110 protein-coding genes and 7 pseudogenes (1 of these 117 cut by a window edge) are annotated in these 112,647 nt (G+C 56.7%); 77 read left to right on the top strand and 40 right to left on the bottom strand.

Annotated elements, in window-relative coordinates; translation table 11 throughout:
- Window positions 1–300, top strand: partial view of a winged helix-turn-helix transcriptional regulator gene (locus tag CRP02_RS01710; protein WP_097170012.1) — the 3' portion only. It extends 117 nt beyond the left edge of the window; only the last 300 of its 417 coding nucleotides appear in the window; its start codon lies off the left edge, out of view; it ends in the stop codon at window positions 298–300.
- A gap of 358 nt (window positions 301–658) precedes the next feature.
- Here the strand turns inward: CRP02_RS01710 and CRP02_RS01705 are convergent, their stop codons facing one another.
- Window positions 659–829: an SDR family oxidoreductase gene (locus CRP02_RS01705; RefSeq protein ID WP_210200292.1), complete on the bottom strand. Its 171-nt coding sequence runs from the start codon at window positions 827–829 to the stop codon at window positions 659–661.
- A gap of 123 nt (window positions 830–952) precedes the next feature.
- Here CRP02_RS01705 and CRP02_RS01700 point away from each other — a divergent pair, with 123 nt between their 5' ends.
- Window positions 953–1,273, top strand: a complete 321-nt coding sequence (locus CRP02_RS01700; RefSeq protein ID WP_097170011.1) for a hypothetical protein — start codon at window positions 953–955, stop codon at window positions 1,271–1,273.
- 96 nt (window positions 1,274–1,369) lie between these two features.
- Here the strand turns inward: CRP02_RS01700 and CRP02_RS01695 are convergent, their stop codons facing one another.
- Entirely contained in the window at window positions 1,370–1,966 is a 597-nt protein-coding gene (locus tag CRP02_RS01695; RefSeq protein ID WP_097170010.1) for a mobile mystery protein B, read from the bottom strand.
- Entirely contained in the window at window positions 1,963–2,424 is a 462-nt protein-coding gene (locus tag CRP02_RS01690) for a mobile mystery protein A (protein WP_097170009.1), read from the bottom strand. Before CRP02_RS01690 ends, CRP02_RS01695 begins: the two co-directional genes overlap by 4 nt.
- Window positions 2,425–2,923: 499 nt before the next feature.
- Here CRP02_RS01690 and CRP02_RS01685 point away from each other — a divergent pair.
- Window positions 2,924–3,475 (top strand): annotated as a pseudogene (locus CRP02_RS01685) (IS110 family transposase); the annotation flags it as partial.
- Window positions 3,476–3,747: 272 nt separating this feature from the next.
- On the opposite strand, the gene CRP02_RS01680 reads toward CRP02_RS01685, so the two are convergent.
- From CRP02_RS01680 to CRP02_RS01655, 6 genes are all read right to left on the bottom strand, one after another.
- Complete coding sequence (locus CRP02_RS01680) at window positions 3,748–4,344, bottom strand: nucleotidyltransferase domain-containing protein (RefSeq protein WP_097170007.1); 597 nt, start codon at window positions 4,342–4,344, stop codon at window positions 3,748–3,750.
- Between the two features lie 115 nt (window positions 4,345–4,459).
- Window positions 4,460–4,978 (bottom strand): MarR family winged helix-turn-helix transcriptional regulator, encoded by a 519-nt coding sequence (locus CRP02_RS01675; protein ID WP_097170006.1) that lies wholly within the window; start codon window positions 4,976–4,978, stop codon window positions 4,460–4,462.
- A 16-nt stretch (window positions 4,979–4,994) separates the two neighbouring features.
- On the bottom strand, window positions 4,995–5,420 hold the full coding sequence (locus tag CRP02_RS01670; RefSeq protein ID WP_097170005.1) for a putative quinol monooxygenase: 426 nt from the start codon (window positions 5,418–5,420) through the stop codon (window positions 4,995–4,997).
- A gap of 66 nt (window positions 5,421–5,486) precedes the next feature.
- Entirely contained in the window at window positions 5,487–6,083 is a 597-nt protein-coding gene (locus CRP02_RS01665; protein WP_097170004.1) for an isochorismatase family cysteine hydrolase, read from the bottom strand.
- Between the two features lie 26 nt (window positions 6,084–6,109).
- On the bottom strand, window positions 6,110–6,784 hold the full coding sequence (locus tag CRP02_RS01660) for a glutathione S-transferase family protein (RefSeq protein ID WP_097170003.1): 675 nt from the start codon (window positions 6,782–6,784) through the stop codon (window positions 6,110–6,112).
- 29 nt (window positions 6,785–6,813) lie between these two features.
- Window positions 6,814–7,572: an SDR family NAD(P)-dependent oxidoreductase gene (locus CRP02_RS01655; protein ID WP_097170002.1), complete on the bottom strand. Its 759-nt coding sequence runs from the start codon at window positions 7,570–7,572 to the stop codon at window positions 6,814–6,816.
- Between the two features lie 172 nt (window positions 7,573–7,744).
- Between CRP02_RS01655 and CRP02_RS01650 the strand changes: the two genes are divergently transcribed.
- The 15 genes and pseudogenes from CRP02_RS01650 to CRP02_RS01580 all read left to right on the top strand — a co-directional run.
- Window positions 7,745–8,641, top strand: coding sequence for an AraC family transcriptional regulator (locus CRP02_RS01650; RefSeq protein WP_097170001.1), 897 nt, complete (start codon window positions 7,745–7,747; stop codon window positions 8,639–8,641).
- A 486-nt stretch (window positions 8,642–9,127) separates the two neighbouring features.
- Window positions 9,128–9,739 (top strand): TetR/AcrR family transcriptional regulator, encoded by a 612-nt coding sequence (locus CRP02_RS01645; protein ID WP_097170000.1) that lies wholly within the window; start codon window positions 9,128–9,130, stop codon window positions 9,737–9,739.
- Window positions 9,740–10,286: 547 nt separating this feature from the next.
- Entirely contained in the window at window positions 10,287–11,519 is a 1,233-nt protein-coding gene (locus CRP02_RS01640; protein ID WP_097169999.1) for a metal-dependent hydrolase family protein, read from the top strand.
- Between the two features lie 5 nt (window positions 11,520–11,524).
- A complete protein-coding gene (locus CRP02_RS01635) occupies window positions 11,525–12,349 on the top strand; it encodes an ABC transporter permease (RefSeq protein WP_210200291.1) in 825 nt (274 codons plus the stop codon).
- Window positions 12,349–13,404: an ABC transporter ATP-binding protein gene (locus CRP02_RS01630; RefSeq protein WP_097098939.1), complete on the top strand. Its 1,056-nt coding sequence runs from the start codon at window positions 12,349–12,351 to the stop codon at window positions 13,402–13,404. The genes CRP02_RS01635 and CRP02_RS01630 overlap by 1 nt, the downstream gene beginning before the upstream one ends.
- A 67-nt stretch (window positions 13,405–13,471) precedes the next feature.
- Window positions 13,472–14,500 (top strand): ABC transporter substrate-binding protein, encoded by a 1,029-nt coding sequence (locus CRP02_RS01625; RefSeq protein WP_097169998.1) that lies wholly within the window; start codon window positions 13,472–13,474, stop codon window positions 14,498–14,500.
- Between the two features lie 116 nt (window positions 14,501–14,616).
- Window positions 14,617–15,423 carry an ABC transporter permease gene (locus CRP02_RS01620; RefSeq protein WP_097099267.1) on the top strand — a complete coding sequence of 269 codons (807 nt, stop codon included), beginning with the start codon at window positions 14,617–14,619 and terminating at the stop codon, window positions 15,421–15,423.
- A gap of 38 nt (window positions 15,424–15,461) precedes the next feature.
- Window positions 15,462–16,217 (top strand): ABC transporter ATP-binding protein, encoded by a 756-nt coding sequence (locus CRP02_RS01615; protein ID WP_097169997.1) that lies wholly within the window; start codon window positions 15,462–15,464, stop codon window positions 16,215–16,217.
- Window positions 16,214–16,921: an ABC transporter ATP-binding protein gene (locus CRP02_RS01610; protein WP_097098936.1), complete on the top strand. Its 708-nt coding sequence runs from the start codon at window positions 16,214–16,216 to the stop codon at window positions 16,919–16,921. The genes CRP02_RS01615 and CRP02_RS01610 overlap by 4 nt, the downstream gene beginning before the upstream one ends.
- A gap of 37 nt (window positions 16,922–16,958) precedes the next feature.
- Window positions 16,959–18,146 (top strand): ABC transporter substrate-binding protein, encoded by a 1,188-nt coding sequence (locus CRP02_RS01605; protein WP_097169996.1) that lies wholly within the window; start codon window positions 16,959–16,961, stop codon window positions 18,144–18,146.
- Between the two features lie 13 nt (window positions 18,147–18,159).
- Window positions 18,160–19,020, top strand: a complete 861-nt coding sequence (locus tag CRP02_RS01600; RefSeq protein ID WP_097169995.1) for a branched-chain amino acid ABC transporter permease — start codon at window positions 18,160–18,162, stop codon at window positions 19,018–19,020.
- 2 nt (window positions 19,021–19,022) lie between these two features.
- Window positions 19,023–19,967 (top strand): branched-chain amino acid ABC transporter permease, encoded by a 945-nt coding sequence (locus CRP02_RS01595; RefSeq protein ID WP_038496661.1) that lies wholly within the window; start codon window positions 19,023–19,025, stop codon window positions 19,965–19,967.
- A 15-nt stretch (window positions 19,968–19,982) separates the two neighbouring features.
- Window positions 19,983–20,483, top strand: coding sequence for a GAF domain-containing protein (locus CRP02_RS01590; protein WP_051489749.1), 501 nt, complete (start codon window positions 19,983–19,985; stop codon window positions 20,481–20,483).
- Between the two features lie 435 nt (window positions 20,484–20,918).
- The gene (locus tag CRP02_RS01585; RefSeq protein WP_323455299.1) at window positions 20,919–21,881 is read left to right on the top strand and encodes an amidohydrolase family protein; all 963 of its coding nucleotides are present in this window, start codon (window positions 20,919–20,921) and stop codon (window positions 21,879–21,881) included.
- 122 nt (window positions 21,882–22,003) lie between these two features.
- Window positions 22,004–22,147 (top strand): annotated as a pseudogene (locus CRP02_RS01580) (IS6 family transposase); the annotation flags it as partial.
- A 355-nt stretch (window positions 22,148–22,502) separates the two neighbouring features.
- Here CRP02_RS01580 and CRP02_RS01575 read toward each other — a convergent pair.
- On the bottom strand, window positions 22,503–23,114 hold the full coding sequence (locus CRP02_RS01575) for a TetR/AcrR family transcriptional regulator (protein ID WP_038496667.1): 612 nt from the start codon (window positions 23,112–23,114) through the stop codon (window positions 22,503–22,505).
- Between the two features lie 148 nt (window positions 23,115–23,262).
- Between CRP02_RS01575 and CRP02_RS01570 the strand changes: the two genes are divergently transcribed.
- The 4 genes and pseudogenes from CRP02_RS01570 (at window position 23,263) to CRP02_RS01550 (ending at window position 27,281) form a co-directional block, all read left to right on the top strand.
- On the top strand, window positions 23,263–23,529 hold the full coding sequence (locus tag CRP02_RS01570; RefSeq protein WP_038496670.1) for a hypothetical protein: 267 nt from the start codon (window positions 23,263–23,265) through the stop codon (window positions 23,527–23,529).
- Window positions 23,530–23,968: 439 nt separating this feature from the next.
- Window positions 23,969–25,918, top strand: coding sequence for a methyl-accepting chemotaxis protein (locus tag CRP02_RS01560; RefSeq protein WP_097169994.1), 1,950 nt, complete (start codon window positions 23,969–23,971; stop codon window positions 25,916–25,918).
- A gap of 315 nt (window positions 25,919–26,233) precedes the next feature.
- A pseudogene (locus CRP02_RS28040) lies at window positions 26,234–26,353 on the top strand (hypothetical protein); the annotation flags it as partial.
- Window positions 26,354–26,693: 340 nt separating this feature from the next.
- Window positions 26,694–27,281, top strand: coding sequence for a DUF1349 domain-containing protein (locus CRP02_RS01550; RefSeq protein ID WP_025591391.1), 588 nt, complete (start codon window positions 26,694–26,696; stop codon window positions 27,279–27,281).
- Between the two features lie 127 nt (window positions 27,282–27,408).
- Here the strand turns inward: CRP02_RS01550 and CRP02_RS01545 are convergent, their stop codons facing one another.
- Both CRP02_RS01545 and ligD read right to left on the bottom strand, forming a co-directional pair.
- Window positions 27,409–28,173, bottom strand: a complete 765-nt coding sequence (locus CRP02_RS01545; RefSeq protein WP_097169992.1) for an SOS response-associated peptidase family protein — start codon at window positions 28,171–28,173, stop codon at window positions 27,409–27,411.
- A gap of 59 nt (window positions 28,174–28,232) precedes the next feature.
- Complete coding sequence (ligD, locus tag CRP02_RS01540; RefSeq protein ID WP_097169991.1) at window positions 28,233–29,285, bottom strand: non-homologous end-joining DNA ligase; 1,053 nt, start codon at window positions 29,283–29,285, stop codon at window positions 28,233–28,235.
- A gap of 282 nt (window positions 29,286–29,567) precedes the next feature.
- Between ligD and CRP02_RS01530 the strand changes: the two genes are divergently transcribed.
- The 8 genes and pseudogenes from CRP02_RS01530 (at window position 29,568) to CRP02_RS27425 (ending at window position 39,347) form a co-directional block, all read left to right on the top strand.
- Window positions 29,568–30,320 (top strand): ImuA family protein, encoded by a 753-nt coding sequence (locus tag CRP02_RS01530; protein WP_097169989.1) that lies wholly within the window; start codon window positions 29,568–29,570, stop codon window positions 30,318–30,320.
- A complete protein-coding gene (locus CRP02_RS01525) occupies window positions 30,241–31,752 on the top strand; it encodes a Y-family DNA polymerase (RefSeq protein ID WP_179783907.1) in 1,512 nt (503 codons plus the stop codon). Before CRP02_RS01530 ends, CRP02_RS01525 begins: the two co-directional genes overlap by 80 nt.
- On the top strand, window positions 31,749–35,006 hold the full coding sequence (locus CRP02_RS01520; RefSeq protein ID WP_097169988.1) for an error-prone DNA polymerase: 3,258 nt from the start codon (window positions 31,749–31,751) through the stop codon (window positions 35,004–35,006). The genes CRP02_RS01525 and CRP02_RS01520 overlap by 4 nt, the downstream gene beginning before the upstream one ends.
- Before the next feature lie 90 nt (window positions 35,007–35,096).
- Window positions 35,097–35,495, top strand: coding sequence for a DUF1419 domain-containing protein (locus tag CRP02_RS01515; protein WP_003517407.1), 399 nt, complete (start codon window positions 35,097–35,099; stop codon window positions 35,493–35,495).
- 505 nt (window positions 35,496–36,000) lie between these two features.
- Window positions 36,001–36,600: pseudogene (locus CRP02_RS01510) on the top strand (hypothetical protein).
- A gap of 431 nt (window positions 36,601–37,031) precedes the next feature.
- Complete coding sequence (locus tag CRP02_RS01500) at window positions 37,032–37,964, top strand: ArdC family protein (RefSeq protein WP_097169987.1); 933 nt, start codon at window positions 37,032–37,034, stop codon at window positions 37,962–37,964.
- A 590-nt stretch (window positions 37,965–38,554) separates the two neighbouring features.
- Window positions 38,555–38,866, top strand: coding sequence for a DUF736 domain-containing protein (locus CRP02_RS27430; RefSeq protein ID WP_003517402.1), 312 nt, complete (start codon window positions 38,555–38,557; stop codon window positions 38,864–38,866).
- 319 nt (window positions 38,867–39,185) lie between these two features.
- Window positions 39,186–39,347, top strand: a complete 162-nt coding sequence (locus CRP02_RS27425; protein WP_019565695.1) for a hypothetical protein — start codon at window positions 39,186–39,188, stop codon at window positions 39,345–39,347.
- 154 nt (window positions 39,348–39,501) lie between these two features.
- On the opposite strand, the gene CRP02_RS01485 is transcribed toward CRP02_RS27425, so the two are convergent.
- The 5 genes from CRP02_RS01485 to CRP02_RS01465 all read right to left on the bottom strand — a co-directional run bounded on the left by CRP02_RS01485 (window position 39,502) and on the right by CRP02_RS01465 (window position 43,071).
- On the bottom strand, window positions 39,502–39,780 hold the full coding sequence (locus CRP02_RS01485; RefSeq protein WP_003517400.1) for an HU family DNA-binding protein: 279 nt from the start codon (window positions 39,778–39,780) through the stop codon (window positions 39,502–39,504).
- 33 nt (window positions 39,781–39,813) lie between these two features.
- The gene (locus CRP02_RS01480; protein WP_097170259.1) at window positions 39,814–40,125 is read right to left on the bottom strand and encodes a WGR domain-containing protein; all 312 of its coding nucleotides are present in this window, start codon (window positions 40,123–40,125) and stop codon (window positions 39,814–39,816) included.
- A 519-nt stretch (window positions 40,126–40,644) separates the two neighbouring features.
- A complete protein-coding gene (gene traG, locus CRP02_RS01475) occupies window positions 40,645–42,564 on the bottom strand; it encodes a Ti-type conjugative transfer system protein TraG (protein ID WP_003517394.1) in 1,920 nt (639 codons plus the stop codon).
- Entirely contained in the window at window positions 42,561–42,794 is a 234-nt protein-coding gene (locus tag CRP02_RS01470; RefSeq protein WP_003517392.1) for a conjugal transfer protein TraD, read from the bottom strand. The genes traG and CRP02_RS01470 overlap by 4 nt, the downstream gene beginning before the upstream one ends.
- Window positions 42,784–43,071 (bottom strand): TraC family protein, encoded by a 288-nt coding sequence (locus tag CRP02_RS01465; RefSeq protein WP_003517390.1) that lies wholly within the window; start codon window positions 43,069–43,071, stop codon window positions 42,784–42,786. The genes CRP02_RS01470 and CRP02_RS01465 overlap by 11 nt, the downstream gene beginning before the upstream one ends.
- A gap of 223 nt (window positions 43,072–43,294) precedes the next feature.
- Between CRP02_RS01465 and traA the strand changes: the two genes are divergently transcribed.
- The 6 genes from traA to CRP02_RS01430 all read left to right on the top strand — a co-directional run bounded on the left by traA (window position 43,295) and on the right by CRP02_RS01430 (window position 53,107).
- A complete protein-coding gene (traA, locus tag CRP02_RS01460; RefSeq protein WP_097169986.1) occupies window positions 43,295–47,923 on the top strand; it encodes a Ti-type conjugative transfer relaxase TraA in 4,629 nt (1,542 codons plus the stop codon).
- A 202-nt stretch (window positions 47,924–48,125) separates the two neighbouring features.
- Window positions 48,126–49,448, top strand: a complete 1,323-nt coding sequence (locus CRP02_RS01455) for a type II toxin-antitoxin system HipA family toxin (protein ID WP_097169985.1) — start codon at window positions 48,126–48,128, stop codon at window positions 49,446–49,448.
- 17 nt (window positions 49,449–49,465) lie between these two features.
- Complete coding sequence (locus CRP02_RS01450) at window positions 49,466–49,744, top strand: helix-turn-helix transcriptional regulator (protein ID WP_003517384.1); 279 nt, start codon at window positions 49,466–49,468, stop codon at window positions 49,742–49,744.
- A gap of 149 nt (window positions 49,745–49,893) precedes the next feature.
- Entirely contained in the window at window positions 49,894–50,049 is a 156-nt protein-coding gene (locus CRP02_RS27775) for a hypothetical protein (protein ID WP_323455298.1), read from the top strand.
- Between the two features lie 1,016 nt (window positions 50,050–51,065).
- Window positions 51,066–52,049 (top strand): hypothetical protein, encoded by a 984-nt coding sequence (locus tag CRP02_RS01435; RefSeq protein WP_097169983.1) that lies wholly within the window; start codon window positions 51,066–51,068, stop codon window positions 52,047–52,049.
- 23 nt (window positions 52,050–52,072) lie between these two features.
- Window positions 52,073–53,107, top strand: coding sequence for a hypothetical protein (locus CRP02_RS01430; protein WP_143539299.1), 1,035 nt, complete (start codon window positions 52,073–52,075; stop codon window positions 53,105–53,107).
- A gap of 70 nt (window positions 53,108–53,177) precedes the next feature.
- On the opposite strand, the pseudogene CRP02_RS01425 reads toward CRP02_RS01430, so the two are convergent.
- Window positions 53,178–53,618 (bottom strand): annotated as a pseudogene (locus CRP02_RS01425) (integrase core domain-containing protein); the annotation flags it as partial.
- 140 nt (window positions 53,619–53,758) lie between these two features.
- Between CRP02_RS01425 and CRP02_RS01420 the strand changes: the two are divergent.
- Window positions 53,759–54,256, top strand: a pseudogene (locus tag CRP02_RS01420) (IS3 family transposase); the annotation flags it as partial.
- Between the two features lie 851 nt (window positions 54,257–55,107).
- Here the strand turns inward: CRP02_RS01420 and CRP02_RS01405 are convergent.
- The 3 genes from CRP02_RS01405 to CRP02_RS01395 form a co-directional block, all read right to left on the bottom strand.
- Window positions 55,108–56,049: a nucleotidyltransferase and HEPN domain-containing protein gene (locus CRP02_RS01405; RefSeq protein ID WP_097169980.1), complete on the bottom strand. Its 942-nt coding sequence runs from the start codon at window positions 56,047–56,049 to the stop codon at window positions 55,108–55,110.
- A 161-nt stretch (window positions 56,050–56,210) separates the two neighbouring features.
- Window positions 56,211–57,452 (bottom strand): aminotransferase class I/II-fold pyridoxal phosphate-dependent enzyme, encoded by a 1,242-nt coding sequence (locus tag CRP02_RS01400; RefSeq protein ID WP_097169979.1) that lies wholly within the window; start codon window positions 57,450–57,452, stop codon window positions 56,211–56,213.
- A 134-nt stretch (window positions 57,453–57,586) separates the two neighbouring features.
- Complete coding sequence (locus tag CRP02_RS01395; protein ID WP_097169978.1) at window positions 57,587–58,303, bottom strand: winged-helix domain-containing protein; 717 nt, start codon at window positions 58,301–58,303, stop codon at window positions 57,587–57,589.
- A 319-nt stretch (window positions 58,304–58,622) separates the two neighbouring features.
- Between CRP02_RS01395 and CRP02_RS01390 the strand changes: the two genes are divergently transcribed.
- Complete coding sequence (locus CRP02_RS01390) at window positions 58,623–58,838, top strand: hypothetical protein (protein ID WP_097169977.1); 216 nt, start codon at window positions 58,623–58,625, stop codon at window positions 58,836–58,838.
- Between the two features lie 15 nt (window positions 58,839–58,853).
- Here the strand turns inward: CRP02_RS01390 and CRP02_RS01385 are convergent, their stop codons facing one another.
- From CRP02_RS01385 to CRP02_RS01365, 5 genes are all read right to left on the bottom strand, one after another.
- A complete protein-coding gene (locus CRP02_RS01385; protein ID WP_097169976.1) occupies window positions 58,854–59,531 on the bottom strand; it encodes a winged-helix domain-containing protein in 678 nt (225 codons plus the stop codon).
- A 39-nt stretch (window positions 59,532–59,570) separates the two neighbouring features.
- A complete protein-coding gene (locus CRP02_RS01380) occupies window positions 59,571–60,350 on the bottom strand; it encodes an SDR family oxidoreductase (RefSeq protein WP_097169975.1) in 780 nt (259 codons plus the stop codon).
- The gene (locus tag CRP02_RS01375; protein ID WP_097169974.1) at window positions 60,347–62,062 is read right to left on the bottom strand and encodes an acetolactate synthase catalytic subunit; all 1,716 of its coding nucleotides are present in this window, start codon (window positions 62,060–62,062) and stop codon (window positions 60,347–60,349) included. The genes CRP02_RS01380 and CRP02_RS01375 overlap by 4 nt, the downstream gene beginning before the upstream one ends.
- Window positions 62,062–63,396, bottom strand: coding sequence for an aspartate aminotransferase family protein (locus CRP02_RS01370; RefSeq protein WP_097169973.1), 1,335 nt, complete (start codon window positions 63,394–63,396; stop codon window positions 62,062–62,064). Before CRP02_RS01370 ends, CRP02_RS01375 begins: the two co-directional genes overlap by 1 nt.
- Window positions 63,397–63,512: 116 nt before the next feature.
- Window positions 63,513–64,199, bottom strand: a complete 687-nt coding sequence (locus tag CRP02_RS01365) for a GntR family transcriptional regulator (RefSeq protein ID WP_097169972.1) — start codon at window positions 64,197–64,199, stop codon at window positions 63,513–63,515.
- Between the two features lie 202 nt (window positions 64,200–64,401).
- Here CRP02_RS01365 and CRP02_RS01360 point away from each other — a divergent pair, with 202 nt between their 5' ends.
- The 7 genes from CRP02_RS01360 to CRP02_RS01320 all read left to right on the top strand — a co-directional run bounded on the left by CRP02_RS01360 (window position 64,402) and on the right by CRP02_RS01320 (window position 72,992).
- Window positions 64,402–65,514, top strand: a complete 1,113-nt coding sequence (locus CRP02_RS01360) for an ABC transporter ATP-binding protein (RefSeq protein ID WP_097169971.1) — start codon at window positions 64,402–64,404, stop codon at window positions 65,512–65,514.
- Window positions 65,511–66,413: an ABC transporter permease gene (locus tag CRP02_RS01355; protein ID WP_097169970.1), complete on the top strand. Its 903-nt coding sequence runs from the start codon at window positions 65,511–65,513 to the stop codon at window positions 66,411–66,413. Before CRP02_RS01360 ends, CRP02_RS01355 begins: the two co-directional genes overlap by 4 nt.
- The gene (locus tag CRP02_RS01350; protein ID WP_097169969.1) at window positions 66,403–67,260 is read left to right on the top strand and encodes an ABC transporter permease; all 858 of its coding nucleotides are present in this window, start codon (window positions 66,403–66,405) and stop codon (window positions 67,258–67,260) included. The genes CRP02_RS01355 and CRP02_RS01350 overlap by 11 nt, the downstream gene beginning before the upstream one ends.
- A 27-nt stretch (window positions 67,261–67,287) precedes the next feature.
- Entirely contained in the window at window positions 67,288–68,370 is a 1,083-nt protein-coding gene (locus tag CRP02_RS01345) for an ABC transporter substrate-binding protein (protein WP_097169968.1), read from the top strand.
- A gap of 500 nt (window positions 68,371–68,870) precedes the next feature.
- Entirely contained in the window at window positions 68,871–69,527 is a 657-nt protein-coding gene (locus CRP02_RS01335; protein ID WP_097169966.1) for an ABC transporter ATP-binding protein, read from the top strand.
- A complete protein-coding gene (locus tag CRP02_RS27415) occupies window positions 69,527–71,935 on the top strand; it encodes an ABC transporter permease (RefSeq protein WP_179783906.1) in 2,409 nt (802 codons plus the stop codon). The genes CRP02_RS01335 and CRP02_RS27415 overlap by 1 nt, the downstream gene beginning before the upstream one ends.
- Entirely contained in the window at window positions 71,925–72,992 is a 1,068-nt protein-coding gene (locus CRP02_RS01320; protein WP_097169964.1) for a lipocalin-like domain-containing protein, read from the top strand. Before CRP02_RS27415 ends, CRP02_RS01320 begins: the two co-directional genes overlap by 11 nt.
- A 518-nt stretch (window positions 72,993–73,510) precedes the next feature.
- On the opposite strand, the gene blcR is transcribed toward CRP02_RS01320, so the two are convergent.
- Window positions 73,511–74,338, bottom strand: a complete 828-nt coding sequence (blcR, locus tag CRP02_RS01310) for an IclR family transcriptional regulator BlcR (protein WP_097169962.1) — start codon at window positions 74,336–74,338, stop codon at window positions 73,511–73,513.
- A gap of 55 nt (window positions 74,339–74,393) precedes the next feature.
- On the opposite strand from blcR, the gene CRP02_RS01305 reads away from it, so the two are divergent.
- Genes CRP02_RS01305 through attM form a run of 3 tightly spaced genes read left to right on the top strand, consistent with a single transcriptional unit; the run spans window position 74,394 to window position 77,866 of the window.
- Window positions 74,394–75,848, top strand: coding sequence for an NAD-dependent succinate-semialdehyde dehydrogenase (locus tag CRP02_RS01305; RefSeq protein WP_020811857.1), 1,455 nt, complete (start codon window positions 74,394–74,396; stop codon window positions 75,846–75,848).
- Between the two features lie 20 nt (window positions 75,849–75,868).
- Window positions 75,869–77,029, top strand: a complete 1,161-nt coding sequence (locus CRP02_RS01300) for an iron-containing alcohol dehydrogenase (protein ID WP_097169961.1) — start codon at window positions 75,869–75,871, stop codon at window positions 77,027–77,029.
- Window positions 77,030–77,074: 45 nt separating this feature from the next.
- Window positions 77,075–77,866, top strand: a complete 792-nt coding sequence (gene attM / locus CRP02_RS01295; RefSeq protein WP_179783904.1) for an AttM family quorum-quenching N-acyl homoserine lactonase — start codon at window positions 77,075–77,077, stop codon at window positions 77,864–77,866.
- 14 nt (window positions 77,867–77,880) lie between these two features.
- On the opposite strand, the gene CRP02_RS01290 is transcribed toward attM, so the two are convergent.
- The gene (locus CRP02_RS01290) at window positions 77,881–78,069 is read right to left on the bottom strand and encodes a hypothetical protein (protein ID WP_097169960.1); all 189 of its coding nucleotides are present in this window, start codon (window positions 78,067–78,069) and stop codon (window positions 77,881–77,883) included.
- Between the two features lie 130 nt (window positions 78,070–78,199).
- Window positions 78,200–78,916: a class I SAM-dependent methyltransferase gene (locus CRP02_RS01285; RefSeq protein WP_097169959.1), complete on the bottom strand. Its 717-nt coding sequence runs from the start codon at window positions 78,914–78,916 to the stop codon at window positions 78,200–78,202.
- 295 nt (window positions 78,917–79,211) lie between these two features.
- On the opposite strand from CRP02_RS01285, the gene CRP02_RS01280 reads away from it, so the two are divergent.
- The 3 genes from CRP02_RS01280 to CRP02_RS01265 all read left to right on the top strand — a co-directional run bounded on the left by CRP02_RS01280 (window position 79,212) and on the right by CRP02_RS01265 (window position 82,155).
- Window positions 79,212–79,763 carry an AraC family transcriptional regulator gene (locus tag CRP02_RS01280; protein ID WP_323455297.1) on the top strand — a complete coding sequence of 184 codons (552 nt, stop codon included), beginning with the start codon at window positions 79,212–79,214 and terminating at the stop codon, window positions 79,761–79,763.
- 873 nt (window positions 79,764–80,636) lie between these two features.
- Window positions 80,637–81,269, top strand: coding sequence for a CatB-related O-acetyltransferase (locus CRP02_RS01270; RefSeq protein WP_019565710.1), 633 nt, complete (start codon window positions 80,637–80,639; stop codon window positions 81,267–81,269).
- A 130-nt stretch (window positions 81,270–81,399) separates the two neighbouring features.
- On the top strand, window positions 81,400–82,155 hold the full coding sequence (locus tag CRP02_RS01265) for an alpha/beta hydrolase family protein (protein WP_097169958.1): 756 nt from the start codon (window positions 81,400–81,402) through the stop codon (window positions 82,153–82,155).
- Window positions 82,156–82,224: 69 nt separating this feature from the next.
- On the opposite strand, the gene CRP02_RS01260 is transcribed toward CRP02_RS01265, so the two are convergent.
- A complete protein-coding gene (locus tag CRP02_RS01260) occupies window positions 82,225–82,683 on the bottom strand; it encodes a GNAT family N-acetyltransferase (RefSeq protein WP_097169957.1) in 459 nt (152 codons plus the stop codon).
- 382 nt (window positions 82,684–83,065) lie between these two features.
- Between CRP02_RS01260 and CRP02_RS01250 the strand changes: the two genes are divergently transcribed.
- Window positions 83,066–83,566, top strand: a complete 501-nt coding sequence (locus tag CRP02_RS01250; protein WP_323455296.1) for an MgtC/SapB family protein — start codon at window positions 83,066–83,068, stop codon at window positions 83,564–83,566.
- 83 nt (window positions 83,567–83,649) lie between these two features.
- Here CRP02_RS01250 and CRP02_RS01245 read toward each other — a convergent pair whose 3' ends face one another.
- The 3 genes from CRP02_RS01245 to CRP02_RS01235 form a co-directional block, all read right to left on the bottom strand.
- Window positions 83,650–84,054 carry an OsmC family protein gene (locus CRP02_RS01245; RefSeq protein ID WP_003517291.1) on the bottom strand — a complete coding sequence of 135 codons (405 nt, stop codon included), beginning with the start codon at window positions 84,052–84,054 and terminating at the stop codon, window positions 83,650–83,652.
- 221 nt (window positions 84,055–84,275) lie between these two features.
- Window positions 84,276–84,704, bottom strand: a complete 429-nt coding sequence (locus CRP02_RS01240) for a GNAT family N-acetyltransferase (protein WP_323455295.1) — start codon at window positions 84,702–84,704, stop codon at window positions 84,276–84,278.
- 190 nt (window positions 84,705–84,894) lie between these two features.
- Complete coding sequence (locus tag CRP02_RS01235) at window positions 84,895–85,530, bottom strand: glutathione binding-like protein (protein ID WP_097169954.1); 636 nt, start codon at window positions 85,528–85,530, stop codon at window positions 84,895–84,897.
- 142 nt (window positions 85,531–85,672) lie between these two features.
- Between CRP02_RS01235 and CRP02_RS01230 the strand changes: the two are divergent.
- The 4 genes and pseudogenes from CRP02_RS01230 to CRP02_RS27770 all read left to right on the top strand — a co-directional run.
- Window positions 85,673–85,900, top strand: a pseudogene (locus CRP02_RS01230) (winged helix-turn-helix transcriptional regulator); the annotation flags it as partial.
- Window positions 85,901–85,965: 65 nt separating this feature from the next.
- Window positions 85,966–87,155, top strand: a protein-coding gene (locus tag CRP02_RS01225) for an IS3 family transposase (protein WP_097169953.1) whose coding sequence is annotated in 2 segments (ribosomal slippage) — window positions 85,966–86,215 and window positions 86,215–87,155 — 1,191 coding nt in all. Because the reading frame shifts where the segments join, the coding sequence is not laid out codon by codon here.
- Window positions 87,156–87,723: 568 nt separating this feature from the next.
- Window positions 87,724–88,236 carry a GNAT family N-acetyltransferase gene (locus CRP02_RS01210; protein ID WP_003517283.1) on the top strand — a complete coding sequence of 171 codons (513 nt, stop codon included), beginning with the start codon at window positions 87,724–87,726 and terminating at the stop codon, window positions 88,234–88,236.
- Window positions 88,237–88,709: 473 nt separating this feature from the next.
- On the top strand, window positions 88,710–89,126 hold the full coding sequence (locus CRP02_RS27770) for a hypothetical protein (RefSeq protein WP_323455294.1): 417 nt from the start codon (window positions 88,710–88,712) through the stop codon (window positions 89,124–89,126).
- 49 nt (window positions 89,127–89,175) lie between these two features.
- On the opposite strand, the gene CRP02_RS01200 is transcribed toward CRP02_RS27770, so the two are convergent.
- Window positions 89,176–89,940, bottom strand: coding sequence for an AraC family transcriptional regulator (locus CRP02_RS01200; RefSeq protein ID WP_097169952.1), 765 nt, complete (start codon window positions 89,938–89,940; stop codon window positions 89,176–89,178).
- 88 nt (window positions 89,941–90,028) lie between these two features.
- Between CRP02_RS01200 and CRP02_RS01195 the strand changes: the two genes are divergently transcribed.
- From CRP02_RS01195 to CRP02_RS01185, 3 genes are all read left to right on the top strand, one after another.
- A complete protein-coding gene (locus CRP02_RS01195; RefSeq protein WP_003517277.1) occupies window positions 90,029–90,946 on the top strand; it encodes an NADP-dependent oxidoreductase in 918 nt (305 codons plus the stop codon).
- A gap of 156 nt (window positions 90,947–91,102) precedes the next feature.
- Window positions 91,103–91,537: a MarR family winged helix-turn-helix transcriptional regulator gene (locus CRP02_RS01190; protein WP_010974414.1), complete on the top strand. Its 435-nt coding sequence runs from the start codon at window positions 91,103–91,105 to the stop codon at window positions 91,535–91,537.
- Between the two features lie 54 nt (window positions 91,538–91,591).
- Window positions 91,592–92,338, top strand: a complete 747-nt coding sequence (locus tag CRP02_RS01185) for an SDR family oxidoreductase (protein WP_010974415.1) — start codon at window positions 91,592–91,594, stop codon at window positions 92,336–92,338.
- A 162-nt stretch (window positions 92,339–92,500) separates the two neighbouring features.
- Here the strand turns inward: CRP02_RS01185 and CRP02_RS01180 are convergent, their stop codons facing one another.
- The 4 genes from CRP02_RS01180 to CRP02_RS01165 all read right to left on the bottom strand — a co-directional run bounded on the left by CRP02_RS01180 (window position 92,501) and on the right by CRP02_RS01165 (window position 94,874).
- A complete protein-coding gene (locus CRP02_RS01180; RefSeq protein ID WP_179783902.1) occupies window positions 92,501–92,890 on the bottom strand; it encodes a hypothetical protein in 390 nt (129 codons plus the stop codon).
- A 178-nt stretch (window positions 92,891–93,068) separates the two neighbouring features.
- Window positions 93,069–93,380, bottom strand: coding sequence for a hypothetical protein (locus CRP02_RS01175; protein WP_162632335.1), 312 nt, complete (start codon window positions 93,378–93,380; stop codon window positions 93,069–93,071).
- A 369-nt stretch (window positions 93,381–93,749) separates the two neighbouring features.
- Window positions 93,750–94,154 carry a host attachment family protein gene (locus CRP02_RS01170; protein ID WP_076846144.1) on the bottom strand — a complete coding sequence of 135 codons (405 nt, stop codon included), beginning with the start codon at window positions 94,152–94,154 and terminating at the stop codon, window positions 93,750–93,752.
- A 357-nt stretch (window positions 94,155–94,511) separates the two neighbouring features.
- Window positions 94,512–94,874 carry a transcriptional regulator gene (locus CRP02_RS01165; protein WP_013637404.1) on the bottom strand — a complete coding sequence of 121 codons (363 nt, stop codon included), beginning with the start codon at window positions 94,872–94,874 and terminating at the stop codon, window positions 94,512–94,514.
- A gap of 93 nt (window positions 94,875–94,967) precedes the next feature.
- Between CRP02_RS01165 and CRP02_RS27765 the strand changes: the two genes are divergently transcribed.
- Genes CRP02_RS27765 through virB11 form a run of 13 tightly spaced genes read left to right on the top strand, consistent with a single transcriptional unit; the run spans window position 94,968 to window position 105,114 of the window.
- Complete coding sequence (locus tag CRP02_RS27765) at window positions 94,968–95,507, top strand: hypothetical protein (protein ID WP_097169951.1); 540 nt, start codon at window positions 94,968–94,970, stop codon at window positions 95,505–95,507.
- 1 nt (window position 95,508) lies between these two features.
- The gene (locus CRP02_RS01155; protein ID WP_097169950.1) at window positions 95,509–96,198 is read left to right on the top strand and encodes a type IV secretion system protein VirB1; all 690 of its coding nucleotides are present in this window, start codon (window positions 95,509–95,511) and stop codon (window positions 96,196–96,198) included.
- Window positions 96,195–96,494 carry a TrbC/VirB2 family protein gene (locus tag CRP02_RS01150; RefSeq protein WP_013637407.1) on the top strand — a complete coding sequence of 100 codons (300 nt, stop codon included), beginning with the start codon at window positions 96,195–96,197 and terminating at the stop codon, window positions 96,492–96,494. The genes CRP02_RS01155 and CRP02_RS01150 overlap by 4 nt, the downstream gene beginning before the upstream one ends.
- A 2-nt stretch (window positions 96,495–96,496) precedes the next feature.
- Complete coding sequence (locus CRP02_RS01145; protein ID WP_013637408.1) at window positions 96,497–96,838, top strand: type IV secretion system protein VirB3; 342 nt, start codon at window positions 96,497–96,499, stop codon at window positions 96,836–96,838.
- Window positions 96,831–99,212: a VirB4 family type IV secretion/conjugal transfer ATPase gene (locus CRP02_RS01140; RefSeq protein WP_097170257.1), complete on the top strand. Its 2,382-nt coding sequence runs from the start codon at window positions 96,831–96,833 to the stop codon at window positions 99,210–99,212. The genes CRP02_RS01145 and CRP02_RS01140 overlap by 8 nt, the downstream gene beginning before the upstream one ends.
- Window positions 99,212–99,910: a P-type DNA transfer protein VirB5 gene (virB5, locus tag CRP02_RS01135; RefSeq protein WP_025591466.1), complete on the top strand. Its 699-nt coding sequence runs from the start codon at window positions 99,212–99,214 to the stop codon at window positions 99,908–99,910. Before CRP02_RS01140 ends, virB5 begins: the two co-directional genes overlap by 1 nt.
- Entirely contained in the window at window positions 99,907–100,140 is a 234-nt protein-coding gene (locus CRP02_RS01130; RefSeq protein WP_097169949.1) for an EexN family lipoprotein, read from the top strand. Before virB5 ends, CRP02_RS01130 begins: the two co-directional genes overlap by 4 nt.
- A gap of 4 nt (window positions 100,141–100,144) precedes the next feature.
- Window positions 100,145–101,080 carry a type IV secretion system protein gene (locus CRP02_RS01125; protein ID WP_097169948.1) on the top strand — a complete coding sequence of 312 codons (936 nt, stop codon included), beginning with the start codon at window positions 100,145–100,147 and terminating at the stop codon, window positions 101,078–101,080.
- A 35-nt stretch (window positions 101,081–101,115) separates the two neighbouring features.
- Window positions 101,116–101,382 carry a hypothetical protein gene (locus CRP02_RS01120; RefSeq protein ID WP_003517250.1) on the top strand — a complete coding sequence of 89 codons (267 nt, stop codon included), beginning with the start codon at window positions 101,116–101,118 and terminating at the stop codon, window positions 101,380–101,382.
- Between the two features lie 3 nt (window positions 101,383–101,385).
- A complete protein-coding gene (locus CRP02_RS01115) occupies window positions 101,386–102,057 on the top strand; it encodes a virB8 family protein (RefSeq protein ID WP_003517248.1) in 672 nt (223 codons plus the stop codon).
- Window positions 102,054–102,908, top strand: coding sequence for a P-type conjugative transfer protein VirB9 (gene virB9 / locus CRP02_RS01110; RefSeq protein ID WP_414896226.1), 855 nt, complete (start codon window positions 102,054–102,056; stop codon window positions 102,906–102,908). Before CRP02_RS01115 ends, virB9 begins: the two co-directional genes overlap by 4 nt.
- A 14-nt stretch (window positions 102,909–102,922) precedes the next feature.
- On the top strand, window positions 102,923–104,095 hold the full coding sequence (gene virB10 / locus CRP02_RS01105; RefSeq protein WP_097169947.1) for a type IV secretion system protein VirB10: 1,173 nt from the start codon (window positions 102,923–102,925) through the stop codon (window positions 104,093–104,095).
- Between the two features lie 8 nt (window positions 104,096–104,103).
- On the top strand, window positions 104,104–105,114 hold the full coding sequence (virB11, locus tag CRP02_RS01100; RefSeq protein ID WP_013637416.1) for a P-type DNA transfer ATPase VirB11: 1,011 nt from the start codon (window positions 104,104–104,106) through the stop codon (window positions 105,112–105,114).
- A gap of 342 nt (window positions 105,115–105,456) precedes the next feature.
- Here virB11 and CRP02_RS01095 read toward each other — a convergent pair whose 3' ends face one another.
- Entirely contained in the window at window positions 105,457–105,777 is a 321-nt protein-coding gene (locus CRP02_RS01095; protein ID WP_025591476.1) for an ArsR/SmtB family transcription factor, read from the bottom strand.
- A gap of 485 nt (window positions 105,778–106,262) precedes the next feature.
- Between CRP02_RS01095 and CRP02_RS01090 the strand changes: the two genes are divergently transcribed.
- Entirely contained in the window at window positions 106,263–107,222 is a 960-nt protein-coding gene (locus tag CRP02_RS01090) for an AraC family transcriptional regulator (protein ID WP_013637417.1), read from the top strand.
- 413 nt (window positions 107,223–107,635) lie between these two features.
- Here CRP02_RS01090 and rnk read toward each other — a convergent pair whose 3' ends face one another.
- Window positions 107,636–108,049 (bottom strand): nucleoside diphosphate kinase regulator, encoded by a 414-nt coding sequence (rnk, locus tag CRP02_RS01085; RefSeq protein ID WP_003517236.1) that lies wholly within the window; start codon window positions 108,047–108,049, stop codon window positions 107,636–107,638.
- Between the two features lie 519 nt (window positions 108,050–108,568).
- Between rnk and CRP02_RS01080 the strand changes: the two genes are divergently transcribed.
- The 4 genes from CRP02_RS01080 to CRP02_RS01065 all read left to right on the top strand — a co-directional run bounded on the left by CRP02_RS01080 (window position 108,569) and on the right by CRP02_RS01065 (window position 112,454).
- Window positions 108,569–108,994, top strand: coding sequence for a GreA/GreB family elongation factor (locus CRP02_RS01080; RefSeq protein WP_026330856.1), 426 nt, complete (start codon window positions 108,569–108,571; stop codon window positions 108,992–108,994).
- 181 nt (window positions 108,995–109,175) lie between these two features.
- A complete protein-coding gene (locus CRP02_RS01075) occupies window positions 109,176–110,078 on the top strand; it encodes a DMT family transporter (RefSeq protein WP_236735657.1) in 903 nt (300 codons plus the stop codon).
- An 89-nt stretch (window positions 110,079–110,167) separates the two neighbouring features.
- The gene (gdhA, locus tag CRP02_RS01070; protein WP_097169946.1) at window positions 110,168–111,517 is read left to right on the top strand and encodes an NADP-specific glutamate dehydrogenase; all 1,350 of its coding nucleotides are present in this window, start codon (window positions 110,168–110,170) and stop codon (window positions 111,515–111,517) included.
- A gap of 448 nt (window positions 111,518–111,965) precedes the next feature.
- Window positions 111,966–112,454, top strand: a complete 489-nt coding sequence (locus CRP02_RS01065) for a hypothetical protein (RefSeq protein ID WP_323455293.1) — start codon at window positions 111,966–111,968, stop codon at window positions 112,452–112,454.
- The last annotated feature ends 193 nt before the right edge of the window (window positions 112,455–112,647 follow it).

Below are 112,647 nucleotides of genomic sequence, written 5' to 3'. Positions count from 1 at the left end.
CGGTTCAATGCGATCCGCCGCAGCTTGCAAGGCGTAACGCAAAAGGCCCTCACTCAGTGCCTTCGCCGCCTTGAGCGCAACGGTCTTGTCGCAAGAGAGGTTATTTCGCTCTCCCCGGTGGCCGTTCAATATCAGCTGACGCCACTCGGCCAGACATTGCTCGAGCCTCTTCAAGAACTGCACAGATGGACGCTGGTGAAACTGCCGGAGGTCACCGCAGCCCAGGCAAGCTTCGACAGCGCTGATGTCACCAAGAAAGGGGCTCGTCCACTGATTCAGTTACGTCACGAGACAATCTAAGTCGAATAGCGCTGCTGTTAGTTTTCGTGCATTTGATCCATTTTGCACTTCCGCCGCGTTCCACTTACTCCGGATTAAATTAGCATCCGACAATGCACTACTGCAGAATCCGGTGGGATAACGCGAAACGGAAAAGCGGGTTGGATTCTGATGAACCAAAACACCAAGCCTTCGGCGCGTGCCTGACGAGCTTGATCCACGCTCAAATCGCTTCGTGGAACTTCTGACCGCGATGGGTATGAAGCACGAGAACATCGCCATCACCGACATCGAAGTCGAAGTCGTCGTCCATGCTGAGCGCACCACACACGTGCTGCCCGGCTGAATGAATGAAAGCGTGCAGTTTCGACTTCGCTGCCTACGAATTTGAGCTAGGGCGCCCGGGAATATGGCTTAAGATGGATTTTGAGAAGCCTCCGTCGACGCAGATGTCTTGACCTGTGATGTAAGTTGCAAGCGGTCTTATCAAGAACTCGATTGCATTAGCGATGTCTCTCGGGTCGCCGATCCTGGCGAGTGGGATATCCATGAGCGACTGCTGTTGGAAGCAAAATGATCAAACGCCCCGCGATTGTGTCGGCCGCTCCCTCGAAAATGGGAAAGAAGATCTCTACAAAGCTCGGATTATCTACTCGCAGTAAGAGGATATCTCATGAGCTTTCGCCTGATTCACGCGGTGGTCATTGCCTCCGTTCTTTCCACGCCTGCTTTGGCGCAAGTGGCGGCTGGCGAGAGACCAACCAACGAAGAAGCAACGGTCGCGTGGGCAAAGGCCGATGCACGAATGTCGCTCATGCCGAACGACTACAGCGAGAAGCGGGTGGAGCTTGGCGAGTGCGCCAAGAGTCAGAGTGGCCCCGGCATCATTTGCACGGCTGGTGTCAAAGTCACGCCAGAGGCGAAACCCGCATATTATGTAAAGCTTGGTTTCTCCAAATCAGCCGGCGAATGGGTGGCGACTTTTGAGCGTTAGTCGCTGATAAACGCTGGCGTTGCCGTTACCAGCTTGTAGTAGCTTCAGCGAAGTGACCAGTTGTTTTGCTAAACGAAGGGCCGAGTTTGTGGTCTCTCAGGTGCGTGCAAATTCTAGCAGCGGCGCGATATCATGGTTGTCAGCTGCGCGAAGGGCAACGACGTAGCGAGTGCGCAGTTCACCAACGTCGGCGAGTGTCCCGCCGCCCCAACTGAAACGCTCGCCGCCAAGACGTTCGATCAGAAGGTCAGCCGCCAATCGAGCGTGACGACCATTTCCGTTTGGAAAGGGGTGGATCGCAACCAGGCGATGGTGACACCTGATAGCAATTTCATCCGGCGGAAACGTCTCATGCGCAATCCAATATCGGACGTCGCTTAAAAGGCTCGCGAGCTCCATTCCGATCCGGTAGGCTTGGACGCCGATGTTGCGCTCCGTGGTTCGGAAGGTGCCGGCCCATTCCCATACCTCTCCAAGCATCCGCTTGTGCAATGTTCGCATGAAGTCCTCGCTGAGCATTCGCTCAGTCGAAGCGCGTCGGCGCCCTCGCGCCCAAGCTGCGCCAGAGACGATGTTTTCCTGCTCCGCCTCGTTGAGATCCCGGCGGTGCGTTATCCAGGTCTGGAGCAGACCCTCTCGCTCTTGCGGCTCGAGCGGTGTTGCGTCCTCGGGTTCCTGAAAGAGGTCGGTCATGTCTCATTCCAGAGGTCACGCTCAGAGAGCCTGTCGCGAATGTATGCTTGGACGCGGGCCTCGAAGTCCACATCATCCGTGCCCTGAGCTTCGAGCCGCATCGTGTGCGCGACACGGTGAAGCTCGCGGGTCGCGATTTTCCTTGCGCGCGCTTCGATAACAGCTTCGAGTGAGCTTTTGGGAACAAGTGCATAGACTAGTGTGCAATCCAGCGCCTCAGCTGCGCGACGCAAGGTGTTAAGTTGGATCGTCCCTGCGGCTTCCGATTTCTCGATGGCTTCGACCGTTTGCGGCCGCACGCCAAGGCGCGTGCCAAGCTGGGCGCCCGTCATCCCGAGCGCATCGCGTAGCGCGCGCACCCATCCTTTCGGCGGCGCCTTGAATCGGTCAGGCGGGTGGAGTGCCCGAAGCCTTTCGTCAAGGCGCAGGCGGCCCCTTCTTCGACTATCGCTTTTCATTTCATTCTCTCAGGCCAGAGGCTGATAATTATCTATTTTATATCAGGATACAGGCTGCACAGCAACGTATAAAAATCAGTCTATAACATGATAATATAAATGATAAAATCAGGCTGTAGTCTGTGGGTGAAGTAGAACAAGTCCCCTTTGGTCGGTCTGACGCAGCTTGCAAGCTCGACAAGGGATATCAGGTGATCGGCTGCTCGCACCGATGACCGCGTTGAAGGCGCTCGATAGGCTGGAAGCCGACGCTGACGCCGATCGGCTAAACAGTGAAACTTCGACCACTGCCAATTTCAACGCTCGACAGCGGAGTTCAGGCTTCTTGGAAGCGTACGTCCCAAGGCGTCGGGTTGGGAAAGATCTCCGCCATAAAGCCGACAAACGCCTTGACGTTGAGGCTGGAACAAGAGGAGTGCAAAATCGATGTGATGGAAGGCTCCCGCTCCCCCGGTGCTAGAATGGCATCGGTTAGGATGGACAAACTGGGAGCGTTCGAATGGAAGAGATCTCTACTGTTGGCATCGATATAGCGAAATCGGTGTTTCAAGTTCATGCAATTGATGTCGGCGGCAACGTCGTTGTGCGGCGGCAGCTGCGTCGCCAGCAGATGCTGAAATTCTTCTCACAGGTGCCGCCTTGCCTCATCGGTATCGAGGGTTGCGGAACGGCTCATTATTGGGCCCGCGAGCTTTCGGCTCTTGGGCATGACGTGCGACTGATGCCGCCAGCCTATGTGAAGCCCTATGTGAAAAGGCAGAAAAATGATGCCGCGGACGCTGAGGCGATCTGTGAAGCCGTGACGCGGCCGACAATGCGTTTCGTGCCGGTGAAATCCGTGGAGCAGCAATCAGCGGCGATGTTGCACCGTTCAAGAGCTCTCCTCATCAAGCAACGCACGATGCTTCTGCACTCGATCCGTGCTCATCTTGCGGAACTTGGCATTTCGATTGGTGTGGGAGTTAGCCAGATAGTTCGTGTCGTACGGGAGCTTGCTGAAGGTGAGCGATCAGATCTGCCGGAGCTTGCCCGGTTCGTCCTTGAGGCGCTGGCAAAGTTAGTTTGCGACCTGGCGCAACGCCTTATCCTTTCAAGGCGTGAAACGGCACGGCAATGAACAAAACGGTTAGCAGCGCGCCTTCCTTCGATCGTTTCGTCGATCGCGAGTCGGGCGCCGGTGATTTCCGGTAGATGGTCGGCGCCGATTTTTCGTTCGGCGAAGATATCCTCAACGATCGAGGTGGCTGCCGCTGCATTACCCGGAATAGTAGCTGTTCAGTCAAGATTCGCTCTGTGGACGGAGCCTGCGTTTGTAGTGTTCCCTTATAAACGCGCTATCCATTCATGCTCGGGATGCAGGGCCTCTAGCCAGAGGCGCAGATCAAGCTTTTCTTGGAAATTGAGTTTGGGGAGCGCGGCCTCGAAGTCGCGCTCGTCTTTCTCTCTACGGTACTTTGCCTTGAAGAGCAGAACGTTGGCCGGTGCGAGATAGGGGGTACCCAGTTTGTTCCTTCGAACGGCGGTCGCTCTGGGCATTTGGATCGAACGATCACGTTTGTACACCCAGACTTCCGGTGTTCCCCGCTCGACCATCATATCAACACGCCAGAAACCAGCGGCTGTGTCAGCACCCCAAAGCTGCCACAGGTCTGCCGGTGGCCCAGCGTTTGGGGCGAGGTAGGAGAGCTTCCCCTCCCTTACTTCAAAGAAATCCAGCTCGGACAAGATTTTGCGGCAACCATCTATACCGGCAGGTAGAACGGCGAATTCCAGATCTTCATGCGCCCGGGTCTGATGGCCGTGCCACAGGTCCAAAGCCCAGCCACCGACGACATACCACTCTGATCCCCAGTGTCCAATACGTGCATGCAGCTCATCTGGCGACCAGGCATTCCAAGAGTCTTCTGGGAGAGGGTTCATGCGGAGGACCAGACTAGGGTTGGGGCGGTTCAGGCGTCTTTTTGGGCCAACGTCCGATCTGACGCAATAGGATCGAGACCATCCGGGTCTTTTGCCCAGTTTACAGGTCCTGACCCTACGACGTTTTCAACCTCAAGCCCTCAAGCAGCTTGATCGACAGCGCATTGAATTGCTGCTGCTCGGCCACCGTTAATCCCGCCAACGCGATGCGCTCGTTTTCGACATGCTGCGCGAGCATCTTATCGATCAACGAGACGCCTATCGGCGTTAGCGCCACCAGTACGCCGCGTCGATCGGTCGGATGGCGCCGCCGCTCCACCAAGCCTTCTCGCTCAAGTCGGTCAATGCGAGCCGTCATTCCTCCGGAGGAGAGCATGGCGGATTCATAAAGGCGGGTAGGAGTAAGTTCGTACGGCGCCCCTGAGCGACGCAGCGTTGCCAGAACGTCAAACTCTCCGCTTTGCAAGCCATGCTCCATAAAAAATGGAGTGAGGCGATCACGCATTATGAGCAGCGCAATTTCACCCAACCGCCCGAGCAATTCCATCGGGAAGGGATCAATGTCGGGACGCTCTTTTCGCCATTGTTCGGCCGCCGCCGATGCGGCGTCCAGATTGTTGATGGGCTGACTCATGTCACGTATCTCGAATTTAAGAAGCCTGACGGAAACAGTAGCATGGATTAACGTTGTCCTCGTGCAGGTCCCAAACCGATGTCCGTCGGCGACCTGTGCCGAGAGGATGCAGCCGTCGTTGGCACCGTGAAGCTGCAACATGGGCGCCGTGATCGGCAACATCTCGAATATGTTGCATGACTGGCGGTGCGGCGAGGAACGGTTCGGTCAACGGTCGATTTGTCACCATGTGCGACGATGTACGATGCGCAGAGAGAGCGGCCTCGTCCTCGTAGATTTCGATCAGCGTGTAGCAGTCGGCCACAGTGCGCGACTTGAACAGTTCGTAAAGAAGAGTACGAGGCTCGTTGGCACGCACTGCGGCCGCCTGGACCGCGAAGGCGCGTTCAAATGCGTCGGTGCTACCCGGCGCGACTCTGAGTTCGACCATCATCCCGATCATTATATCACCCTGTATCTACGGCCGAGGAAAGCCCGGCCCCATGACGGAGCCGGGTGCAGCGGTGGATTATGCCTGCGCCACGAACTCCTGGGCGGTGATGGCGTTGGCGTAGAAGGGTGCGATCTCCGCCACGAAGTCGTCCTGCTGCTTGCGGGTATAGCCGGCTGACGCGTCGTAGATGACGTTGGTGTGGTAGCCGAGGTCATGGGCATTGCGCATCGAAGACTCGACGCACTGGCGCAGCGAGAAGCCGGCGAGGTAGATATCGAAGATGCCATTGTTGCGCAGGTAGCCATCGAGCGTGGTTCCGACGAAGACGCTGCTGCCGCCAGCGCGCTCGCGAACGACATGCTCGCCTTCTGCCGGCTCGAAGCCGGGGAAGAAATCGGCCTGCTCGCCCAGGAACGCGCCATGGTCGCGCGTGATCTTGCGCAGGCCGTACTTGGCCTCGCCCAGCACCTTGAAGGTTGGCTCGAACTTCAGCGCTGCGTGGATCACGTGCATGCCGCAACGGCGGGCCTCTTCGAGGATGATCTTCGAATTGGCGATAGCGGTGTCGACCTGCTCCCGGTCCTGAAACACCGGATAAATGCCGCCGGTCGGGGAGAGCCAGTCGTTGACATATTCGATCAGGATCAGCGCGCTCTTGGATGCGTCGGTCATGATATCACTCCTTGGAATTCTGGTTGTTAAGCTGCGATCATCGCGCCTTGCTGGCGCAGGTGGTCGCGAAACAGGTCGGGATAGGTGTCGATCACGGCGTCCTTGACGCTGGATCGCTCGGCAAGTGCCGCGTGCCACGCCGTCACACGTGGCAGGCCAGCAAAGATCGGGTCCGCCACTTGCCGATCTATTATCCCGAAATAGCGGAACAGCGGTGCGTAGACCGCATCGACCAGACCAAAGTCCGCCCCGGCAAAATACGGTCCTTCGCCCAGTTCGGCCTCGATCTTGCTCAGCCGATCACGGAAGGCGGCCCGCCGGGCGTTGGCGGTCGCCGTGTCCTTGGCGTGAAGGAACTGCCAGCCCTCGGCAAAGGTCTGGGTGGCGAATTCGATCCAGGCGCGATGCCGCGCACGCAGCAATGCATCGTCGGGATACATCGCAGCGCCGCCTTGCGTCTCGTTCAGATATTCGCAGATCGCCACGCTTTCGAAGAGGATTGCCTGCTCACCGTTCGGCTGGCGTACCTTCAGCACCGGCACCTTGCCCGTCGGCGACAGGGCCAGAAACCAGTCGGGCTTTGCCGACAGGTCGACGTTGACCCGGTCGAACGCCACCCCCTTTTCGAGGAGGACTATAGCGGCGCGCTGGACGAATGGGCACAGTGGGTGGCTGATGAGAGTGAGGTTTTGCTCGGTCATGATGGTATCTCGATGTTCAGGAATGGAGATCAGAGCGACTGGCCGCCCGATACGTCGAACGTCGTGCCATTGGCCCAGCCGAAATCGTCGGACAGGATCGCTGCGACCGCGCCGCCGATGTCGTCGGGCTGACCGACGCGGCCGAGCGCGATCTTGCTCGCGACGAAGGCATGAGCCTGTTCGTTATCGCGAACCCTACCACCGCCGAAATCGGTGGCGATGGCACCGGGCGCGATGGCGTTGACGCGAATCTGCCGCGCGCCGAGTTCCAGCGCCATGAACCGGGTCAGCGTCTCGAGCCCCGCTTTGGCTGCCGCATAAAGGCCGAAGTTGGCCATCGACGTGCGCGTGAAGCCCGTAGAGACATTAAGGATGCGTCCGCCATCAGCGATGATCGGTAGCAATGCCTGCGTCAGGAACACCGGTCCGCGAAGGTGCATGTCGATCATCATATCGAACTGTTCCTCGCTTGCGTCAGCGACCTGCACGTGGACGACCGCACCGGCGTTGTTGACCAGATAGTTGAACCGGTCGCTGCCGAAGCGGCTCGCGAGCGTCTCGGAGAAGGATGCGACGAAGGCCGGGAAGCTTGCTACCTTCGTGACGTCGAGCTCGATCATCGCCGCCTTTCCGCCCATGGCTTCGATCTCTTCGACCAGCGTCTGGGCTTCCCCGGCGCCCTGGCGATAGGTGCCGACGATGCCGACGCCGCGACGGGCGAGGTGCAACGCCATGCTGCGACCGAGGCCGCGGCTGGCTCCGGTAATGAGTGCGATCTTCTGAGACATGGCTACATTCCTTGAGGTTTTGATTATCGGATGACACGCCGCTTGGGCGCCACATTCGCTGTCAGTCAAATAGGCGATTGCCACGCCCGACGCCCCGCCTAATGCTCTCAATTGCTTGCCTGATTGTCTCAAGGTCTATGCAGATGGGAGAAATGGTGTCATAGTCTTTGCCATGATCGACAACCTACATCCCCTTCGCGACATCGCGCTCCGCCACGGGCGGATCGGAATGACCCTCACGCCAATCCCGCGCCTGGAAATCGGCGTAGGACAAGCAACCTCAGGAACCTCGCCGTGTCTCTACCGTTCGATGATCTGCTTCATTCTGCAGGGGTCGAAAGAAGTGGCCATCCACGACGATCTGCTGGGCTACGACGCGTCTCAGTATCTGGTCAGTGCACTCGATCTACCCTTGAGTGGACAGATCCACGACGCGGACGACGGCAGTCCTTATGTGTCGATTTCGTTGGTCCTGGATGCGGCAATTCTCGCCGAGGTCGCATCGACGATGCCGGCGGTGCGCGATGCGGGCACGCCTGACAGCGGTCTCGCGATCAATCCGATGACGCCTCCGCTGCGCGACACGCTGCTGCGACTGCTGGCGTTGCTCGACACGCCGGCGGACATCCCGGGGCTCGCGCCGATGGCCGAACGCGAATTGCTCTATCGTCTCCTGCAGGGCCCGCAGGGGCGACTGTTGCGTCACATCGCCCGCCCGGAAGGCGCAATCGGCGGCATACGCCGCGCGGTCGAATGGATCCGCGACAATGGCAACAGGCGGCTGCGGATCGAGGCTTTGTGCGAAGCCGCTGGCATGAGCCGCGCAAGCCTGCATCGCCACTTCGTAGCACTGACCGGATTAAGCCCGATCCAGTATCAGAAGCAGCTACGCCTTCAGGAAGCGCGCCAGTTGCTCCTCGCCGGTGACCGGAGTGCCTCCGACGTCGCCTATGCGGTCGGCTATGAAAGCGCCTCGCAATTCAGCCGCGAATATCTGCGGCAGTTCGGGGCTCCGCCCGTCCGCGACGTTCGCAGACTCAGGCAATCAATCGACACTCCGAGGATTTAGAAGGCTGTCAATTCGATGCTGTTGGCTTCGGGCAAGGGGGGGCGCCTGCTGAACCCGTGCTTTCAGCGATAGCCCCTCGCCGTAGAATCGGGCGATCAGACGAGAGTCAGACTTGATTGCGCATAGCGCGCTCAAAACCAGTTTCTGGATCTTCTTGAAAAACCTAAGAAGCTGATACCAAATGAAAAAAGCAAGTCGCTTTGATAGTTCGGTTCCGCTCAATGCGCCCGTCGCAAACATAAAGTATCGTTACGTCTTCATTTATCTCATGCAATTGGGCATCCTTTGCGATTATCCAAAAAACTGCGCGGTATCGTGACAGAGTTCCGACTGAAATAATTTCTTGACCTTTGCCGAAGAAAGAAGCTCTAAGGCGATGGATATGGGGTGACGAATATTTGCACGTCGTTCATTGAAAGCAGTGGGCAACATAGACCGAAGCGATAAGCGAAACCGGGACCAGTAGACTAGAAGGCGGCCACAAAGATGCGTCGAACCCAGGCCGAGCGATCTGAGGAAACACGTAAAAAGCTCTGTCAAGCGGCGCTCGACGCGATGAATGAGGTGGGTTACGGACGGTTCTCGACTGAGGATGTTGCGCTGCGGGCGAATGTTTCTCGCGGAGCGCTTACCCACCAGTTTCCAAGCCGCAACGCACTGATTATCGCCGCGTTTGATTATCTCATCTTTTCCTGGGAAACCGACTGGCTGGATTTTATCGGAAAGAATGAGCGCCGCCTCTCTCCGGATGAAGTGACAGATTTTCTTTGGGATAGGTTGTTCCAGGCAGGAAACTACATTGCGTCGCTGGAAATAATGCTGGCTTCCCGCAATGATGACGAATTAGGCAATGGCATTCGTGAGATCATGGTCAAGTGGGCATCGAGCAGGGACAACGCTATCGCCACACTGCTTGGCGTCTCTCTCGATCGGCCGGAAACGGATGAGTTCATACAGCTCAGCCTGTGTGTTCTGCGTGGCATAGCCCTTCATAGCAGTTTCAGTTCCAATTCGACCAAAGAGCTTCAGAGAAGCTTGCTTGGAAAATGGAAGGAAATGCTGGTTGCTGTATATGGAAATGATTGGCAAATGCAGTAGTCTTATCTGGTCCGGTTGCGTGACGTTGCGAGCGTCCTGATTACAGTTGCTCTTGCTTCGATTGGGTTGAGCCGGCTCTACCATGTCTTCAACCCTCGCCATATCTGGGACATCGCGGGGGGTACCAGTTAAATCCCTCAAGTAACCGCGCATCCGAGGCTTTTCCCTTACATTTGATCCGAGTGTGGCTGCCGTCGCCTATTTGCCCCGGCTCTAAGCCGACTTCGCCGCGTCGCGCAATCGCTTCGGGGACGCTTGAAGTCATGCATTTTAATCAGCCAACGTATTTCTCATGTTGCGTGCAGTGCGCACGCTCATCGAAATTTGTCGATAGCAGTATTTATATTGAAATTGTAGAGTTATCAGAAAGATAACAACTTCATTGGGTTGTCGGCAATGGCGCGCAATTGTGCGGTGGCGTTTGTTTATGCCTTCATATTGTGCAGGTGCGAAAATTGCATTGTGCAGGGCACATTTTTGGATTTTTGCTATTTACAAACAGACATGACTGTTCGTAATGTTGAGAAAATACGAAATCGGGGTCCTCATGAACAGTTATATTTTCCACGGTGGCAAGGTACTCGACGTCGATAAGGGCGTGCTGGTCGAGGGTGTCGAAGTACAAGTCGAGGGGGAGCGAATTGTGCGTGTTTCCTCGGACGCAATAGTAGCAGCAGGGGTTACGCGCATTGATCTTGAAGGCCGCACTCTGATGCCTGGCCTTGTCGATGCCCACGTTCACGTCATCGCGACACTTGTTGATCTGGCCAAGAACGCAGAACTGCCCTCGTCTTTGATTGCCTTGCGCTCGCGCAAAATCATGCATGACATGCTGATGCGCGGTTTCACGACAGTTCGAGATCTCGCGGGAGCGGACCTCGGGATGAAAATGGCTGTTGAAGAAGGCATGATCGACGGGCCACGGCTGGTGATCTGCGGCAAGGCTCTCAGCCAGACGGTAGGTCATTGCGATTACCGAAGCCGCCACGACAAACGTGAATTGCACGCAGGCTCTCTCGGTGCATTGGGCCGAATTGCAGATGGCGTCGATCAAGTGCGACGTGCCACGCGTGAAGAAATCAAAGGCGGAGCAGACTTCATCAAGATTATGGCCAATGGCGGCGTTTCCTCACCAAATGACCCGATCCACGTTCTTCAGTATTCCCGTGAGGAAATAGTCGCGATTGTGGAAGAAGCGGAAAACTACGGTATGTATGTGGCCGCTCACACCTACTCGGATGCTTCGATCCGTCGAGCAGTGGAATGTGGTGTCAAATCGCTCGAGCACTGCAATCTGATCACGTCCGACACGGCGAAACTGGCCGCTGAAGCCGGTGCCATCGCTTGCCCGACACTTGTCGCCTATGAAGGGCTCGCTCTGGAAGGTGCGGCGTTTGGCTTGAGCCCAGATTCTCAGGCGAAAATCGATACCGTACGTGTCGCAGGTCTGGAATCCTTACGGATCATGCGCGATGCCGGACTCGAAATGGCCTTCGGATCTGACCTTCTCGGTCAGCTTCATAAGTATCAGTCGATGGAATTCTCGATCCGAGGAAAAGTCTTGTCGGCGCATGAGATCATCCGTTCTGCAAGCCGCGTTGCTGCGAAACTTTGCATGATGGAAAATCAGATTGGTGTCATTGCAGAAGGTGCTTATGCCGATTTCATCGTTGTCGATGGCGATCCGCTTGAGGATATCGACCTGCTGTCGCGGCCCGATGAGAGCTTCGCCATGATTATTCGCGGTGGCCAGTTCTACAAAAACACTGTCGGAAACTGATGCTCATGATCAAAGGAAGCACTCTTCCTGAAAAAACAGGGCGCTGGTTCGTCAGCAGCGTCAATCTCGTGGCGTTGGGATTGATGCTGTTACCCCTGATCCTGGTGTGCTGGCTGTCCGTAATTTCAAACGAAATCCTTTCGCTTCCGGTGGAGGGTTATTCGCTTCACTGGTATCAGGAGGCGTTCCGCCAACCGCAGTTTCTCGACGGATTCATTCTCAGTTTGATGGTTGCTGCATTCGCAGCCGCAGTCGGGCTTGCCGTTTCCATCCCCGCCGCGATCATCATCGTCCGGCGGGCGTTTCGCGGCCGCTCAGCGATCCTTCAATTGCTGATGTCACCGTTGACTGTTCCGGCCATTGTGATCGGAGCATCGCTCTACATCACAGTCGTCGAGATCGAAATCGCAACCGGACTACCGCTGTCGGGCTCGGTCGGCGTGTTCGTGATGGGGCATGTACTTCTGACAATACCCTGGTGCATTCGCCTTCTGGTCGCGTCATTGGAAGGCGCCAATCTTTCTGTCGAGGAAGCGGCTGCAAGCCTTGGTGATACCCCGGCCGGGATTATTTGGCGGATCACGCTCCCTCTTATCCGCCCAGGCATTTTTGCAGCGGCTGTGTTCTCTTTGGTCGTCAGCTTCGGAAACCTCGAGGTTTCGATCTTCCTGGCAAGTCCAGGTCAGGTCACGCTTCCTGTGGCGATGATGCAGTACCTCGAGTGGAAAATCGATCCTACGATCGCCTCCGTCTCCGTGCTTCAGGTCGCTTTCGTGGCAACCGCTCTGATTGTTTCCAACCGTTTCGTCAATATTTCCAGGATTGTGTGATGGCTAACGTCGAGATTACCGGCCTGAGGAAACAATATGGCACGTTCCGCGCCGTGTCGGATATTTCCCTTAAGATAGAACAAGGCGAGTTCCTGATTTTCCTTGGTCCTTCCGGCTGCGGGAAGACCACGACGCTGCGCATGATGGCGGGCTTTATCGAGCCAGACGCAGGGAGGATTGCGATCGGGGCTCGAGACGTGACCCACGAGCCACCGCATCGGCGCAATATCGGTCTGGTGTTCCAAAATTATGCACTTTTCCCCCATCTCTCGATCTTCGAAAACGTTGCCTTCGGTTTGCGGCGTCGAAAGGTGGCTGAAGAGGAAATTCGCAAAAGAGTGGGTGACGCACTCGACCTTGTGAAGCTGTCCCATCTGACTGGACGCTTTCCAAGGCAACTTTCCGGTGGTCAGCAGCAACGCGTGGCCATCGCAAGGGCGCTTGCGATCCGCCCTGATATTCTTCTTCTCGATGAACCATTGTCCAATCTTGACGCCAAGCTACGCCTTCAGGTTCGCGACGAACTGCGAAACCTCCAGAAATCTCTCGGCATCACCACGATTATGGTCACACATGATCAGGAAGAGGCGATGTCGGTCGGCGACCGCCTCGTCCTCATGCAGGCTGGAGTGATCGAGCAGGTGGGCTCTGCCGGCGACCTTTACAACGCACCCGCCAACCGTTTCGTCGCCGACTTCATCGGGCGCACCAATTTTCTCAAAGGGGCCGCCATGGAAGCCGGTGCTTTCAGGACCGAGAATGGTCTGCTTATGCAGGCCGCTGTCTATCGGGCCGGGTCTGAGGAAATCCTCATAAGACCTGAAGCCATTCGCTTGACGCGAGAAGCGACGACACAGGAGCCCAATTGCTTCCGCGGCCGCCTTGAGCGCTGCGTCTTCCTGGGCGGCATGGTCGAAGCCGATATCGAACTTGAAAGCGGAACTCGACTGAAGGCAGTAACGTCGCCGCGGGAACTGGACTTTGAAGGCCTCTCGACTGCGGTCAACAGTCCGCTTTTCGTCAGCATCGCAAAGAAAGACATCATTCCGCTTTGACCAGGAACCGGCGTGTCGTCGGTCATATCGAGCAGCGGATTTCAATTAAAAAAAGGGGAACTCAAAAATGCCGAACATCACTCGCCGCGCCTTTGGAGCACTTTCCGCAAGCGCCCTCCTATCGTCAGCGCTACCTGGCCTGGCGCAGACTCGCGGCCGCGTCATCGTAGGAACGTGGGGAGGCGACTACCAGAGTTTGCAGCAGGCAAACATCGTCGATACCGTTTTGAAGGATAGTGGCCTGCAGGTCGTATTTGATCCGGCGGCAGAAACCGTTCGAAAATCCAAGATACTGGCCGAGCGCCGTCTGCCACGTGGTACCATGGACGTTGCCTGCCTGACGCGTCAGGGCACTTACGAGATGTACGCCAACGGTGCTCTCGAGGAGCTCGACGAGACAAAAATTCCCAATCTTGCAAAGGTTCATCCCTTCCTTCGGACCAAGTATTCCGTGCCTCACATGTATACTGGGCGCGTCATTCTTTACAATCCGAAGGAGGTTCATCCTGCACCAAGTTCTTACGCCGATCTCTGGGATCCGAAGTATGCCGGCCGCGTCGGTGTCATCGATATTCAGTATCAAAACACCATTGAATCAGCTGCAATGATTGCGGGTGGTGGACCTTCGAATGTCGAACCAGGCAAGGAAAAGCTGCTCGAGCTAAAGAAGCAGGGTGTTAAAATATACCCCACCAATGAAGCCATGGCGCAGGCCTTGAAGTCCGGCGAAGTTGTCATGTGCATCATGTGGAATGCGCGCGGCTTTATGTGGAAGAATGCTGGTATCGATGTCGATGTCGCTATTCCGAAGGAAGGGTTGGCACTTTACATTTCCGATGTCGGTGTCCCAAAGAACGCCCCGAACAAGGAAGCAGCTTTTGCCTACCTCAACGCAATGCTCGACGAGCGTCCGCAGGCCGCATTCGCTGAAAAAATGGGATATGCGCCGCCAAACTCGACGGTAACGCTGGACCCCGCTCTGGCAGCAGTCATCGACTACAAGCCTGATCAGCAGTTCGTACAGCCTGACCTCGAATACATGGCTAAAGTCGATGCAAGTCTGCAAAGCTGGTGGGAAAAGGACTTCAAGTCCTGATGACTACAAACTGATTTGCGCTACTCGCGCTTAAGAACGCGAGTAGCTGTCGCCAGTAACACTGATCCGGATGCCGGGTAATGCAGAAAAACAATCTTTCCGCAGCGGGAATGCTTATGCCCGCGACAACTATCGTTCTGGTCTTCATGGCACTGCCATTGTTGTACCTCTTGCGTTACAGCATGAACAGCTATGTGCCGGGTCAGTTCATGGTGAGCGATTTCACGCTTGCCAACTTTTCGGCCTTCTTCTCGGATAGTTATTATCTAAAGGGAATGCGGACAACGATCCTCATGTCGTTTGGTGTGACGGTCGTATGCCTGATCGTGGGCCTGCCGTTGGCGAACTGGATATCGCGCAAACACGGAAGCATGAAAACCTTCCTGCTTATGCTGATTATCCTGCCGCTGTTCATTTCGAACGCTGTCAGAGCAGCAGGCTGGATGGTTGCTTTCGGCAAGAGCGGTGTGTTGAACTACGGGCTGCTTTCGCTTGGGCTGATCTCAACGCCGCTTGAAATAATGTATACGCCCCTAGCGGTCTTTGTGGGTATCGTCGCGGTCAATCTTCCCTACGTGGTCTTGACGCTCCAGAGTGTGCTCGAGGGGTTGGACGAGAATGTGGAGTTTGCCGCTGCAAGCCTGGGTGCGACGCCACTGCAAAACTTCCTGCTCGTAAAGCTGCCCCAGATCATACCAGGTCTTCTGGCTGCATTCGTTCTGTCGTTCATTTTGACAATGAATGCCTATGCGACCCCGGTCCTGCTCGGAGGTCCGTCATTTCGCATGATGTCACCAATGATCGTCGGCGAAATTCTCAACAAGGCGAACTGGCCATTCGGCGCTGCCCTGTCCTTTATCCTCCTCTCCGTCACGATCTCGATTACCGTCGTGGCCGGATATTACGTCAAACGGAAATACTGACCTGCCTTTCGCTCGCGGTCGTTTTCATAGAGGTTGGTATGCTCGAAATTAGCGGAGTTAAACGACATTTTGGTGGGGTTCACGCCCTTTCAGGAGTCGATCTGAAAATTGCCGAAGGCGGCATTATCGGGATGATCGGCCCCAACGGCGCCGGCAAGACAACACTGTTCAACTGCATTTCGGGTGTTCTGCCGGTATCCAGTGGAGAAATCCGATTTAAGGGCGAGCGTATCGAGAGGATGCGTCCCGACCAGATTTCAAGCCGCGGGCTCGTGCGTACGTTTCAGATTGCACGCGGGTTTCCGCGTCTGACCGTGCTCGAAAGCTTGCTGCTTTACGGGACCAACCAGCCGGGCGAGAGCCTCTTGCAGGCGTTGACGCGCAGCAAGGCCAGCATTCGCCGCGAAGAGGAATTGCTCGGCAAGGCATTGGAAATTGCTGAGCGATTGAAGCTGTCGCATGTTCTTGACAACAAGGCTTCTGACCTCTCCGGCGGCCAGAAAAAGCTGCTCGAAATTGGCCGCGCCATGATGCGAAATCCTGGCATGCTTCTGCTTGATGAACCGATGGCCGGGGTCAATCCATCGCTTGTCAGGGAGATCGGCGAACGCCTCCTGGCCATCTCCAGAGAAGGTGTAACCATCGTGCTCATCGAACATCAGATGGACCTGATTTCCAGGCTTTGCGACCACGTGATCGTCATGGCTGACGGCAGGAAGATGATTGAGGGGACATTCGAGTTCGTGGCGGCCAACAAGGACGTCCAGAGCGCCTATATGGGAAGCCGCCGATGAGTGATTTGACAGTCGAAAATGTAATCGCTGGCTACTCCGCAGGGGATCAGATCCTCAAGGGCGTGAATTTTCATGTATCGCCAAGAGAGATCGTATGCATCGTCGGCCCCAACGGCGCAGGTAAGTCCACTCTTCTGAAAACGATCGCAGGCCTGCTTCGTCCCTCGCAGGGGCGCATCGTCTACGGCGATACACCCATCAGCGGTTTAAAACCCCACGACGTATCCCGCCAGGGCATCGCCTTCGTACCCCAGGAGCATAATGTTTTCGGCAACATGACCGTTTACGAGAACCTGGAAATGGGCGGCTACATCGCCGCGAAACATTTTCGAGCCCGTGCTGACGATGTCATGAGCCACTTTCCAATTCTTGCGAAAAAGAAAGGCCAACTGGCACGCACGCTTTCCGGCGGCCAGCGGCAACTGCTCGCGGTGGGGATGGCGTTGATGGTGGATCCGGGTCTCATCCTGCTTGACGAGCCCACTGCCGGCCTGTCTCCGGCGGCAGCCGACGAACTCTTCCGCGAAATTCGCAAACTGAGGGATTCCGGCAAGGCCATTGCTTTGGTGGAGCAAAATGCGCGTGAGGCCATGGAGATTTCCGACCGCACCTACATCCTTGTCGATGGAAGGAACAGCATCGAGGGGCCATCGGCAGACCTGCTTGCGAACGAGGACATCAACAGGATGTTCCTCGGGGGTTGATAGACACTACTGCCATTCAAACAAAAAGGGGAATGCCATGAACAGAAGAGAATTCCTTTCCGCATCCGCCATCGTTGCCGGCAGCCTATTTGCACCGGCAATCCTGCGAGCTGAAACCTCCATAAAACTTGGCGTGCTGACGCCGCTTACCGGTGCCGGCGCCCAGGATGGCCCCCGTATGCTGAAGGCGATGCAGGCGGTTGTCGACGAGGTCAACGGAGCCGGTGGTGTCCTGAACCGAACCATCGAACTGATCGTTGAAGATGATCAGACCAATCCCGAGGCCGCTGTCCGCGCGGCTCAAAAACTCGTCGGCGTGGATCGCGTTCCCGTTGTCATGGGAACCTGGGCATCTGCCGTGACCTCAGCCGTCGCACCGGTTTGCTGGGAGAGCAAGACGTGCCTGATGACCGTTTCAGGGGCCGATTCCATCACGCAGCTGCCGCATCAGGGCTACATTTTCCGAACGCAACCAAATACGGCGCTTCAGGCGACCAAGCACGCCGAATATCTTGTGTCCACGGGTGCGAAGAAAGTGTTCTACGTGGCGGTACAAACGCCTTTCGCCGCGACAATGAAAAACCAGATTGCCTCCGTTCTCGCATCAAACGGCGCCGAGCTTGTCGGCGGGCTGATTTACGAACCATCGAAGTCGAGCTATCGCTCGGAAATCGATAGCGCTATCGCCACCAAACCCGATTTCATCTATCTCAACAGTTACGGACCAGACCTGACCGTCCTCCTGAAAGACCTCTATCGTGCCGGCTATGAAGGGGGACGCATTACCCAGTCATATGCCTACACCACCAAGGTGGCCGAGGGTATTCCATCGGACGTAACCGACGGTCTCGTAACGGCTCAGCCCTCGAGCGACGTCGACAGCGAAGCTTACGCGCTCGCACAGAAACGCCTGAACAACCAATCCGCGGATTCGTATGAAGCGCAGGCGACCGACTGGATCTCGCTTGCCCTTCTCGCGATCCAAAAGGTCGGGAAAGCTGAAGGCACGGGCATTCGGGACGCCGTCCGGCTTATCTCTCAGGGCAACGGCGCGAAAACATACTCGGCAGTCGAGGGTCTGAAGCTTCTCCGGGACGGAAAGGACGTCAATTACGACGGTGCGAGTGGTGCGTGTGACTTCAACGACAAAGGCGACATCGTCGATTGCCGGTTCCGCTATAGCGAAGCCAAAAACGGCAAGATCCAACTGATCAAAATCGTCTGATCGAGGACCAGGAATGAACGTTCTCCAGTTGATCGCAAACGGAATCATGGCGGGAAGTGTTCTCGCCATACCGGCCATCGGATTGACGGCCATGTATTCCGTACTCCGGTTTCCCAACTTTGCAATTGCGTCCCACGCAACAGTGGGCGCTTTTGCCGGCTGGGTCGCGAATGTTGAATTCGGCCTGTCAGTGGTGCCTGCACTGGTTGTCGCTTTACTCGTCAGCGGGCTTGTTGGCCTGTTCACGGATGAATATATCCTGAAGCCGTTTCGCGCTGCCGGTGTGATCACCACGGCCATTGGCTCTCTCGCCTTGACAATCGGGCTGGAGAATGTCGTCCGCCTCTTTTATGGCAGCGATCTTCGCGGATACGATCTTCCCCTAGCCCGCGACATCACCGTTCTCGGCATCCATCTGGGGCCGCAACAGCTCAAGAACCTGATGGTGTCCCTGGTCGCAATGGCAATTGTCTTTGGTTTCCTGTCCTTTACCCGCATGGGGAAGGCGATGAGGGCCGTTGCCGACAATCCCAGGCTTGCCGACATCAAGGGGATCGATTCACGCGTGGTGGCGCGCACTGCTTCATTCATGGGAATGGGGCTTGCAGGCCTGGGTGGTATGCTTCTTGGCCTCGATGCTTCCATCGATCCGATGACGGGCTCCCGTGCTATGCTGCCGATTTTTGCGGCGGCCGTCGTCGGAGGGCTGGGAAGCATTCCAGGGGCTGTGGCGGGTGCCTTGTTCGTAGGCATCGCAGAGGAACTCTCATTGCTGGTTCTGCCGGCCAGCTACAAGTCGGCAATCGCCTTCGTCGCGATTATCCTGATCCTGACGCTACGCCCGCAAGGGCTTCTCGGTCGCGAGGCTCGCTAGTCATGGAAGTTTACATTATCAGCATTTCGGTCGTGGCGGGCATCTATGCCGTTATGGCCCTCGGCCTCAACGTGATGTGGGGCATGGCGGGCCTCGTCAATCTTGGCCTTGTCGGTTCAGCCGCGGTTGGCGCCTATACCAGCGCCATCCTGACCAAGACGCTTGGCCTGCCGATTTGGGGAGGTATGATATTCGCCACAATCGCTGCGGCAATAGTCGGCGCAGGGCTCGCCATGCTAACCCGACGCCTGAAGGATCACTATCTTGCCATCGTGACTCTCGGTTTCGCGGAAACGATCCGCATCGTCGCGTCCAACGAAATATGGTTGACCAACGGCACAGATGGGATTTCGGGCATTCCTGGTCCTTTTCGGGCGGATCTCAGCCTGCTGCAATTCAATCTGGTCTATCTTGGCATAGTGGTCCTGATTTTGGCGGTGCTTTATTTCTGCTGCCAGCGGATTCTCTATTCGCCGTTCGGGCGGGTGCTTCGTGCTGTGCGTGACGATGATGTCGTCGTCAGCGTGGCCGGCAAAAATATGCAGGTCTTCAAGGTGCAGGCATTTGCACTGGGCAGCGGTATCATCGGTCTCGCGGGGGGACTTTATGCTCACTACACATCTTTCATCTCGCCCGATCTGTTTGTTCCACTGCTCACGCTGTACATCAAACTTTCCCTTCTTGTCGGCGGTGTCGGCAACAATCGGGGTGCGGTGCTGGGAGCTGCCATCATCATTGTCATCCTTGAAGGCTCGCGCTTCTTGATCCCCTTCATTCCCTATATCACGCCGCCCCAGGGCGCCGCGATGCGGGAACTCTTTCTCAGCGCGACACTTCTGATTGTCCTCCGGTTCAGGGTAGCCGGCCTCATTCCAGAAGCGCGAGATCATCCAGTCGTATCGCGTCTCCGTGCCAAGCTGCCCAACCTTGCGAAACCTACACCCTGAAAGGAATAGATCGTCATGAAAACCAAGACCCCAGTCCTGGACGATGTTTCACGCCTGGTCGCGGCGACCACAGCCCGGAACGATATCATCGAAAGCGCAGAGGTTCTCGATGACATTATCCAGGACCGTTTTGGCCACAAACTTTTCACCGTTCTGAGGATCGTCGAGGGCGGAGACGCCGTGGAGCGCCTCTATTCCAGTGACAGCGTTACCTATCCCCCGGGAGGACGGAAAGAGAGGGAAGATACCGTCTGGGGTCGTGTCGTGTACGGTGAAGGTCGCGTACTGATTTCGAAGAATGCGGATGATATTCGGGCAAATTTCCCGGACCATCAGATTATTTTCGGACTGGGCATCGGTAGCATGATCAACATCCCTGTCGTTTGGCAGGGAAAGGTAATCGGATCGGCCAATCTCTCGCATCGGGAGGAGGGGTACTACGACGAGCAAGACGGAGATTATCTGAAGACGCTGGTTGGAATTTTGGCTCCTGCCGTTGCCGAGACTTACGTCTGACGGCGCTCCTCGCCTTAGAATATTACCGGTCCAAGCTCTCCCGCAGTGCATGCCAACTGGTACCTGGAACTGGTGACTTTCCTATCAACTATCTTCTTAGACAGCCGTTCGAGGGCGTAAGCCCCCCAACGCCATTCCTTTATATGCCTCCGGAGAGACTAGACCGAAATGGCCACACTATTCAAAAACGCTCGCATATTTGATGGTTTCCAAAGAACTTTGATCGATGGCCTCTCCGTTCTGGAGGTAGATGGGACTATTCGCGAAGTCTCTTCGTCGCCAAGCCTGCCGGAGGGAACGATAACCGTTGATTGTCAGGGAAAGACACTCACGCCCGGTCTCATCGACGCTCACGTTCATGTCATTGCCAACAGCGTTGATCTAAGCGCTGCCAAGTTCTTCCCATAGTTCGTCTTCACTCAGGCGCGCTACATCATGGAAGGAATGCTGCAACGCGGTTTCACGACGGTCCGAGATGGTGGTGGTGCTGACGCTGGTCTCGTACAGGCTGTCGAACAGGAACTGATCGCCGGTCCGAGGCTGGTCATTTCAGGTTTGGCACTCAGCCAGACTGGTGGTCACGGCGATATGCGATCTGTCTTGCTCGCTCCGGGCGAAACGACCGCAAACAAGGTCGGCAGTTCGATCGCTCGCATTGCCGACGGCATATCGCAAGTGCGCGAAGCGGCTCGCGATGAGCTTAGAAAAGGAGCGCATTTCATCAAAATAATGGCTTCAGGTGGCGCAGCCTCAGTCACCGACCCCATCGAAAACCTGCAATACTCCGGCGAGGAACTTGAGGCAATCGTAGAGGAAGCGCGCGCCTGGAATACATATGTGATGGCGCATGCCTACACGCCTCGGGCTATTGCTGCTGTCGTCAAGGCTGGTGGTCGAACAATCGAGCATGGCAACCTGATTGATGAGCTGACAGCCAATCTGATGCGAGAGGCGGGTGCTTACCTGGTTCCGACGCTCGTCGCATCCGATATTCTGACCCAGTTTGCCGACAAATACGGATTTTCGAGCAACAGCATGCGAAAAATCGCTCAGGTGAGAGATAAGGGGCTCAAGGGCCTCTCAATCGCCCGCAAATCTGGCGTGAAAATCGGCTTCGGCACAGATCTTCTTGGGATCGAACTGCACGACTATCAAGGGGAGGAATTCGCTCTCCGCGCAAAGGTCGAGGACCCAGTCGACACTTTGATATCGGCAACCAGCGTTAATGCCGAGATGATGATGATGGAGGGCCGGATCGGCGTGATCAGAAAGAATGCTGTCGCTGATATTCTTGTCGTGGAAGGCGATCCAAACGTGGATGCTACGGTTTTTACTCATCGAGGCGAAAACATCGACCTGATCATGAAAGGGGGCAAGATCTTAAAGAACAGGCTGTGACCGTGCGCAGTTCGATATCCGGGCTTGTCACCACGGCAGCATCAAGGGTGTTGTCACGTTAACCAGCTTGCGTTGCCTACCTTTTGGGTTGGGCGTAAATTTCGGCGAGGCAGACACCGTTTATCAGTTTCAAGCGTTACCGTTTTGCGCCGCAGATCGTTTGTCACGCGGTCTGGCTTTGCCTGCGGTTCAACCTGAGCCTTCGTAAAGTTGAGGAAATGCTGATCGAGCGTGGGATAGATATTTCATATGAGACGATCCGCCGTTCGATGCACGGAGGATTGCTGCCTGCATCGCTTGAAAAATTTCGAGCCGCTTGCCTTTCTCGGCTTGGGCAACTTAACGTGACAACATCATGTAATTCTTTGGCGATGAAGATGTCTGTACCGGCGGAGCGGAGTGCACAGCCGGGCAATGTCCACTTTTAGGCTGTATGTTTAAAACAGCGGTGGTCGCACCCCACATTTAATGGGCAGCCGAAAGAAAGCAATTGCTGCTGATAAACTGGTCAGCCGTCTCTCAATCCCGAAGAGAACGCATGTCGCGAAGGTTATTCTAAGTTGGCCGATCAATATGCTACCTTCGCTCTTTTGGTAGCACGTCCTTCTTGCACCACCAGGATCAGTCAGAAGCCTGTGGAGCTAGACCAAACGAGACCATCGCCGCTTCACACGCACGCGTAAACCGCATCGACGGACCTTCTTTGCCGGCGGCAAGTTTGCTGACGCGTGCTCCCTCCAAAAGCATGGATAGCGTATCAGCCAAAAGTTCAGGATCGCTTACACCTGTCGAACGACAAAGATCGGCAAGCCGGGAATGCTGTTCCATCTTCAACGTTTCTATTATCGCATGTGCAGGGTGCCCTTGCTCTTTCAACTCTACCGCAGCATTGGCCAAATCGCATCCATAGGGCTCGCTGGAAAGACATTGTGCGCGCGCTTTAACCCATGCCGTGAGCTGAGCCCTCGGGTCGCCCGGGTTTTCTTTTTCGAGATCTTCCCAGGCTTTATCGAGCGTTCGAGAACTGTGCTTGAGCGCTTCACACACAAGATCGTCCTTGGAACCAAAATGTCGGTATAACGTCATCTTGTTGGTTGAGGCGGCTTCGGCAATGGCATCAACACCGATGCCACGTATCCCGTGTTCACGAAACAGTTGGCAGGCCGTTGACACAATCCGGTCACGAGGTGCGATTTTCTGCTCAGAAGCACGATCAGATGTCTCGGATTTCATGAGTTTAATTTTTACCCTCAAGCGGTGTTGACATGCGTGTTACCGATCGGTAACTATCAAAAAAGTTACTTACCGGTAACACCTTGGCGCGAGCCCGTCAAGCAATCGCCCGCTTTCACAGCGGATGAATTATCGAAAGGAGACTGAGATGAGACAGACGATAGACGAGATGACGCTCGCCGAGATTTTCGCAGATCCGCTGATCCGTTCAGTCATGCGCGCCGACGACGTTGGTCTGGACGATTTCAAAGAGTTGATGCATTCGGCGGCGACGTCCTTGACGACACGCGATGGCGCAGCATTTGCTGGACAGTTTGAAACGAGCGGGCCTGCAGCTTCATCGAAGCGTACACTCGTAACCGCCGTACAGCCCTTGTTCGCAGGTTTCTTTAAGCCTTGCGCTGCCAATATGTGAATGTGGCCTGCATCACCATCCCGCAAGTCGGGCTTATCCGTGGTGGGATGGCTAATCGCACGCTGATCTTTCAGATATTGGTATCTCCCTGCGCCCGTTTGGGCATGAAGAAATTGTAAAGTATTTAACTATAACTATTCGCAAGAAAACTAATGAAGCACGGCTTTGGAACAATCGGTTCTCTTGCGTGTTTTTTTCGAAATGCGGCCCGGCGTTTCCGCCTGTTGGCGGGGCTGTCGTGCCGCCCGCGGAATGGTGACCTGTCCGTACTTGAAGGGGCAGGCCGTCGTTCTTCGGCGCATGCATGATGCAGTTGCGGTCAGAGCCGATGATACGGCTACCGAAGCCTTGATGATCGAGGTACGCGACGTGCAATGTCAGTCTTGCCGAACACCTCCGGCACGGGGAAGGAGCGGTATTCATGCCTTGAGGTTTCCCCGTGTCCTTTCTTCAAAATGCCAGTATCCGCACCAAGATCCTGTCGCTCATTCTCCCGCTCTGCATTGTCGGCCTTGGTGCTACTGCCTTCATGGGCAGCCGCTACAAGGAAGCGGACAACGCCTATTCAGATTTCATCGCCACTGACAACGCCGCACTGGTGGAGCTTGCACGCGCCAATCGTAACCTTCAGGCTATGGCTTATGGTGCCTATCAAGTGATGGCTTATGACGCCAGTACTGCGGGCTTCAAGACCTTCAAGCAGGAATATGAAACGGACAAGGCCGCATTGATCTCGCGCCTGAACCAGGTAAAGGCTATTTTCCCCGAGGAAACGGTGGCCTTGGATGGGCTTTTGAAACAGGCTCAAGGTATTGTCGCGATCACCGACAAGGCTGTTGAACTCGGCACTGCCACTCGCAATGAGGAGTCTTTTGCCGAGCTTCTAAAGGCTGACGCCGTGATCCGCTCCACCGGAAATGAAATGGCCCTCCTCCTCGACAAGCTCTCGAAAGGCGTAGTCAAGGGAAGCGACGATCTGACGGATCAGACCAATTCGACCATCCTGACGTCGTTGATGGTTGTTGGTATTGTTTTCGCGATGGGCATCATCGTTGCGATTTTCGTTGCATCGCGAGGCATCACCACACCGATCGCCCGTCTGCGCGAGCGGATGGCATCGCTTGCGGGCGGTGAGACCACGGCAGAAATCGACGGCACTGGCCGCAAGGACGAGGTTGGCCAGATGGCGGCGGCCGTTCAGGTGTTCCGTGAAAATGCGATCGAGCGCATTCGTCTCGAGCAGGAAACCGAAGCCAATCGCAGCCTTTCGGAAAAGGAACGCATCGAGCGCGAGCAGCAGAAGGCCAAGGAAGCTGCCGACGTCAAATTTGCCGTCGACAATCTTGCGACCGGTCTTTCGAAGCTTTCGGATGGCGATGTGTCCTACCGCATCGGCCAGCCGTTCACGGCGACACTCGACGGCGTTCGCAACGACTTCAACATGTCCGCCGAAAAGCTGCAATCGGCATTGACCCGGGTTGCGCAGAATGCCGGTGGCATCGGCGCGGGCGCAAACGAGATCAAATCGGCCGCCGACGATCTGGCCAAGCGTACCGAACAGCAGGCCGCAGCCGTGGAAGAAACCGCTGCCGCTCTGGAAGAGATCACCACGACAGTGAAGGATTCCACCAAGCGAGCGCAGGAAGCCGGCCTGATCGTCAGCCGTGCCAAGGCGGGTGCCGAACAATCCGGCGAGGTGGTACGCCGCGCCGTGGTCGCCATGGAGCAGATCTCCAAATCCGCCAACGAGATCAGCAACATCATCGGCGTGATCGACGAAATCGCCTTCCAGACCAACCTTCTTGCGCTCAATGCCGGCGTGGAAGCCGCGCGTGCGGGTGAGGCGGGCAAGGGCTTTGCCGTCGTCGCACAGGAGGTGCGCGAGCTTGCGCAACGCTCCGCCAATGCGGCCAAGGAAATCAAGGCGCTGATCACCACCTCGAACGATCAGGTGCAGCAGGGCGTTCAGCTGGTGGGCGACACCGGCAAGGCGCTGGCGACGATCGTATCGGAAGTGCAGGAAATCAACCGGCACGTCGTCTCCATCGTGGAATCCGCGCAGGAGCAATCCTCCGGCCTCCAGCAGATCAATACCGCGGTCAACCAGATGGACCAGGACACGCAGAAAAATGCTGCCATGGTGGAAGAGACCAACGCCGCCAGCCACAATCTGGCCAAGGAGGTAGCTTCGCTCAACCAGCTTCTCGCGCAGTTCAAGCTCGCCGATACCGCCTATCAGCAGAAGAGCCAGCCCGCTCCGGTTCGCAATGCCGGCGGCAACGACAGATACGTGGCATCCCCCGTACGCGCGCTTGGCCGCAAGATTGCATCCGCATTCTCTGGCAACGCTGCTGTCGATACGTCAAAGGACGACTGGCAGGAGTTTTGATCGGCGATCGGTCAACGACATGAGCTTCGGCGGGAGATATCCCCGCCGCCAATCAAGGACTATGCCACGCAATCGGAAATCGTTTGCGTGGCATAGTTTATGCCAGAGGGGGTGACGAACATGTCTGGCTATCTTCGCAATACATTGTCCTTCACGCAGCGCGTCGCGACTATGGCTGTGGGGATCTTTTTGGGCACTGGCTCATGCTCGACGATGTTTGGAATTCAATTGGTGTGATTTCCGAAGTGGAATCAGCGCCATGCGAGCCCAGTTTTGACTTCCGACCTGATCCCGGCCGGTTTGAACGTTGAATCGGTGCATGATGCCACCAACGCGATCGTTGTCACTGCGTCCGCCGGGTCAACGGACTCCATATGTCCCCACTGCAGGACCGTTTCCCGTCGAGTTCATAACCGTTCCCCTCGGGTGATCGGTGATCTGCCGTGTACGGGCCGACGGATCGAATTGCATCTGACCGTCAAGCGCTTTGTCTATAGTGCTACCAACTGCCATCGAAAGATCTTTGCCCAGCTCTTCGGTGAGGGTGTGACCTCATGCTCCCTAACCAACTTCACTGCCTCAAGCTTGTACTCGCGGCTGAACTTCCTTCGTTGGATTTATGCACTCCAGTTTCATTAGAAGCACCTCAACTTGGTATCCACGTCACCGGCAGCAGGCCAACACTCACTTTACCAAGTTTATGATCACGGGTATCCGTTGAGTCGGGCAATAGCCCCACCAGCAGTGATGCAAGGGCAATTCCGGAGACAGTGCCGTGGACGTTAATCTCAAAGAAGCTGAGTGGCTGAATAAACCTGTAGTGTGGGAAGCCACCGAGACGGGTCTCTCTTTAACCACCGAAGCAAACACTGACTTCTGGCGTGAAACGCATTACGGCTTCACGCGCGACAGTGGCCATTTCCTAGGTGTAACGGTCGTGGATGGTTTCACAGCGAGTGTCCGCGTCCAAGGCGAATTCCGGTCTCTCTACGATCAGGCCGGTCTTATGGTGCGCATTGATGAAAATCGATGGGTGAAGTCAGGCGTTGAGTTTACAGATGGCGAACGGTTTCTCAGCACAGTCATCACCGATGGAAAATCCGACTGGTCAGTGTCCCAGCCCTTCAAGGAGCTTGAAGATTTCTATATCCGGATCACGTTGAAGGAAGGCACGATGCGTATTCAGGCATCCTCCAATGGGAGCATATGGCCGTTGCTGCGGCTCGCTCCGTTTCCTAAAGTTTCCCATTATTTCGTTGGGTTGACTGCATGTACGCCTGAGCGTGGCGGACTGGATGTCCGGTTTTCAGAGTTTTCAGTCGGTGCGGCGATCACTACCGATCTCCACGACCTGTCCAGCTAGCAGCTATACAAGAGAGTTCTTCGTAAATGCCGCCTCGATCTATCGTCCTTGTAACAGGTGCCAGTAAAGGGATACGAGCAGCCACGGCCTCTCGGCGCCAGTGCCGCCTGATCAGACACTACATAAATCAGTCTTGGTCAACCGGTTCGCCCGATTTCGACACGACGGTGGACCCGTACGGTTCTCGCGACGAAATAATCAACGCATCGTTCTGAAGCGGGCGGACAAGATGTTTTGCCTCGTCCCACGGCGCCCGCATCCAGATGTCCGTGTCCTCCTTCGTCAGCAATAGAACCGGCATGGCTTTCTCATGGATCGGTTTCACGAGATCGTTGGGGTCTGTGGTCAGAAAACCATAGAGGTCGTCGATCGTGAGTCCGTCCCGAACCTTCCGGACGCTCTTCCATTGCGGCACATGGATGCCGGCAAAAAACATCAGCGATTTCTCGTCATCGCGGGCAAACCAGGCATTGGGCACATTGCCGCCTTCCTCTCTGCTCGCCGGATCCGGTTCGGCGAAGCTGGTGACTGGGACAAGGCATCTGTGTTCGACGTCGAACCATCGCGTCCAGTGCGGGAAATTGAGCTTACGCACGTTTGTCGTGCCGCGGTCGGCCTCCATGCGGATCAGCTCCTCGAGATCAAATGGCTTGCCCTTGGCCGCGAGCTTCTCGGCCTTGGCTTTGGCCGCTTTCTCCAAGGCGAAGCGAGGGGAAGGTAATCCCCATCGCGCATGCACAAGCTGCTTCTTGCCTTCCGCCGTGTTGCGGACGATCGGCCCCATTTGGTCGGGGTTCATCTGATAGGCTGGCATCAGGTTGATCAGGCTTTCGGCGTCCTGAGCCCATTTGGAGACCCAGTCCTTGTCTTCCACCCGATAAAGGTTGCACATGCTGGAAAGCCCTCCGCTTGAAGCAGATGCCGTGTGTTCACGGCATCGCGCCTACTTCGCTACTGGAGCCTGTAAACGTCGGCATTGTCTTGTCGTTCCCGCAATCCCTTGTAGGAAGCATGGCGTAGCTTGCCGTCCGCCGTCCAGGCCCGAAACTCGATCTCGGCAATCAAAGTCGGCTCGACCCAAACGATGTCTGCCTTTTCGGCATAGGGAACAGGCGGCTGTTTCCGATTCCAGCGCAGCCTGTCGATCATCTTGCGCAGCCTGTTCATCTCGGCTTGCCTGAAGCCCGTCCCGACGTTCCCGACATGAACGAGCTCGTCACCGCGATAGGCAGCAAGCACCAAAGAGCCGAAGCCGTCGGGAGATGCCGTCGATGGCTCGTAGCCAACAACCATAAAGGCTTCGCTCTTAACGCACTTGATCTTGACCCAGTCGCCGGTCCGGCCGGAGCGATAGGGTTGATCCAATTGCTTGCCGACAATGCCCTCGAGACCAAGGCTGCCAACGTGTTCCAGCAGGATCGCGGGATTGGCGTCAATGGTTTCCGAAAGGCGGATCGCGCCGTCGTGCCCCTTCAGCGTATCCTCGAGAAGATGCCGGCGCGAACGGTACTCCGCGTTGCGCAGGTCATGGCCGTCGAGATAAATAAGATCGAACGCGTAGAGGATGGCGTCCGAAGCTCGGTTGCCAGCCGTCTTTCCAGACGCACCCAACGATTTCTGCAGCAGCCCGAAATCCGGCCGCCCTTCATCGTCAAGCACAACCGCCTCGCCATCAATGATCATCGTTGCCGGACCAAGCGCCCGGGCAGCCTGCTCGATCGCCGGAAACCGGTGCGTCCAGTCATGGCCGCTACGCGTGAGGATGCGGACCCCAGTCGGCTCGATATGGACAGCCAGTCGATAGCCATCCCATTTCAGCTCCCAGCTCCATTGGTCGCCTTGTGGAGGATGCGCCTTCAATTGGGCGAGCGCCGGCTCGACGCGATCGGGCATCGGATCAAACAGCAGCTGGGGCTGTGCGGGATTGCGCTTCCGACGCGGCTTTGACCGCAGCGGGGCTTCGCTATCACGAAGGAGCGGCTTTGATCTCGGTGGCTTCGTCATGCAAACGAGTTCAGCACGAAAACCTTAAGAAGATTGTGACGCCGTTCATCTATCCCCGCTATCCACCATTCTAGACCCGGCGGTCGCAAGGGCCGCAAAAATTTCTGTTTCCCCTTACCTCCTTGAATCCTTTTCGAATCTTCGACTTTGCTAATACTGGGATAATATTCCTCAACCATGTGGCGCTTGACTCTTTTGCATTACGAGAACAAACAATGAACATATAGCCCGTACGACATAATGTCGATCCTTTGAACACGACCTTGAAGGGAGCCGTGAACGATGACTGCTGCCCGTCAGAGGGTGATTTGTGACTTGCGCGACCGCATCGCGTCGATGGAAGGGGTATCCGCGAAGCGGGCCGGAACACTTTCTTTTGGCGTTCCCGAGATCGATGCGGCCTTGCCCGGCGGTGGTCTCGCCTATGGCGCGTTGCACGAGTTTGCAGGCGGTGGTTCGGGTACTGTCGATGGTGCAGCGGCCGCCCTTTGTGTTGCCGGCATTGCCGCAAGAACAAAAGGCCCCGTCATCTGGTGTCTGACGCGGCCGGATCTTTTTTTTCCGGCTCTTGCCCATGTGGGCCTGCATCCCGACCGCGTCATCTTTGTTGAATCCGACAAGGAAGAGGATGTGCTGGCCAATATGGAGGAGGGCCTTTCCTTCGGCGGACTTGGTGCCGTCGTCGGTGAACTTGTTCGCCTGCCTATGGTCAGTTCCCGCCGGTTGCAGCTTGCAGCCGAGCGAACCGGGACCATGGCGCTCGCGGTCCGCCGATGGCGGCGACAGACGGAGGCCAATGACTTTGGGCAGCCGACGGCCTCGACCACGCGATGGCGTGTCAGCGTGATGCCGTCAGAGGAGTTGCCGGTACCGGGGGTGGGCAGGCCTCAATGGTTTCTGGAATTGATGCGCGTGAAAGCGGGTGAGTGTGCTGAGTTTCTCGTGAGGGCGTGCGATGACAAGGGTCGTCTCGATCTATCTTCCGGATCTGCCGACGGATCGCATTCGTCGGGCCGATCCGTCTATTCCGCCTGAACAGCCAATCGCCGTGATCGCGAGAAGCGGTTCGAAGCGATGGGTGTCTGCCGCCGATGCGGCTGCCAGAAAGGCGGGCGTGCATGCCGGCATGGCGGCGGCAAAGGCGCAGTCGGTGTTTCGCGGCCTGATGCTGGTTGACGCAGATCCGCAAGCCGATCGAGCCGCGCTCGAGCGCATCACGCTCTGGGCGCTGACGATCTATTCGCCGATCGTCGCCGTCGACGGGATTGATGGTATCGTCATGGATACGGAAGGCGCCGATCATCTGCAGGGTGGTGAACTGCCGATGGTGACGAAGATCGCCAACCAGTTTCTTGCCCGAAAACTGACGGCGCGCGTGGCGGTTGCCGACAGCTGGGGTGCTGCCCATGCTTGCGCCCGCGCAATCAATCGCGAAACGATTGTCGTTCCTCCTGGCGAGACGGCCCGTGCCGTCGAAAAACTGCCGATTTCGCTTCTGCGCCTGCCGTCAAAGATCGTCTCTGATCTGCGCATTCTCGGTTTCCAGACAATCGGCGAGCTTGCCAATACCCCGCGGGCCCCGCTGACATTGCGCTTCGGTCCGGAGGTCGGCCGCCGTCTCGACCAGATGCTCTGTCGTGTCGCCGAGCCGATCGAACCGATCCGGACGGCAGAGCTGGTTGAAGTCTCCAAGGCCTTCGCCGAACCGATCGGGGCTGCGGAAACAATCAATAAATATGTTGGCCGTCTGGTCGTCCAACTCGTTGACGAACTCCAGCAGCGCGGGCTTGGCGTTCGCCGTGCCGACCTGATCGTCGAGAAGGTCGATGGCACGAGACAGGCCATCCGCGCCGGAACCGCGAGGCCCGCCCGAGATGTCGCCTGGCTGACAAAACTGTTTCGGGACCGGACGGAAAAGATCGAGCCGGGCTTCGGGATCGAAAAGCTGATCCTGGTCGCCGTGATAGCCGAGCCTCTCGAGGAGGCTCAGAAAGCCTCTGCTCTGGTCGAGGATGACGTCACCGATGTAACGCCGCTGATCGACCTCTATGGAAACCGGGGGCAGAGGGTCTATCGCGTCGCACCGGTCGCCTCCGATGTGCCGGAACGCTCTGTCCAGCGCATCAGCCCCGTCGCCGAACCGATCGCCGTTGCCTGGGTCAGCCATTGGCGCCGCCCCGTCCGTCTCTTGCCGAGACCTGAGTTGATCGAGGCGATCGCGCTGATGCCGGACCGGCCGCCAGTCTCCATCGTCTGGCGTGGCAAACGCCGTAAGATCAAGCGTGCCGACGGGCCGGAACGCATTTTCGGGGAATGGTGGCAGCGAGATGCCGAAATGGACGCCGTGCGCGACTATTTCGTCATAGAGGATGAGGCAGGCGAGCGCTTGTGGGTGTTCCGCTCCGGCGACGGTGTTGATCCGCAGACCGGATCGTATCGCTGGTTCTGCCACGGGATATTCGCATGAGCTACGCCGAACTTCAGGTCACGACACATTTTTCTTTTCTTCGTGGTGCCTCGTCGGCGCAGGAGTTGTTTGATGCTGCAAAACTCCTTGGGATCAGTGCGATCGGCGTCGTCGATCGTAATTCGCTGGCCGGGATTGTTCGCGCCCTTGAAGCATCCCGCGCGACAGGTCTCCGCCTCGTCGTTGGCTGCCGTCTCGATCTCGCCGACGGCATGTCGTTGCTCGTCTACCCGATAGACAGAGCTGCCTACTCACGCCTGACCCGGCTGATTACGCTCGGCAAGTCACGTGGTGGCAAGGACAACTGCATTCTGCACTGGGATGACATTGTTTCCTACTCGGAAGGCATGATCGGTATTCTGGTGCCGGATCTGCCGGACGCCACCTGTGCAGCACAGCTTCGCAAGATGGCTGGAGCGTTTGGTGACCGCGCTTACGTGTCGCTGTGTCTGCGCCGACGCCCCAATGACCAGATGCGGCTCCATGAGATTTCCAACATGGCGGCACGGGTCAGGGTCAAAACCGTGGTCACCAATGACGTGCTGTTTCATGAGCCGGGCCGGCGGCAGTTGCAGGACATCGTCACTTGCATCAGGCACAACACCACGATCGACGATGTCGGCTTCGAGCGCGAGCGTCATGCCGACCGGTATCTGAAGCCTCCGGAAGAAATGGCTCGCCTGTTTCCGCGCTACCGGCAAGCCCTGGCGCGAACCATGGAGATCGTGCGGCGCTGCACGTTCTCACTCGAGGAGCTTACCTACCAATATCCCGAAGAGGCGATCGTGCCGGGCAAGGATGCTCAGGGATCGCTCGAGCATTATGTCTGGCAATGCGTGCCGGATCGTTATCCGGAAGGCTTGCCGCCCGACGTGTTGAAAACCGTACGGCATGAGCTCGATCTCATCCGCGCCATGAAATATGCGCCGTATTTTCTGACGGTGTTTTCGATCGTGCGCTTTGCGAGAAGGCAGGGCATTCTCTGCCAGGGCAGGGGATCGGCGGCCAACAGCGCCGTCTGCTATATTCTCGGCATTACCTCTATCGATCCATCGACCAACGATCTCCTGTTCGAGCGTTTCGTCAGCCAGGAGCGCGACGAGCCACCTGATATCGATGTCGACTTCGAGCATGAACGGCGCGAGGAGGTCATCCAATGGATCTACAAGACCTACCGACATGACAAGGCTGCCCTCTGCGCCACCGTTACGCGGTATCGTGCCAAGGGAGCGATCCGCGATGTCGGCAAGGCGCTCGGCCTGCCGGAGGACGTGATCAAGGCCTTGTCGTCGGGCATGTGGTCCTGGTCGGAGGAAGTGCCCGACAGAAACATCCGCGAGCTCAATCTCAACCCTGACGACCGGCGCTTAGCGCTCACCCTGAAACTGGCGCAGCAGCTGATGGGAGCCCCGCGCCATCTTGGCCAGCATCCAGGAGGATTTGTCCTCACCCATGACCGGCTGGACGATCTCGTACCGATCGAGCCGGCAACGATGAAGGACCGCCAGATCATCGAGTGGGACAAGGACGATGTCGAGGCGCTGAAGTTCATGAAGGTGGATGTGCTCGCACTCGGCATGCTCACCTGCATGGCAAAGGCGTTTCATCTCATCCGTGAGGATAAGGGCGAGGATCTCGATCTGTCTACGATCCAGCAGGAGGACGCAGCCACCTACGCAATGATCCGAAAAGCCGATACGCTTGGGACATTCCAGATCGAAAGCCGCGCGCAGATGGCGATGCTGCCGCGCCTGAAACCCCGCACCTTCTACGATCTGGTCGTGCAGGTGGCGATCGTCCGGCCCGGTCCAATCCAGGGCGACATGGTGCATCCCTATCTTCGCCGCCGCGAAGGCAAGGAGCCGGTCGAATATCCCACGCCCGAACTGGAAGCCGTGCTCGGCAAGACTCTGGGCGTGCCGCTGTTTCAGGAGAGCGCCATGCGCGTCGCCATGGTCTGCGCCGGTTTTACCGGTGGCGAGGCCGACCAGCTGCGCAAGTCGATGGCGACCTTCAAGTTCACCGGCGGGGTCTCACGCTTCAAGGAAAAACTCGTCTCCGGCATGGTCAAGAACGGCTACTCAGCCGAGTTCGCCGAAAAGACCTTTTCCCAGCTCGAAGGTTTTGGCTCCTACGGCTTTCCCGAAAGTCACGCAGCCTCTTTCGCGCTGATCGCCTATGCCTCGAACTACATCAAATGCCATTATCCGGATGTCTTTTGTGCAGCCCTCCTCAACAGTCAGCCGATGGGTTTTTATGCTCCGGCCCAGATCGTCGGTGATGCGATCAAGCATGGCGTCGAGGTGCGACCTGTGTGCGTCAACCGCTCGCGCTGGGACTGCACTCTGGAAAAGATCGGCAGCTCCGATCGGCATGCTGTCCGGCTTGGATTTCGGCAGGTGAAGGGACTGGCTGTCGCTGACGCAGCGCGGATCGTGACGGCACGCATGAACAGTCCTTTCTTATCCGTCGATGACATGTGGCGCCGGTCCAGCGTGCCGACGGAGGCGCTTGTCCAGCTGGCAGAGGCCGATGCCTTTCTGCCATCGCTCAAACTCGAACGGCGCGATGCGCTCTGGGCCATCAAGGCGCTGCGCGATGAACCCTTGCCGCTGTTTGCCGCTGCGACCGAGCGCGAGATGGCGGCAATTGCTGAGCAGCAGGAGCCGGAGGTCGCCCTTCGGCAGATGACGGACGGGCACAACGTCATCGAGGATTACAGCCATACGGGCTTGACGCTACGGCAGCATCCGGTTGCGTTCCTGCGCAGGGACCTGTCGGCACGCAACATCATCCCCTGTGCGGAGGCGATGAATGCTCGGGATGGGCGATGGGTTTATACTGCAGGTCTGGTGTTGGTGCGCCAGAAGCCCGGGTCTGCCAAGGGTGTCATGTTCATCACCATCGAGGACGAAACAGGCCCTGCCAACATCGTCGTCTGGCCGTCACTGTTCGAGAAGCGCAGGAGCGTGGTGCTCGGATCCTCGATGATGGCAATCAATGGGCGGATTCAGCGGGAAGGGGAGGTCGTGCACCTCGTCGCGCAGCAACTATTCGATCTGTCAGGCGATCTCGTTGGCCTGGCCGATCGGGATGTCGAATTCAGGCTGCCAACGGGGCGAGGCGATGAGTTTGCCCATGGGGGCGGTGGGCCGGACTCTCGCGATCGGCCGAGGCCGGTCGTCCCGCGGGATATGTTCACGCCTGATCTTCATATCGATACGCTGAAGGTGAAGAGCAGGAATTTTCAGTGATTTTTCGCTATCCCGGGAGCCGCGCCGCTTGGCGTCCCTCGAGGGCCCCAGCAGCATTTTTTTGGAAAACAGTAGAGTTGGCGTGCAGCCATGGGTGCCACATCAGCGCGATCATTACCGAACGAGGCTGAGCATGTATGGGAGTGGTACGACAGCGCGCTCTACAGTGGCGAATGGTTCGAGATCGCCGACGCATCCCACGACTACACGTTTGAGATACTGCCGCCGCTCTCGATCAGGGCCGGGATATTCGCCATGCGCGAATTCCCGACCCGTTTGGTCACCAGCATCCTCTTCTCTCTGCCGGTCGACGGGTGCCTCTGGCACTTCCGCGGTTATTGCGACCTGGCCGACAAGAGCTCGCCCGAACGCATGCAAAGCGCTGTCATCGAACGCGAATCCAGGCCCTCCCTTGTGATGACGCACGACGAGAAGCTGGAACATATTTGGTCGCGCACTGCGGACGATTGTCTCGGTTATGCGGCATAATTCCTCCGTCGATGGACTTTCGTGAACGCTCGCGCGACAGGAGGATGCAATCGCATCATTGCGTGCCCGTGCACATCTGCCGGGTGGCTCAGGCCAAACGGGACCACGAGCCGATAGTGACGTCGGCGGTTGTGATGACTGGGCAAGCTGCGGCTTGGACGTTGGATCGGCGCGGCCTGGCGCAGGTCTAGCGTAGTTTCCTCTCAGCTTCGGCATCCGAGGTTTGCCTCTGACCGTTCCGTCCTTCGGTTTCGTGGCGTCTGAACCGGCGCCCGTTCGGTTCAAGGCCGCTGTCGCGCCGCGGGGCGGCCGGTCATGCCGCTCTCGACAAAGCAGGCACGCGGGCTTCGCAAGGGCTTGTCACCCCTGCTTGACCGCCTGCCTGCTTCGCTCTATCTGGCCTGCCCGGGCCCTGATCCGCCCGGATTGCGCCTGTTCCTTTCGACCGCACCGAAGGACAGAACGGCCAGGGGGCCGACACTTCGGCGAAGCAAAGGAGACCACCATGGCAAAGTCAGCAACCCAATCCCGTCAATCAATCCGCCAATCCGCCCGCGTCGTGCCGCTGCGCAGAGGCGCCACCCTAGAAATGGTCCGCCTTTCATGCCCCGATGAAGCACAGGCGCTTCGGATCGCCGAAAGCTTCGGGACCGCCATTGTCGACGGCGATGGCATCCGTGGCATGCACGAGCGCCTGATCGTCGAAACCGCCACCGCACTTTCCGATGGCCTTGGCGACCGGGCGATGCAGATCCATCTGCAGCGCATCGTCGGGGCCTATGTCGGATCGGCCCATGGCGCCGGCCAGTTCTACTCCCGCGCCGTCACCGAGGCGCGGAACGCCACCGCCAAGAGCGCTGCGGATGCCCGCGACGAGGATCTCGACGGTCCGGTCGGCTATGAGAGCGCCGCCCAGCGCAAGCGCTAATTCGCAGCCGACATGGGCATCCAGGCACATGCGCTCAGAATGGCGGCCGTCGGCGCTGTCGCAGCCTATGAGCAGGTGGTGGGCGAAACATGGAAGCCCTTCGACCGGCCGGTCGAAAATCCCGGCCAGACGCTCGACCGCAAGGCGGCAGCAGTCCAGCTGTCAGCCTTCGAATAACATCCATCACGGCGGGGCTCCGGCCCCGCCTTTGTTCACGTCGACGAAGGTGTCCTGTTCTCGTCAGCTCGAAGTAACGAGGGCCTGTGCCGGCCACCACCTCGAATCTACGACGGGACGCGACTTCAATGCGTCGACAGAAGGTCCCAACCTCAACCGCGCCGTTGCTAAGATTCCATCGGCTACCGTGCGGCAGAAAGTGGTCCTGCTGGCGAAGCCCTCGCATTGGCTGCGGATGAAGATCGGGAATCTGTCCATTGCGACCCCGTCCCGCCTTCGGTCTGCCGGGCCGAGGGTCTCGCGCAAGGGCTTCGCCCTCCTTCACGTTGTTACGGCGCGTTCCGCGTGCGCTCATCCCTGATCTGCCCAGCTTTTGACCGACGTGACGGGGTCGCGATGGTCGCGACCTCCAAAAACGGAGGTTCAAGGATATGAAAAGAAAAGGGCAGGGCGAGCGCGCCGATCTCTATGCGCGGATCACCGACAGGATCGTTGCGGATCTGGAAAAAGGCGTCCGTCCGTGGATGAAGCCCTGGTCGGCCGCAAATACGACCGGACGGATCACCCGGCCGCTGCGCCACAACGGCGAAGCCTATAGCGGTCTCAACGTGCTGCTGTTGTGGTCGAAGAGCACAGCGAGGGGCTATGTCTCGCCGACATGGATGACGTTCAAACAGGCCTTGCAGCTGGATGGAGCTGTTCGCAAGGGCGAGACCGGAACGACGGTCATCTATGCAAGCCGCTTCACCAAGTCGGAGACCGACAGCAATGGCGGCGAGGTGGAGCGCGATATTCCGTTCCTTAAATCGTACACGGTGTTCAACGTGGCGCAGATCGACGGCCTGCCTGACCACTATCATGGCGTACCCGAACCGCTCCTGAGCCCGATCGAGCGCATCGGTCACGCCGACGAGTTCTTCCGCAATACCGGCGCAGTCATTCGGCACGGCGGCAAACAGGCATACTATTCTCCGGCCATGGACTATATCCAGATGCCACCGTTCGAAGCCTTCCGCGATGCCGCCGGGTATGCGGCAGTCCTCAGCCATGAGGCGACCCACTGGACGGCGGCAGAACATCGCGTGGGACGCGACCTGTCGCGCTATGCCAAGGACCGGACGGAGCGAGCGCGGGAAGAACTCATTGCCGAACTTGGCAGTTGCTTCCTCTGCGCTGACCTCGGTATCGCGCCGGAACTTGAGCCCCGGCCGGATCACGCGTCCTATCTGCAGTCATGGCTCTCGGTGCTGGCCAACGACAAACGGGCAATTTTCCAGGCGGCCGCGCATGCGCAGCGGGCGGTCAATTATCTCCACGGTCTTCAGCCAAGGGCGGATGCCTGCGCGACGAGGGAGGCAGTGTAATAGCGCCCCTCTCTTTTTAGAGCGTCCTTTGGTACTGCTCCCAAAATCTGAATCCGGGCAGCGCGGATTGACCGTTCGGGAGGAAAGCGAAGGCGATCTTGTTCCGTGCGGGCGCGAGCCAGTTTTGCTGCGACTGGCCCTAATGCGTTGCGCATCAGCAACAGGTCATGTTTGCGGATACGAGCAAGCATGGGCAACATGTGCCCGATTGAAAACCGGAGCCGCCATCGAGAAGGAAAGTTCGGCGACGCTCACCGGACTTGTCGCATTGGCCCGGCAATGCCCAAACGATCGATGTGGCCATTGCTGCCATCCATTCGCGCATAGGAAGTGGGCGCGGCCAACGCGGCCTCGATTTGACATGTCTGATCGAAGAGCGGCTGCGCCTCGATCGTTCTCCCGCAACGGCATCGCCCCCTTTCTTCCCCTGCGACCTGCGTTCGCATTCCTCGCGGTCCAAGAAAGCCGTCTCCCGCCGCCCTCCATTGCATTCCGGTCCCTTAAGGATGCGGTCCGATCGTCCCCGATCAAATCGACAGTCATCGAGGACGCGATGGTCGCGGCCCGATCAAACCGAAAGGATCACGACAATGGCAATCATCGGCGAATTCACCACCAACGGCAACACCATCCTCGGCCACGTACGCACTCTGACGGTCTCCATGAAGGCCCGCCTGAACCCGATCGAACGCACATCCCGCGACGCTCCCGACTTCCGGATCATGTCCGGAGCGGCCGAAGTCGGCGCCGCCTGGAGCCAGGTTTCCGGCGACGGAGAGCCCTACATCTCGGTCAAGCTCGACGATCCGAGCTTCCCGGCCCCGATCAATGCGGCACTTTGGCCGACCGAGAGGGAAGGCGACTATACGTTGGTCTGGAACCGCCCGAAGCGCGACGCCTGATCAAAGACGAAGCCCTGCCGGAAACGGCGGGGCTTTTCCCTTGTTCAAACCAAGAAGGAACCGGGCATCTAGCCCGCTTCTTCTTCTGGTCGCGATACGGAGAGGCGGGGTCTGCTCAGAGTGACCAATCGTGCCGCGAGCAAATGCCGGCCTCAAGGACTTCGCGTGGCCCCCCGATTTTGCTTCCGCTCCGGTTCCCTGCGCTTCAACAAAACCGGCACCCCACTCGCCGCCTCTGGCGGTCGCCGACGCGATCCCTGACCCCGTCATTTCCTCACGCCCGGCGGCGTCATCTTTCTCAAAAGTCAAGGAGATGACGATGCTACTGGAACAACATATCGAAGAACTGCGCGCCGAGATGAACCATTGCCACCCGGACGAGCGTCGCCAGATTGCAGCGGAGCTGGAACTGGCGCTGGCGGAACTGGCCGTTATCATGGCCGAGCAGGACGGTTCCGTTGACGCCGTGCCGCCCTTCTGAGGGCGGCATACACCCGCAATGCTGCCACCATCGTCCGATTGCCATCTAGATCGAGATCAGCTTTAAGCGTCAAGGCAAGCAGCGCCAATGATACTCCGCCGCCGGGAGCCGCTTTGGCGGCTCCCCCTGATGATCCCGCTTACCGCGGTTCGGCTCACTTGTTCAGCACATCTTTCAGTGCTTTGGCAGGCTGGAACGTAAGCTTCTTCGCAGCGGCAACCTTGATGGTGGCGCCGGTTGCCGGATTGCGAGCCTCACGCTCCGGGGTATCCTTGATCTTGAACTTGCCGAATCCCGGGATAGATGTTTCCGCTCCGGACGTGGCTGCCGTCGTGATCGACGCGAAGACGGTTTCGACGATCGATTTCGCCTGGGCTTTGGTCAGGTTCTGTTCGGATGCAATCTTTTCGGCGATTTCATTGGTTGTGGTCATGACGGTTTCCTCGTTAAAGACGGGAAAACCCTTTCAGGCGATCGTTACGTTGTCATGCGTCGATGTCCTTAGAGTGGCGCTCCTGCAGGGGTTTCCACAGTTTCTTGCCGGTTTATAGCCCCTTTTGCGCTTCTGCAGTACCAGTTCGAGAAAGCGCGATATCGCATCATTCTCATTGCCGAACACCTCGGTCATCTCCCCGCCAGCCTTGCCGATCCGTCCCCAGCTTCGCACGACGGCTATTTCCCCAAAAAGGGTTGGCCGGATCGCAAGCGCGTAATATCGGGCCATGTTCCTGTTGGCGTCGATCCTGTGGCAATAAAGCTGGTAGTGGTGTGTTCCCATCCCCGCATGATCGGCGATGCTCACGATCCGGTCCAACGAGACTTATGAATCGAAAGATCGCTTCCGATTCATTTCTGTGATGGATGCCTGTTGCGGCTCCGGCAGTGTCCGATCATCCTGACGGGATCAAGCTCCCGGCCTGAACGATACGCCCGGGCGCGATCGTCAAGGTGAGCACAGCCGGTAAATCAGATGGCGAGCTGTCCTCGCTTCCAATCGTCAGTCGGTCCATGTTCAGGCATCGCATGTTTTCGAAAAAGGAGGATCAAATGGCATCGATTGAGGAGGCGGCGACCGCGACGACTACGATACAGGAGCATCTGTCATCTACACTGGAGGGGCTTTAGGGCGGGTTTAGCGGGCACATCGTCAATGCTGCGGTGTTCATGCTCATCCTTCAATGAGATACAACGACCTGATCAAAGCGCTAGAAGGCGATCGACGCGGCACTGGCGCTGATGAAGGCAACGAAATGGCCAATAGAAGCCGAATACGGTCCGCAAGAAAACGCCTGAGCCGTCAAGGCCCCAGCTTGGCAAACCTGTTGGGCCGAGCGTGCATATCCATGTCCTTCCGCCTGAAATAGATCGCCCGTCCGCAGCGGATCGGACTGTGGCCCTGGACGATAATGATCTGCTCGTCCTTGCGCATCGATTGTGTGATTTCGTGCGGCATGATCAGCGGGCGGCGCTGGAAAGTGATGCTTTCGGATTTCCGCGACGCACTGTTTTTCGTACCCCAGCCGAGATTGCGAGAACTGCCTTTGACTTCGACGGTCATTTCTCCACATTGGGCTGAGACGTTGCGGGCGGTATCCAGTGCCTTGATCGCGGCGTAACTCGCGAAAGCGCAGCCGTCGATCCATGAGACCGCGCCGTCTTTTCCGAAGTGTCGTTCCAGTTGCCCGACAGACTGGTACATCAGCATCATGCTGACGCCATACTTGCGACCGCGATCGCGCGCCTCTTCAAGCGCGCGCATGTAGCCAAGCAGATCGACTTCGTCCAAAATGAATAACGCTCGCCTCGTGAACGCACCATCCGCTTCGATCATCGCGTTGATCAGCGAGCCGATGATCACCCGACCGATACCGGGATAGGACCGCAGGATCGATGCGGGGATGTTGATAAAGACGTCTTTCTTTCCGCCAGCGATCTCGCTCGATTTGAACGTGTTGCCGCAAACCAGTGCCGCGTAATTATCGAGCGACAGCCATTGCGTATCCTTCGATGCCGTCGAATAGACGCCTGAAAACGTTTGCTCGGTCATGTTAACAAAGACGCCGAGCGTTTCACGGATGAAGGCGGACGCGGAGTGTTCCTGTACGTCGCGTAGCATGGCGAGCACGGAGGTTTCCGGCTCGGAGACGATCTGGCGCAGGCTGCGCAGATTTCGCCGTCCTGCATATTCCGGTGACAGCATCACATGCGCTAGAAGACCAGTCAGCAGATTGTGCGCCTGCGATTGGAAGTAAGAGCCAGTCGACGATTCGAAGCGCAAGCTTTCCGAGAGCAACATGTGTGCGATGCCGACAATGTCCTCTTCCTTTTTTAGCGAGTGCTCGATGCCGTCGAGCACGTTAAATCCCATGACCGGATTTGCCGGATCGAGCACAACAACCTCTCGGTCGAGTTTATCTCTTCGGTGGTCAACGACCATCGGGGCCACCTCGGTGGACGGATCCAGGCAAATGAGCGGACCCGTATATCTGAGCGCCGTCGGCACGACGTTGCTGGTGGTCTTGAAGCCACCAGAGCCTGCGAAGAAAAGCATGTGGGTCGAATCGAAATCCTGGGCGTAGGTCAGCAGCGGGGCTTTGCCACCGCGTCCCCAGGTGGCCGGATCGTTCGGATCGAACGGCAGCTCATGGATGAGTTCCTTGTCGACCCTGTAGCGCTCACCGATAACGATTTCGCCATCATCGGGAAACAGCCGTGCCGCCGCCGACATTGGCAGCCAGTCTGCATCTCCGAATGTTCCGCGCCTGGCGCGCGTCACCTGTTCGGGCACGACGCTCGAGATGCGCGCCGCGACCGCGGCCGCCATGAACCCCATCGCTGCGCCAACGACCGCAATCATGTCGACGAATGAGAGCGCCCGATCCCAGGTCAGCACACCGCTCTCCACGAGCGGCTGAAGCCGACCGAACTCGCGCATCCCGTAAAAGCCGGCCATCAGGAGAAAGCAGAGAAAGCTTGCCAACGCCACGGGCCTTCGCCGATGGAGGGGCAGCGCCCAGACCGCCAGCAATCCAGCCAGCGGCCCGAACAAAAGGACGGGCACCGGTGACGCCCGAAGGAACCAGTATTGCGTCTTGCCTGTGATGCCGGTCGCCAATTCAGGCCAACGCCAGTGGGCGACGTAAAAGGAAAATCCGGTGACGGCGATGGGAATGGTGATAAGCAACAGGCTCGGATGCTGTTTGGCCTTTCCCTTCATTCCGCCACCTTCAAAAAGCGTTCTAACCCGCCGTTGGATGCCGCATCTCTGAAGGCCAGCTCTCCGATATCGCACAGACGCCGATGTTCAGGTGTCCCCTGCACGACCCGCTTCATTTCGAGAAGCCCGCCAAGCAGGAAAGCCCGATCGGCGTTCGACAGGCCCGCGCGAACGACAATGTCGCCGAGCAAGAACTTTTCTCTCGCTCCCTTCTTTCGGTCAGCTGTCATGTGGAGCCTCCGTTTCCGAACCAGTCGCTCCATTTGCCTGTCCACGCGGCGAAGCAGGTGAGCCAGCGGCCTGCTTCTTCTCGCCGTTGCGAAATCGCGCTGCGATCTCTTCGAAGATGCGATCCACCTCCTCGTCAGCGATCTCCATCTCTGCCAATCCCGACTTCGTCGCCGCACGCGCGAAACGATCAGCTGATTTTACTATTAAAGTTTTTCTTCGTTCGCGAAGCTTCTCGATTTGAGCATCAATATCCATGAGCGCAGGCTTGGTGGCCATGGGCAAGTCCTTTCAACGTCTTTGGAAATTTCTATCCCGTCGTTTAACTGACTAGAAAATGTTAGTCAAATACGCTACCGTACACAAGCCCCCCAAACGTCGATAATGGAAATCCCAACAGGGCCGTCTTCTGGAAACGCAGCATCGGTCTTGTCAGGCCGATTGATTTGAGGGCGCAATATACGTCGCTGACGCGACGTGCCTGGAAGGAGTGGAGACGTTAGTGGCGATCATGTTCGTCAGAGCGCAGGTGATCAGCAGGGGAGCGGGACGCAGTATCGTTTCGGCCGCCGCCTATCGTCATCGGGCGCGGATGATGGACGAACAGGCCGGAACCTCCTTCAGTTACCGTGGCGGCGGCGCCGAACTGAAACACGAGGAGTTGGCGCTGCCGGACCAGGTACCGGCCTGGCTGCGCGCGGCCATCGATGGGAAGAGCGTCGTTGCGGCCAGCGAGGCGCTTTGGAATGCTGTGGACGCATTCGAAACTCGTGCCGACGCGCAGCTTGCCCGCGAGTTGATCATCGCGCTTCCGGAAGAGTTGACGCGATCAGAGAACATCGCCCTTGTGCGCGAGTTCGTCCGGGACAACCTGACGTCCAAGGGCATGATCGCCGACTGGGTTTATCATGACAGGCAAGGCAATCCACACATCCACCTGATGACCGCGCTTCGACCTCTGACGGAACAGGGTTTCGGGCCGAAGAAAGTGCCGGTGCTTGGCGCCGACGGCGAGCCGTTGCGGGTCGTCACCCCGGACCGACCGAAGGGCAAGATCGTCTACAGGCTCTGGGCCGGCGACAAGGAAACCATGAAGGGCTGGAAGATCGCCTGGGCGGATACGGCAAATCGGCATCTGGCGCTTGCAGGCCATGAGATCCGCCTCGACGGGCGTTCCTATGTCGAACAGGGGCTCGACGGGATTGCCCAGAAACATCTCGGGCCGGAAAAGGCAGCGCTCGCCCGCAAGGGTGTCGCGATGTATTTCGCGCCGGCCGATCTCGCGCGCCGGCAGGAGATGGCCGACCGGCTGCTGGCCGATCCATACCTACTCCTGAAACAACTCGGCAACGAGCGCTCCACCTTCGATGAACGGGACATCGCCAAGGCACTGCACCGCTATGTCGACGATCCCGCTGATTTCGCCAACATACGCTCCAAGCTGATGGCCTCTAATGATCTCGTACTGTTGAAGCCGCAACAGGCGAACCTGCAGACCGGCAAGGTGGCCGAACCTGCGGTCTTCACCACACGCGATATCCTGCGCACCGAATACGACATGGCGCAGTCGGCGGAAGTTCTGGCCCGGCGCAAGGGCTTCGGCGTCGCCAACGCGAAAATTGCGGCGGCTGTCAGAACCATAGAAACCGGCAATCCGGAAAATCCGTTCACGCTTGATCGCGAACAGGTGGAGGCTGTCCATCATGTCGTCGGCGACACTGGCATCGCCGCTGTGGTCGGGCATGCCGGTGCGGGAAAATCGACGCTGCTTGCCGCGGCGCGCATCGCCTGGGAGAGCGGCAACTACCGCGTCTTCGGGGCGGCGCTTGCTGGCAAGGCGGCCGAAGGGCTTGAGGATAGTTCCGGCATCAGATCGCGCACGCTCGCCTCATGGGAACTTGCCTGGGAGAACGGACGCGATCTCCTCGACCGGCGGGACATCTTTGTCATCGATGAAGCTGGCATGGTCTCGTCGCAGCAGATGGCGCGTGTGCTCAAGCGCGCCGAGGAGGCCGGAGCCAAGGTGGTTCTGGTCGGCGATGCAATGCAGCTTCAACCGATCCACGCCGGCGCAGCCTTTCGGGCGATTTCCGAACGGATCGGTTCTGCCGAACTTGCCGGTGTGCGGCGCCAGCGTGAAGAGTGGGCGCGAGAGGCCTCCCGTCTTTTCGCCCGCGGCAAGGTCGAGGAGGGGCTGGATGCCTATGCGCAGCGGGGGCGTATCGTTGAGGCGGAGAGCCGGGCTGAAGCTGTTGAGCGCATCGTTGCAGACTGGACGCGCGCTCGCCGCGACCTCATCCAGCAACATGCCGATAAAGAACAGCCGGCCCGCTTGCGTGGTGACGAACTGCTCGTTCTCGCCCATACCAATGACGACGTGAGGCGGCTCAATGAAGCGCTACGCATCGTCATGAAAGATGAAGGCGCCCTGACCGTCTCTCGTGAATTTTACACGGAGCGAGGCGTGCGGGAGTTCGCCGTCGGCGACCGGATCATCTTCCTCCAAAACGCCCGGTTCCTCGAGCCGCGCGCGCAAAGGCTTGGGCCTCAATATGTCAAGAACGGCATGCTCGGCACGGTCGTCTCCACCGGCGACACGCACGGCGGCCCACTACTATCGGTCCGTCTCGATAATGGCCGGGATGTCATCATCAGCGAAGACAGCTATCGCAATGTCGATCACGGCTATGCTGCGACCATTCACAAGTCCCAAGGTGCGACCGTCGACAGGACATTCGTGCTCGCAACCGGGCTGATGGATCAGCACCTGACGTACGTGTCGATGACACGCCATCGCGACCGGGCCGATCTTTATGCCGCTCGCGAGGACTTTGAGCCGAAGCCGGGATGGGGCAAAATATCCCGGGTTGATCACGCCGCAGGCGTCACGGGCGAGTTGGTCGGAACCGGCAATGCGAAGTTCAGGCCGCAAGACGAGGATGCCGATAAAAGCCCCTACGCCGATGTGAAAACGGACGACGGAAGCGTGCATCGGCTCTGGGGCGTAAGCCTTCCGAAGGCCCTGGAGGAGGCCGGCGTGTCGGAAGGCGACACGGTGACGCTGCGCAAGGACGGTGTCGAACGGGTGACGGTGATGGTGCCCGTCATCGACGAAAAAACGGGAAAGAAGAGGCTCGAGGAACGGACGGTCCATCGAAACGTCTGGACTGCCAAACGGATTGAAACGACAGAGGGTCGCCGGCAGCGCCTCGAGGAGGAGAGCCATCGGCCGGAACTGTTCAAGCAACTGGTGGAGCGTCTTGGCCGCTCCGGCGCCAAGACGACGACCCTCGATTTCGAGAGCGAGGCCGGCTACCGGGCGCACGCTCGGGATTTCGCCAAGCGTCGCGGTATCGATACGCTCTCCGGGGTCGCAGCCTGGATGGAGGACGGGGCGGGGCGGCAGCTGGCGTGGCTGGCGCAGAAGCGCGAGCAAGTGGCGAAGCTTTGGGAGCGGGCGAGCGTGGCGCTTGGCTTCGCGATCGATAGCGAGAAGCGTGTTTCCTATAGTGAGGAACGCGCCGAAACCCGGACGGCAGAAATTCCGACGGATCGACAATATCTCATCCCGCCGAAAACATTGTTTTCCCGTAGTGTCGGCGAGGATGCCCGCCGCGCGCAGCTTCGCTCGGATCACTGGAAGGAACGCGACGCCATTCTTCGCCCAGTCTTGCAAAAGATCTATCGCGATCCCGAAGGTGCGCTTGCAAGACTGAACGCGCTTGCCTCCGACGCGCGGATTGCGCCCCGCGAGCTTGCCGACGATCTTGAGGCCTCGCCGCAGCGTCTCGGCCGTCTGCGTGGATCGAATCTTCTTGTCGATGGCCGCGCGGCCCGCTCCGAGCGCGATGCGGCGGTGTCGGCCTTGTCCGAATTGCTGCCGCTGGCGCGTTCCCATGCCACAGAGTTCCGCCGCCAGGTCGAACGCTTCGGCATGCGAGAGGAGCAACGGCGCGCGCATATGTCGTTGTCGATCCCGGCGCTTTCCAAACCGGCTATGGCGCGCCTTGCCGAAATCGAAGCCGTACGCGAGCGCGGTGGCAAGGATGCCTACAAGACGGCCTTCGCTTACGCGGCGGAGGATCGCCTTTTTGTTCAAGAGGTGAGGGGGGTCAACGACGCTCTCAACGCTCGCTTCGGCTGGTCCGCCTTCACCGACAAGGCAGACACTCTTGCCCAGCGCAACATGATCGAGCGCATGCCGGACGACCTTGACCTCGACCGGCGCGAAAAGCTCAATCGTCTTTTTACCACCATACGCCGCTTTGCCGAAGAACAGCATCTTGCCGAAAGGAAGGATCGCTCCAGGATCGTTACCGGCGCCAGCGTCGTGCCTGGGAAAGAGACGGTGCCGGTGTTGCCAATGCTTGCAGCTGTAATGGAGTTTGAAACCCCGATCGACCACGAGGCGCGGGAGAGGGCGCGAGCTGTTCCTCACTACAGTCAGAATCGCGCCGCCCTTGCGAACGCGGCAGCGCGTATCTGGCGCGATCCGGCAGGTGCTGTCGGAAAGATTGAAGATCTGATCCTGAAGGGCTTTGCCGGTGAGCGGATCGCTGCGGCCATCAGCAATGATCCCGCTGCCTACGGCGCGTTGCGAGGCTCCGGCCGTATCATGGACAAATTGCTCGCTGTCGGCCTGGAGCGGCGGGAGGCTTTCCGTGCCGTCCCGGAGGCGGCAAGCCGTGTGCGGTTATTGGCCACCTCATTTACGGCCGCATTTGATACAGAGAGGGAGGCGATCAATGAGGAGCGCCAGCGCATGAGCATTGCCATCCCGGGACTGTCGCCGTCCGCCGAAGATGCACTGAGAGAACTCTCAGTGGCGATGAAGAAAAAGAACGGCAGGCTCGACGTCGCTGCCGGCTCGCTCGATCCCGCCATTAGTAAGGAGTTTGCAACCGTCAGCCGCGCCCTCGACGAGCGCTTCGGCCGCAATGCTATCCTGCGTGGAGAGCTGGATGTTATCAATCGCGTGCCGCCTGCTCAGCGCCGTGCGTTTGAGGTAATGCGGGAACAGTTGAAGGTGCTGCAGCAGGTTGTCCGCATGCAGGCAAGCCAGAACATCGTAGCAGAGCGCCACCGGCGTGTACTAGACCGCGCCCGCGGCGTTATCCTCTTTAACCAATGAATGGCTAACACCTGTGCTGAGCTTGTCCCTCATGCTGTTCGCTTACGGCAATGCGTTGCGTGGCCGGAAGATGGTCAGCCGGATCAGGAGTTTTAATGACCGCTTCAGTAGCTGGCAGTTCCAAGGGCAGTTATTCAACCCACTTTGATGGGTTGAATAAATTGAAAATATGCATTAATTGAACCATTGAAAGGGTCAATTAATGCGCCTAACGCTCCAAACTCATTTTTATGGGCAGTGGCACCACGCCGCGACGCTAGAACTTAAGGACGACGCGGCCGGCTACCAGGGCGCGTCCATCGTCGATTACGATCTCGACTATTTCGTCACAGTTGCATCTGCGGAGTTCGCGGGTGGAAAAACGGTTCGCGACCATCGCGCGTTATCTGTCCGATATCCCGTTGATCTCGAAAATCGATATAGCCGCAGCTGGCCGCCCTTCCTCTTGGATCTCATGCCCCAGGGGCATGCAAGGCGAAAGCTTGCCGAACATCTCAGTCTTGCTGAAGGCTCGCGCGCTTCTGATCTCACGCTGCTTCTGCGATCGGCGACGGGCGGCATAGGCAATATCCGGATCAAAGAAGCGGCAGAGGCCGAGACGGAACGGCTGCGCGGTGTTGAGCGCCAAGGGGTTACAGAAGCGGAAATCCTTGAGCGCTCAGATCGTTTCATGGAAGTCGCCGATCGCTTCGGAATGCTCGCCTCTGGCTCAAGCGGCCTGCAAGGCGAATGGCCTAAGGTCTCGATGACCCAAGCGAATGACGGTCTCTATTATCCCGACAGCTTCGTGACTGATGATGAGGCCGTGCGCCACGTCATTGTCAAGCTGGTCCGCAGCAACGAGCCCGTGGACCGCCTTATACTCGAAGGCGAAGCCCTCTATTCGCGGATCGCTCAAGAGATCGGCCTGAATGTGCACGAACCTTCGACCTATGCCGAAAGTGTCCTGATCATTCCTCGGTTCGACCGGAAGAAAAAACACGGTGGCGGAACCGTTAGGCTGGGCCAAGAAAGCCTGGTATCCGCGATCGGCATTGCTGATTTCGGTCATGTCGGCTCGCACGAGGCCTACATCGACGTTTTGCGCCAATATTCTGCCGATCCCTTCGCGGACATTGTCGAATACCTGAAGCGGGACATCGCCAATTTGGCGCTCGGCAATCCCGATAATCACGGCCGAAATTCTGCACTGAGTAAGCACCAGGACGGCACGATCCGCCTGTCTCCGCTCTTTGATTTCGCGCCAATGCGGCTTGCCAAAGAGGGGATCGTTCGTTCCACCCGCTGGGCCATGATGCGGGACGGTGGCCGCGATCACCTTCCCGATTGGAAACGCATTTGCGCTGAACTGATCCCTGATCCTGATGAGCAGAATGCGCTCGCAGCTGAGCTTTCCGTGTTTGCCGAATGCCTCCGGCAAACACCGGCTATGGCAAAAGATATGGGTGGGTCTCCGGAAATTCTAGAGCCTGCAATGGGACGCTGCATTGAAATCGCGGAGAGCGTTCTGGCGGCGTGCCAGTGATGCCGGAGGACAGCTAAATGGCTCGATGGAGAAAGCCAACGAAAGAGGAAATTCTTGAGAACCGGCGAACACTGGCGGAACGCGCTCGGACTGGCGACTTGAGGTTACCTGAGGCTGTTGTTGAAATCCGAAGAGGGCTTGGTTTGACGCAGGACGAATTCGCCAAGACGCTATCGCTCACCAGGCGCCAAGTTGCTGAGATCGAAGCCGGGACGGCGAACCCAACGCTCGAAACTCTAGGGAAGATTGGCCGATTGTTCGGATTTACTGTGGGGTTTATTCCGAAGGCGCAATGATGGCTGAATTTTCTCGGGGGATGGGCGTTGGTACTACGCAAGGAGGCGACGGCGAGGATCAAAATCAATCGGCTGCTGGAGGCCGCTGGCTGGCGCTTCTTCGATGACAAGAGAGCGGTCCCGCGAATGTCGTTCTTGAGCCGAACGTCATGCTGAAGCCTGAGCACATCGAAAGTCTCGGCGCGGACTTTGAGAAAAGCGCGAAGGGATTCATCGATTTTTTGTTGCTGGGTAACGACGGCAAGCCGCTGATCGTCTTGGAAGCGAAATCGCAAGATGAAGATCCTCGTATAGGCAAGGAGTAGGCGCGCAAGTATGCCCGCTCTCAGAATGCCCGCTTCGTCATCTTGAGCAACGGAAACATCCATTACCGGTGGGACCTTGGGCAGGGCAATCCGGCGGTCATCATTGCCTTTCCAGGCCCTGATGAGATTAAGAACCACTACGCCTTCAAGCCGAATGTTGAGCGCCTCTTTACCGAAAAGGTTGAGCGTAACTTTTTCGTTCTCACCCAGATACCTGGTTAAAGCCGACCGTTACGTCGCCGTGTTTCACTTCCACAAAACACGTATCGCCCAAATCCTCCTCGCGTTGTCCAAAGGTCCACGCTGATGTTGAGGCGGTGGTGGCTGCGGCTGACTTCGGTGGCGGGTTTTGAAGCATCACATTGCGGTTTGCAGGCACTTGCTGGCCTGTTCCGGCAACACCACCTGACGGTTGGGCAAATGGCGTCGTAGACGGGGCCTGAGGGCCTTGAACAGTAATGCGCCAAGCTCGGTTAAGGTGGATATCGGTGGGGGGAAAGAATGATGCGTGGGGCCTGCCGTTGTCGTCACGGCCGAGGATGATGACCGGGCAGGGCAGGGTGACGGCGGGTGTCGAGGTGAGGGTGGGGCGGTTGATACGTTCATGATTGCAGCTCTCCATAAAAAGAAGAGGGTCCTAACGGCCCCTCGCACCGGCAGCAGCACCGGCATATTATCATATAGAATTAAAACTATAGATAGCAAAATTTATGAATAAGAACAGCTCAAGATGGTATCTTTGGTGGGTGAATAGCAGAGGTTCTTTCCTGTCTTTTGTTTGATCACTCGCCAGCAATGCGGTGTGGGATTCATCCAAACGACGTCTGACGGACGCCGCGAAAAAAGCCCATTCAAAAAACTTCCCTTTTACTCAGGTATTTAAAGCCGATCTGTGAATGGCCCCGGACATATGCATTCACAAATTGCAAAAACTGTGATTTTATTCGTTTTGCGCGCAAAATACCATTTCTAAGTGTCTCGCTTGAGTTTGTAATCTCTCAACACGGAGGAATACTATGGCTCGCGTAAAGTTTATGTCGCTCATCCACATCGCTTTTGCCTTAGCCACATCGATGGCTTTGGCTACCCCGTCAGTAGCGCAGACGACTAGTTCCCTAAATTCCTCGACTGCTGACAAGCCCATCCAATGGCAGAAGAATGAGTTCCTTTCGACATTGGACGAGCAAAAAGAATACGCCTTCCTCGACGTGAATGACCAATTTCTCATCAAATCAGTCCCACAGGATAATATGACGACGGTGCGACTAGCGGTGCTAGATGGAACGCGCTCAGAATACGCCGCCTGCGGAACGATAGGGAAAAAATGGGAAAAGGGACTTCCGGGGACGACATGGCTCATGCTCTCATATTCCAAACCGAACTCGACCGGTCACCGAGAGTACACGGTTCAACGATCACTGGACTTCTACGGGACAATCCGGACGTATCGTTTTGAAACTGACGGAAAACGAGAGATCCGTCTTGATGAAGGGATTACCCTAAACGTAAGCAACAACATCCTAACTTATACCCAGATCGGTGGCCCAATTGGTTTTTCGGGCGAAATATCAGCGCTGAGGGTAAAATACGGCCTGACTGATGACTATCGTGACCTGAATTTGACGACCGAGTTGGGCAAGAAAATGTGGCTCATCGATACGCAAAATGATGGCGGCGTGATTTCCTATAGCGTCAACAACCTGAAACAATTGCCCCACGTGCCGGGAAATCAGATGGCAGCACCTAGAGAGCAAATGATTGCGTCACCTTTGAAGGGACCCGGTATTTTGGTCGCTTCGGAATCACTGGTTCACAATGTAGCGGCGCGTTCAGATGATTCTTCCGATGTTGATGTTCAACAGGAGGACGAAGACATGCCGAGAGCGATGGCATTGTGCCCGCAAGGTCAACCCTGCCACTGGTCTATTAATTGCGGGATGACCGCCGATTGCTTTTGTGTTCCCAGTGGTGGGCCATATGGAAACGTTTGCTTATTTTGAGTTCTGAATTGCAGGAGCGACCCGTGCGAACTACCCGTCTTCTGCCGAAGGATCAGGCTCCGCCGCTAAGAGTAAGTGGCCCCGCAGCCATTCCAACAAAATTCGATCGATTGAGCTTCGTAGTTTTGTGGAATCTTGACTGCGGCGGATGCCTTCCAATCGTTCAGGAACTCGCTGAGATCGGTGCTGGACATAACGTGCCGTGTCACGGCGTCGCGGTGATGGTACGGGATACGAACGCGTGCGCTTTTGCTATCGAGCAAGGGCCGTTAAAAGCGATGCTTGCCATTGAACAACCCGGCCCGCTGAATTCAGCGTTATTCCGCGGATCAGTCACGAGGACGTGGCTGGAGGCGAGTGGACAAGGCAGCTTGCCCGCGGGTTTTGTGATCGACAGTTCGAACTCGATTATCTGGATGGGAGACCCGAACGATCTAAAAGCGGATCTTCCATCCATCTTCGACGGATGTTGGAATGTCGACGCCGCGCGGGACCGATGGGCGTCACGGGTGGCGATCAGCGATGTTCGCAAGCTCCAGTTAGGCAGAGATGTGTTTGACAGACTTGCCTTCGGAGACTTTAACGAGGCGCTTGAAATCATCAAAATTATGGAACGTGAGCTGCCATCAGTCTCGGATGAAACTGATTTTTGTATTTTCAAACTGACGGCATTGATCGGATTGGACCACGATACCGCAACAGAATTCTACGAGGAATGTTCGGCACGGCTTATCGGAAGCGTCCAAGCTCAGGCCGGGTTGGCGAGTTGCATTTTCGCCCGGATGCCATCCAATAAAAAAGCTCTGTCCATTGCGATCTTGCGACTTAAGGCCACAGAGGCGATTTTGCAAAAAAACGCCGATGGACGTCTCGAAACGGACTATCTTCGTATCACGCTCAGCTTGACTCTGGCAGACGCGCATAAACGGTATGGTTCGAATGAATCAGAGGATTACTTCGACCGGGCGTTGTTTATGTCACAGGCTGATCATGTCCCGGAGCGCGTTCGTTTGAGGATCGGAAGTGAAATAGAGAGAATTCGGAATATCAATGTTTGAGGTTCGGACTTATTATCCGAAACACGGCAAACTGTTTTTGAGCGAGTAAATTTGACCTTGCCCCCAAGTTTTATCCAGTTTTGAGTTCGCTCCAGCGGTTTTGGGTTGTCGTATTTGCGTCGGTAGCGGCGGGTTGCGGTGCGGAGCCGTTTCGGCTGCGCACCGCATCACGTCGCGGGTTGATTGTCTGAGCGAACTCGGCAGGTGTCAGCCAGCCAAGTCCAGAGTGTGGTCGATGATCGTTGTAGTCGCTGCGCCAGTTTGAAAGCGCTGATCGAGCATGGGTCAGTGACGAGAAGAGAGTTTCATTCAAGAATTCGTCTCGCAGCCGTCCATTGAAGCTTTCAATGAAAGCGTTCTGGATGGGTTTTCAAGGCGCGATGTAGTGCCAATCCACCTTGGTCCGATCCGTCCATTGCAGGATCGCGTTGCTGGTGAATTCGCTGCCATTGTCACTGACGATCATCCTGGGTTTGCCGCGTTCCTCGATGATCCGGTCAAGAGAGCTGGCTCGGGAAATCTGGACAGCGGGGATAAGTGGAATTTCTGCCTGACTTCGGCTTAAATGCCGGGAACAGGAGTGACCAAGACGAGACGACGGCGCCGGAACCATAGCCAGACTTTCAAGGCAAAAGTGGCGCTGGCCGCCCCCGACCCGACCAGGTGTGGGCGATGGACTTGACCTATATCCCTATGTCTCGCGGATTTGTTTACCTCTGTGCCGTCGTGGATTGGTTCAGCCGGAGGGTGCTGTCGTGGCGACTGTCGATCACGATGGAAGCAGCCGTCTGCATCGAAACAGTCGATTATGCGCTGGCCCGTTATCGCAAACGCGACATATTCAATACCGACCAGGGATGGCAGTTCACCTTGATGGACTTCACCGCCGTGCTGAAGAAGGCTGAGATTTCCATCGCGATGGATGGCAAGGGTGCGTGGCGGGACAACGTCTTCATCGAACGGCTCTGGCGTTCGATCAAATACGAGGAAGTCTACCTCCACGCCAACGAAACAGTATCCGAGGCCCACGTCGGCATCAGCCAATATCTGACCTTCTACAATAGCCGACGCCCACATTCATCCCTTGACCGGCAGACGCAGGATCAGGCCTACTTTAACGCGCTGGCACCAATGATGGTGGCAGCATAATCGAGGCGGAAATCCACTTAGCGAAACGCCCGAAACTGTTCAGACAAACCGAACCACCTCTTTCATTTTGAGGCAGGTCGACCGCGGCGTGCCGGTGCCGGCGATTTGCCGGAAGGCGGGGATAGGCGACTTCACAAGTTGGTCGGTTATGCCCTTAACTCGCTTATCTTTCCGGGAAGTTGAGAGGCTACTTGGTCCGTTGCGGGCGCGCCCTCTCTGGGGGCAGATCACTCGGGTGGCTCGTCACGGCAGGATTCCACTCGAGCTCCAAGATTTGAAGTGTAGGGACCTGTGAGAAAGCTACTTGCAGCACGGACCGGATCCCGAGGAGTGTTAACCGATCCTCGGCCTCCACACGAAGGTGAAGGCTGCCGTCCGAGTTGGTGATGATGACTCGCCCATCGTCAAAGGCAATAAGTCGTTCGGAATGATTGGTGGTGGTTGAAAAAGACCAGCCGCGCAGGATAGCACACAGCAGATCGATAGTCCGATCCGAACCCGGGATCGACACGAACGTTTCGGAAATGTGTTTGGCCATAACAAATTCTCGGCGACCGGTCACGCAAACAGCAAGGCCGGAGCAGCCGCAGCGCGTGACGCGAACACGGGTGGGCTATAATGTGGTTCACGTACCCGCAGTTTTCCTCCAACGATAGCCAGGATGCTGCATGAAGTCTCGTACGCGACGCAACAGACGGTCAAAGTCACGTCAACAACAGTTTGACGGTCATCATTCCTTCCCGGATTCTTCATTCGGAACTCCACCAATGCGCGACTCATGAACGACAGTGCAGCTAGCCGCCAAGGTCCACCACCAAGTTAAAGGTAATTTGGGAAAGCGCTTTAGCCCGCTATTCTTCAGCCACGCCTTCCTCGGCAATCTCACGACCGGCGTCTGCCTCAAGCCTCGATATGTGGTCGCGGCACACCTCATCCACCAGACCAAGCAGTACCGTTGCTCGCTCGCCAATCCAGTCAAGCGCTTCGCGACTGATTTTGTACTGGCTTGAGTAGCGTGCCTTTACATATGCTTCGTTGATCGTATTGAACCACGCTCTTTCCCGATGGTGATCGCGAGGGAAGGCCTCGATCAGTCGACGATCCCGTTCTTCTGCGAAGGATCGCAGGACCTTCAGGTTGTGAGACGCCGGCGTGTAGTTCGTCAGCGTTAAAAGAACGCTGGCATAGGCCTGCTCGATCGCCTGATGGAGGAGGAATGCAGCTTCACTGATCATGTCTTTTTGTAAAGCGGCTTCAGAAAGCGCCGCAAAGTTTCTTCCCGCACCAAAACGCTTCTCAAAATGTTCTGTTGCCACTCGCAAGTGCTCTTCCGGTGTCAACATCTTGGGTTCGGCAAGAGGTTTATCGTCCAACTCGTAGAGAGCGATGCCTTCCTTGCGAATGTCGGAAAAGAAATGCTGGCTCGCCTGCAAGGATGTGTTCACTTCTCGCAGCGAGTGGACGATGATCTGCACGGGTCTCTTTATCATCTTGTCACGGATCAACCTGTCGGCAGCCTTAAACCAATATTCCGCAAAATCCGTCAGCTTGCGGTTGTTGACGATCACAAGAAGATCGAAATCAGATCTATACCCCTTGGATGTGAACGGTTCGTCCACCTGCGTACCCCTGGCATAGGATCCGAAGAGGATGATCTTCAGGATGCGGCCACGCTTTTTGAATTTCGCCGTGCCGCCCTCCAGGGCATCCTCGAATTCTTCGTGAATAATCTCCAGCGCGCGCTGGAGCTCCGTTTGTATTTGCGGGGGAATATGATCGAGCGATGTTTTCATGGTCGGCAAATGTCTTCTCTTCTCCGCAACAGGCTGGATTCGTCCGCCTCAATCTGTAGTTTACATCACACTTTGCTGGCAACAAATGTTGCTATCCGCAAACCCGCCGCTCATTCTCTTCGCAAGGCCGGCCTTCTGAGAGACTGCAGCCCGATGCGGACCTACGATATTGCCTGGTCATCCATGATCTCTGACAGAGCTGCGCAAAGTGCCTTGATTTCCTCAGGTGTATGGTCCGAGGTGACACAAACGCGAATGCCGGCCTTCCCCTTCGCAACTGTCGGGAAGAATATCGCCGAGCCGTAAATTCCCCGATCGAGCAGCGCCCGGGTCCCGTTGACGGCGCGCTCTTCAGTGCCAAGGTTCACCGTCCGAATTGGCAAGGGTGCTCCGCTCTGCTCTGTTGCCAACCTCGAGTCCAAAAGTTCGATATTGGAACTGAGAGACAGCTGTCTTCGCAAAAGCTCGTCGCTGCGGTGTATTGTCAACGAACCTGAAACTGCACCAATTGCCGCAACATTCAGTGACGCAGAAAAAGCGTGCCCGACAGCAAAACGACGGAATAGTTCTTCCTGACGCGCCGTACCAAGCATCAACATTCCGCCCGAGGCGCCAAAACCCTTTCCGAGCGATGCGGCTATGATAGTTCGCTCGCCGAGTTCGTTTCCGTATTGTGACCTGACAAATCCTTCACCGTTCTTCCCGCAGATTGATACGCCGTGGGCGTCATCGATGTAGAGAAACAGACCGTATCGATCCTGCAAGTAGCGCAGATCCCGAATGGGCGCATTTCCACCCATCGAGTAGACGCCGTCGCAAACGTAAGCCACGGCCCTGTTGGACCGGCACAACTCCTCCAATGCGTCTAGATCATTATGGGCCAACGTACGGACCTGCGTTTCCAGAGCGATTGTGCCCTTGTGAAAGGCGAGTGTTGCGTGCGCGTGGCGGTCAAAAGCCATCATCGGCCTGATGCCGCCGGTGAGGTGTCCGGAGGCGACGATGGGTAATGCCCCCATGTTCGCCGCCAGCACTGTTGTGTAGGTGATGACCCTCGCCTGGAAGAGATCTGAAAGCGAACTTTCCAAGTCGCGGAGGATTGCAAAATTCAGTCGGGTCCTTGCACATGACCAGTGCAGTGCCCGGTATTCCTCAATCGCCTTGATCGCGCCGTCTATGACGAGCGGGTGATTGTCGAGGCCCAGATATGAACAACGCACGAAATCAGTGATGCGCTTTGATGGAAAGCCGTCAAAAACAATGTCTACCTGCCTTGCAGCCCTTGGCCGCGCATATAGGGCCATCAAGCCCTGCTGGTGAGCCGCGTTGAAGTAGTCTTCGGCATGATCTATCAATCCCCCGGTGTTTCGGCTTGCGTGCTGCTGCGTTTTGTCGGTCGACATTTCTCAGGTCCCCTAAACAAAAAGATGCATGCAGGATCGGCAAATTATCGCAACGATCAACAAACGCTCTCGGAAGATTTTGAGAAATCTCTGTAAACCTTTGACGTCATAAACCAGAACGGCGCATATGCCGGCTACGCGGCTACATCGATGGCGTAGCCGCTTGATCTCGCAGTTCTGATGATGTCGAAGCCCGCCACTTTCTTAAGATGCCGCCTGATACGGCCAATGTGAACGTCAACCGTCCTCGGTTGCACGTAGACCTCATTCGGCCACGCCGCTGTTATCAACTCGTCTCGACTGAACACTCTCCCTGGAGCTGTAAGAAGGTGTTCGAGCAATTTGAATTCGATCGGCCCCAAAGTGAGCTCGATGCCGCTAACCGAAACGCGTTTGCGTTCTGGCCAAAGTTCGATTTCTCCTAGTTTAAGGGATGCGTTCTGTGACGGTGTCGCAACTGGTTGTTGCCGTACAGGGTTTATGCCTCCGAGAAAGCCCAGCAGATGTGGCGGCCAGAATGGGCGGATCAGGCACTGATCCGCGCCTGCCCGCATGAGTTCCATATAGGCTTCTGTGTCGCCGTTGGGAATGATGGCAAGTACTGGCAGTTTTTGCGTCTTGTCACACGATTTGATGCGTTGGCAGATGATAGCTGCCCCATGGTGATCGCCATCCACATCGAGGATCAGTCCGACGATGTCCGGCTGGGCAACTTTGTCGCCGATTTCGTTTCTATCGCAGAGAACCGCCCGCGTGCCCTCCGTAGAGAGAATGTGCTTGAGCATCGAAAAATAGTCCGCGTTCTCCGTAATAATTGCGACTGCGGCTTTGGTTTCTATCCCGTGCTCCATCTCAGATCCTCAATGCATAACGTCTGTTCCTAGCCCTCATATGATGTCACAAAAAATAATGCAATCACCGGTAGTCATCTATTTAAAATAGAATAATCAGCAAATTATCCTCGATATTCCGCCAGGTCGCTTGAAGTCGGAGCATATTATGTGACATCATAAGATGATTTCTTGAGGCCCATTGCGCTTTATGGGCGGGAAAGCCGTAACCTGATCGAATAGCCATGGGCGAACATGCGGGCGCTGCGCTCTGCATCTCTGAAACGAGCCTGAACGCCCGGCATATTCGTTGTTCCGCGCCGGGTGGCTCGGAGGTTACATGCGTAGTTGGAAAAGTGCAGGCATTGCCGATAGCGCCGGCGATGACATTCTCACGTCTTGCGATGAAGCCGACGCCACGGCAATTGCCAGAATGATTTTCGGTACAGATGCCGCGCTCGCCGTCGCCTTCAGTGCTATTGATGCACGTCTCGACGGGAGGAATCGCGATTTTCTTTTTTGGGCCAGAGTTTTTCGGTCGCTTACTGACGGATGAATTGTGCGCGCCGGATTATAATTTTGTCGCCGAATATCCTGCGGAGCGCACGGTTCTGATGACGTTGTGGCCGTGTCGGTTCAAAGACCGTCTTATTTTGCCGATGTGAATGTCCACCGTACGCGGTTCGACATCGGCATCCTCGGGCCAGCAATTCCGGATGAGTTCGTCACGGCTGACGACCCTGTCTGTGTTTCTTGCAAGATACAACAGGATCCTGAAATGCAGGGGCGAAAGACTGATGTGCGTCTCACCCCGCCGGACCCGGACGGATGCAACATTGATTTCCACGTCATTGAGAAAAACGCTGACATCAGTTGGTGCAGTTGTGTTGCACCGCAGGCCAAACTTGAGAAACTCAAGCAGGTTGCCCGGGTCAAAAGGGCGCTTCACCAGATAGTCAAATACGGGCGACTGAACGCCGTCTATCTTTTTATTGTCAAGTGGGAAGCCGACAACTCGAATGTCCGGCTGTTCTTTCTTTACAAGAACCGCTGAGCGGAGCAGATCGTCCATTGCAAGGCAGATCAGTAACGTTCGGCGTTGTGGCTGACCCTTGGCATCATCCGGTAAAAACATGTCGAGACTCGGCACCAGGTCGACGTCGTGGCCGGCCTGCTCGAGAATGTAACGCAAAATCAGGTAGAGCTCCGGGTCAGTCGTGTGGATTAAGATCGAGTGACGCAAGAGCATCTCCCTTCGCTTTGTTTTCTGCGTCTAACAATTTGTGGGTCAGGCGGGCGTGTACTCGCCGCCGTTGATGTCTATGATCGCTCCATTGATGAAAGCAGCTTCATCGGAGACTAAAAAGCCGACCAGCCGCGCCACTTCTTCGGCCTCTCCCAGTCGCCCGGTGGGTATTCGTTTTGCTGCGTCGAGATTGACTGGCGTCGCCGCGGTTCCCGCCATTGGCGTCAAGATGCGACCCGGAGCGGCGACATTGATTGTGATCCCGTCGGCTGAAAATTCGCTGACGAGCGCACGGGACAGGCCAGCGAGCCCGGCTTTTGACGCTGCATATGCCGCACCGGCGATCCTAGGCCGTGTTCGACCTGCAAGCGAGCCGATGAGGACAATCCGGCCAAATCCCTTGTCGACCATACCTGGTAAGGCTGCTTGGCAGCAGAGCATGGCGCCCGTCAAATTTACGTCCAGCACATCATTCCACTCGTCCAGGTCAACCGAGGTAAATCGCTTGGCCACACCGTCCGTTGCTTTCGGCGAAATGCCCGCGCAATAAACCAGTAGCGCAGTGGACGACCACAAGGTTTCGACATCGCGAAAGAAATCGGCAACCTCGCCTGGATTTCTGACGTCGCAACAACCGACCAATAGCTGGTTAGATGTTATCTCAGCCTCGAAGGACGAGAGCGCGGCCTTCGCCGCGCTTTCTGTCTGCCCAAAAACTGCGACCTTGTGGCCAATACCGAGTAAATGTCGTGCAACCGCCAGTCCGATACCGGACGTGCCTCCGGCGACCACTGCGACTCGGCTCTGGCGATCTCTCGTCATGCCGCACTGTCCATCTGAGCAAAGAGAGAAAGTGCAGGGTGAGCTTCGGGATCGGTCATAACCTCTATCAGCAACGGCAACTTTCTTTTCTTGACCTTTTGCATATGGGCCTTGAGGTCCTGCGGTTGCGTGACCCGGACCGCATCGCATCCGCACGCGTGTGCAATCTTGACGTGATCGACCTCTGCAAAATGGCAGGCGGTTGTGTACTTTCCGAATTTTACAGTTTCGGCATCACGCTGGAAGCCAAGAATCCCGTTGTTCAGCACGATGATCGTGATCGGAATTTGCATGCGGACCAGTGTTTCAAGCTCGGCCCAACTGTGCGCAAATCCCCCATCTCCCACCAGCGCTACAACATCGCTCTGAGGTGCGGCGACCTTGGCTCCGATTGCAAGGGGAACTCCCCACCCAAGTCCTGCAAGACCCCGGGGGGTGAGCACACGTGTCCTTTCGGAAGAAATTCTGAGTTGTCCGAGGACCCACATCGATGAATAACTAGCATCCGCCACCACTGTGGTGTTTTCATCGATAACCCCCTGAAGCTCGGCCATAGTCCGTTCGGGACGAAGCGGTGAGGCCTCAGAGCTGTAATAGACCCGGCGATCATCATTAAATTTCCTCCAGCTTTCCCGAAGACGGTCGCAGACAGCCTCGCGGGAAACGGTTCTGAGGTGCAAGTCACAAAGCCTGATCCTTTCACCTAGGCCGGCCAAGGTCTCCCGTGCGTCACCAACAAGACGAATTGCCTCAAAATTCCGCCCGACCTCCTGTGGATCTGTATCTATATGAATAATCTGGGCATCGGGACTGTACTGCCGCCAGTTGTCTGTACCATTCTGGTTAGTCCTCGTGCCGATCAAGACGACAAGGTCCGCTTCGCGAACGATCTCGACCGTGTGTCGGCCCAGTGACTTCGGGCCGACAAGAGATGCCAGGACACCTCCTGAAAGCGGGTGCCACTCATCAACTGAGCCCTTGCCCATATTCGTTGTGAACACAGGTAGCGAGCACTCGTCCTGCAGCCGTCGCAACTGCTGGGCAGCCCCGGAGGCGTGGACGCCGCCGCCTGCTATCACGACAGGTGCGCGGGCGTTCGCTATCGCTTTCGCAGCGATATCAAGATCTTTGTCGGTGGGACGTGATCTGTCGAGCGGCCAATGGCCGAGATTGTTCGTTCTTCTCCTTGTTGGGGCAGTAGATACGGATCGCAAAAGATCCGCAGGAAGAAGCAGGACTGCTGGACCTGCTCTGCCAGACGAGGCTGCGGTGAACGCAGCATCGATGTAATCGTCTACCCGCTCCTCCACGGAAACACGACGAACCCATTTTGTGCATGACTGAAACAGGCTGATGTGATCGAGGTCCTGAAACGCGTTCCGATCAGTCTGATCACGCTCTACATCCTGGACAAGTGCGACGACCGGGACGCTCGCCTTGAGTGCTTCCGCCAGCGGAGCAACCAGCAGCGCGGCCGCAGGCCCGTTCTGGGCTGCCACGACGCCGATTTTGCCAGAACGCCTGGCGTAGCCATCGGCCATGGCGCCGCCCATGTTTTCCTGACGATAGGCAATCTGCGTTATACCGATCTTTTCGGCCGCCAAAATGACCGCCGACGGAAGGCTTTGTCCAAAGATCACCTCCACATCATGGCGCCTCAACGCGTGGGCAATACGCTCAGCGACGGTTGTTTCATAAACTGCAGTATCCATTATGCGGCCTCCCAGGCATGTCGATCGAGATTCACGAGGAAATCGTCAAAGACGGAAACAATGTCACCCATGTCACTGTCCGTCATGGGCGTTGATAGCGACGCAGCGGCGCCGTAGGGCATCAAAATCCCATTGTTTGCAAAGTGCCTGCGCAGCAGTTTGAGAACGGTGTCTTCCGAAGCTGTCGGAATGCTGTCCTGGTAAGAAACCGGCGCTACCTTCTTGGCGTGTACTCGAAAAAGCGAAGCCGCTCCCGTCACGCTCAGATTTGCGCCGTGTCGTTCGATGCGTGATCTCAACCCGTCGCGAACCAGGTTACCCATATGTTCGAGACGTTGGAAGGCATCCTCCGTCAGGGCTTCCATCGCAAGACGGCCAGCGACCATAGACACGGGATTTGCAGAAAAGGTTCCACCTTGCGTCACTGGTGCCTTACCTCCTTGCTTGCCAAAGGCCGACATGATCTCTCGACGTCCGCCGACTGCCCCTACAGGAAAGCCACCGCCGATGATCTTCCCCATTGTGACGAGGTCCGGCTCCAGACCGTAGCGCGCTGACGCTCCGGTGAAGCCCTGGCGGAGGTTCAGTACTTCATCCGCGATAATGACGATCCCATGTTGCTTCGCCACCTTGTTGATTGTTGTGATGAACTCCTGTGTCGGCTTTATGAGACCTGCCCGGCTGGGCATCGGATCGATAAGAATAGCCGCAAGGCGCCCGGCATTCATCGCGATTTGCTGCTCCAACTGCGCGGGGCAGTTAAATTGGAGGAGGACGACGTCATCTATGACGCTTGCTGGCATGCCTGGATAGGCGGCGGAGGGCGTATTCGACGATGCGTGCTGGCTCGCCTCCGCCCAGTCATATGCGCCGTGGTACGCCCCTTCCACCCGAGCGATTGCGACCCGGCCGGTCGTTGCTCTAGCGGCTTTGATGGCAAACATGACGGCTTCCGTTCCACTCGCGACGAAGCGGACCTGCTCAACAGCCGGAATCCTGCCTATTAGCAATTCGGCCAGATCGATTTCATGGTTCATCGGATTAGCGAAGCAACTGCCTGTTCTTAGTAGCCCGGCAATCGCTTCAGTTATTGGGGGATAGGCATGTCCGTGGATCAGGGTCGTGAAGTTATTGTTTAGATCCAGCATACGGTGCCCGTCGACGTCGGTCACATACGCGCCTTCCCCGTAGGCAACAAAGACGGGGTGAGGATCCAGCTCAATTGTCGCGCGTGTGACACCGCCTGGAAAAACGGAGGAGGCGCGTTCAAAGAACGCGATAGACGTTTGCCGGTCAGTGGGACCTGTTAGCGGGGTATTCGATGATGACAGCATTGAATCATAAACCCTTGTCCTGGAGGAAGACAGGCAAACTGCGCCGGTCATTTGCAATTTTGTTGCAACAAAAATTCTATGAGTCAATATGTGACGTCAATTTAAAGGTCAGGTTATTATTCGTCTGTCATTGACGCGGCGTTTCGCAGTTTGCGGTAGCCCTCCCTGATATCGTTCTCTATCGCCGCCCGCACGCCGGCCGGATCTTTGTCAACAAGAGCCTCGATCGCGACCATGTGATTGTGAACGCCCTGGCGGTTTTGCGCGTACTCGGGGTAGAGGTTGAGAAGCGTAGGGCCAATGCGCGCCCACAGGGTTTCAATCATGCTGAGCAGGCCGCTCATTCCGGACAGATTATAGATGGCAAAGTGGAATTCCTTGTTGTGCCAAAGAGCATCGTGATACCGGCCTGCTTCTAAGCTATCGTTTATAACCTCTTGTATTTCAATAAGTTTTCTATTTGTCGCTTCGTCGGGATTCCTTGCTCCGTATTCCGCGGCGGTTCCTTCCAGAGCGATCCTCGTAACGGTGATATCGCGCAATTCCGCCTTTGAAAGCGTCGGAACGATGAGCGTCTTGGGGCCGGAAAAAACAAGTACCGATTCTGTCGTTAGGCGGTTCAACGCGTCGCGCGCAGGCGTCGTGCTCACATCGAGTTCACTGGCTATCCCCCGGACAGTAAACTTGTGCCCGGGAGGGTAGCTGCCGCGGATCATTCTCTCCCGTAGCACGTCATAGACCATGCTTCCCATTCGCTGGCCCTGGACGCCGGTATCACTCTCATCGCGTAAAATGTCGATCATTTTCCCCTCTTGTTCCGTTGACTCACTGCGTTTTTGATGTCACAAAAATCGAATATAAAGTTTTTGCGAACGCTATGTGACATCATAAACGCTATTAGCATCTAATCTGTTACGCGTCGCTGGCCTGGCAAGATAATCTTGAAAGCTGCTCCGAGCACTCGTTTTCACGTTCGTAGCGGCATTAAAAAGGAGGGGTAAGGTATTGATAGGTGAGACTCTAAATCTTGACGGGCTCGCGAAGAGCTATGGCAACGTCGTTGCGGTCGCTGGTGTTGACGTCTGCGTGGAGCCAGGCGAGTTCGTGTCAGTGCTGGGCCCATCCGGGTCAGGCAAGACCAGCGTCCTGACGATGATTGCCGGTTTTGAGCGTCCCACGGCAGGCAGGATCGTGATCGGCGACCGTGACGTGACCGACCTTGCACCGAATAAGCGAAATATCGGGATGGTCTTTCAGAAATACGCGCTTTTCCCCCATCTCACTGTCCGTCAGAACATCGCTTTCCCGCTAAAGCTCAGATCGCGGTGGCGCTCCGGATGGAAGCAGCGGGCAGACGACATGCTTGACCTCGTTCACCTGGCCGGTTTTGCTGACAGGTATCCTTCTGAACTGTCGGGTGGTCAGCAGCAGCGTGTGGCGGTCGCACGAGCGCTTGCGTTTGAGCCGCCCGTTATGCTGATGGACGAGCCCCTCGGCGCGCTTGACAAGAAATTGCGTGAAGCCATGCAGTTCGAAATCAAGCGCATCCAGAGGCAGGTGGGAGCAACCGTCCTATATGTAACGCATGATCAGGAAGAAGCGCTGACGATGTCCGATCGCGTTGCGATAATGCAGGGCGGAAACATCGTCCAGATAGGGGCTCCTTCCAGTCTTTACCACGCGCCCGCAACCCGTTTTGTTGCTGATTTTGTCGGAAAAATGAGCTTCGTCGAGGGAGAGGTTATTTCCTTTGAAGACGACGGGATGCTCGTCCGATTGGCCGACGACGTATTTGTCCTGACCGCTTCTGTCGATGCGGCCCGGAAGGCCCTCCGGCTTGGTGACGAGGTGGTTCTTGCCATGCGTCCCGAGAGGATCGCCTTGAAAAAACGAGGTGCTCAAGGCCTCAGGGCAATTCCAGCTCAGATCGAGAGCCTTGCATTCGTTGGATCATTCCATGCGTTCATGGTCCGTCTAGACCTGCCTGGATCACCGCTGGTGGAGGTTCAGGTCGTGACCGGAAGCGAGGTAAATTTCCGCGCCGGTGATACGGTCGATCTCGTACCCGACCCGCACGCTGTCAGCTTTTTTTCAAAAGAGGAGAGGTCTGCGGCATGAGTGCTTCTTCACCCGCTTCCAGAGCACTCGCCAATTTGCAAAGTGTTATGTTTTCTACACCCTCTGCAAAAACATATTCCCATGCAGGCGCATTGCTTTTGCTTCTGCCAGCTGCACTCATGCTTTTGACAGGGTTCGTTTATCCTCTGGCAAGGCTCGTCGCGCTCAGTGTGCCGGACATGAGCCTCGAGCTATACATTCGCATCTTTCGCGAACCGCTTTATCTAAAGGTCCTGTTCTCCACGACGGCTGTGGCACTTGCCGTTATGTGCTGCTGCCTGCTCTTGGGCTTTCCTGTAGCCTACGCGATGGTCCGGCTCAAACACCCTTGGGCCCTCATATTGACGGCATGCGTGCTCATCCCGCTCTGGACATCGGTCCTGGTCCGATCATATGCCTGGATCGTGCTGCTTCAGAGAACCGGCATCATCAATCAGGCACTTCTCTCGAGCAAGCTCATCGACGAGCCCCTACGCATGATCTACACACAGGGTGCGGTCATCGTCGCAATGACCCATGTCCTTCTTCCCTTCATGATCATGCCTATCTTTGCGGCACTGCGGGCTATCCCTCCGGAGTACGTTCAGGCGGCAATGAATCTTGGCTCAACTCGATTGCATGCCTTTCGCGCAATCATTGTTCCTCTGAGCCTTCCTGGGATATTTGCGGGCTGCGTTATCAGTTTCGTTCTTGCGCTCGGTTTCTATGTCACCCCGGCGTTGGTAGGGGGAGCAGGATCGCTCATGATGGCAACGCTCGTCGGTCAACAAACGACTGTCCTGCTCGATTGGCCATTTGCGGCTGCGCTCTCAACCTCACTGTTGGTCGTCACGCTTGCCGTCATAATCATATTTCGAAGAACACTTTCGCTAAGCAAGGGGCTGAACAGTGGCATCTGATAGTTCAACATTTCCGGTCCGGCCTTCTTTGGCGCGGCCACTGCGCAATGCCGTCGGACGGTATCGCAATATCGTCCGCATCTACATCGCAGGCCTCTTTGTCTTCCTGATAACGGTATTCTTGGTCCTGCCGACGTTTCTTGTCATCCCCATGAGCCTGAATGACGGCAGCTATCTTGCGTTTCCACCGCAAGGCCTCACTTTAAAGTGGTACAGGGCGTACTTCTCGGATCCTGATTGGATGGTGGCGACATTGTTCAGCCTGCAGGTCGCATTCGCGACAGCTATTGTGGCAACAACCATCGGCACGACAGCAGCGCTTGCGCTCGCAAAGAGCAGATTGCCTCTTAAGGGGCTTCTACAAAGCCTCGCGCTTGGGCCAATGATCGTCCCGCACGTGGTCCTGGGTGTATCGCTTTACCTCGTGTTTTCACCGTGGAGGATAACGGGGACTTTTGCAGGCTTTGTTCTCGCGCACACAGTTTTAGCCATCCCCTATGTCATGATCGTGGTGGGTGCTGCGGTGCAGAAGTTCGACCCTTCGCTCGAACTCGCGGCCCTCAACTGCGGCGCAAATCGAATCCAGAGCTTTTTCCTCGTGATGCTGCCCAATATAGGCCCGAGCGTCGCCGCGGCTTCGGTCTTTGCGTTTCTTGCGTCGTTCGATGACGCGACGGTTTCGTTCTTTATCTCTGACATTGGCGGGAAGTCGATTGGACGCAAGATGTTCGAAGATATCGATTTCAACCTCACGCCAGTGATCGCCGCCGCATCAACCGTGCTTGTCGCGATCTCACTCGTGCTTATGACGGCGGCGCAACTTCTGACTACTCGAAGCAAACACTAACTCCACATTAACTGAAGAGGATTTGAAATGATCAGATCGGATCAGACGCCGAAGGCTTGCCTGCAGTCCGCGTATTACATGCTCGTCGCCTTTGCTCTCATGTTCGCTCTTGGGTTTCAAAAGGCGAGTGCCGAGCAACGTGTGGTCATTGCTACCACGGGAGGTACCTACGAAAAGGCCCTGCGTGATGCGTGGTTCGAGCCCTTCACTAAAGCGTCAGGAATAAACGTCGTCACTGTTTCTGGAACAGATGCGGAGAAGCGGGCAAAGGTCACTGCTATGGTTCAAACAGGCAACGTCACCTGGGACCTCTATCTGGATGGCGAAATCCAAGCTGGATCCGACGCACACTTCGCCATAACGGAAGACCTTTCAGACTTTTGCAAACAGTTCATTAACAGCACGGACCTGCTGGCCGACTCTTGCACGCGCGGCGGGGCGAAATTACAGTCAACCTCCACCCTTTTGGCTTACAAACTGAATGAGAACGGCAGCAACCCTCAAACCTGGGCTGACATGTGGGATCTGGCGAAGTTTCCGGGTGCACGAAGTTTTCCTAACTTTGACGATCCATGGCGAGTGTTGGCCGCAGCATTGCTCGCGGACGGAGTGCCGAAAGACAAACTTTTCCCACTCGATGTAGATCGAGCATTTCGCAAGCTTGACGAAGTCAGGGACAGTGTACAGGTTTGGTGGAGGACGGGAGATCAAAGCGTTCAGGCGTTTCGTAATGACGAGTATCGCGTTGGACAGATCTGGTTGACGCGCGCGAAGGCCTTGAAGGAAGAAGGTTACAAGATTGGCTGGAGTTATGATGGCGCATTTCTTGTGGGCGATCGCATAGCGCTCGTGCGTGGCGCACCGAATCGGGAAAATGCGCTGAAGCTCATTGAGTTCTGGCTACGCAATCCTGCGGTGCAGGCCAAAGCCTGCGAAACGCTTTCCTGCACACCTCCAAGTCAGAAAGCGATTTCGCAGATGTCATCGGAAGCTCGCGCCACCCTGCCATCTGCGGCTGATGTTGAAAACCGGATCATCGTCCCTGATGCACAATGGATCAACGCGAACATGGGCATGCTGGTGCAGCGCTGGAACACATGGATACGCTGAAAAAACCGAGGGCGCCAAGGCACCTTCCTTGACGCTGCGAGCGGGTGTGCAGGCGGCTGTCTTTGGGCGCCTGCACCGACCGCGTCACCGCGTTCGCAAGACCACAGCAGAGCAAGAGCTGGTACAGACGTCGCGTCTCTCTTTTATGCAGAAGAGATATTCGCACGATGAACCCGTCATTGTGCAGTCCGCTGTCCGGATGGTCCCCGGCTCAGAAATGATCGAGGGGGCTGCGACATAAACCGTCACGTTGATCATAGTTCGTCGGTCAATCCGGCCCCCTTGAGCCGCCATGACTGTCGGAAGGCTACGGCGAGTGTTTTTTGTGTCGGGTGCCATCTCACGCTCGGAACGGGAGGTGGTAGACGCCAGAGGGGAGGGCGACTTTACAGCCAGAAACGGTGCGGTCGTTAAGGCAGCGCGCGGAATATCAGTATCTAAACCGGTTGAGATCCGCCAGCATATCGGTCCATATAGGACGAAGCAGAGATCGAAGAGCCATGGTCCTTTCACTTTCCGGCATCAGGAAATCCTACCAGACAGCCGAAGGCAATATCCCGGTCCTGAAGGGCATCGACCTTTCACTTGAAGCCGGCGAAAGTCTTGCCCTGACGGGGGAATCCGGCAGCGGAAAGAGTACGCTTTTGCATCTGGCAGGCGGCCTTGATTTGCCCGACAGTGGCATCATCACAGTGGGGGGTCGGAAAATAACCGATCTCGACGAGGCCGGTCGAGCGAGCTTCCGACGCAGGGAGGTGGGCTTAATCTTCCAGCAGTTCAATCTCATTCCGAGCCTCGATGTCGGATCCAATATCTCGTTTCACGCCCGGCTGGCGGGCCGTTTCGACCCGGTCTGGGAAAAAAGCCTGGTCGAGGCGCTGGGGATCGGGGAGCTGCTTGCACGCTATCCCGAACAGCTCTCCGGCGGTCAGCAGCAAAGGGTGGCGATCGGACGTACGCTTGCGGCAAGACCGCCCCTCATTCTTGCCGATGAGCCGACAGGTAATCTCGACGAGGCGACGGCTGATATCGTCATCGATATTATGTTGAGACTGACAAAGTCCGCGCAGATCACACTCCTCCTGGTGACCCATTCCAGCCGGTTGGCGGTAAAACTCGATCGGCGTATCGCGCTGAGTGGTGGAAAGGTTTCGTAATGAACTGGACCGCTTTCCGGGCGCTGCTCTCACACTGGCGCTACCGACCGCTTCAGCTTCTCACCCTCATTGTCGGCGTCACGCTTGCAACCGGCCTCTGGTGCGCGGTCCAGGCAATCAATGCCGAAGCCAGAGCAAGTTATGACCGGGCGGCCTCGGTCCTGGCGCAAAACCAGCTGGATCAACTGGTGGCAAAGGACGGCGGCAGAATTTCCTCGCAAACATATGCCCGGCTTCGAAGGGCGGGTTTGCACGTCTCTCCGATCATTGAAGGCGATTACAGGTTTGGTACGACGCGTATCAGGCTTATCGGCATCGACCCCCTGACCATGCCACCCGAAGGAATGGTGCTTGCACCATCTGATCCGTCCGGGCTGGGGGAATTCATCCAGACGCCCGGACAGATGATCGTTTCGCCTGCAACGGCTGCCACATTGAAAGATACCTCTGGCCTTACCATTAAGGCACGAGCGGATCTCCCCGATGGCGCAGCATTTGTCGATATTTCCACGGCTGACCGCCTGTTGAAACGCAACGGTGAACTGAGCCGGCTTATCGTTTCGCCATCGCAAGACCCCGATCTTCCGACGATCGGAAACATAGCCCCTGAACTTTCCCTCGAACAGGCAAAAAGCAGGCCCGACGTCGCAAGCCTCACGGACAGTTTTCATCTTAACCTGACGGCTTTTGGTTTTCTTGCCTTCGTTGTCGGTCTCTTCATCGTGTATTCCGCAACGGGCCTGTCGTTCGAGCAACGGCGTGGCACGTTCAGGACCATACGGTCGCTCGGGGTCTCGCTTCGCTCCCTGACCGCGATGCTGGTTATCGAAACCGCGCTCTTTGCGCTGGTATCGGGAGCGCTGGGCATTGTCGTCGGCTACGTTGTCGCATCGGCTCTATTGCCGGGCGTGGCCGCGACCCTGCGTGGCCTTTACGGGGCCAGTGTTGCCGGTTCACTCTCGCTGCGGCCTGAATGGTGGATCGCCGGCCTTGCAATGGCGCTGGTGGGGACCGGGCTCTCCTCGCTTCAACATCTCCTCCGCGTCTGGCGGATGCCGATACTGTCCACGGCACAAGGCAGGGCGTGGGCGATGGTGTCCACGAAAAGCCTCCTCCATCAGGCGGCCGCCGGGATGGTTTTGCTTTTTGTATCTGGCGCGCTTGTGCTGCTGGGCGGCGGTCTCATTTCAGGTTTCGCAGTGCTTGGAGCGCTTCTTCTGGGCGCTGCACTCATTCTTCCAACCTTGCTGGCACTGGGCATGAGAGCGGCCGAACACATCTCCGGACACGGACTGACCCTCTGGTTTTTCGCCGATACGCGCCAGCAGCTGCCAGGTCTTTCCCTTGCGCTGATGGCATTGCTGCTCGCTTTGTCGGCCAATATCGGGGTCGGCACCATGGTCTCAAGCTTCAGGCAAACCTTTGTGGGATGGCTCGATCAGCGCCTGGCCGCAGAGGTCTATGTGACGGCCCGTGACGAGGCTGAAGCTGCGCTTCTGCGGCAGTGGTTTCCCCACCACGCAAGGGCGGTTCTACCCATCTGGAGTACGGAAGGGGAAATTTCGGGGCAGAAGGTCCGCATCTTCGGCGTCGCTGACGATGCGACATACAGAGATCATTGGCCGTTGATTTCGGGTGCGCCCGCAACATGGGACGAGATTGCGAGCGGGAAGGGTGCACTGGTCAACGAACAGTTCTGGAGGACAGGCAAGGCGTCGCCCGGCGCAGAGATAGAAATGCCAGGTGGCTGGAAAGCCCGCGTCGTCGGGGTGTTTTCCGACTATGGCAATCCGAGGGGCGAAATCATCATTGGTCTTGATGCCCTTGTCCAGCACTACCCGGACGTGGAAAAGCTGAGATACGGCCTTCGCATGGAGCCACAGGAGGTTGCGGGCTTCAGACAACGCCTCATGACGGAGTTCGGCCTGCCCGAAGCCAATATTGTAGACCAGGCCTCGCTGAAACGGCAGTCTGCTGCAATCTTCGAACAGACGTTCGCGGTCACCGGCGCGCTGAATGTGCTCACGCTCGCGGTGGCGGGTTTTGCCATGTTTTCGAGCCAGCTTACGCTCGCTTCACTTCGACTGCCGCAGCTTGCTCCTGTTTGGGCACTTGGACTTCGTCGCCGCGACCTTGCGATGCTGGAGGTCCTGCGAACTCTTGCTCTATGGCTTGTGACATTCATTGCCGCCATTCCTGTCGGGCTGGGACTGGCCTGGGTTTTGCTGGCAATCATCAATGTGGAGGCTTTTGGATGGCGACTGCCGCTGATCCTGTTTCCGCTAGACTGGTTTAGGCTGGGTCTTGTTGCCCTGCTCGCCGCCATCATTTCGGTCCTGATCCCTGTTCGACGGCTTGCTAAAACCGCGCCGGCCGATCTTCTGAGGATATTCGCCAGTGAACGCTAAAGCCGTCCTCCTGCTCCTTTGTGCTTCATGCACTTCCTTGCCCACGCCGGTCATGGGGCAAGGCTTTGCGGGCCTCGGGTCAAATGCCGAAGGCTTCAGCGTTCCCATACGAGGCGTTGAACTCGTCTTTCCAAAAGACCACAAGCCGCATCCGGATTTCAGGATCGAGTGGTGGTACGTTACTGCAAATCTGCAGACGGCCGATGGACGGCGCATGGGCGTCCAATGGACACTCTTTCGTTCTGCGCTTGAACCTGTCGAGCGCCCCGGATGGTCCGACCCTCAAATTTGGATTGGCCACGCAGCCGTCACGACTGCGAGCCGTCACCATGTTGCCGAACGGCTGGCGCGGGGAGGCGTGGGGCAGGCGGGGGTCAAAGGCGAACCCTTCGACGCCTGGATTGACAATTGGCAAATGAAGGCAGGGACTGACGATGCACGGGACGACCTCGATCAGCTTGATTTGAACGCCAGTGGCGAGAGCTTCCGATATCGTCTGAAACTTCAGGCCCACGGGCCTTTGGTGCGTCAGGGGGACAACGGCTACTCCGTTAAATCGGCAGAGGGCCAGGCAAGCTATTATTACTCCCAGCCATTCTACCGTGTCAGCGGTAACGTCTTTCTTGATGGTGAAGCCCATGAGGTAACGGGCGAGGCGTGGCTCGATCGGGAATGGTCGTCGCAACCGCTAGCCTCGAGCCAGACTGGATGGGACTGGTTTTCCCTTCACCTTGCATCCGGCGAAAAACTCATGGCCTTCCGTCTGCGTGACGACAAAAGCGGCTACATCTCCGCCAACTGGATTTCCGCCGATGGCAGGCCGTCTCCCGTCGATCCGAAAGACGTCTTGCTCAGTCCGTTGCGGACCGCGGATATCAACGGAAAGAGCATTCCGGTCGAATGGAGCGTGAAGATACCCAGCCGTGGCCTCGACATAAAAACGAAGCCCCTGAACGAGAAGGCCTGGATGGCGACATCAACCCCCTACTGGGAAGGGCCAATAGAGTTTGATGGAAGCACCTCAGGACAAGGTTATCTGGAGATGACCGGATATTAGCCAGTTCAACTGCCCCTGACGAGATGTCGGCTGGAGCAGGGCCGGAGCTTACAGACGCCGCCTTATCCGGGCCGGCGCGACATCCCGGACACGCTCCAAAGGAGTCGTCTTGAGTTCCTTGATCTAACGATAGGCATCGTTTCCACTCTTGCCAGGTTTCCCCGGGTCGGGAACGTACATCTGCTTTCTGGCACCGCAATTGCCGAGAAATTATTGGCAAGTTCATGGAGAAGAGCACGCATGTTTTCGCCCCGTGCCGGAGGGCCAGTGCCTGTGATTACAACCCATTGTTCGGCTTCGTCCCAGCCAGGAATAAGGCAACGCGGTGGATCGTGCATCTCCGGACCGAGGTCTTTTCCCTTGGCGCTCAATACATCAACGATGTATTTTTTTGTTTTTGATCCGGAGTGCGCCCGGCGCAGCCGTGCTCTGCACGCGGGCTAGCTGGGGTATCGGTGCACTGGCGCCTGCAGCAGAACTGGTCTCGTCGGCATCGACCATACCCCTACAGGTTACGACTAGTCTTTCTGAGATCGGTACCCAAGCTTTTCAGAAAGCGCGTTGGCAGTGGTGCGAAGCTCCTCACCAAGGCACGCGATTTTTTCGTCGCTTGCTTCGCTGCGGATCAGACTGATTGCAATGCCGGCAGATGCGGCTCCCGAGTAATCGCGTATGGCAGCCCCAATGCAAAGCATACCTTCGCGGATCTGACCATCGTCGATGGAGTAGCCACGAGCGCGCGTGAGAGCCAGTTCCTCTTCAAGCTGCGAAAGGCCAGCAACGCTCCTTGATGTCAGAGGCTGTGGAAACTGAGAAAACAGCATCCTCAATTCACCGGGCCCCAGATCGGACAGGAGGATCTTCCCGGTGGCCGTAAATGGCGCCGGCAGACGCACACCGATCCGAAACGTGTGTCCAAGCGGCTGGGCCGAGTTGCGACAGCCGATGTAAACGACTTCGCCACCCTCGCGGACGGTGAGGGTCACCGTGTAGGGATCGAGGTCGTGGCGCTGGGCGAGATGGTCGTTGAATGTCGATACGATGTCGAGGTGCGACAGAAAACCATTCGCCCATCTGAGCGAGTGGGGTCCAATACGCAGGGTTCCATCGGCAGATCGCGCCAGAAGATCAAGCTCAGTCATCACCGCAAGCAAGCCATGCGCGCTGCTTTTGGGCAAATCCAGAAAGCGTGTCAGCTCGGCGGCTGTGAGGTCCCGCGGGGAACCTGCCACAAGATCCAGAATACGCACGGCGCGTCTGAGTGCCGGTACAGTGTCTGATATTTGCGACGATTGTTGATCTTCAGCCATGCACCTTCCTTGACACACTTGGCCGCTCTGGCCCATAGTTCACTATAATGATTCAAGTTCAATTAGTTGAACTCTAGTGCGGGAGAGGTCGATGATCAAGCTAAAAAATGCGGCGCTGTTGCGTGATGCCTGCCTGGTGAATGGTCGCTGGCTGAAAGCTGCGGATGGCAAGACGATTGCGGTGGAAAATCCCGCCAACTCGATGATCATCGGTCACGTTCCTTCATTGTCGGCAGATGAGGTTGAAGCTGCAGTCGAGTCAGCAGGCAAGGCATTTTCCGAGTGGAGCCGCCGGGCTGCGAAGGACCGCGCTGCCATATTGCGCCGATGGTTTGATCTCATGGTGGCGAACGCTGACGATCTTGGTGCGTTGATGACTGCCGAGCAGGGAAAGCCGTTTGCGGAAGCAAAGGGCGAAGCCCTTTATGCGGCATCTTTCGTGGAGTGGTTCGCGGAGGAAGCCAAACGTGTTTACGGCGATACCATTCCTTCGCCGACCACCGACAAGCGCATTACCATCCTGAAGCAGCCGATCGGTGTCTGCGCCGCGATCACGCCATGGAACTTCCCGGCCGCGATGATCACTCGCAAGGCGGCCCCGGCACTTGCCGCAGGCTGCACGATGATCGTCAAACCGGCTGAGCAGACCCCTCTCACCGCACTTGCTCTGGGTGTTCTGGCCGAAGAAGCGGGCGTTCCCGCCGGTGTCTTCCAGGTGGTGACGGGCGCTGCACGCGATATCGGCAAGGTGTTTACCGAAAGCGACACGGTGCGAAAGATCTCCTTTACCGGATCGACTGAAGTTGGTCGTCTTTTGATGGCGCAATCGGCCCCGACGATCAAGAAACTGTCACTGGAACTTGGTGGCAATGCGCCTTTCATCGTCTTTGATGACGCCGATCTGGATGCGGCCGTTGAGGGCGCGATCGTTTCGAAATACCGCAATGCCGGACAGACCTGCGTGTGCTCCAACCGGATCTATGTCCAGGATGGTGTTTACGACGCATTCGCCGAAAAGCTGGTCAAAAGGGTCGAAAGCCTGTCCGTCGGTGAGGGCACCGAACCTGGTGTTCTGATCGGTCCACTGATCGACCAGGATGCCGTGGCAAAGGTCGAGGATCACGTTGCTGACGCCCTTGGCAAGGGCGCAAAGATCGTAACCGGCGGAAAGCGCCATGCTCTTGGAGGCACGTTTTACGAACCGACGGTTCTGACTGGAGCAACCCAGGCCATGAAGGTTGCCCGTGAGGAGACCTTTGGACCCGTCGCTCCGCTCTTTCGGTTCGGGACGGAAGACGAAGCGGTCGCCATGGCGAACGACACCGAATTTGGTCTGGCGGCCTATTTCTACACCGAGAATGTCCGCCGGACATGGCGTGTCGCAGAAGCGCTCGAATACGGCATGGTGGGCCACAATACAGGCCTCATCTCCAACGAAGTCGCACCATTCGGTGGCGTGAAGCAGTCCGGCTTGGGCCGCGAAGGCTCGCACTACGGCATCGATGAATATCTTGAAATCAAATACCTGTGCTCGGCCATCGGCTGAGATCACGCTGGGAGGATCAGATGACCATCAACCCTTTCGAATTCCGTACCGTTCCCTCCATGCAGGTTGCCTGGGGTGGCGCCCAGCGCCTTGGAGAGATTCTTTCCGGCAGGTTTCAGGCGCGCAAGGCGCTGCTGATTACCGATGCAGGTCTCATCAAGGCCGGCCTCATCAAGCCGATTGCTGACGCCCTTGCGGCGAGCGGCTTTAACGTCACGATCTTCGACAAGGTCGTCGCTGATCCGCCAGAGCACATCGTTGCCGACTGCGTCGAGTCCGCAAGGCAGGTCGGCGCCGATATCGTCATCGGCCTTGGCGGGGGCTCATCGCTCGATATCGCCAAGCTCGTGGCTGTTCTCCTGGTCTCTGACCAGACGCTTGCCGACATGTACGGGATCGGCAACGTAAAGGGGTCACGCCTGCCGCTCGTGCTGGTGCCGACCACGGCCGGTACCGGTTCGGAAGTCACAAACATCTCGATCATCACCACGGGCGAAACCACCAAGATGGGGGTCGTTTCTCCCCAACTTTACGCTGATTTCGTTCTTCTGGATGCTGAACTGACGGTGGGACTGCCGCAGGTCCATACGGCTGCCACCGGTATCGATGCCATGGTGCATGCAATCGAGGCTTACACCAGCAAACACAAGAAGAACCCGCTGTCAGATGCTCTGGCGCGCGAGGCACTGCGCCTGCTCGGTGCAAACCTGATTGCCGCCTGCAGGAACGGGGCCGACCGGAAAGCCCGTGAAGGCATGCTGTTGGGTGCGACATTGGCAGGTCAGGCTTTCGCCAACTCACCGGTAGCCGCCGTCCACGCGCTCGCTTATCCGCTGGGCGGCCATTATCACGTGCCGCACGGCCTTTCCAACGCCCTGATGCTGGGGCCGGTTTTACGCTTTAACGCGAAGGCTGCAGCGTCGCTTTATGCGGAGCTTGCCGACGTGCTGGGTGTTCCGGGTGAAGGGGATGCGGCAACTCGTTCGGATGCGTTCGTTCAGCATATGGAAACGCTGATGGACCAGAGCGGCGCGCCGCGGCGTCTGCGCGATGTCGGCGTGACGGACAACACGCTTGCCATGCTTGCGTCCGACGCAATGAAACAGAGCCGTCTGTTGGTCAATAATCCGGTCGAAGTCCGCGAAGAGGATGCGCTTGCGCTCTACCGCGAGGCGTTCTGACCCATTTCTTACGGCAATATCTTCAGTCCCAAGGGAGGAAAACGAGTGACCGATATCAGACTTTACATGCTTCAGTCGGGTACGCTGAAATGCAAGGTACACAACATCAAGATGAACCAGGGGAACGGTGCGGACTATGAGATCCCCGTTCCGTTTTTCCTGATTACCCATCCGGCCGGGCACACCGTGATCGACGGCGGCAACGCGATTGAAGTTGCAACGGATCCGCGTGGCCATTGGGGCGGCATCTGCGATGTCTATTGGCCAGTGCTGGACAAGGACCAGGGCTGCGTTGACCAGATCAAGGCGCTTGGTTTCGATCCGGCCGATGTCAAATATGTTGTGCAGTCGCACCTGCATCTCGATCATACCGGCGCCATCGGTCGCTTCCCCAACGCAACCCACATCGTGCAGCGCTCTGAATATGAGTATGCCTTTACGCCCGACTGGTTTGCTGGCGGCGGCTATATCCGCAAGGACTTCGACAAGCCGGGTCTGAAGTGGCAGTTCCTCAACGGTACGCAGGACGATTATTACGACGTTTACGGCGACGGCACGCTCACCACGATCTTCACGCCCGGTCACGCGCCCGGCCACCAGTCCTTCCTGGTGCGCCTGCCAAACAGCAAACCGCTTCTCCTGACGATCGATGCTGCCTACACACTGGACCACTGGGAAGAGAAGGCTTTGCCTGGCTTCCTTGCCTCGACCGTTGACACGGTCCGTTCTGTTCAGAAGCTCCGCACCTATGCCGAAAAGCACGATGCGACAGTCGTCACCGGCCATGACCCTGACGCCTGGGCGAACTTCAATAAGGCTCCCGAATTTTACGCGTAAATAGAACGCGCAGGTCAACGGCCAGATACGGCGAGGTTGCATGCAGCCTCGCCGATTTTTATCATATGAGCCAAGGGCACCGAGCCGAGCGGGGTCGTGTATTTCGGCGCATCGGCCTTTTCCGGATATACGCCTTCGTTCAAGTCGCTCGCGTTGTCGCTCAAGGCCTGAAAGCTATCCTCTAGCTGCGCGAGTGTGCTCATACGGCGTTTTTCGCCCCGGCGTTACGTTGAGCCATCAGGGTTCCGGCTGACAATTTGCCAATACCGGATGGCTTAGAGTGAACTTGTCTCTTTGATCCAAACTGTCTGCAAATGGAGCAGATTATGGCGCTCACTTAGCGTTCCCCACGTGTCGGGCAAGCCATGCTCCCCAAAACAGGCTTGCAAAAAACCGAAGCGGTTCGTTGAAACCAACGCCCTCCAGCAACGAAATGACCTCGTCTTCCGATCGGGGTGGCTCCGCGCCCTGCAGAATCTTGCCCATTTTGGTCTGGACCTCTTCAGGCCCGGCGCCGTTCATACGCCAGCGTGCTGCCCAGGCTGCCATGAGCAGGGGCTGAGACGCATATGCCCGATAATTCCCCGCCACAATCAGGGGCGCGTCAGGATACAGCCGCATTGCAATCTGCGCCAGAACATCCTGCTTTGCGGCGTTCCCTGGCAAATGGTGCAGCACGCCGATCATGATTGCAGCGTCAAACGATGGAGCTCTATCCAGATCGGAGACGGTACCGAGGACGGTCTCCACCCGGTCAGACACTTCGGCCCTGACCAGATGATCGCGTGCGAGGTTGAGCATCGGTGCTGAAGGATCGACGGCGACAAAGGACCATTGCGGTTCCAGCCGAGCGGCGGCGATGATTTCGCCCGCCGTACCGCCGGCCCCGACAACCAGCACACGTGCCGCCGTTCCTTCGCCCAGAGCTGCAGACAGCATGCAGGCGGAAAGCTCGTGGCAGGCGTCATATCCTGCCAGCGCTATCCTGCTCTGTCGTGCGTATTCCCCTGCGCGGGAGGCGTCAAATTTGGCTGCAGAATCCTGTGTCATGCTGTCTCTTGTCTGTTTAGACGTGCTGGCGTGCTTCGCTCAAGGAGGATACAAGATTTGCGATCAGGAAAGGGAGGAAATACATGACTGAAAGTTCAGATTCCGGGCGAAAACATGATCGGTTGACGGCTTTCCTGAAAGCCTTTCATCTTGGCGCATCACGTTGCGATTGTGCTGAAGCCGCTAACCTCCTGATCATCAATGTCCATGGCGCAGGTGAACCGACCATCTGCTTTATCGCGCCAGATCCACGGCGTCGCTGCCGGATGGCGCAGTTATATGCGCTGGCGCCACAGTGGATTTTGGCGGTAGTGCCAATCCGTTGGTCGGTGCACTGCCAGACGAATTGTGCCTTTCACTGGCCAACGAACCGGAATTGCGCGGTTTGTCTCAACTGATGGTGGCCGAAGTCGAGGTCGCCCGCTGTGGTGGCGGTACTATCGAGGCGCGTCTATGCGAGATCATCGTCGTGCTTGCGATCCGCAAGGCAATAGCGATCGGCACGGTCGATGCGGGATTACTGGCGGGTCTGGCGCACCCCGCACTGCATCCCAGCCTTGTGGCCATACATGACAATCCGGCGCGAAATTGGCGGATTGCGGACCTTGCCGCCATAGCGGATATGTCGCGCGGACAATTCATTTCCACCTTCACGCAAACCGTTGCCCAGTCGCCTATCGCCTACATGAATAGCTGGCGCCTGGCGCTCGGACGAGCAGAACTGCGCGCCGGGCGAAGTGTCAAATCGGTCGCCGCCTGGGTCGGCTTCGGCAGCGCCGCCGCATTTTCCCGCGCCTATTCCCGCAAGTTCGGCTCACCGCCGGCCCAGAGCAAACCACGAAAATGAGGCAGAGGATCTTAATTCCCTACAGCGCTTCGGCCCTCTCGGCCAATACTGAGGCCACTTTCCAGGGCACGCCCGCCGATGCTCGTGTCGAGTGGCACAATCTGGGAGAGTTTCCCAGAGGAACGTTCGATTTGGCGACCGTCATGTTTCTCACACGAGATCTTGGGGAAGCTGCGAGCGCGGCATAAGGACGGAGCGCAAGGCAAGCTTTTGGATTAGCTGCTCGCGGCGGCTTTTGGGCGTTGGCGTTCTGGCGCCAAACGGCCAGAATGGGATCGGGTCTGGCAAGCTGGCAAAGCAGCTTCAATCGGTCGTTGGCCCGCATTAAGTTCACGGAAGCTTTCGTTCGCTAAACCAGCCGATCCTCACAGACGCATCGGTTCACCTTTGAATGCGAGCTAACCAATGGCGTCGACGAGGCGACCCATCGGTTCCTCTTCAGGCGCGCGATCGACTTGCGCGAGAACGCGGAAATGGCAACGCTGCTCTATTGCATGCGTCGTTACCTTTACAGCTAAGGCCCCCCCGCGATGATTGCTTCCGGGAAGTCAGCCCGCATAGTGAACGGCGGTAATGGGGTCGGCTCCGCCCAGTCGGCAAAGCGCCTTCGTGTCGGTCACAGAGGCCATCATGGGACGCGCCTGAAAGCAGGCAACGCTTCGCAGCGGCGTAAAACGTCACCTGTGCGCCAAAAGCGGTCATTGGCGCACAAACACTCGCCAAGCCATTATAAAAACCATTCATGGCAGCGATAAAGGCGGCACGGTGGCTTCCGTGGCTTGGAAGGGATATCGTCATTCCGATCACGTCAATCTAGCCTACTCAACGCGCCCGACCTCGTGTAGCGTCGGAATGGGCAGTAAAAGGTTTACCATGTCGCTCCTCGATCCCGACGCAATCCATCCTATCACCCTGCCTGACGGCAGGGTTTATTCGGACACAGTGTATCTAAAGAACGTCGTCGACCATCCTCGTATCGAGGTCGGCGAATACAGCTACTTCACGCATTCTGGAACCCCAGAAGAGACAGCCCAGATACTTGCCCCTTATCTCGGTCACACATGTCGCGAGCGGCTGCTGATCGGCAAATTTGTACAGATTGCTAAGGGTTGCTACTTCATAACCAGCTCGGCCAATCATCCGATGACTGGTTTCACAACTTATCCATTTCGAATCTTCAAGCCCGAGACGTTTGGCTACAAGGAACTGCCGGTCAAAGACACGGTCGTCGGTCATGACGTTTGGATCGGCCACAACGCGGCTATCATGCCTGGTGTGCGCATTGGCGCGGGTGCTATCGTGGCCGCAGCCTCGGTCGTTGCTCGCGATATCCCGCCTTACGCCGTGGTTGGCGGCAATCCCGCTACCGTGATTAGAATGCGTTATCCCGCTGAGGTGATAGATGTCCTGCTTCATATTGCTTGGTGGGACTGGCCAATCGAGAAGATTGAAGCCAATTTAGCATCTCTGAGTAATGGTGACCTTGACGCTCTCAAAATCGCCTAGCGCCGGGCTCGCCATCTCGTAATGTTCGCAATCGGCCCAAGGCTGTCATGTCGCAGAAGCGCCATTTGGGGACCTTGACGGTAGGACATCCCGCCGTATCCTCACCCGCAGTTGCAACGGGGTGACCGCCATGGCTGAGGTAACAGAACACACCATAGATCGGGGCGATGGCGCTCGTGTTCAGCTATTCCAGGCGCGTGCTTCGGATCGACGAAACGGAGCGATACTGTTCGTTCACGGTAATCAGGGAGGACTTCTTTTAGGTGGACAGGAAGCGGTCGAAGATGGATCGCTCGTCCGGTTCTCCTCGCGCCTCGGCATAACAGCGGCCGCCGTATCGCAGCCTGGTTTCGGCACATCGGACGGACCAGCGGATTTCTGCGGACCGTCGACACAGAAAGCGATTGTCGCGGCGTCGGATTTCCTCAAGCGGCAGCCATCGGTCGATCCAGAGCGTATCGTACTTTATGGCAACAGCCGTGGGGCTGTCGCCTCTGCCATGGTGGCAACCAAGGTGGCCGATCTCAAAGCGATCATACTGACTGGAGGCGTCTATGACTTGAGAGACGCCTACAAGACAAGTGCACGAGGCCTGCAAGAGGCTATCCGAAACGAAGCAGGTATCTCAGACGAGGCCTTCCTGGATAGATCCGCACTCTATCATGCTCATAGCATCCGATCAGAAACCCTACTTCTCCACGGCAAATATGATGATCGTGCATCGGTCGATCAGGCTGAACGATTTTCCGAGGCTCTTGCAAGGTCGGGGGTCCCTGTACGTTTTCACGCGCTTGATGGCGGTCATCGGCTTCCCCGCGATCAGGTCACTCCCATTCTCCGCGATTTCCTTACCCGCGTGTTCGCACCGATGGCGACTATTCATTGATGGTCGTCCGCTTAGGGCCGACTGCCGTCTTCCGCTTTGCGCCAATTGCGGCCGTCTTGCAAGCTCGTTTCAAGGTTCAGCCGAAGTAACCCGATATGCCATTCCCAGCGATCGCGGAGCAGTTTCTTTGAAGCCAAATTTTTCGTAGAGTTTGTTCGCCGGAACGTCGGCGATCAGACTGACATAGGCCGAGACGGGCAGCTTTCGCGAGACATACGACATGATTGTCTGCATGATGGTTTTCCCCAGTCCTCGTCCCTGATGGTCGGGATGAACAGCGATGTCGACAACCTGGAAAAAGCAGCCTCCATCGCCGATCAATCGCCCCATCCCGATTGCCGCGCCTCGATGCATGACAACGACCGAGTAAACCGTACCCGTTAGCCCTAACCGGGCAGCCTCTGGCGAAAACGCACTTAGCCCGGCGACAGAACGAAGATGCAGGTACTCTTCTACTGTCGGCAAACGGGACGCGGTGCTGTATTGCGATTGTTCAATCTTATCGGACGCTTTCCAAATTGAGCCCATAAAGTAGCGATTATTTGCCACTCCAAACAGGGTCAGTTGTCAATGGACGTTCAGGACCGAGCTCGACTTCCTCTCCGGGCCGAAGGTCGTCTTCCGCTCGCGCCTTCATTCCAGTCACAGACACCGTGTTTGCCCGTACCTAAATGCAGACATGGCTTTACATCCCGGTGCTTGCTGCTTGCGCTCGCACGAGCAATCGCTCCGCTGGACGGTTGGGGGAAGGCATCCCGCGGCAATTGACGGTGCGAGACGGCTGTTATTCCCCCTATCGGCACGAAAGTTACCCTCACGGGTGACGATGGCGGCAGTGAAGTTGCCAACGCAGCGTTTGTATGGCACCTCGTTTACATGCCAAATTTGCGAACGACATAAGGATGCGACCGTGGGAGACGAAGTTTGGGGGACGTTAGTCAAAGAATTCTCTGATGTTCCAGACGCGTCGGCCATAACTCGCATCACTGTGCGCCTTGTGATCGCGGCGGTACTCGGTGGGGTTCTCGGGTTCGAACGCGAGAGCAAGGGCAGAAGTGCTGGCTTGCGGACTCACATGTTGGTTGCCGTAGGTGCTGCACTTTTCGTTTTAGGTCCACTGCAGAGCGGCATGCAGATCGGCGATCTGTCACGGGTACTGCAGGGTGTCGTTCAAGGAATAGGCTTCCTCGGCGCGGGTGCTATCATAATCCGCTCGGCGCAGCGGGAGGTAGAAGGGCTCACCACAGCGGCCAGTATCTGGGCGACAGCCGCGATTGGTGTAATTGCCGGCCTGGGAATGGAGGTAACGGCCGTCTTATCGACCGCGATCGTCTTGGTCATTCTCGCAGCGGTGCCTCACATCTTGCCCACGCCATCCGAGACGGACTCAAAGTCTAGTGGGGACGATTGACCGTAGGACGACAGCGAAGATGTTTCGGCCTCAACTCAATCTGTAGCAGGTACCGCGAAAAGGCTGAAAAGCGCCAAAAACGGTCATGCGACCTGTATTATCGTCGGGATCCCGCGATTGAGGGAGTTGGCGACTGTGCACACCGACCACGCATGATCGATCAAGGCTTTCGGATCGGAGCCGTCCGATGTCTCGCACTTTACAGATAGCACGGCTTTGGTGGCGACCAGCGGTACACCCTCTAGGTCAAGTGTCACTGTTACGGCAATTTGTTCGATTTTCACGCCACGTTCATGGGCGACATAGCGTAGGTCATTACAGTAGCAGCCTCCTATTGCTAGAGCGAGCATTTGGCCGCCATTGAAACCGAGACCCAATCCCCCGGCCTTGCCTTCCGGCCGATCGATGACCACCGTATGGCCGCCAGCCCAACCCATCGCTGCCTCAGTGCCGGCGACGTTCCGCAACTCGATGACCGACCGCACCATCACATAACTCCGTCCATGTCTGAGCTTTGCAAGTTCGTGGCAAACGTTGGCGTGGTCAACTGTGTTTTCGAACCTGTTCTTTAAACGATGAGGTTTGAGGCCGCTCGGGGCGGCGGCCAATTTGGCGAGAGTGCACCAGAAGCGGCCGTTCCGGCAACGGAGAGTCCAACTTGTGGCTGGGTGCCGTTGGAGTTAAGGAATGCCCGCAATTTCGGGAAATGCTACACTTCTGATGTCCACCATGTCGAAGCTAATGAAAGGTTGGCTTGGCTCAATAACGCAGTTTTGGCGGCATCCCGTTGAGCGCCAACTACCACAAATTGTGCGAACCCCCGCCGATTTAGCTCCGATTTTGCGCGCTGTAACAATGCTGCACCCGCATCGTGCCAACGATCTTTAGCAGCAACGCAGAAGTCATCGATCAAAGCGGTCGCCCCACCCGGATCGTATACTTGCGGAGTTGGAAACTCTCGCGCGATAAGAAAACCGACGATCAGTGTGTTCTCAACGGCGACAAGAGACACGTTGTGCTCATCAGAGAACAGTTTTTCAAACCATGAAAGAGTCGAAGCAGCTGAGTTAGCGGCTTTCTTCCAAAAGCGCGGCTCGTAGTTCTCGTATTCTTTGCGTCTTGCTTCGACAAGCTCCACGCACCGGAGCGCATCCTCTTTCGAGGCATTCCTAATTTGCATCTGGCTAACCTTGTGGCTGCATTCATCTGCGATGGCAGCCAGTACAGTGTGGCGAAACACCTCTGTCAACATCTGCTATGGGCCAACGGCCGACTTGGCGCGGAAGCGCCAATTGCGGACATATAGCGTGCTGGAAAGAATGATGAACTCAGCTCAGCGATAAGCCTTCTTCAAGTATGGACTGCTTCACCGCATCCCGTTCTTTTACGCGTTCATACCAGCCTCTGAGGTTGAGAAGATCGTCGAAATGGATATCTGCACCATAGTATGACTTCAGCCATGACGCTTGTCCCCAGCTTGTCAGAGCGAACAGATATGCATCGGCGACCGTGAAATTCTCGCCCATCAAAAAACGCTGCGATGCCAGCAAATTGTCGATCCATGCGTAGCGCTTTTCCAGCTTCGGCGTTGCTGTTTCGAGATATGCACCCGCCTGTTTCGCATAAAGAAGTGGAATGAAGCCCTTGTGGATTTCGGTCGATAGGAAACTCAGCATCTCCTGCAGCTTGTAACGCTCGAAAGTGCCGTTGGCGGAAGCGAGGCCGGATTGAGGCTTCAGATCGGCCATGTATTGGACGATGGCTGGCCCCTCGAAAAGCATCGCGCCGTTCCCCACGTCCAGGGCCGGAATGTAGCCATTGGGATTGATGTCGTAATAGTCTTGGCCCCCTTCAGTCTTATGATCTTTGAAGTTCACCCTGACAAATTCGATATCCAACTCCAGTTCGTTGGCAACGATGTGTGGTGAGAGCGAGCAAGCGGCGGGCATGTAGTAGAGTTTCATTAGTCGTCTCCTGGATTTCAGTGCCTCGCGACATGTTGCACGAGGACCAAAATCCACTTAGTTGACGCGGTAGAGAAATGTAAGAACGCAAAATAATGTCATCTAGGTACATAAATTATACCGGTTTTCAGGAGGTGCGAATTTGAAAGACACCGTCACCGGTTGTTCCGTTGAGCTCGCAATGCATCTGCTGGGCGGAAGATGGCGTTTGCTAATCGCATCCTATCTCATCGATGGTCCAAAACGGTTCAACGAACTCAGGAGGCTCATACCGGGCATTTCTCAAAGGATGCTGAGCCTAGACCTCCGTGCATTGGAGGACGCCAGCTTGATTGCCAGAACCGTTTACCCAACAGTTCCCGTAAAGGTGGTGACCTTGCCCCGTTGAGATAATCCATTTTGAAGTAAGCTCTGGCCCATCGAGAGGACCAGGGAATGAAGCGCAACCGTTTCACAGACGAACAGATCATCGGCATTCTGAAGGAACATGAGGCTGGTACGCCGGTCTCGGAGCTTTGTCGCAAGCACGGCGTCAGCGATGCCAGCATTTATAAGTGGAAGGCCAAATTCGGCGGCATGGACGTGTCGGAAGCCAAACGGCTGAAGACGCTGGAGGACGAGAACACGAAGCTGAAGCGGCTTCTGGCGGATGCGATGCTCGACAATGCGGCTTTGAAAGACCTTTTGGGAAAGAAGTGGTGACGCCCGCAGCAAGGCGGAAAGCTGTTGCACATCTGATGGGTTACCATGAGATGAGCGAACGGCGGGCGTGTAAAGCCATCGGCTTTTGCCGGATGACGATCCGTTACGAAACCAGGCGCAGCGATGACCGTGACCTTCGCGAGCGGATGAAGGCGCTGGCGCAGGAACGCCGCCGCTTTGGCTATCGACGCCTTCATGTGCTGCTCAGGCGCGAGGGTCACCATGTGAACCACAAGAGGCTCTTCCGGCTCTATCGGGAGGAGAAGCTGACGGTGCGCAAGCGCGGCGGTAGGAAACGAGCGATCGGCACACGCGCACCGATGCTGATCCCGATGGCTGCCAATGACCGCTGGTCGCTCGACTTCGTGTCGGATCAACTCACCGATGGGCGCAGGTTCCGGGTCCTGAAGGTTGTAGATGATTGCACCAGAGAATGTCTGGGCCTTGTCGCCGATACATCGCTTTCCGGTCTGCGGGTTGCCCGTGAGCTTGATCGGATCATCGAGGAACGTGGCAAACCCAGGATGATCGTCAGTGACAACGGCAGCGAGTTCACCGGCAACGCGATCCTGCAATGGACGGATCGGACCAAGGTGGAATGGCACTACATCGCGCCCGGTAAGCCGATCCAGAACGCCTTCATCGAAAGCTTCAATGGGCGGCTGCGAGACGAGTTTCTGAATGAAATCCTCTTCTCGTCACTGACCCATGCTCGATCAGCGCTTTCAAACTGGCGCAGCGATTACAACGATCACCGACCGCACTCGGGCCTCGGCTGGCTGACACCCGCCGAGTTCGCTCAGACCATCAACCCGCGACGTGATGCGGTGCTGCGCAGCCGAAATGGCTCCGCACCGCAACCCGCCGCTACCGCCGCAAATACAGCAACCCAAAACCGCTGGAGCGAACTCAAAATTGGATAAAACTTGGGGGCAAGGTCAGTGGAGTATGCGCTCACCGAAGAAGGACGCCGTCTGGGTAAAGTTGTCGCAGTCGTTCAGGAATTCGGGCTTTGGCTGAAAGATAGGAATGCAAGCTGACCTGATGTCCGCTTCGGGCGGGGAACTGCCCTAATGCAAAGCACCAAGTGCGGTAAGGCTAAGCTGGCCGTCTGTTGCTGGCCGACGAAAAGCCACAGAATGAATCCCAGCGACGCCCCCAACCAAGCATGGCAACAACTGACCGAGAGTTATCGTTGGCTTCGCAGTAAGCGTGTCCAGATGGCAAAAGATGAACGCTAACAATCCGGTGCCAAGTAACTGCAACAATACGGCTCCAACCAGGCGTGTTCTGACGGAATATTTGGGTTTTGAGTAGCGAAAATATGTGACCAAGACGCCCTCCTTTGACGTGGTCGCGTTCGATGGGCCGCGACCGCCTTAAAATTCGTACAACCTCAACTAGAGTTGAGGTCAAGGGGCAATGGCACAAGAGTCAACCTTTTGGCAGAGTGTCCGACGGGCGAGATGAGAGGTTTGCGTGTCAACTATTATGAGGACTAACCGACTGCTTCTCAGGGAAGTCGAAAAACAAGACCTAGACGCGTTGAGCAAGATTTACGCCGACCATGAATGCATGAAATTCTATCCAAGCACCAAGTCGTCATCGGAAATCCGGACTTGGTTTCAGGAGCTTTCATTCGACAGCTACCTCAAGCACGGCTTCGGCCTTTGGGCAGTAGTTGACCCTTCTTCTGGACAGGTCATCGGCGACTGTGGGATTACTCTCCAAGAGACCCCTGAAGGCACCGAACCGGAAATTGGGTATCATCTTTGGCGTGGCTTCTGGGGGAACGGCTTTGCTACTGAGGCTGCGACAGCTTGTCGGGGCCATGCGCTGAACACCCTTGGCCTGGGCAGGGTGGTCAGCATAATAAGCCCCGAAAATATACCGTCGCAGAAAGTCGCGGAAAAAGTCCATGACCGAATGGAGGTCTACCAAAAACGGCTCCAGAGCAGCGGGCGCATCGTAAATCGATACCTGTATATTAGCCAAGCTCAATGACCACTACGGGCCAACTGCGGTCTTCCGCTTCGCGCCAATTGTGGTCATTGTGGCTGCTGCTAAACTTCCTACTCTGCGGCTTCGAAGAAGCCAGCGAAACAAGTTTAGCTTTAATTTAAGATGTTGTGAGAACAGCTTAAATCCTAACGAAGTTGGTGCGGCTTTAGATTTGGAATATTTCTCAGCGATAGTTGGTACTTTGGAATTCCTTCGGGAAAACCCTGACGGCATCCATCGCTCGGTAAAGAAGATTGAGCGACTTCCTGCTCCCAGCGAATTGAGTTGGTGCTTAGAAGGTGCTCCGCTAGTAGATTTCTGCGGACTCTCTGACGTTGAGCACGTAACGTCCCTTTATCTTGTTGAATGCCGCAAGCTCACCTCCTTTCGGGGGATCGCAACGCGATTTCCGAAGCCTCAAAGCTCTTTGGGTCTATTCATGTGATCAACTGAATACACTTGATGGGTTGCAATTTTTGAATGAACTCCAAGCTTTAACGATCTGGCCGTCCTTCTCCGGTAAGAACAAGGTTGACACGTTTTCGCCGCTCTCTGACTCAACCTCACTGAGCACACTAATCTTCTCGGGCAATGTCAGCGATGGTTCGTTGAAGCCTCTTTGGGGGTTGAAACTGCTTCACCGGCTTTTTCTGTCAAACAATTTCTCTTGGCAGGAATTTGCTCAGTTCGAGGCCCAGCGACCGGATGTCAATTTCCCTTGGAAAGGCGGCGTCGTCTATAACGCCAACCCGGCAATATTGACCTGTCCATCCTGCGGTAAACCGCAAGCACTGCTGTCTGGTAAGGGGATCAAACTGTGCTGTCCCGATTGCGATGCTGATCGCCTAGCTAAGCACATCAAACGCTATACCGAATTGTCGCGCAACTCCTGATTTTTCCACGGCCAATGACCGGTTTGGGCCATCATCAGACACAGGATACTCACGCCAACCGCTTGTAAGGTTCAGGCCCGCAGAGAAATGCGCCGGGTGTTGTTGCGGTCACCTGTCTGAACGCGAAGGAAAACGCAGCAGTGCTTGAGAAGCCTGCATCACTCGCCACCTCGGCAACTGACTTACCTCGAGCGAGCTGCTCCATCGTTCTAACAATCCGCGCTCGTTGCCTCCAGGCTTTGAGCGTCATTCCCGTCTCCGCCGGGAACAGGCGGCTTACCGTGCGAACAGAGGTCGCAGCGCGTGATGCCAACTCGTTCAAGTTCATGCGATTGCGATGATCGCCAAGAGCGATCTCAGCTACCCTCTTTGCGACAGGGTCACCTGGCATTGGAAGGTAGGTCGGCGCATCTGACACTGCGCTCAATTCAAAAAGTATCAGCCTCACTACAAGTTCTGCTTTAACCGACGATGCATCGTCTTTGACAGCCGCGGCAAGCAGTGAGTGCAGTAACGGTGTGACCTTGGATGCGAAGGCTCGATCCGGGAAATTTGGAGGAGCCCAGGTCGCGATTGCAGATGGTTCCCACTGCACCATCCAAAGCTCGGCGTCCGTTATGATATCCAGACGATGGGGAACACCTGCCGGAATCCATGCCGCAAGCTGAGGAGGTGCAAGCCAGACACCTTCGTCAGTATGAAGCTGGATCATACCCGATGCGGCGTAAGTGAGTTGGGCGTCATCATGGGAATGTAGTGGCAGAGCTGAACCGCTAGGTTTGCTCATGCGATGGATCGTGAACGGCGGGTTCATATGATTGGCCTGTCTTCGATGTGGATTGGCATCACATCGGGAAGATACACATTTATAACGGAGCAGATCAATATTCGGGAGAAAAACAATGAGAGCTGCTGTGATCCGGGAGTACGGGTTGAACGATGTGGTGGAGATCGTTGAAGTGGAACGGCCAGAGCCGGGTGAAGGCGAGCTCCTGGTCCGGGTCCATGCGGCTGGTGTGAACCCGGTGGACTGGAAAATTCGCGGTGGTACGGGCCAGCGCATGGGGATGACCCTGCCGATTCATCTTGGGGGCGAACTTGTCGGCACGATCGAGAAGGTCGGCGCTGGCGTGGACAGTTTTCAGCAGGGTGAGACCATCTTCGGTATGGTACATACGGGTGCCTTTGCAGAATATGCGGTTGCCGAGGCACAAAATGTCGTTCGGGTGCCCGATAATATCGACATCATTCACGCAGCGGCTCTTCCACTGGCAGGCTCCACGGCATGGCAGGCGCTTTTCGACGAAGCAGGACTTTCTGCCGGACAACGTCTTCTGATCACCAACAGTTCGGGTGGGGTTGGTTCTCTTGCCGTGCAGTTGGCCAAAGCAAAAGGAGCGCACGTCACGGCAGTCGCCTCGGGCCGTAACGAGGAGTTTGTCCGGGCTCTTAGGGCTGACGAGTTTATTGACTACACGACCCTACGATTTGAAGACGTAGCCCGTGACATTGACGTCGTGCTCGATACAATGGGTGGTGAGGTATTTCAGCGCGCCTTCAAAACCCTCAAGAAGGACGGGTTCATGGTCACGGTTGTAGCCTTTCCCGACGACGAAGCCGAGCGTTACGGTGTCCACGTGAACAGGTCATTTACAGTTCCGAGCGCGCGCAACTTGGCTTCCATTACGCAGTTGGTCGAGGCTGGCAAAGTTGTGGCGCACGTTGATATGGTTCTGCCTCTAGACGCGATCCGAGAGGCGTTTGCGCTATCTGAGGCTGGACATGTCCGTGGCAAGATCGTTCTCAAACTCACTGACTAAACTGTTATCTCCAGATCGCTTGCCTTCACTATGTCGGTTCAGTGGAAATTGCAGACGTCAGTTTCGCGCCAAAAGCGGTCATCGCATAAATTCAAGGAATGCCTGTTCTAAGGTATATGGCTTACGTCCTCCGAGCAGAAATGCTTAATTCCAGGAATGACAGAACCTACGCCCGAACAAATCGAAAAACTCGCTACCGCCTTTGAGCGCTTTACCCGTCGTTTCAAGGTCGCGGAGGCAGCGGCAGTCATGCAAAACTCGCTCAACCCCCTCGACATTCAGGCGCTTCTTTTCATTGATGAGCATCCCGAGTGTAATCTGGGGGATGTAGCCCGGCATCTTCAGGTCGCGCTGACGACAATGTCGTCTTCGGCCGACCGGCTGGTCCGTCGGGAGATGATTGAACGGCAGCGGCCAGAGGCAAACCGCAGGTCGGTGGCTCTGACAATCACGGACAAGGGGCAGCAAGTGGTCGCAGGCTATATCGATGGATATCGAGCCTCCTGCAAAGCGATGCTGCGGGCGCTTGATACCGTTGACCAAACCGAATTTCTGAGGATTACCCAACAGATCGCAAAATACGAAGGTTGAATATTACGAATATCGTAGTATGTCTCTGACATCGAAATGATCAGGGACGTCATCATGACCCACACACCGCCCACTGCACTCGTCACAGGAGCAAACAAGGGTATTGGCCTCGCCATCGCACGGCAGCTTGGCGCAGCCGGACACACGGTCTGGCTGGGGTGCCGAGATATGTCACGGGGTGAGATGGCAGCTTTCGAACTGAGAGAAAACGGGGTTGACGCCCGTGCAGTGCAACTCGATGTTACGGACGATGCGAGCGCGTCCAGTGCCGCCAAAACTATCGAGAGTGAAGTCGGGCATCTCGACGTTTTGGTCAACAACGCCGGGCTCATGTTTGGTTCGCCTCCCTCTCTTGCCGAGGAGTCAATTGACGAGATTCAGCAAATGTTCAACACCAACGTTTTCGGGGTGATGCGCGTCACTCAAGCCTTTTTGCCGTTGTTGCGCAAATCGAAGGCGGCCCGGATCGTAATGATGAGCAGCGGCCTCAGTTCGTTGACGGATGCCTTGGACATGCGGAGCGAAACATGGACGGTCGGTTTTGGCGGATACTGCGCCTCAAAGACTGCACTGAACATGTTGACCGTCAAGCTTGCGAAGGAGCTTGATCGGGAAGGGATCAAAGTGAATGCGGTAGACCCCGGCCTGACATCGACTGATATGACAGGCAACGGACCGGGGCACTCACCTGAAGATGGCGCACGCCCCGCATTCGCTCTAGCAACGACGCACGCATATGGACCGACAGCAGGGTTCTACGCTTGCGCTCCATCAGGCGAACTTGTGCAAAAGAGTTGGTGAGACGCATTCAGCGATTATGGGATGCGGGCCGACCGGTTCCGCATCTCAATGTCTCCTTCGGGCCGACAGGAGACGCTCTGCCGCAAGAAGAATTGCCGTCGGCTTTTCCGTCATCCCCGTTGCTCGGTTTCTTGCTATTTTTCGCTGAGTGTGTGTTGAACCTTACATCCTGCGCTCGGTACTCTTAAGTGAGCTGGAGAGCCCGGAAACGCGACTGGCCTCACGCTGCTGCAAGACGTGCCGGGATTCGGCCAGTATCTCGCGATACCTTTGGATCTTGGTTGCTTTCATCCTGAATAAGTCGTCGACTGATACCGTTGCCTGCTGCACCGGAAAAGCCACTTCGTTTTCCAGAAGGTCGAGCAAAAGGTTTCGCATCACTGCGTTTTCTTCTCGAAGTTTCGCGAGCTCAATAGCCTTCCCACTCGACTCAAATTTCCGTGCGATAGCTTTGTCAATATCGTGTTCGACAAGCAGAATCTTGGTGGCATAATACCGGCAAGCAAAGAATGCTGTGACGAGCGCGCATAACGCGATGACAATGTAGATCATTTCGACCTCCAGGTTATCCTAAAAGTCGATATTCGGAAGTCGGATTTCAATACGCGATTCACTCGGCAAACCAAAATGGCTCCGCTTTGATGAGGAACCGGGCCGTAACCGTATCAAGTTCATCGTGATTGAAACGGTGATTGTCAGACGCTTCAATCTTACATACTTTGGCGTCTTGTTACCTTAACAGGTACTTCGCCTTTCTCACGGGGTATGCGAGAGGCTCACCATTTTCCAGGATGAAACCCATACGGTACATGCATCTGCGCATTTCGGGAGAGCCATATGCACCTCCATAAATACCGACGGGGTGGTATGATGGGTAAGATTCAAAACTGCATCTGTCGAGTGCTGAACGATAGGCGATCTCACGTACGTAGTCACCCGTCACCGGAACCGTACCGTAAAGATGCCATTGAGTACGTGCTTCCGCGACTGCTGCCGTGAAGGTAACGCCCAGAATCACGCTTAGAGCCAGCTTGAGTTTCATGACACGCCTCCAAATGAACAATTATGACGAGCAACGGAGATTTCGTCCGGTTTGTTCCCTCGCTCAGACGCAGTTGCGCAATTGTGGTCTCTTCGCCCCCACGGTCGGAGTACATGCCACTTTCTTTTCCCCTTTGGGTCAACTTCGGGAGTGACGTCAGCTTTGGGCCTCCGTACCGGCTATTCAGATCAGTCCCGCCATCTCCTGAAATAAGACGTAAGCAAAAAGTCGTGGCGTCGTTCTTGTCAGGGACAGTCTAGCAAAATTTGGCAACACTACATTGTTGCCGATTCTCTACATTTCCAACGAGCGCCAAGCAAAAACCCCGCCGGGGATGGCGGGGCCGATAACGCCGTTTAGATGCAGGATTTAAGCGACAGCGAGTGCTTTCTCGATATCCTGTACAGAATGGCCAGTCAGATCTTTATCCAGTTCTCCAATAAGAACTTCCGACAACGACTTATGGTAGCCCTTGCGCATCTCACCCAGTGTGCGCGGTGCCGCGATAATCACCAGACTTTTAATCTTGCCCTCAAGCACCTGCTTGTTCAGCATATCCGTAACACCTGCACCAAACCCGTCTTCGTCTTGCTGGCTATCGTCGGGATTAGCCGAGCTACTGGAATGTCGGGCGCCGGAAGAGATCTTCGAGCTGTCGATCGCCGGATCTGGCAACGCTGTCAGATTGACAGTCGCCGCATCTCCGTCGTTCCGAAAAAGGCTAAGCTTTTCGCCATCGGCAACGGCAACGACCGTGTTCTGCGGAAGGTTCATGTTGATCTCCTTGGTGAGCAGCTCGAGCCCAGATGACCGACCCTGCTTGTTTCTGTCAGAGAATAACCTCGCTACAGACCATCCGTTCCGCAGTCTGCCCGACAAAACTACAGGATTGGCGTATCGCCGTGATCAGTCACCCCAGCCAAATGCTTGATGGCCTGCCTCGCGCCATCGCTGTGGCAGAGGGTCAGTCGAGGCTGCTGTACCAGGCACAGACCCCTGGAACGAACTCGGCAGTATGCCTCGGCAGCGAAAATCTTCCGCGACAATGCTGGTGAGCGGTACGGCACATGCCGACCCTTTAATCTAAAACGGCGTCCACATTAAATACTGTATAAAACATGCTTGGTAAAATCACGCATTTCCGGTCGCCGCGGCACCACCAAGCGCGGCAAAAACCTGCGGGGAAAACTCAAACTGTCGAGCCGTTCCTCGTCCCATTGAGTTTCTTCCCAGCGTTTCCGTAAGGATGCCCCGCCGGACCAAGAGTTCAATGGTTTCGATCACCCCACCACGCGTCATTCCGGTAATATCAATCACATTTGAAAGCGTTAACTTCTGATGCGCCTGGTGCATCAGATAGAGAATATTCATCATGCCGATCTGTTTGATGCGCGACTGCGCCGATTCACCATCGATCGGCTTCTCCAGGATTTCACGCACCGCAAATACGGACAAGGCCTGACTCTGCCATCTTTCACTTAAATTGCTTGCCATCGTTTTAACTATCTATTATCTTCATAGTCAAATAGTTGAGACGAGTCGCCGTTCAGTTGAGGCGGACATTTAGGAAGACGGAGGGTAGGGGGCATGAACGGCCTTTTCTTTCGAATGATCATAGCAGCGTCAGGGTTCGTTTCACTCTATACCATTTCGGAGCGAAGCGCTCGTGCCGACGAATGGGGGTGCCAGGTTATCCTGTGCTTATCCAATCCCGGCGGTCCGACCCAGTATGGGGAATGCAGGCCGCCCGTCGAGAAGCTTTGGAGGTGGTTGGCAAAAGGGCGTTCGTTTCCAACTTGCGCGGGCGTGGGTTTTCAGACCTCTCGCCCTTTTTACGAACCATATTACTGCAACGCCGGCTACCGCTTATCTGCTGGCTACGGTCCCAGGGGACGTGACGCGACGTGCATTTCCACGTCACTGCAAGCCGTGAGCGACAGCTTTTGCCGGCGAGATCGAGACGGTGGCGATCCGAACAAAGGCTCTGTCACGTCACCGAGGTGGCAAAGGGTAGACGGGCGATACCAATGCCTGGCCAATACCGTGGCGCGACCCCTGGTCCGCGAGAAACCTCGATACGTCGATGTGACGATTGAGGGCGTCGGCACGCAGAGGGTGTGGTTCTGACATGCCCGTTGTCTTCTCAGATCTTGCGCAGACCTGCGCACCCTTCGTTGCATCGGAGGCACTTGCGGGTGTGGTCAGCCCCGAAAGCCGGTTCGCTCCGTTCACCATCAGGATCAACAGCCGTGCACCGCTCGGGCGGCAACCTGCGACCAAGGCCGATGTAATCGAAGTCGCCGCATCCTCGGAGGCAACATGCCATGACATACACATTGGTCCCGACGGGGTCGGGCCGGAAGAACTGCGCAGATTGAACCTCTCGATACCAGCCGCTTTCGCTCGCTGCCTTAACCTGAAAGCTCCAGCGACGCCATCCGACGGCTATTGCTGCCTCTCGGTGAAGGTGGGTGCTGACAGTCCCAGGGCCGAGCAGGTGCTGCAATCCTGCTATGGACGTGACGATCCGTCGGTCGGGGGCGTGGTCAACTATGGCGATCAGGTTCGCCGCGAAATCGAACGGCTCGGACCGACAGTGGCTCGATTTACAATGGGCGACACGGGAAAAGGGTTGCAGACAAACGTGTCGGCGAATTCTTCCCAAGCAGACGTCGTTGCCGAAGTGGTGGCGGAAAACACTCCGGGGGAAGCACACGCGATCTCGGCGGCGTCCGCGTGGGACGTCTTCAAGACCCGAAGCCGTTCATCCGTCCTGGTGTTTCAAGACAATCAATTGGAATTGGAGCAGAGTGAATGATAATCAGTTCCCGGATCAGACCCGTCGTCGCTTCGTCCGTCATGGCTGCCGCCATTGTAGTGACGATGGTTGAGCCCGCCTTCGCGCAAGCCGCTGGCATCGAAACCGTCCTGCAGAACATCGTCGACATGTTGACGGGAAACATTGCCAAGCTTCTCGCTGTGATTGCGGTCATCGTCATCTGCATCGCCTGGATGTTTGGTTATATGGACCTGAGGCGAGCGGGCTTCTGGATCATCGGAATTGGCGGCATCTTTGGCGCCACCGAACTCGTCAACACCATCGTCGGAGCCTGAAGATGGTGGGCGGACAAACGGTTCTCGAAGAAGACACACTCTTCATCGCGTGTACGCGTCCCGCGATGATTGCCGGTGTCACGATGGAGGCGATGGGCTTCAACATCATGGTCACGACGATCCTCTACATCGTCGCCGGATCTATCGCCTACGCGTTCGTCGGCATCGTTTTCCATCTCATCTTCAAAGCGCTCGTCAAGCACGATCACAACATGTTCCGCATCCTGCTCGCCTGGGTCGAGACACGCGGCCGTTCACGCAACGGTGCCTATTGGGGCGGGGCAACACTTTCCCCTCTGAGACTGACACGCCGCTTCGACGAAAGGGATATTGGAATTGCCTGACATCGCCACCCTTAGATCACGCGAACTCACGCCAGAGGCTTTTATCCCCTACGTGCGGCACATCGACGAGACGACAATCGCGCTCGAGTCCCGGACACTCATGGTCATGGTCGCGCTCGCAGGCGTATCGTTCGAAACTGCTGATCTGCTCGACATCAACGCGCTCCATCGCGACCTCAACACGCTCTATCGAAATATTGCCGATGAGCGGCTCGCGATCTGGACCCATCTCATTCGGCGCAGGGATAGCGACTATCCGGGCGGAACGTTCGCAACGCCATTCTCCGCCTCGCTCAACAAGAAATACCGGGAACGCATGGCGCGCGAGCACCTTTTCCGCAACGATCTCTATCTGACCGTCCTTTGGTCGCCAGCGCGTGGCCCTGCAGACAAGGCGGGGAAGCTGCTGTCGTACCTTCGACGGTCAAAACGACTCGATATGGAGCTGGATGAAGAGGCTCTGAAACAGCTGAAGGACAAAGTCGTCAACGTAGTGGCGGGCTTGAGGCGCTTTGAGCCACGGGTCCTTTCTCTTTACGAACAGGAAGGCATGCTCTTCTCTGAACCGAGCGAGGTGCTGCACCAGCTCGTCGGCGGGAGGCGTGAGCGTGTGCCGCTTACCGAAGGTCGCGTCGCCTCGGCAATTTACTCTGATCGCGTAATCATAGGTCGGGAAACGATCGAGATCCGGCATGAGGCAGAAAGCCGCTTTGCCGGCATGCTGAGCTTTAAGGAATATCCAGCCCGCACCAGGACAGGCATGCTGGACGGAGTTCTAAACAGTCCGTTTGAGCTCATTCTCTCACAGTCGTTCTGCTTTGTGTCGAAGGCGGACGCTCGCGTCATCATGGGGCGTAAGCAAAACCAGTTGGTGAGCAGCGGCGACAAGGCGGCTTCGCAAATCGATGAACTTGACGATGCGATGGACGACCTGGAGTCCAACCGCTTCGTGATCGGCGAGCATCACCTGACACTCTCCGTCTTTGCGACCTCGTTAAAGGAATTAACCGACAATCTGGCAAAGGTTCGCGCAAGCCTGACCAATGGCGGGGCTGTCGTTGCGCGCGAGGATCTTGGTCTCGAAGCGGCATGGTGGGCGCAACTTCCGGGCAATTTTCGTTACCGCGCGCGCTCAGGCGCGATCAGCTCGAAGAATTTCGCAGCATTGTCACCGTTCCATTCCTATCCGATCGGACAGAAGGACGGCAATGAGTGGGGACCCGCCGTCGCCCTGCTCAAGACCGCTTCAGGCTCGCCCTACTACTTTAATCTCCATTATGGCGATCTGGGCAACACCTTCATGTGCGGTCCGTCGGGAGCGGGCAAAACCGTGATTGTCAATTTCATGCTGTCACAGCTCGAGAAACACGACCCGCACGTGGTGTTCTTCGACAAGGATCGCGGCGCGGACCTTTATGTTCGCGCCGCCGGAGGCACCTACCTGCCGCTGAAGAACGGGGTCCCCACCGGCTGCGCTCCCCTGAAGGTCCTCAACCTGACGCCGGAGAACAAGGTGTTCCTGGCGCGCTGGATCGGCAAGCTTGTGGGTTCAGGGGCGCGGGAACTGACTGTCACCGAACTTCGCGACATCTCCGGCGCGATCGACGGCCTAGCCGACCTGCCCGCTGAGCGACGGACAATAGGGGCGCTGCGGGCTTTCCTCAACAATACGGATCCGGAAGGTATCGCGGCGAGGCTCCGCCGGTGGGAGGAGGGAGGGCCGCTCGGCTGGGTCTTCGACAATGTCATCGAAGATATCGGATTTGGGGATTTCGGCGGATCAGGGAAGTTCATCGGCTACGACATGACCGACTTCCTCGACAACGAGGAAATTCGCACACCGCTGATGGCCTATCTCTTCCATCGCGTCGAGCAGATGATCGATGGCCGCCGGATCATCATCGTCATCGACGAATTCTGGAAGGCGCTACAGGACGAGGGGTTCCGCGATCTTGCGCAAAACAAGCTGAAGACCATCCGCAAACAAAATGGGTTGATGCTGTTTGCCACGCAAAGCCCACGCGATGCGCTGAACTCGCCAATCGCGCACACGATCATCGAGCAATGCCCGACACAGATCTTCCTGCCCAACTCGCGCGGCAACCATGCCGACTATGTCGATGGATTCAAGCTCACCGAGCGCGAATACGAATTGATAGCGCGCGAGCTTTCCGTTGAAAGCCGGAGGTTCGTGTTGAAGCAAGGACACAACAGCGTCGTTGCCGAGCTCGATCTCAACGGTTTTGATGACGAGCTCGCCATCCTCTCCGGCCGGACCGCCAATGTCGAACTTCTCGACGCGATCCGCGCGGAGGTTGGAGACGACGTCGAGAACTGGCTTCCCATTTTCCAACAGCGAAGGAGTGCTAGCTGATGACTTCCTATCGACTTCATGGCGTACTGCTCAGCGCGGTGCTCATGCTTGCTGCTGAAGGCGCGTCAGGGCAGGGGATTCCTGTCAACGATCAGGCTGCGATTGCCAAGCAGATCGAGAGCATCGCGCAGCTCAAGTCGCAACTCGACGCGCTCAATGAGCAGATCGGCCAGGCTCGGCAGCTTTATGGCTCGCTCAACAAGCTGACCGATATGGCGGATGTCGCCGAGGTTCTCAACGATCCGGCGATCCGCAAGGCGCTTCCCTCCGACTTCGCTGCCATCGAGGGATTGCTCAAAGGCAACGGCACCGGCGTGTTCGGTGATTCCGCCTCAAGGTTTCTGGAAGGTAACTCGACCTACCGCACTGACGCCGATGATTTCTACGCTCAGGAATTGTCCCGGCTTCAGAACAAGAATGCCGGGCAAATGAGCCTTGGTGAGCAAATCTACGATGCCGCGACAAAGCGCATCGACGGGATTGATCAGCTGCGAGGAAAGATTTCCACGGCTGGCGACGCCAAAGAGATTGCCGACCTGCAGGCTCGGCTGCAGGCCGAACAGGCATTTCTTCAGACCGACGTCCTGCGGATGGAGGGGCTGAGGATGGTGCAGCAGGCGCAGAACCAGGTCGACGAACAGCGCAAGGCGGAGGACTGGCGCCAACGGATGGACAATATGAAGGCGGCGCTGCAGTGAAGTGCACCCTCATCGTCCTTTCCCTGGTGCTCTTGTCGGCTTGTTCGCAAGAGGCGGAGCGAACTCACACGGTGGACGAGTTCGTCGCCGACACCGAATTGCTGTCCCGTACGATTACCGAGTGCCGCAACAACCCGGGTGCATTGCGGCAGACGACCAATTGCCAGAACGCGGAAGCGGCCGAGGTTAAGCTCCGGCTCCAGAACATGCGCAAGGCATTGGGAGGCTGACCAAATGTACCAGGTGTTTGAGTTTATCGACGGTCAGTTCAAGCGGCCGTTGGAGATTTTCGTCTCGGATGGGACGTCGAACATAGCAGAATGGGTCGCTGGTCCGTTGACGGTGGCAGTGACCCTCTACGTCGTCCTCTACGGCTATCTCATCCTTCGGGGCTCGGTCCAGGAACCTATCCTTGACTTCGCCTTCCGCGCGATGAAGCTCGCGATCATAGTGATGCTGGTGAAGAACGCTGGCGAATATCAGACCTATGTCACAAACATCTTCTTCGATGTTTTGCCACGCGAGATCGCTCAGGCGCTGAATGCAGGTACGGCGCCGAGTGCCAGCACCTTTGACGGTCTGCTCGACAAGGGCCAGGCCTCGGCGACCGATATCTGGACCAGGGCTTCCTGGCCGATTGACATCGTCACAGGTGTGGGCGGCATCATGGTGATCGGCGTCAGCTTTCTGGTGGCGGGGATCGGTTATGTTGTTTCCCTTTATGCACGGTTGGCGCTGGCGATCGTCCTGGCGATCGGGCCGATTTTCATTGCGCTTGCCATGTTTCAATCGACGCGCCGTTTTACCGAGTCCTGGATCGGGCAGCTCGCAAACTTCGTGATCCTTCAGGTCCTTGTCGTTGCCGTCGGTTCGCTTTTAATCTCCTGTCTGGACTCGACCTTCACCGCAATCGACAGCTACAGCGACGTCCTTATGCGCCCTATTGCCTTTTGTGCCATCGGGATAGCTGCCCTGTACATATTCTACCAGCTACCTGGCATTGCATCGGCGCTGGCGTCTGGCGGCGCCTCGCTGGTCTATGGTTACACGACTGCACGCGATGCGCATGAAGGCATGCTGGCCAGAGCAGCCTCCCACACCGGCCGGATGATCGGTCGCGGTGCTCGGTTTGCCCGCCGCGCCTTCGGATCAAGAAATGCCGGCGTATGACACCCATTCCAGAACATTAGATAAAGGCCTGCTGAATGATTAAGCCTGCCCTGTTACTCGCCTTCTCAGCCACGCTTGTCGGCTGCGCTTCGATGACCTACCCATTGCCGAACTGCGACGGCTATTCGCGCCGCCCATTGAACCGCTCGATGTGGGACTGGGAGGGCGGCAGCAAGCTGAAACAGCAGCAATCCAACACGAGTTCGTCCACGTCCCTCACACCTTTCGTAGAAGAGGCCAGCGAGACTTCCGCTTTTGCGCATCTGGACATCGACGGTTCCTATCGCCGCTGTGAGGGATGAAACATGGTGACTACAGATAATCTCAAGAGCTACTTCGACAAAGCACGTCGTTTCGACCAGGACCGGATGATCCAGGTCGAGCGATCGAACAGGATTGCCTGGTCGATTGCCATAGTTTCAGGCATTGTCGCCGCTGTAGCCGTCTTCGCGGTCGCGTGTCTCACACCCCTCAAGACGGTTGAACCCTTTGTGGTGCGCGTCGACAATTCGACCGGCATTGTCGACGTCGTGTCAGCGCTGACATCGACGGCTGGCACCTACGATGAGGCGGTGACGAAATATTTCGCTGCAAAATATGTCCGGGCCCGCGAGGGTTACGTCTGGAGTGAAGCACAGGAAAATTTCCGCACCATCGCCCTCTTGTCGACGCAAGCGGAGCAAACGCGTTTCGCGGCCCTCTACCGTGGCAGCAACCCGCAATCGCCCCAGAATACTTATGGTCGCGGGGCTACAGCAAGGATCGATATCGCTTCAATCTCCCTCATCAATCAGAATGTCGTTTCCGTACGCTACATGCGAACCATCACGCGTGGCGAGGAAGTACGAACGACCCATTGGGTTGCGTCGATCACCTATTCCTACGCGAACGCTCCGATGTCCTCGACGGACCGGCTCGTAAACCCGCTCGGTTTCGTCGTCAGCGAGTATCGCGCTGATCCGGAGGAGGTGAGATGATGCGCATCCCTCGAATTCCTGCACTCATCGTGACCCTTACGATGTCGCCGGCGTTTGCGCTTGAGATACCCCGAGGTGCCTCGCAAGACAGTCGTGTCCGGTTCGTGAACTACCAACCCTACAACATCACGCGGGTGGTCGGCACTCTGCGGTCATCCGTACAGGTCGAGTTCGCGGCGGACGAGGAAATCGCCCATGTCGCGCTCGGCAATAGCGTCGCCTGGGAAGTTGCGCCGGCCGGCAACATCCTGTTCCTGAAGCCACGCGAGAGCCAGCCGGTGACGAATATTTCCGTGGTTACGACGCGCAGGGATGGCTCGACCCGCAGCTACCAGATGGAACTGACGGCGCGCGATGGCTCCGTGGAGGCTGGTCAAAACACCTACTTCTACGTGAAGTACAGGTATCCAGGCGATGACGCCGAGCTTCGCCGCGAGCAGGAAGCGTCGAGGGCTCTCGCGGCCCAGGCGAAGGACGCCGACAATGTGCTGGCGCTTCACGAAGCCTATGGCCCTCGAAACTGGCGCTATTCTTCTCAGGGATCGCAGGCACTGGAGCCGCAAAGCGTCTACGACAACGGCAAGATTACAACGTTCGCCTTTGTGGGTAACCAGGAAATGCCCGCGATCTATATGGAGAACTCCGACGGCTCCGAAAGCCTTGTTCCGAAGTCGGTCGATGGAGATCTGGTGATGGTGCACGCGATCAGCCGCAAGTTCATCTTGCGTCGGGGCAAGGATGTGCTCTGCGTCTTCAACGAAGCCTACGACCGCGTCGGTATCAATCCTGACACCAACACAACGTCTCCTTCGGTGGAGCGCGTCGTGAAGCGCGACGTTACCGGGCGATAGGGAAGGGAACAGTCATGGCTCAGGAAGACGAGGATCGCATCCCCGGAGAGCGTGCCGAAACCGTCACCAGTCGTCAGATCGACAACAGCCCTCTCTTGAAACGCGGCGCTGTTGCCATTGCGATCATCGCGTTTGTCAGCTTCGCGCTTTGGTCGACGACGGGAAAGAAGGGAAGGGATGAAAATCTTCAGCCCGAACGGATCATTATTCGTCAGACGACCCCCTTCGAGGCCGCAAAAGAGAAAGTTGAACCGTACCAGGCGCTCCCTGAAGTAAAATTGCCAACGCCTGTCGTCGAACCGGTCATTGAAGAGCAGGATAAGCTGCTCGATTCCGCCCGCCGCGCGCCCGTGATGGCCTTCAGTGGAGGGCAGAGGAATCGGAAAGAGCTGAGGGAAAGCGACAGCTCTTATCCTTCCGACAACAGCAATTTCGTGCCGCTCGACAACAATATGTCTGTTCAGAACCAGCAAAACAATGAGCAGCAGAGTTTCGATGGCCTGCTGCGGCCAACGCGGCTTGAAGGCTCAAGGGCCGGTACACTCGGAAACCGCAATTTCATCGTCGCGATGGGAACGACCATTCCCTGCGTTCTTGAAACCGCGTTAGCATCCGACCAGCCGGGATTTACCACTTGTGTGATCAACCGCGATGTTCTCTCTGACAATGGCAGGGTGGTCTTGATGGAAAAGGGCACGCAGGTAGTCGGCGAATATCGTGGAGGGCTTCAACGCGGGCAAAAGCGCCTGTTCATTCTCTGGAATCGCGCGAAAACGCCGAAGGGCGTCATCGTCACTCTCGCATCACCAGCAACCGACGCACTTGGTCGTGCCGGTGTCGACGGCCATGTCGACACCCATTGGTGGGAGCGGTTCGGCAGCGCTCTTCTGCTTTCCATTGTCGGGGACGCGACGAACTATGCAAGCAGTCGGCTGCAGGACAGCGATGTCGACGCGCAAAAAACAACGAGTGCCAGTCAACAGGCGGCCGCCATCGCGGTCGAGCAGTCCATCAATATCCCGCCGACACTCAATAAGCACCAAGGTGAACCGGTTTCGATCTTTGTCGCTCGCGATCTCGACTTTTCCGGCATCTACGGTCTTAGGGTGACCGAACCCAGAAACCGCGTTTTCGATCGTGCGGTCCTGGGGGATTTCGCGCCACGATCGACGCTCCTAACGAAATAGGGCGCGAAATGGCAGAGAGGCAGGACTCGGCTGTCGTCAGCGAGCTGATGAAACCGTTTTCGACATTCCTTCAGGACAAGTCTCTCCTAGAGGTGATCGTCAATCGGCCCGGGCAGGTCTTGACGGAAGGTCCTGGTGGGTGGCGGACCTATGAAATGCCGGAACTGACCTTCGAAAAGCTCATGCGTCTCGCCCGGGCAGTCGCAAGTTTTTCGCATCAGTCGATTGATGAGACGCGTCCAATATTGTCGGCGACGCTACCCGGGAACGAACGAATCCAGATCGTCATCCCCCCGGCGACCATCAATGACACTGTCAGCATGACAATCCGCAAGCCTTCCTCGGTCGACTTCAGTCTTGATGATCTGGAGGAAAAGGGATTTTTCCAGACAGCGTGCGCAGCGACCAGTACCTCCTCCTCCGCGCAGGATGAGGAACTGTGTGAAACATATCGTGCCGGCCGTTTTAAGGATTTCCTGCGGCAGGCCGTCATCGCTCGAAAAAACATCATCATTTCTGGCGCCACAGGTTCGGCGAAAACGACACTTTCCAAAGCATTGATCAAGCATATTCCCGAAAACGAGAGGGTCATTTCAATCGAGGACACTCCCGAGCTCGTTATCTCACAACCGAACCACGTGCGCTTGTTCTACTCGAAAGGACGGCAGGGGCTTTCGCGTGCCGGACCGAAAGAGCTTCTCGAATCCTGTCTTCGTATGCGGCCGGATAGGATTCTGCTTCAGGAGCTTCGCGATGGGACGGCCTTTTATTATATCCGGAACGTGAATTCGGGCCATCCTGGCTCAATAACCACGGTCCATGCGAACTCGGCCGAATTGGCTTTTGAGCAACTGGTCCTGCTCGTTAAGGAGTCGCAGGGCGGCGCAGGCCTGGACCGGGCCGACATCGTGGCTTTTTTGAAGGCGAGTATCGATATCGTTGCTCAGTGCAGGCGACACAAAGGAAACTTTCGGCTGTCTGAGGTGTATTTCAGGAGTGAGTGTAGAGCCACGGAATAGCAAACTGAGCGACTCACGGAGTTCCGAGGTGCGGATTGTGGTCCTGATGTTTCTTGTTGGGTGTGTCTCCGTAAAGAGCGCCGAAAGCAGCACGGTAACCGTGTAAGTCGATAAGCGTAGTACACCTTAAGGCAACTCTGACGTATGCCTGCAAGATCCTCGTTGTCACTCATCCATGGAGTGTCGATCACAGATCAGGCGACAGCGGACAATATGCGGTCGGACAACCGCTTACAATACATCAAGAAAACAGTCTAAAGCGGCGAGGAATCTTGACTGGCCAGCCAGTCCAATCCAGTGAAGCCATCCATAACGTTACCAGCTTCATGCGCCGGGGCGAATTTATCGCCCGCTTGGCGCAGCAGCCGGAGACACAGGCGGCTGCTCGCGGAAAATCGCTTCCAAAGTAGCTAAAATACGCCGCACGGCATCGGAATGGCTGAAATAGTAGATCACCTGCGCTTCACGGCGGGTTTGTACGACGTTTGCATTGCGCAGCTTGGCGAGGTGTTGCGACAAGGCTGATTGGCTGAGGCCAACCCGGTGTGCCAGCTCACCAACCGGAATTTCGGCGTCAACGAGAATCCGCAGTATTGCGAGCCTTTTCGGGTTTTCCATCGCCGCTAAAAGCTTGGAGGCCGAAATAATTGATTGCTCATCCAGACATCTCTGTATCAAATCCGTATCCAAACCAATTTATGTCGCGGACGTTTAGGCCATAATCCTTGGCTAAGCCATTCGACGTGAACCTTTTTTAGAGGTTTAGAGCCGCGACCGGTAAGGCGCCAATGTTTATAATTAAGAATAGTCGAAAACTCTCACTCTCAAAAGGCGCGTGAAGCCGATGAGCCACCTGTAAAGTGCAGGTGTGTTTCTGAGGTGCAATTTTTTTGCGACTATTGCCAGCGTGCCGGACAAATGTCCTCTGAACCGTTCACTAGACATTGAGAACGTCTTCCGCAACGCAGAGGCTGATTGCAAGCATGACTGATTACGACCGAAATGGAGCAATACCCTCGGTTGATTCCCAGATCTAAATGATGCCGCACCGTTGGTTATTATAGGGACATATGATGCCATTTCAGGTGATTTGAGTTGGTACCTAATGCGCTTTTTATCACGTCAACCTGTGTTGGGATGTGCGGGAAATGTCGGACGGGCTGTACAAAAAGCTCAAGATCTCGTCGAGAGATATTGGGGAAGTCGAAGAGTATCTGAGTGAGGCGTATGCTCCCGTCGCTGTCATGCCACTGGGCTCACACGACAACTACGGGGTCACCGGTCAACTGGCCGTAATCGATGAAGTATTCTTCGAATGGTCGGCGACCATAGGTTCGTATCGCGTTACTCCCATTGCGATGTTCGACGCTGTTCTGTTTAATTTCGCGAGCAAGGGAGCGACCGAATATGACTTCCGGGGTGAAAGGCTATCGATTGCGGCTAATCAGGTCATTGGCTACCGGCACGCCGATAGCGTGGATGTCCTTGATGGTAGCGAACATTCAACAGTCGTTATCTCAGACGCTCTATTATCAAGACGCATGTCGATATTGCTCGATCGGCCTGTGGTTCAGCCGATCGAATTTAGCAAACGCGCTCTGGATCATGGCAAACTCGAAGGGCTTCCGGCTCTTGTTCAAATGCTGAACGGTTCACCGTTACAAGGAATTGCCAGGTCATTGAATAAGCAGTCTCCGAGTATGGGTAATCTGATCGTTGACAGTTTTCTTCTAAACTATCCGAACAACTACACGCAAAAACTTGAGGCGCCTGTGCCCGTCATTGCTCCACGACAAGTCCGTCGAGCGATTGATTATATCCATGCGCACCCAGCGGCTAGAAGCTCTCCTGAACTCTTGGCGGGCCTGAGCGGGGTCAGTGTTCGTTCTTTGCAATATTCCTTTTTGAACTGCGTGGGACAAACAATAAGTGAGTATCAGCTTGCTCTGCGCCTTCAAAAAGCTCGCGACGAGATCGATCGGAATAAGGATCGGTCCGTAAAGGAGATTTCTCAGGCGTGGGGATTTGCAACCCAAAGTGCCTTCACCCAGAGCTTCAAAAAAGCATTTGGGGTCAGCCCATCTCAACACCGGAAGGGCGAACTTTAGGCGCTGGATCGTCCATGGCATTTATCCGCCTCGTTTTTCGGCGTGGCAATGGCGTTGCAGGATGTGTGACATCAGTCAAGCATAACCATCTGAGCCGCCACCTGCTCCTCGAACAACTTCGAGAAAGAGGTGATGGGTGCCGAAACGATTGCGCTTCTAGTAGCTCATTCAGATATTCAGGTGATGTTCATTCACGTTGAAACGCAAGGCGGTATGCATGGATCGAAGCTTGCCGGGTCATCCAGGGACAGATGGCCAACCAAGGGAGTGGAAGATGAAGCTCTCTGGCATCGATTGGGATCGCAATAGTCGCGATTACTCGCGACGTTTGAATTGTGACCTCGTCAATCGGTGGATGCGGACGGTCGCCGTCAATTTGTAAACGGGTTCTCGTATCATCCGGAATGAGGGTCTTAAGAGGCGTTGACCGTTAAGTCGGCCATCACCTCAAGGACGGTCAACTTGTGTGAATGCCCGTCACGGCCCTTCCACTCGATCTGCTGTCCGGGAGAAAGACCAAGAAGAGCAGCTCCAATCGGGGTCAGCACGCTGACCATTGAGCGTTCGATGTCGGCGAGGCCGGGGTAACAAAGAGTTACCGTCCTTCTGGCTCCGCCTTCCGTCAGGTAGGATACCGTCGATCCGACCGCCACTGCGTCTGCGGGGAACTGGTCATCCTCTACGACATCAGCACGCTCAAGTTCGATAAGCAACTTCTCGGCATCGTCGAGGTCGCGCCCCGGTGCCGCCAGTGCAAGAGCGGTCAGACGAGCGTGGTCAGTCTGCCGGACGATGATGGACGGCTTTGTGTAATCAGTGGTGTTCATTTCATATGCCTCGTACCGCGGCCGAATAGCTGCGTTTTAAAAAGACTGCTTGTGGAGGGTGAGGTCGCGCAATCCCGCAGGATCAAAGCCCGGGTTCAGACGCGCGACAGCAGTCTACGTCCCGGGCTAGTATCCTTCGACGGGATACTCTCGGCAGAGGCGAAATTTATGTGAATTGCCAATTTTCAACATGGTGCCCTAATCATGGCATGCCTGAGGGGGAAGTCAAGAAGCGCTCCGTGAGACGCTGCCCGGCGCTTTTGATCTCGGCAAGTGCCCTTGACTTCATGGCACCTTCCATAAATGCTAGGTTGATGTTGAACGAGAGCAAAAGACGCGCAGTGAGCGCTTTCAGGGTCTGCCCCATCGCAGGATCGTAACCGGGTCCGGCCACTGTCGCCTGCCGGATCCAGAGTGGCTACGTCAACACGTTCGCCTTACCATCTGCGGCAAGTCTCTCTTCAAACAAGTCAACGCCCTTCCTCTAGCGATGGGGTTGTTGCGCAGGTCACAATAAACATGTCTTCACTCAGCCAAACCATGCCCATAATCGGGGCAACAGACTTTCACACACTTAGCCGCCTGACGCTCGTGGCCCTGACCAATGATTTCGACGTCGGCCCCGACTTGAGTGAGAAGCTGGAAAACTCCTGGGTCTTGGCAGACGAACAGGTCTCGCTCGACACGGTCTGCCTAGGATCAACTGTCTCGTATGATGTAGAGGGGCAGCAACGCCAGGTTACCCTTGTTCTCCCGAATGAAGTGCTGGCAGACGCGGGCCGCTTGTCTGTATTGACGCCTGTTGGCGTGGCGCTCTTGGGCCTTAAGCCCGGGCAGCGCGGGGAGTGGAATTCTCGCGATGGACACAGAAATCAATTGACTGTCGTCCGGGTCGGCCGTGCCGGTTTACGACGAGCAGCCGCGGAAGCCTTCAGCCACCTCTGAACGCGATGATATCGACGCAAGAAAGGTCTGCAGGACCGGATGTCTGCGCTTGCTTGCGCACGTTCCTCCGCCCTTTGAACGCACCAACAACATCTGTTTCGTATGGTGCTTCAGATGTTTGGCCAACAAAAGTGGACCAAGGCTTCCCTTATCGCGGCAGCACAAGCTGTCCGGAGCAATCATGGAAAAAGACACACATTTTACTGGAATGCGGGGGCGGGCAGGTTTTGCGCAGGGACTTGGCTGGATGGCGCTGAGCATGGCGTCCTTCATAAGCATGGCTGTCGGGTCTCGCGAGCTCGCATCGACCTTGTCGATCAGACAGGTGCTGTTTTTCCGGGCTCTCGTCGGTCTCGGCGTAATTTTGCTGGTGGGACGGTCACTCCTGCCGCAGATCCTTCAGAAGAAACTGTTTCCAAGGCATCTCGCCCGAAACGTCGTTCACTTCACCGCCCAGTATTTCTGGACCATTGGCGTGGTCTCTCTCCCACTGGCCTCGGTCTTTGCACTCGAATTTACGATGCCGATCTGGGTCGCATTTTTCGCCTGGCTTTTTCTCAAGGAGCAGCTAACCGGGCCTCGGCTTCTCGCAACCCTTGGCGGTTTCATCGGTGTTCTGGTGATAGTGCGTCCAGGATTCGGCGTCATTGATCCGGCTGCTGGTTTAGTGCTGCTGGCGGCCGCCGGCTATGGGCTTTCCTTAATTCTCGTCAAGCAGCTCACGAAAGAATGCTCACCAGCAATCATCGTGGTCTGGATGATCCTCATTCAACTGCCGCTGGGACTGCTGGCCGCGTTGACGGACTGGAGGGACGTTAGCCTGTCCGATATTCCGTGGATGATGGTTGCCGGCGTTGGTGCCTTGAGTGCGCATTACTGCCAGGCACAGGCGCTTAAGCGCCTCGATGCATCTGTCATCATGCCTATCGACTTTTTGCGTGTACCCATGGCTGCGGTCGTCGGGTTCTACGCTTACGGAGAAGGCGTAGACGCCTGGGTCGTCATCGGCGGATGCATAATCCTGCTGTCGAACTTCCAGGCGATGATGTCCGAGCGAGTGAGGTCAAAGAACCCCGATGTCTGACGAGCCAAGGCAGTCACCCTCGCCGGCAGTGATCAGGCTGCCTTGCCCATGCCGATCTTCCTTAAGCTATTAAAAAAACGGAGTATTTGATGGTTCACGTCGACGAAAAACTCGAACCCATTCTCAACGAAGTCTTGCGCCGAAACGCAGGAGAGTTCGAGTTCCACCAGGCCGTGCGCGAAGTCCTGGAGAGCCTTGGAAGAGTCATTGCTAAACATCCGCGTTATGCGGAAAACGCCCTTATCGAGCGGATTTGTGAACCGGAGAGGCAGATCATCTTTCGTGTGCCTTGGGTGGATGACAACGGTCAGGTCCAAATCAATCGCGGATTCCGCGTGCAGTTCAACTCTGCTTTGGGTCCCTATAAGGGCGGCATTCGGTTTCATCCCTCGGTCAACGTCGGTATCATCAAGTTCCTCGGATTCGAACAGACGTTCAAGAACGCCTTGACCGGTATGCCCATCGGTGGAGGGAAGGGCGGATCCGACTTCAATCCGCGCGGACGATGTGATGGCGAAATTATGCGCTTTTGTCAGTCGTTCATGACTGAGCTTCATAGACATATTGGCGAATATACCGATGTTCCCGCTGGCGACATCGGTGTCGGCGGTCGTGAGATTGGCTATATGTTTGGCCAGTACAAGAGGCTCACCAATCGATTTGAGGCGGGTGTCCTGACCGGGAAAGCCCTGTTCTATGGCGGTTCGCGCGCTCGCAAAGAAGCGACAGGTTATGGGGCGAGCTACTTTGTGCGCAGGATGCTGGCCTCCAAAGGAATGGACTTCTCAGAAAAGCGTGTATCGGTTTCTGGTTCGGGCAACGTTGCAATCTATACAATGGAAAAAGTAAGCGAGTTCGGCGGGAAGATCGTCGCTTGCTCCGATTCAAACGGTTATGTCGTTGATGAAAGCGGGATTGATTTCGCCCTGGTCAAGGAGATCAAGGAGGTCCGCCGAGGACGCATCTCGGAATACGTGAAGCTCAAGGGGTCGGATGCTTGCTTTGTCGAGGGAGGATCAATCTGGGATGTCCCCTGTGACGTGGCTATGCCCTGTGCAACGCAGAACGAACTGACTGGTAAAGACGCAAAGACGCTCGTCAGAAACAACGTCATCGCGGTGGGAGAAGGCGCAAATATGCCGTCGACTCCCGAGGCTGTAAGGTTGTTTCAGGCGGCGGGCGTCATGTTCGCGCCTGGCAAGGCCGCTAATGCAGGAGGGGTCGCCACGTCTGCTTTGGAAATGCAACAGAACGTTTCCCGTGACAGCTGGACGTTTGAGCAAACGGAGGCGCGCCTCGCAGACATCATGAGTGCGATCCATGATGTCTGCGCGGAAACCGCCGAGGAATATGGCGCGCCGGGCGATTACGTCCTTGGTGCAAACATCGCCGGATTTGTTCGGGTCGCGGAAGCTATGGACGCGTTAGGGGTCATCTAGGCGATCACGAGCGGCGGCCCAGCTCGACTCATGCTGTCCGGGAGGAACGCATCGGTGATGATTATTGGACCTCAAGCCAGACCGGAGCCGCTGCGCCTCAAAGCAGGAGCGTCACCCGATCGCACGCGTGCGATCGGGTCGTTCGCCAATTCCGTCGCTCCACTGGTCTTTGTTCTCTTTGTTGAGAACAAGGCGTTTTTCAGAGGTTACCATCTTGTTTCCTGCCCTGCTTGCCAAGCCCAATTTTGGACTTGATCATGCTACTCTGGCTGACGTAGCCGCTATCCTATGTGAGGACGAGGCCTGCCTTGCACCGATTGCTAACGCGGCTAACGAGACGACAGGCGAGCCACGGTGGATTGCTCTGGCTTTAATACATGCACTCTGGCGGAAGGCTGGAGTCGCCCCTCAGGTGATGTCCTCCGTCCTTAAAGCCTGGCCGGAGATAGTGGCATCGCTCGAAGCGGTTATGTGTTTCCGGGCGAATGCGGCCGCCGAAGAGAGCGATCCATTCATGTTCTATCAACCTGTCGCCGCCCACTCGATCCCCGTTGCTGGTCTCGATGAGTACATTGATCTGGTTGAGAACCGCTTCATTATTTGGAGGCGTCCCAGCATCGATCGGAAATCTCTGGGGAAAGCATTGATCGCTGGACGCAGGTCGGACAATGATGCCGCTTATCTTGCCGCCTTAAGATCGCTACAAGATCGACCGACATACCAGAGCACCGGGCTTGGCTTTACCGATGGAAGCACGTTCTTCCACAACGAGTGGGGGCGCAACCTAGTTGAGCAGGCGCTCGAATCGTCAGTGCTGTGCAACGACCGGTCAGGTCTGTTGTTCGATAACAGCTACGTCTGCAAAACCTCCATCAATGTCTCGATCGTCGTCCGCGCGTTCAAGCGAAAAGCTCTGGGTCTGACAGTAAGGCTATAAAGTGACGCAGAGCTTGTTGCCGCTGAGTGGTTGTCACGAGGTTCGTTCACGTACGATTTGGCGCGAATGGTCCGACATCATTCCTATCGTGCGGCAAAAGGTCACCTTGCAGTCAACGCGATCCTTGCCCAGATAAGCATCATGAAAACGACCATGAAATCCCTATTTTTCAGGCTTATTGATCAGGCACGTT

It is taken from the genome of Rhizobium sp. AN5 (assembly GCF_900215255.1).
Taxonomy (GTDB): domain Bacteria; phylum Pseudomonadota; class Alphaproteobacteria; order Rhizobiales; family Rhizobiaceae; genus Agrobacterium; species Agrobacterium tumefaciens.
Note: the sequence above shows the minus strand (reverse complement) of the source record. Positions and strands in the feature narration are given on the sequence as shown.

What these genes read in the sequence shown, in the direction of transcription:
- CRP02_RS01705 (WP_210200292.1), bottom strand. Translation starts at nt 829, where the DNA reads ATGGATATCCCACTCGCCAGGATCGGCGACCCGAGAGACATCGCTAAT.
- CRP02_RS01700 (WP_097170011.1), top strand. Translation starts at nt 953, where the DNA reads ATGAGCTTTCGCCTGATTCACGCGGTGGTCATTGCCTCCGTTCTTTCC.
- CRP02_RS01695 (WP_097170010.1), bottom strand. Translation starts at nt 1,966, where the DNA reads ATGACCGACCTCTTTCAGGAACCCGAGGACGCAACACCGCTCGAGCCG.
- CRP02_RS01690 (WP_097170009.1), bottom strand. Translation starts at nt 2,424, where the DNA reads ATGAAAAGCGATAGTCGAAGAAGGGGCCGCCTGCGCCTTGACGAAAGG.
- CRP02_RS01680 (WP_097170007.1), bottom strand. Translation starts at nt 4,344, where the DNA reads ATGAACCCTCTCCCAGAAGACTCTTGGAATGCCTGGTCGCCAGATGAG.
- CRP02_RS01675 (WP_097170006.1), bottom strand. Translation starts at nt 4,978, where the DNA reads ATGAGTCAGCCCATCAACAATCTGGACGCCGCATCGGCGGCGGCCGAA.
- CRP02_RS01670 (WP_097170005.1), bottom strand. Translation starts at nt 5,420, where the DNA reads ATGATCGGGATGATGGTCGAACTCAGAGTCGCGCCGGGTAGCACCGAC.
- CRP02_RS01665 (WP_097170004.1), bottom strand. Translation starts at nt 6,083, where the DNA reads ATGACCGACGCATCCAAGAGCGCGCTGATCCTGATCGAATATGTCAAC.
- CRP02_RS01660 (WP_097170003.1), bottom strand. Translation starts at nt 6,784, where the DNA reads ATGACCGAGCAAAACCTCACTCTCATCAGCCACCCACTGTGCCCATTC.
- CRP02_RS01655 (WP_097170002.1), bottom strand. Translation starts at nt 7,572, where the DNA reads ATGTCTCAGAAGATCGCACTCATTACCGGAGCCAGCCGCGGCCTCGGT.
- CRP02_RS01650 (WP_097170001.1), top strand. Translation starts at nt 7,745, where the DNA reads ATGATCGACAACCTACATCCCCTTCGCGACATCGCGCTCCGCCACGGG.
- CRP02_RS01645 (WP_097170000.1), top strand. Translation starts at nt 9,128, where the DNA reads ATGCGTCGAACCCAGGCCGAGCGATCTGAGGAAACACGTAAAAAGCTC.
- CRP02_RS01640 (WP_097169999.1), top strand. Translation starts at nt 10,287, where the DNA reads ATGAACAGTTATATTTTCCACGGTGGCAAGGTACTCGACGTCGATAAG.
- CRP02_RS01635 (WP_210200291.1), top strand. Translation starts at nt 11,525, where the DNA reads ATGATCAAAGGAAGCACTCTTCCTGAAAAAACAGGGCGCTGGTTCGTC.
- CRP02_RS01630 (WP_097098939.1), top strand. Translation starts at nt 12,349, where the DNA reads ATGGCTAACGTCGAGATTACCGGCCTGAGGAAACAATATGGCACGTTC.
- CRP02_RS01625 (WP_097169998.1), top strand. Translation starts at nt 13,472, where the DNA reads ATGCCGAACATCACTCGCCGCGCCTTTGGAGCACTTTCCGCAAGCGCC.
- CRP02_RS01620 (WP_097099267.1), top strand. Translation starts at nt 14,617, where the DNA reads ATGCCCGCGACAACTATCGTTCTGGTCTTCATGGCACTGCCATTGTTG.
- CRP02_RS01615 (WP_097169997.1), top strand. Translation starts at nt 15,462, where the DNA reads ATGCTCGAAATTAGCGGAGTTAAACGACATTTTGGTGGGGTTCACGCC.
- CRP02_RS01610 (WP_097098936.1), top strand. Translation starts at nt 16,214, where the DNA reads ATGAGTGATTTGACAGTCGAAAATGTAATCGCTGGCTACTCCGCAGGG.
- CRP02_RS01605 (WP_097169996.1), top strand. Translation starts at nt 16,959, where the DNA reads ATGAACAGAAGAGAATTCCTTTCCGCATCCGCCATCGTTGCCGGCAGC.
- CRP02_RS01600 (WP_097169995.1), top strand. Translation starts at nt 18,160, where the DNA reads ATGAACGTTCTCCAGTTGATCGCAAACGGAATCATGGCGGGAAGTGTT.
- CRP02_RS01595 (WP_038496661.1), top strand. Translation starts at nt 19,023, where the DNA reads ATGGAAGTTTACATTATCAGCATTTCGGTCGTGGCGGGCATCTATGCC.
- CRP02_RS01590 (WP_051489749.1), top strand. Translation starts at nt 19,983, where the DNA reads ATGAAAACCAAGACCCCAGTCCTGGACGATGTTTCACGCCTGGTCGCG.
- CRP02_RS01585 (WP_323455299.1), top strand. Translation starts at nt 20,919, where the DNA reads ATGGAAGGAATGCTGCAACGCGGTTTCACGACGGTCCGAGATGGTGGT.
- CRP02_RS01575 (WP_038496667.1), bottom strand. Translation starts at nt 23,114, where the DNA reads ATGAAATCCGAGACATCTGATCGTGCTTCTGAGCAGAAAATCGCACCT.
- CRP02_RS01570 (WP_038496670.1), top strand. Translation starts at nt 23,263, where the DNA reads ATGAGACAGACGATAGACGAGATGACGCTCGCCGAGATTTTCGCAGAT.
- CRP02_RS01545 (WP_097169992.1), bottom strand. Translation starts at nt 28,173, where the DNA reads ATGTGCAACCTTTATCGGGTGGAAGACAAGGACTGGGTCTCCAAATGG.
- ligD (WP_097169991.1), bottom strand. Translation starts at nt 29,285, where the DNA reads ATGACGAAGCCACCGAGATCAAAGCCGCTCCTTCGTGATAGCGAAGCC.
- CRP02_RS01530 (WP_097169989.1), top strand. Translation starts at nt 29,568, where the DNA reads ATGACTGCTGCCCGTCAGAGGGTGATTTGTGACTTGCGCGACCGCATC.
- CRP02_RS01525 (WP_179783907.1), top strand. Translation starts at nt 30,241, where the DNA reads ATGACAAGGGTCGTCTCGATCTATCTTCCGGATCTGCCGACGGATCGC.
- CRP02_RS01520 (WP_097169988.1), top strand. Translation starts at nt 31,749, where the DNA reads ATGAGCTACGCCGAACTTCAGGTCACGACACATTTTTCTTTTCTTCGT.
- CRP02_RS01515 (WP_003517407.1), top strand. Translation starts at nt 35,097, where the DNA reads ATGGGTGCCACATCAGCGCGATCATTACCGAACGAGGCTGAGCATGTA.
- CRP02_RS01500 (WP_097169987.1), top strand. Translation starts at nt 37,032, where the DNA reads ATGAAAAGAAAAGGGCAGGGCGAGCGCGCCGATCTCTATGCGCGGATC.
- CRP02_RS27430 (WP_003517402.1), top strand. Translation starts at nt 38,555, where the DNA reads ATGGCAATCATCGGCGAATTCACCACCAACGGCAACACCATCCTCGGC.
- CRP02_RS27425 (WP_019565695.1), top strand. Translation starts at nt 39,186, where the DNA reads ATGCTACTGGAACAACATATCGAAGAACTGCGCGCCGAGATGAACCAT.
- CRP02_RS01485 (WP_003517400.1), bottom strand. Translation starts at nt 39,780, where the DNA reads ATGACCACAACCAATGAAATCGCCGAAAAGATTGCATCCGAACAGAAC.
- CRP02_RS01480 (WP_097170259.1), bottom strand. Translation starts at nt 40,125, where the DNA reads ATGGGAACACACCACTACCAGCTTTATTGCCACAGGATCGACGCCAAC.
- traG (WP_003517394.1), bottom strand. Translation starts at nt 42,564, where the DNA reads ATGAAGGGAAAGGCCAAACAGCATCCGAGCCTGTTGCTTATCACCATT.
- CRP02_RS01470 (WP_003517392.1), bottom strand. Translation starts at nt 42,794, where the DNA reads ATGACAGCTGACCGAAAGAAGGGAGCGAGAGAAAAGTTCTTGCTCGGC.
- CRP02_RS01465 (WP_003517390.1), bottom strand. Translation starts at nt 43,071, where the DNA reads ATGGCCACCAAGCCTGCGCTCATGGATATTGATGCTCAAATCGAGAAG.
- CRP02_RS01455 (WP_097169985.1), top strand. Translation starts at nt 48,126, where the DNA reads ATGCGCCTAACGCTCCAAACTCATTTTTATGGGCAGTGGCACCACGCC.
- CRP02_RS01450 (WP_003517384.1), top strand. Translation starts at nt 49,466, where the DNA reads ATGGCTCGATGGAGAAAGCCAACGAAAGAGGAAATTCTTGAGAACCGG.
- CRP02_RS27775 (WP_323455298.1), top strand. Translation starts at nt 49,894, where the DNA reads ATGCTGAAGCCTGAGCACATCGAAAGTCTCGGCGCGGACTTTGAGAAA.
- CRP02_RS01435 (WP_097169983.1), top strand. Translation starts at nt 51,066, where the DNA reads ATGGCTCGCGTAAAGTTTATGTCGCTCATCCACATCGCTTTTGCCTTA.
- CRP02_RS01405 (WP_097169980.1), bottom strand. Translation starts at nt 56,049, where the DNA reads ATGAAAACATCGCTCGATCATATTCCCCCGCAAATACAAACGGAGCTC.
- CRP02_RS01400 (WP_097169979.1), bottom strand. Translation starts at nt 57,452, where the DNA reads ATGTCGACCGACAAAACGCAGCAGCACGCAAGCCGAAACACCGGGGGA.
- CRP02_RS01395 (WP_097169978.1), bottom strand. Translation starts at nt 58,303, where the DNA reads ATGGAGCACGGGATAGAAACCAAAGCCGCAGTCGCAATTATTACGGAG.
- CRP02_RS01390 (WP_097169977.1), top strand. Translation starts at nt 58,623, where the DNA reads ATGCGTAGTTGGAAAAGTGCAGGCATTGCCGATAGCGCCGGCGATGAC.
- CRP02_RS01385 (WP_097169976.1), bottom strand. Translation starts at nt 59,531, where the DNA reads ATGCTCTTGCGTCACTCGATCTTAATCCACACGACTGACCCGGAGCTC.
- CRP02_RS01380 (WP_097169975.1), bottom strand. Translation starts at nt 60,350, where the DNA reads ATGACGAGAGATCGCCAGAGCCGAGTCGCAGTGGTCGCCGGAGGCACG.
- CRP02_RS01375 (WP_097169974.1), bottom strand. Translation starts at nt 62,062, where the DNA reads ATGGATACTGCAGTTTATGAAACAACCGTCGCTGAGCGTATTGCCCAC.
- CRP02_RS01370 (WP_097169973.1), bottom strand. Translation starts at nt 63,396, where the DNA reads ATGCTGTCATCATCGAATACCCCGCTAACAGGTCCCACTGACCGGCAA.
- CRP02_RS01365 (WP_097169972.1), bottom strand. Translation starts at nt 64,199, where the DNA reads ATGATCGACATTTTACGCGATGAGAGTGATACCGGCGTCCAGGGCCAG.
- CRP02_RS01355 (WP_097169970.1), top strand. Translation starts at nt 65,511, where the DNA reads ATGAGTGCTTCTTCACCCGCTTCCAGAGCACTCGCCAATTTGCAAAGT.
- CRP02_RS01345 (WP_097169968.1), top strand. Translation starts at nt 67,288, where the DNA reads ATGATCAGATCGGATCAGACGCCGAAGGCTTGCCTGCAGTCCGCGTAT.
- CRP02_RS01335 (WP_097169966.1), top strand. Translation starts at nt 68,871, where the DNA reads ATGGTCCTTTCACTTTCCGGCATCAGGAAATCCTACCAGACAGCCGAA.
- CRP02_RS27415 (WP_179783906.1), top strand. Translation starts at nt 69,527, where the DNA reads ATGAACTGGACCGCTTTCCGGGCGCTGCTCTCACACTGGCGCTACCGA.
- blcR (WP_097169962.1), bottom strand. Translation starts at nt 74,338, where the DNA reads ATGGGCCAGAGCGGCCAAGTGTGTCAAGGAAGGTGCATGGCTGAAGAT.
- CRP02_RS01305 (WP_020811857.1), top strand. Translation starts at nt 74,394, where the DNA reads ATGATCAAGCTAAAAAATGCGGCGCTGTTGCGTGATGCCTGCCTGGTG.
- CRP02_RS01300 (WP_097169961.1), top strand. Translation starts at nt 75,869, where the DNA reads ATGACCATCAACCCTTTCGAATTCCGTACCGTTCCCTCCATGCAGGTT.
- CRP02_RS01290 (WP_097169960.1), bottom strand. Translation starts at nt 78,069, where the DNA reads ATGAGCACACTCGCGCAGCTAGAGGATAGCTTTCAGGCCTTGAGCGAC.
- CRP02_RS01285 (WP_097169959.1), bottom strand. Translation starts at nt 78,916, where the DNA reads ATGACACAGGATTCTGCAGCCAAATTTGACGCCTCCCGCGCAGGGGAA.
- CRP02_RS01270 (WP_019565710.1), top strand. Translation starts at nt 80,637, where the DNA reads ATGTCGCTCCTCGATCCCGACGCAATCCATCCTATCACCCTGCCTGAC.
- CRP02_RS01265 (WP_097169958.1), top strand. Translation starts at nt 81,400, where the DNA reads ATGGCTGAGGTAACAGAACACACCATAGATCGGGGCGATGGCGCTCGT.
- CRP02_RS01260 (WP_097169957.1), bottom strand. Translation starts at nt 82,683, where the DNA reads ATGGGCTCAATTTGGAAAGCGTCCGATAAGATTGAACAATCGCAATAC.
- CRP02_RS01245 (WP_003517291.1), bottom strand. Translation starts at nt 84,054, where the DNA reads ATGGTGCGGTCGGTCATCGAGTTGCGGAACGTCGCCGGCACTGAGGCA.
- CRP02_RS01235 (WP_097169954.1), bottom strand. Translation starts at nt 85,530, where the DNA reads ATGAAACTCTACTACATGCCCGCCGCTTGCTCGCTCTCACCACACATC.
- CRP02_RS01210 (WP_003517283.1), top strand. Translation starts at nt 87,724, where the DNA reads ATGAGGACTAACCGACTGCTTCTCAGGGAAGTCGAAAAACAAGACCTA.
- CRP02_RS01200 (WP_097169952.1), bottom strand. Translation starts at nt 89,940, where the DNA reads ATGAACCCGCCGTTCACGATCCATCGCATGAGCAAACCTAGCGGTTCA.
- CRP02_RS01195 (WP_003517277.1), top strand. Translation starts at nt 90,029, where the DNA reads ATGAGAGCTGCTGTGATCCGGGAGTACGGGTTGAACGATGTGGTGGAG.
- CRP02_RS01190 (WP_010974414.1), top strand. Translation starts at nt 91,103, where the DNA reads ATGACAGAACCTACGCCCGAACAAATCGAAAAACTCGCTACCGCCTTT.
- CRP02_RS01185 (WP_010974415.1), top strand. Translation starts at nt 91,592, where the DNA reads ATGACCCACACACCGCCCACTGCACTCGTCACAGGAGCAAACAAGGGT.
- CRP02_RS01180 (WP_179783902.1), bottom strand. Translation starts at nt 92,890, where the DNA reads ATGATCTACATTGTCATCGCGTTATGCGCGCTCGTCACAGCATTCTTT.
- CRP02_RS01175 (WP_162632335.1), bottom strand. Translation starts at nt 93,380, where the DNA reads ATGAAACTCAAGCTGGCTCTAAGCGTGATTCTGGGCGTTACCTTCACG.
- CRP02_RS01170 (WP_076846144.1), bottom strand. Translation starts at nt 94,154, where the DNA reads ATGAACCTTCCGCAGAACACGGTCGTTGCCGTTGCCGATGGCGAAAAG.
- CRP02_RS01165 (WP_013637404.1), bottom strand. Translation starts at nt 94,874, where the DNA reads ATGGCAAGCAATTTAAGTGAAAGATGGCAGAGTCAGGCCTTGTCCGTA.
- CRP02_RS27765 (WP_097169951.1), top strand. Translation starts at nt 94,968, where the DNA reads ATGAACGGCCTTTTCTTTCGAATGATCATAGCAGCGTCAGGGTTCGTT.
- CRP02_RS01155 (WP_097169950.1), top strand. Translation starts at nt 95,509, where the DNA reads ATGCCCGTTGTCTTCTCAGATCTTGCGCAGACCTGCGCACCCTTCGTT.
- CRP02_RS01150 (WP_013637407.1), top strand. Translation starts at nt 96,195, where the DNA reads ATGATAATCAGTTCCCGGATCAGACCCGTCGTCGCTTCGTCCGTCATG.
- CRP02_RS01145 (WP_013637408.1), top strand. Translation starts at nt 96,497, where the DNA reads ATGGTGGGCGGACAAACGGTTCTCGAAGAAGACACACTCTTCATCGCG.
- virB5 (WP_025591466.1), top strand. Translation starts at nt 99,212, where the DNA reads ATGACTTCCTATCGACTTCATGGCGTACTGCTCAGCGCGGTGCTCATG.
- CRP02_RS01125 (WP_097169948.1), top strand. Translation starts at nt 100,145, where the DNA reads ATGTACCAGGTGTTTGAGTTTATCGACGGTCAGTTCAAGCGGCCGTTG.
- CRP02_RS01120 (WP_003517250.1), top strand. Translation starts at nt 101,116, where the DNA reads ATGATTAAGCCTGCCCTGTTACTCGCCTTCTCAGCCACGCTTGTCGGC.
- CRP02_RS01115 (WP_003517248.1), top strand. Translation starts at nt 101,386, where the DNA reads ATGGTGACTACAGATAATCTCAAGAGCTACTTCGACAAAGCACGTCGT.
- virB9 (WP_414896226.1), top strand. Translation starts at nt 102,054, where the DNA reads ATGATGCGCATCCCTCGAATTCCTGCACTCATCGTGACCCTTACGATG.
- virB10 (WP_097169947.1), top strand. Translation starts at nt 102,923, where the DNA reads ATGGCTCAGGAAGACGAGGATCGCATCCCCGGAGAGCGTGCCGAAACC.
- virB11 (WP_013637416.1), top strand. Translation starts at nt 104,104, where the DNA reads ATGGCAGAGAGGCAGGACTCGGCTGTCGTCAGCGAGCTGATGAAACCG.
- CRP02_RS01090 (WP_013637417.1), top strand. Translation starts at nt 106,263, where the DNA reads ATGTCGGACGGGCTGTACAAAAAGCTCAAGATCTCGTCGAGAGATATT.
- rnk (WP_003517236.1), bottom strand. Translation starts at nt 108,049, where the DNA reads ATGAACACCACTGATTACACAAAGCCGTCCATCATCGTCCGGCAGACT.
- CRP02_RS01080 (WP_026330856.1), top strand. Translation starts at nt 108,569, where the DNA reads ATGTCTTCACTCAGCCAAACCATGCCCATAATCGGGGCAACAGACTTT.
- CRP02_RS01075 (WP_236735657.1), top strand. Translation starts at nt 109,176, where the DNA reads ATGGAAAAAGACACACATTTTACTGGAATGCGGGGGCGGGCAGGTTTT.
- gdhA (WP_097169946.1), top strand. Translation starts at nt 110,168, where the DNA reads ATGGTTCACGTCGACGAAAAACTCGAACCCATTCTCAACGAAGTCTTG.